At 68.3% G+C, this 110,925-nt stretch carries 111 protein-coding genes and 5 tRNA genes (1 of these 116 only partly in view); 80 read left to right on the top strand and 36 right to left on the bottom strand.

Annotation, left to right across the window (positions count from 1 at the left end; genetic code table 11):
- Nucleotides 1–466: the 3' portion of a transglycosylase SLT domain-containing protein gene (locus Q0581_RS03825; RefSeq protein ID WP_298697729.1), read on the top strand. The gene continues 350 nt to the left of window position 1, outside the view; only the last 466 of its 816 coding nucleotides appear in the window; its start codon lies beyond the left edge, outside the window; the stop codon is at nt 464–466.
- Between the two features lie 87 nt (nt 467–553).
- Nucleotides 554–1,696 (top strand): DUF2336 domain-containing protein, encoded by a 1,143-nt coding sequence (locus Q0581_RS03820; protein WP_298697727.1) that lies wholly within the window; start codon nt 554–556, stop codon nt 1,694–1,696.
- Nucleotides 1,697–1,720: 24 nt separating this feature from the next.
- Here the strand turns inward: Q0581_RS03820 and Q0581_RS03815 are convergent, their stop codons facing one another.
- The 3 genes from Q0581_RS03815 to Q0581_RS03805 all read right to left on the bottom strand — a co-directional run bounded on the left by Q0581_RS03815 (nt 1,721) and on the right by Q0581_RS03805 (nt 4,227).
- Nucleotides 1,721–2,194, bottom strand: a complete 474-nt coding sequence (locus Q0581_RS03815; RefSeq protein WP_298697725.1) for an Hpt domain-containing protein — start codon at nt 2,192–2,194, stop codon at nt 1,721–1,723.
- A gap of 90 nt (nt 2,195–2,284) precedes the next feature.
- The gene (locus Q0581_RS03810; protein ID WP_298697859.1) at nt 2,285–3,070 is read right to left on the bottom strand and encodes an NAD kinase; all 786 of its coding nucleotides are present in this window, start codon (nt 3,068–3,070) and stop codon (nt 2,285–2,287) included.
- Nucleotides 3,071–3,102: 32 nt separating this feature from the next.
- Nucleotides 3,103–4,227 (bottom strand): DUF2336 domain-containing protein, encoded by a 1,125-nt coding sequence (locus Q0581_RS03805; RefSeq protein ID WP_298697723.1) that lies wholly within the window; start codon nt 4,225–4,227, stop codon nt 3,103–3,105.
- Nucleotides 4,228–4,383: 156 nt separating this feature from the next.
- Here Q0581_RS03805 and Q0581_RS03800 point away from each other — a divergent pair, with 156 nt between their 5' ends.
- The 10 genes from Q0581_RS03800 (at nt 4,384) to gmk (ending at nt 15,718) form a co-directional block, all read left to right on the top strand.
- Nucleotides 4,384–5,148: a class II aldolase/adducin family protein gene (locus Q0581_RS03800; protein WP_298697721.1), complete on the top strand. Its 765-nt coding sequence runs from the start codon at nt 4,384–4,386 to the stop codon at nt 5,146–5,148.
- Complete coding sequence (locus tag Q0581_RS03795; RefSeq protein WP_298697719.1) at nt 5,145–5,915, top strand: hypothetical protein; 771 nt, start codon at nt 5,145–5,147, stop codon at nt 5,913–5,915. Before Q0581_RS03800 ends, Q0581_RS03795 begins: the two co-directional genes overlap by 4 nt.
- 126 nt (nt 5,916–6,041) lie before the next feature.
- Nucleotides 6,042–7,202: an efflux RND transporter periplasmic adaptor subunit gene (locus tag Q0581_RS03790; RefSeq protein WP_298697717.1), complete on the top strand. Its 1,161-nt coding sequence runs from the start codon at nt 6,042–6,044 to the stop codon at nt 7,200–7,202.
- Nucleotides 7,202–10,393 carry an efflux RND transporter permease subunit gene (locus tag Q0581_RS03785; RefSeq protein WP_298697857.1) on the top strand — a complete coding sequence of 1,064 codons (3,192 nt, stop codon included), beginning with the start codon at nt 7,202–7,204 and terminating at the stop codon, nt 10,391–10,393. The genes Q0581_RS03790 and Q0581_RS03785 overlap by 1 nt, the downstream gene beginning before the upstream one ends.
- Before the next feature lie 80 nt (nt 10,394–10,473).
- Entirely contained in the window at nt 10,474–11,214 is a 741-nt protein-coding gene (gene fabG / locus Q0581_RS03780; RefSeq protein WP_298697716.1) for a 3-oxoacyl-[acyl-carrier-protein] reductase, read from the top strand.
- Between the two features lie 148 nt (nt 11,215–11,362).
- A complete protein-coding gene (locus Q0581_RS03775; protein WP_292258620.1) occupies nt 11,363–11,602 on the top strand; it encodes an acyl carrier protein in 240 nt (79 codons plus the stop codon).
- 115 nt (nt 11,603–11,717) lie between these two features.
- The gene (gene fabF / locus Q0581_RS03770) at nt 11,718–13,001 is read left to right on the top strand and encodes a beta-ketoacyl-ACP synthase II (protein ID WP_298697713.1); all 1,284 of its coding nucleotides are present in this window, start codon (nt 11,718–11,720) and stop codon (nt 12,999–13,001) included.
- Nucleotides 12,998–14,194, top strand: coding sequence for an endolytic transglycosylase MltG (mltG, locus tag Q0581_RS03765; RefSeq protein WP_298697710.1), 1,197 nt, complete (start codon nt 12,998–13,000; stop codon nt 14,192–14,194). The genes fabF and mltG overlap by 4 nt, the downstream gene beginning before the upstream one ends.
- Nucleotides 14,195–14,208: 14 nt before the next feature.
- Nucleotides 14,209–15,087 carry a YicC/YloC family endoribonuclease gene (locus Q0581_RS03760; protein ID WP_298697855.1) on the top strand — a complete coding sequence of 293 codons (879 nt, stop codon included), beginning with the start codon at nt 14,209–14,211 and terminating at the stop codon, nt 15,085–15,087.
- The gene (gene gmk / locus Q0581_RS03755; protein WP_298697709.1) at nt 15,077–15,718 is read left to right on the top strand and encodes a guanylate kinase; all 642 of its coding nucleotides are present in this window, start codon (nt 15,077–15,079) and stop codon (nt 15,716–15,718) included. The genes Q0581_RS03760 and gmk overlap by 11 nt, the downstream gene beginning before the upstream one ends.
- Before the next feature lie 12 nt (nt 15,719–15,730).
- Here gmk and rsmA read toward each other — a convergent pair whose 3' ends face one another.
- The 6 genes from rsmA to Q0581_RS03725 form a co-directional block, all read right to left on the bottom strand.
- On the bottom strand, nt 15,731–16,537 hold the full coding sequence (rsmA, locus tag Q0581_RS03750) for a 16S rRNA (adenine(1518)-N(6)/adenine(1519)-N(6))-dimethyltransferase RsmA (RefSeq protein WP_298697707.1): 807 nt from the start codon (nt 16,535–16,537) through the stop codon (nt 15,731–15,733).
- On the bottom strand, nt 16,534–17,544 hold the full coding sequence (gene pdxA / locus Q0581_RS03745) for a 4-hydroxythreonine-4-phosphate dehydrogenase PdxA (RefSeq protein WP_298697705.1): 1,011 nt from the start codon (nt 17,542–17,544) through the stop codon (nt 16,534–16,536). Before pdxA ends, rsmA begins: the two co-directional genes overlap by 4 nt.
- The gene (locus tag Q0581_RS03740) at nt 17,541–18,875 is read right to left on the bottom strand and encodes a peptidylprolyl isomerase (RefSeq protein WP_298697703.1); all 1,335 of its coding nucleotides are present in this window, start codon (nt 18,873–18,875) and stop codon (nt 17,541–17,543) included. Before Q0581_RS03740 ends, pdxA begins: the two co-directional genes overlap by 4 nt.
- Nucleotides 18,876–18,946: 71 nt before the next feature.
- On the bottom strand, nt 18,947–21,370 hold the full coding sequence (gene lptD / locus Q0581_RS03735) for an LPS assembly protein LptD (RefSeq protein ID WP_298697701.1): 2,424 nt from the start codon (nt 21,368–21,370) through the stop codon (nt 18,947–18,949).
- A gap of 33 nt (nt 21,371–21,403) precedes the next feature.
- Entirely contained in the window at nt 21,404–22,540 is a 1,137-nt protein-coding gene (gene lptG / locus Q0581_RS03730) for an LPS export ABC transporter permease LptG (RefSeq protein WP_298697699.1), read from the bottom strand.
- The gene (locus tag Q0581_RS03725; RefSeq protein WP_298697698.1) at nt 22,537–23,664 is read right to left on the bottom strand and encodes an LptF/LptG family permease; all 1,128 of its coding nucleotides are present in this window, start codon (nt 23,662–23,664) and stop codon (nt 22,537–22,539) included. The genes lptG and Q0581_RS03725 overlap by 4 nt, the downstream gene beginning before the upstream one ends.
- Nucleotides 23,665–23,812: 148 nt before the next feature.
- Here Q0581_RS03725 and Q0581_RS03720 point away from each other — a divergent pair, with 148 nt between their 5' ends.
- From Q0581_RS03720 to Q0581_RS03705, 4 genes are read left to right on the top strand one after another with little or no spacing between them, the layout of a single operon-like run.
- The gene (locus Q0581_RS03720; protein WP_298697696.1) at nt 23,813–25,255 is read left to right on the top strand and encodes a leucyl aminopeptidase; all 1,443 of its coding nucleotides are present in this window, start codon (nt 23,813–23,815) and stop codon (nt 25,253–25,255) included.
- A 7-nt stretch (nt 25,256–25,262) separates the two neighbouring features.
- Nucleotides 25,263–25,724 (top strand): DNA polymerase III subunit chi, encoded by a 462-nt coding sequence (locus tag Q0581_RS03715; protein WP_298697695.1) that lies wholly within the window; start codon nt 25,263–25,265, stop codon nt 25,722–25,724.
- Nucleotides 25,725–25,732: 8 nt separating this feature from the next.
- Nucleotides 25,733–26,038: a hypothetical protein gene (locus tag Q0581_RS03710; RefSeq protein ID WP_298697694.1), complete on the top strand. Its 306-nt coding sequence runs from the start codon at nt 25,733–25,735 to the stop codon at nt 26,036–26,038.
- A gap of 20 nt (nt 26,039–26,058) precedes the next feature.
- Nucleotides 26,059–26,361: an I78 family peptidase inhibitor gene (locus tag Q0581_RS03705; RefSeq protein WP_298697692.1), complete on the top strand. Its 303-nt coding sequence runs from the start codon at nt 26,059–26,061 to the stop codon at nt 26,359–26,361.
- A 69-nt stretch (nt 26,362–26,430) separates the two neighbouring features.
- Here Q0581_RS03705 and clpA read toward each other — a convergent pair whose 3' ends face one another.
- Together clpA and clpS are read right to left on the bottom strand one after the other, a co-directional pair.
- The gene (gene clpA, locus Q0581_RS03700) at nt 26,431–28,740 is read right to left on the bottom strand and encodes an ATP-dependent Clp protease ATP-binding subunit ClpA (protein ID WP_298697691.1); all 2,310 of its coding nucleotides are present in this window, start codon (nt 28,738–28,740) and stop codon (nt 26,431–26,433) included.
- A gap of 15 nt (nt 28,741–28,755) precedes the next feature.
- Nucleotides 28,756–29,085 (bottom strand): ATP-dependent Clp protease adapter ClpS, encoded by a 330-nt coding sequence (gene clpS / locus Q0581_RS03695; RefSeq protein WP_298697690.1) that lies wholly within the window; start codon nt 29,083–29,085, stop codon nt 28,756–28,758.
- Nucleotides 29,086–29,281: 196 nt separating this feature from the next.
- Here clpS and Q0581_RS03690 point away from each other — a divergent pair, with 196 nt between their 5' ends.
- Nucleotides 29,282–30,097, top strand: a complete 816-nt coding sequence (locus tag Q0581_RS03690; RefSeq protein ID WP_298697689.1) for a c-type cytochrome — start codon at nt 29,282–29,284, stop codon at nt 30,095–30,097.
- A gap of 108 nt (nt 30,098–30,205) precedes the next feature.
- On the opposite strand, the gene phaP is transcribed toward Q0581_RS03690, so the two are convergent.
- Nucleotides 30,206–30,697, bottom strand: coding sequence for a phasin family protein (gene phaP, locus Q0581_RS03685; protein WP_298697688.1), 492 nt, complete (start codon nt 30,695–30,697; stop codon nt 30,206–30,208).
- Nucleotides 30,698–30,965: 268 nt separating this feature from the next.
- Between phaP and Q0581_RS03680 the strand changes: the two genes are divergently transcribed.
- Nucleotides 30,966–32,351 (top strand): serine hydrolase, encoded by a 1,386-nt coding sequence (locus tag Q0581_RS03680; protein WP_298697687.1) that lies wholly within the window; start codon nt 30,966–30,968, stop codon nt 32,349–32,351.
- Here the strand turns inward: Q0581_RS03680 and Q0581_RS03675 are convergent.
- Both Q0581_RS03675 and Q0581_RS03670 read right to left on the bottom strand, forming a co-directional pair.
- The gene (locus Q0581_RS03675) at nt 32,348–33,481 is read right to left on the bottom strand and encodes a GNAT family N-acetyltransferase (RefSeq protein ID WP_298697685.1); all 1,134 of its coding nucleotides are present in this window, start codon (nt 33,479–33,481) and stop codon (nt 32,348–32,350) included. The two genes, Q0581_RS03680 and Q0581_RS03675, sit on opposite strands and share 4 nt — an antisense overlap.
- Nucleotides 33,478–33,936, bottom strand: coding sequence for a RidA family protein (locus Q0581_RS03670; protein WP_298697683.1), 459 nt, complete (start codon nt 33,934–33,936; stop codon nt 33,478–33,480). The genes Q0581_RS03675 and Q0581_RS03670 overlap by 4 nt, the downstream gene beginning before the upstream one ends.
- A gap of 91 nt (nt 33,937–34,027) precedes the next feature.
- On the opposite strand from Q0581_RS03670, the gene Q0581_RS03665 reads away from it, so the two are divergent.
- The gene (locus Q0581_RS03665; RefSeq protein WP_298697681.1) at nt 34,028–34,918 is read left to right on the top strand and encodes a hypothetical protein; all 891 of its coding nucleotides are present in this window, start codon (nt 34,028–34,030) and stop codon (nt 34,916–34,918) included.
- Here Q0581_RS03665 and Q0581_RS03660 read toward each other — a convergent pair.
- Nucleotides 34,915–35,655: a polysaccharide deacetylase family protein gene (locus Q0581_RS03660; RefSeq protein WP_298697679.1), complete on the bottom strand. Its 741-nt coding sequence runs from the start codon at nt 35,653–35,655 to the stop codon at nt 34,915–34,917. The genes Q0581_RS03665 and Q0581_RS03660 overlap by 4 nt on opposite strands.
- Nucleotides 35,656–35,701: 46 nt before the next feature.
- A complete protein-coding gene (locus Q0581_RS03655; protein WP_298697853.1) occupies nt 35,702–36,958 on the bottom strand; it encodes a DNA polymerase IV in 1,257 nt (418 codons plus the stop codon).
- Between the two features lie 97 nt (nt 36,959–37,055).
- Between Q0581_RS03655 and Q0581_RS03650 the strand changes: the two genes are divergently transcribed.
- Together Q0581_RS03650 and Q0581_RS03645 are read left to right on the top strand one after the other, a co-directional pair.
- Complete coding sequence (locus Q0581_RS03650) at nt 37,056–37,421, top strand: response regulator (protein ID WP_292263929.1); 366 nt, start codon at nt 37,056–37,058, stop codon at nt 37,419–37,421.
- 7 nt (nt 37,422–37,428) lie between these two features.
- Nucleotides 37,429–38,793, top strand: a complete 1,365-nt coding sequence (locus tag Q0581_RS03645) for a PleD family two-component system response regulator (protein WP_298697675.1) — start codon at nt 37,429–37,431, stop codon at nt 38,791–38,793.
- 75 nt (nt 38,794–38,868) lie between these two features.
- Here the strand turns inward: Q0581_RS03645 and rpmG are convergent, their stop codons facing one another.
- On the bottom strand, nt 38,869–39,036 hold the full coding sequence (gene rpmG / locus Q0581_RS03640) for a 50S ribosomal protein L33 (protein ID WP_181543575.1): 168 nt from the start codon (nt 39,034–39,036) through the stop codon (nt 38,869–38,871).
- A 127-nt stretch (nt 39,037–39,163) separates the two neighbouring features.
- Between rpmG and Q0581_RS03635 the strand changes: the two genes are divergently transcribed.
- Nucleotides 39,164–39,709, top strand: coding sequence for a hypothetical protein (locus tag Q0581_RS03635; RefSeq protein WP_298697673.1), 546 nt, complete (start codon nt 39,164–39,166; stop codon nt 39,707–39,709).
- 93 nt (nt 39,710–39,802) lie between these two features.
- Here Q0581_RS03635 and Q0581_RS03630 read toward each other — a convergent pair.
- Nucleotides 39,803–39,877: transfer RNA gene (locus Q0581_RS03630), tRNA-Asn, on the bottom strand.
- Nucleotides 39,878–39,944: 67 nt separating this feature from the next.
- On the opposite strand from Q0581_RS03630, the gene Q0581_RS03625 reads away from it, so the two are divergent.
- Entirely contained in the window at nt 39,945–40,754 is an 810-nt protein-coding gene (locus tag Q0581_RS03625) for an RNA methyltransferase (protein ID WP_298697671.1), read from the top strand.
- 255 nt (nt 40,755–41,009) lie between these two features.
- Here Q0581_RS03625 and Q0581_RS03620 read toward each other — a convergent pair.
- Nucleotides 41,010–41,083, bottom strand: a tRNA-Cys gene (locus Q0581_RS03620).
- A gap of 126 nt (nt 41,084–41,209) precedes the next feature.
- Here Q0581_RS03620 and Q0581_RS03615 point away from each other — a divergent pair.
- The 5 genes from Q0581_RS03615 to Q0581_RS03595 all read left to right on the top strand — a co-directional run bounded on the left by Q0581_RS03615 (nt 41,210) and on the right by Q0581_RS03595 (nt 47,827).
- Nucleotides 41,210–41,842, top strand: a complete 633-nt coding sequence (locus Q0581_RS03615) for a protein-L-isoaspartate O-methyltransferase (protein ID WP_298697669.1) — start codon at nt 41,210–41,212, stop codon at nt 41,840–41,842.
- 152 nt (nt 41,843–41,994) lie between these two features.
- Nucleotides 41,995–43,527: a TolC family outer membrane protein gene (locus tag Q0581_RS03610; protein ID WP_298697667.1), complete on the top strand. Its 1,533-nt coding sequence runs from the start codon at nt 41,995–41,997 to the stop codon at nt 43,525–43,527.
- Between the two features lie 125 nt (nt 43,528–43,652).
- A complete protein-coding gene (locus Q0581_RS03605) occupies nt 43,653–44,294 on the top strand; it encodes a DUF2497 domain-containing protein (RefSeq protein WP_298697666.1) in 642 nt (213 codons plus the stop codon).
- Nucleotides 44,295–44,381: 87 nt separating this feature from the next.
- Complete coding sequence (locus Q0581_RS03600; protein WP_298697664.1) at nt 44,382–47,099, top strand: valine--tRNA ligase; 2,718 nt, start codon at nt 44,382–44,384, stop codon at nt 47,097–47,099.
- A complete protein-coding gene (locus Q0581_RS03595; RefSeq protein ID WP_298697662.1) occupies nt 47,096–47,827 on the top strand; it encodes a TlyA family RNA methyltransferase in 732 nt (243 codons plus the stop codon). The genes Q0581_RS03600 and Q0581_RS03595 overlap by 4 nt, the downstream gene beginning before the upstream one ends.
- A 262-nt stretch (nt 47,828–48,089) precedes the next feature.
- On the opposite strand, the gene Q0581_RS03590 is transcribed toward Q0581_RS03595, so the two are convergent.
- Complete coding sequence (locus tag Q0581_RS03590) at nt 48,090–48,686, bottom strand: glycine zipper 2TM domain-containing protein (protein ID WP_298697660.1); 597 nt, start codon at nt 48,684–48,686, stop codon at nt 48,090–48,092.
- A gap of 155 nt (nt 48,687–48,841) precedes the next feature.
- On the opposite strand from Q0581_RS03590, the gene Q0581_RS03585 reads away from it, so the two are divergent.
- Nucleotides 48,842–50,086 (top strand): class I SAM-dependent RNA methyltransferase, encoded by a 1,245-nt coding sequence (locus Q0581_RS03585; RefSeq protein ID WP_298697657.1) that lies wholly within the window; start codon nt 48,842–48,844, stop codon nt 50,084–50,086.
- Between the two features lie 4 nt (nt 50,087–50,090).
- Here Q0581_RS03585 and Q0581_RS03580 read toward each other — a convergent pair whose 3' ends face one another.
- Nucleotides 50,091–51,497 (bottom strand): FAD-binding oxidoreductase, encoded by a 1,407-nt coding sequence (locus tag Q0581_RS03580; protein WP_298697655.1) that lies wholly within the window; start codon nt 51,495–51,497, stop codon nt 50,091–50,093.
- Nucleotides 51,498–51,541: 44 nt separating this feature from the next.
- Between Q0581_RS03580 and Q0581_RS03575 the strand changes: the two genes are divergently transcribed.
- The 3 genes from Q0581_RS03575 to Q0581_RS03565 are packed head-to-tail and all read left to right on the top strand — an operon-like array spanning nt 51,542 to nt 53,518.
- Nucleotides 51,542–51,991: an NUDIX hydrolase gene (locus tag Q0581_RS03575; RefSeq protein ID WP_298697654.1), complete on the top strand. Its 450-nt coding sequence runs from the start codon at nt 51,542–51,544 to the stop codon at nt 51,989–51,991.
- A gap of 27 nt (nt 51,992–52,018) precedes the next feature.
- Nucleotides 52,019–53,053 carry an SPFH domain-containing protein gene (locus Q0581_RS03570; RefSeq protein WP_298697653.1) on the top strand — a complete coding sequence of 345 codons (1,035 nt, stop codon included), beginning with the start codon at nt 52,019–52,021 and terminating at the stop codon, nt 53,051–53,053.
- Between the two features lie 6 nt (nt 53,054–53,059).
- On the top strand, nt 53,060–53,518 hold the full coding sequence (locus Q0581_RS03565) for an NfeD family protein (RefSeq protein WP_298697652.1): 459 nt from the start codon (nt 53,060–53,062) through the stop codon (nt 53,516–53,518).
- Here Q0581_RS03565 and rnhA read toward each other — a convergent pair.
- Nucleotides 53,515–53,958 (bottom strand): ribonuclease HI, encoded by a 444-nt coding sequence (gene rnhA, locus Q0581_RS03560; protein ID WP_298697651.1) that lies wholly within the window; start codon nt 53,956–53,958, stop codon nt 53,515–53,517. The genes Q0581_RS03565 and rnhA overlap by 4 nt on opposite strands.
- A gap of 100 nt (nt 53,959–54,058) precedes the next feature.
- Here rnhA and Q0581_RS03555 point away from each other — a divergent pair, with 100 nt between their 5' ends.
- From Q0581_RS03555 to Q0581_RS03540, 4 genes are all read left to right on the top strand, one after another.
- Nucleotides 54,059–54,277, top strand: coding sequence for a twin-arginine translocase TatA/TatE family subunit (locus Q0581_RS03555; RefSeq protein ID WP_298697650.1), 219 nt, complete (start codon nt 54,059–54,061; stop codon nt 54,275–54,277).
- A gap of 29 nt (nt 54,278–54,306) precedes the next feature.
- Complete coding sequence (gene tatB / locus Q0581_RS03550; protein ID WP_298697649.1) at nt 54,307–54,852, top strand: Sec-independent protein translocase protein TatB; 546 nt, start codon at nt 54,307–54,309, stop codon at nt 54,850–54,852.
- A complete protein-coding gene (gene tatC, locus Q0581_RS03545) occupies nt 54,849–55,739 on the top strand; it encodes a twin-arginine translocase subunit TatC (RefSeq protein WP_298697647.1) in 891 nt (296 codons plus the stop codon). The genes tatB and tatC overlap by 4 nt, the downstream gene beginning before the upstream one ends.
- A 90-nt stretch (nt 55,740–55,829) precedes the next feature.
- Nucleotides 55,830–56,126, top strand: a complete 297-nt coding sequence (locus Q0581_RS03540) for a hypothetical protein (RefSeq protein WP_298697646.1) — start codon at nt 55,830–55,832, stop codon at nt 56,124–56,126.
- 68 nt (nt 56,127–56,194) lie between these two features.
- On the opposite strand, the gene glnA is transcribed toward Q0581_RS03540, so the two are convergent.
- Nucleotides 56,195–57,601 carry a type I glutamate--ammonia ligase gene (gene glnA / locus Q0581_RS03535; RefSeq protein WP_298697644.1) on the bottom strand — a complete coding sequence of 469 codons (1,407 nt, stop codon included), beginning with the start codon at nt 57,599–57,601 and terminating at the stop codon, nt 56,195–56,197.
- A gap of 74 nt (nt 57,602–57,675) precedes the next feature.
- Complete coding sequence (locus tag Q0581_RS03530) at nt 57,676–58,014, bottom strand: P-II family nitrogen regulator (RefSeq protein ID WP_298697643.1); 339 nt, start codon at nt 58,012–58,014, stop codon at nt 57,676–57,678.
- A 118-nt stretch (nt 58,015–58,132) separates the two neighbouring features.
- On the opposite strand from Q0581_RS03530, the gene Q0581_RS03525 reads away from it, so the two are divergent.
- Both Q0581_RS03525 and Q0581_RS03520 read left to right on the top strand, forming a co-directional pair.
- The gene (locus tag Q0581_RS03525; RefSeq protein ID WP_298697641.1) at nt 58,133–58,954 is read left to right on the top strand and encodes an NAD(P)H-hydrate dehydratase; all 822 of its coding nucleotides are present in this window, start codon (nt 58,133–58,135) and stop codon (nt 58,952–58,954) included.
- Nucleotides 58,955–59,003: 49 nt separating this feature from the next.
- Nucleotides 59,004–59,086: transfer RNA gene (locus Q0581_RS03520), tRNA-Leu, on the top strand.
- Between the two features lie 6 nt (nt 59,087–59,092).
- On the opposite strand, the gene Q0581_RS03515 is transcribed toward Q0581_RS03520, so the two are convergent.
- On the bottom strand, nt 59,093–59,791 hold the full coding sequence (locus Q0581_RS03515) for an MBL fold metallo-hydrolase (RefSeq protein ID WP_298697639.1): 699 nt from the start codon (nt 59,789–59,791) through the stop codon (nt 59,093–59,095).
- A gap of 158 nt (nt 59,792–59,949) precedes the next feature.
- Here Q0581_RS03515 and tig point away from each other — a divergent pair, with 158 nt between their 5' ends.
- The 5 genes from tig to Q0581_RS03490 all read left to right on the top strand — a co-directional run bounded on the left by tig (nt 59,950) and on the right by Q0581_RS03490 (nt 65,984).
- Complete coding sequence (gene tig / locus Q0581_RS03510) at nt 59,950–61,293, top strand: trigger factor (RefSeq protein WP_298697637.1); 1,344 nt, start codon at nt 59,950–59,952, stop codon at nt 61,291–61,293.
- Nucleotides 61,294–61,528: 235 nt separating this feature from the next.
- Nucleotides 61,529–62,479 carry a hypothetical protein gene (locus Q0581_RS03505; protein ID WP_298697636.1) on the top strand — a complete coding sequence of 317 codons (951 nt, stop codon included), beginning with the start codon at nt 61,529–61,531 and terminating at the stop codon, nt 62,477–62,479.
- A 64-nt stretch (nt 62,480–62,543) separates the two neighbouring features.
- A complete protein-coding gene (locus Q0581_RS03500) occupies nt 62,544–64,862 on the top strand; it encodes a tetratricopeptide repeat protein (RefSeq protein WP_298697634.1) in 2,319 nt (772 codons plus the stop codon).
- A gap of 83 nt (nt 64,863–64,945) precedes the next feature.
- Entirely contained in the window at nt 64,946–65,587 is a 642-nt protein-coding gene (locus Q0581_RS03495; protein WP_298697633.1) for an ATP-dependent Clp protease proteolytic subunit, read from the top strand.
- Nucleotides 65,588–65,663: 76 nt separating this feature from the next.
- Nucleotides 65,664–65,984: a hypothetical protein gene (locus Q0581_RS03490; protein WP_298697631.1), complete on the top strand. Its 321-nt coding sequence runs from the start codon at nt 65,664–65,666 to the stop codon at nt 65,982–65,984.
- Here Q0581_RS03490 and Q0581_RS03485 read toward each other — a convergent pair.
- Nucleotides 65,981–66,628, bottom strand: a complete 648-nt coding sequence (locus Q0581_RS03485) for an HAD-IB family hydrolase (RefSeq protein WP_298697629.1) — start codon at nt 66,626–66,628, stop codon at nt 65,981–65,983. The two genes, Q0581_RS03490 and Q0581_RS03485, sit on opposite strands and share 4 nt — an antisense overlap.
- Before the next feature lie 189 nt (nt 66,629–66,817).
- Between Q0581_RS03485 and clpX the strand changes: the two genes are divergently transcribed.
- On the top strand, nt 66,818–68,092 hold the full coding sequence (gene clpX / locus Q0581_RS03480) for an ATP-dependent Clp protease ATP-binding subunit ClpX (protein ID WP_298697628.1): 1,275 nt from the start codon (nt 66,818–66,820) through the stop codon (nt 68,090–68,092).
- Between the two features lie 82 nt (nt 68,093–68,174).
- On the opposite strand, the gene Q0581_RS03475 is transcribed toward clpX, so the two are convergent.
- A complete protein-coding gene (locus Q0581_RS03475) occupies nt 68,175–68,495 on the bottom strand; it encodes a hypothetical protein (RefSeq protein ID WP_298697626.1) in 321 nt (106 codons plus the stop codon).
- A 359-nt stretch (nt 68,496–68,854) separates the two neighbouring features.
- On the opposite strand from Q0581_RS03475, the gene lon reads away from it, so the two are divergent.
- The 3 genes from lon (at nt 68,855) to Q0581_RS03460 (ending at nt 73,127) form a co-directional block, all read left to right on the top strand.
- A complete protein-coding gene (gene lon / locus Q0581_RS03470; protein WP_298697625.1) occupies nt 68,855–71,266 on the top strand; it encodes an endopeptidase La in 2,412 nt (803 codons plus the stop codon).
- Between the two features lie 107 nt (nt 71,267–71,373).
- Nucleotides 71,374–71,450 (top strand) — tRNA-Val (locus Q0581_RS03465).
- Between the two features lie 60 nt (nt 71,451–71,510).
- Complete coding sequence (locus Q0581_RS03460) at nt 71,511–73,127, top strand: tetratricopeptide repeat protein (RefSeq protein ID WP_298697623.1); 1,617 nt, start codon at nt 71,511–71,513, stop codon at nt 73,125–73,127.
- Here Q0581_RS03460 and Q0581_RS03455 read toward each other — a convergent pair whose 3' ends face one another.
- Entirely contained in the window at nt 73,128–76,307 is a 3,180-nt protein-coding gene (locus tag Q0581_RS03455; protein ID WP_298697621.1) for an autotransporter outer membrane beta-barrel domain-containing protein, read from the bottom strand.
- Between the two features lie 194 nt (nt 76,308–76,501).
- Here Q0581_RS03455 and Q0581_RS03450 point away from each other — a divergent pair, with 194 nt between their 5' ends.
- The 4 genes from Q0581_RS03450 (at nt 76,502) to Q0581_RS03435 (ending at nt 79,531) form a co-directional block, all read left to right on the top strand.
- Nucleotides 76,502–77,383, top strand: coding sequence for an SPFH domain-containing protein (locus Q0581_RS03450; protein WP_298697619.1), 882 nt, complete (start codon nt 76,502–76,504; stop codon nt 77,381–77,383).
- A gap of 43 nt (nt 77,384–77,426) precedes the next feature.
- Nucleotides 77,427–77,579, top strand: coding sequence for a hypothetical protein (locus Q0581_RS03445; protein ID WP_298697618.1), 153 nt, complete (start codon nt 77,427–77,429; stop codon nt 77,577–77,579).
- Nucleotides 77,580–77,691: 112 nt separating this feature from the next.
- Nucleotides 77,692–78,948 (top strand): glycosyltransferase, encoded by a 1,257-nt coding sequence (locus Q0581_RS03440; RefSeq protein ID WP_298697616.1) that lies wholly within the window; start codon nt 77,692–77,694, stop codon nt 78,946–78,948.
- A 58-nt stretch (nt 78,949–79,006) separates the two neighbouring features.
- On the top strand, nt 79,007–79,531 hold the full coding sequence (locus Q0581_RS03435) for a histidine phosphatase family protein (protein WP_298697614.1): 525 nt from the start codon (nt 79,007–79,009) through the stop codon (nt 79,529–79,531).
- A gap of 10 nt (nt 79,532–79,541) precedes the next feature.
- On the opposite strand, the gene Q0581_RS03430 is transcribed toward Q0581_RS03435, so the two are convergent.
- The 4 genes from Q0581_RS03430 to Q0581_RS03415 all read right to left on the bottom strand — a co-directional run bounded on the left by Q0581_RS03430 (nt 79,542) and on the right by Q0581_RS03415 (nt 83,595).
- Nucleotides 79,542–81,296 (bottom strand): M56 family metallopeptidase, encoded by a 1,755-nt coding sequence (locus Q0581_RS03430; RefSeq protein ID WP_298697612.1) that lies wholly within the window; start codon nt 81,294–81,296, stop codon nt 79,542–79,544.
- Nucleotides 81,293–81,667 carry a BlaI/MecI/CopY family transcriptional regulator gene (locus tag Q0581_RS03425; protein ID WP_298697610.1) on the bottom strand — a complete coding sequence of 125 codons (375 nt, stop codon included), beginning with the start codon at nt 81,665–81,667 and terminating at the stop codon, nt 81,293–81,295. Before Q0581_RS03425 ends, Q0581_RS03430 begins: the two co-directional genes overlap by 4 nt.
- A 180-nt stretch (nt 81,668–81,847) precedes the next feature.
- A tRNA-Asp gene (locus tag Q0581_RS03420) sits at nt 81,848–81,924 on the bottom strand.
- A gap of 84 nt (nt 81,925–82,008) precedes the next feature.
- Entirely contained in the window at nt 82,009–83,595 is a 1,587-nt protein-coding gene (locus Q0581_RS03415; RefSeq protein ID WP_298697608.1) for an AbgT family transporter, read from the bottom strand.
- A 218-nt stretch (nt 83,596–83,813) separates the two neighbouring features.
- On the opposite strand from Q0581_RS03415, the gene Q0581_RS03410 reads away from it, so the two are divergent.
- The 23 genes from Q0581_RS03410 (at nt 83,814) to Q0581_RS03300 (ending at nt 103,351) form a co-directional block, all read left to right on the top strand.
- Nucleotides 83,814–84,191 carry an NADH-quinone oxidoreductase subunit A gene (locus Q0581_RS03410; protein WP_298697607.1) on the top strand — a complete coding sequence of 126 codons (378 nt, stop codon included), beginning with the start codon at nt 83,814–83,816 and terminating at the stop codon, nt 84,189–84,191.
- Entirely contained in the window at nt 84,161–84,757 is a 597-nt protein-coding gene (locus Q0581_RS03405; RefSeq protein WP_298697605.1) for an NADH-quinone oxidoreductase subunit B family protein, read from the top strand. Before Q0581_RS03410 ends, Q0581_RS03405 begins: the two co-directional genes overlap by 31 nt.
- A gap of 56 nt (nt 84,758–84,813) precedes the next feature.
- On the top strand, nt 84,814–85,377 hold the full coding sequence (locus Q0581_RS03400; protein ID WP_298697850.1) for an NADH-quinone oxidoreductase subunit C: 564 nt from the start codon (nt 84,814–84,816) through the stop codon (nt 85,375–85,377).
- 6 nt (nt 85,378–85,383) lie between these two features.
- Nucleotides 85,384–85,791: a hypothetical protein gene (locus tag Q0581_RS03395; RefSeq protein ID WP_298697603.1), complete on the top strand. Its 408-nt coding sequence runs from the start codon at nt 85,384–85,386 to the stop codon at nt 85,789–85,791.
- Between the two features lie 76 nt (nt 85,792–85,867).
- Complete coding sequence (locus Q0581_RS03390) at nt 85,868–87,046, top strand: NADH-quinone oxidoreductase subunit D (protein ID WP_298697848.1); 1,179 nt, start codon at nt 85,868–85,870, stop codon at nt 87,044–87,046.
- A complete protein-coding gene (locus tag Q0581_RS03385; RefSeq protein WP_298697601.1) occupies nt 87,043–87,231 on the top strand; it encodes a hypothetical protein in 189 nt (62 codons plus the stop codon). The genes Q0581_RS03390 and Q0581_RS03385 overlap by 4 nt, the downstream gene beginning before the upstream one ends.
- Entirely contained in the window at nt 87,231–87,899 is a 669-nt protein-coding gene (nuoE, locus tag Q0581_RS03380; RefSeq protein ID WP_298697599.1) for an NADH-quinone oxidoreductase subunit NuoE, read from the top strand. The genes Q0581_RS03385 and nuoE overlap by 1 nt, the downstream gene beginning before the upstream one ends.
- Nucleotides 87,896–88,165: a hypothetical protein gene (locus Q0581_RS03375; RefSeq protein ID WP_298697597.1), complete on the top strand. Its 270-nt coding sequence runs from the start codon at nt 87,896–87,898 to the stop codon at nt 88,163–88,165. Before nuoE ends, Q0581_RS03375 begins: the two co-directional genes overlap by 4 nt.
- Nucleotides 88,166–88,167: 2 nt before the next feature.
- Nucleotides 88,168–89,484, top strand: a complete 1,317-nt coding sequence (gene nuoF, locus Q0581_RS03370) for an NADH-quinone oxidoreductase subunit NuoF (protein ID WP_298697596.1) — start codon at nt 88,168–88,170, stop codon at nt 89,482–89,484.
- A 4-nt stretch (nt 89,485–89,488) separates the two neighbouring features.
- Nucleotides 89,489–89,860 carry a hypothetical protein gene (locus Q0581_RS03365; RefSeq protein ID WP_298697594.1) on the top strand — a complete coding sequence of 124 codons (372 nt, stop codon included), beginning with the start codon at nt 89,489–89,491 and terminating at the stop codon, nt 89,858–89,860.
- Nucleotides 89,860–91,905, top strand: coding sequence for an NADH-quinone oxidoreductase subunit NuoG (gene nuoG, locus Q0581_RS03360; protein ID WP_298697592.1), 2,046 nt, complete (start codon nt 89,860–89,862; stop codon nt 91,903–91,905). Before Q0581_RS03365 ends, nuoG begins: the two co-directional genes overlap by 1 nt.
- A gap of 64 nt (nt 91,906–91,969) precedes the next feature.
- The gene (locus Q0581_RS03355; RefSeq protein ID WP_298697591.1) at nt 91,970–92,197 is read left to right on the top strand and encodes a hypothetical protein; all 228 of its coding nucleotides are present in this window, start codon (nt 91,970–91,972) and stop codon (nt 92,195–92,197) included.
- Nucleotides 92,194–93,261: an NADH-quinone oxidoreductase subunit NuoH gene (gene nuoH, locus Q0581_RS03350; RefSeq protein ID WP_298697846.1), complete on the top strand. Its 1,068-nt coding sequence runs from the start codon at nt 92,194–92,196 to the stop codon at nt 93,259–93,261. The genes Q0581_RS03355 and nuoH overlap by 4 nt, the downstream gene beginning before the upstream one ends.
- A complete protein-coding gene (locus Q0581_RS03345) occupies nt 93,258–93,473 on the top strand; it encodes a hypothetical protein (protein WP_298697589.1) in 216 nt (71 codons plus the stop codon). Before nuoH ends, Q0581_RS03345 begins: the two co-directional genes overlap by 4 nt.
- On the top strand, nt 93,470–93,961 hold the full coding sequence (nuoI, locus tag Q0581_RS03340; protein ID WP_298697587.1) for an NADH-quinone oxidoreductase subunit NuoI: 492 nt from the start codon (nt 93,470–93,472) through the stop codon (nt 93,959–93,961). Before Q0581_RS03345 ends, nuoI begins: the two co-directional genes overlap by 4 nt.
- Before the next feature lie 60 nt (nt 93,962–94,021).
- Nucleotides 94,022–94,648, top strand: coding sequence for an NADH-quinone oxidoreductase subunit J (locus tag Q0581_RS03335; RefSeq protein WP_298697585.1), 627 nt, complete (start codon nt 94,022–94,024; stop codon nt 94,646–94,648).
- Entirely contained in the window at nt 94,648–94,956 is a 309-nt protein-coding gene (gene nuoK, locus Q0581_RS03330; protein ID WP_298697584.1) for an NADH-quinone oxidoreductase subunit NuoK, read from the top strand. The genes Q0581_RS03335 and nuoK overlap by 1 nt, the downstream gene beginning before the upstream one ends.
- Before the next feature lie 8 nt (nt 94,957–94,964).
- Nucleotides 94,965–97,064, top strand: a complete 2,100-nt coding sequence (gene nuoL, locus Q0581_RS03325) for an NADH-quinone oxidoreductase subunit L (RefSeq protein ID WP_298697844.1) — start codon at nt 94,965–94,967, stop codon at nt 97,062–97,064.
- A 4-nt stretch (nt 97,065–97,068) separates the two neighbouring features.
- Nucleotides 97,069–98,562, top strand: a complete 1,494-nt coding sequence (locus Q0581_RS03320) for an NADH-quinone oxidoreductase subunit M (RefSeq protein WP_298697582.1) — start codon at nt 97,069–97,071, stop codon at nt 98,560–98,562.
- Nucleotides 98,563–98,569: 7 nt separating this feature from the next.
- The gene (gene nuoN, locus Q0581_RS03315) at nt 98,570–100,012 is read left to right on the top strand and encodes an NADH-quinone oxidoreductase subunit NuoN (protein WP_298697580.1); all 1,443 of its coding nucleotides are present in this window, start codon (nt 98,570–98,572) and stop codon (nt 100,010–100,012) included.
- Nucleotides 100,013–100,155: 143 nt separating this feature from the next.
- Complete coding sequence (locus Q0581_RS03310; RefSeq protein ID WP_298697578.1) at nt 100,156–100,905, top strand: biotin--[acetyl-CoA-carboxylase] ligase; 750 nt, start codon at nt 100,156–100,158, stop codon at nt 100,903–100,905.
- Nucleotides 100,902–101,681: a type III pantothenate kinase gene (locus Q0581_RS03305; RefSeq protein WP_298697842.1), complete on the top strand. Its 780-nt coding sequence runs from the start codon at nt 100,902–100,904 to the stop codon at nt 101,679–101,681. Before Q0581_RS03310 ends, Q0581_RS03305 begins: the two co-directional genes overlap by 4 nt.
- Entirely contained in the window at nt 101,678–103,351 is a 1,674-nt protein-coding gene (locus Q0581_RS03300) for a ribonuclease J (RefSeq protein ID WP_298697576.1), read from the top strand. The genes Q0581_RS03305 and Q0581_RS03300 overlap by 4 nt, the downstream gene beginning before the upstream one ends.
- Here the strand turns inward: Q0581_RS03300 and Q0581_RS03295 are convergent.
- Complete coding sequence (locus tag Q0581_RS03295) at nt 103,348–103,650, bottom strand: hypothetical protein (protein WP_298697574.1); 303 nt, start codon at nt 103,648–103,650, stop codon at nt 103,348–103,350. The two genes, Q0581_RS03300 and Q0581_RS03295, sit on opposite strands and share 4 nt — an antisense overlap.
- A gap of 15 nt (nt 103,651–103,665) precedes the next feature.
- Here Q0581_RS03295 and mce point away from each other — a divergent pair, with 15 nt between their 5' ends.
- The 5 genes from mce (at nt 103,666) to Q0581_RS03270 (ending at nt 107,768) form a co-directional block, all read left to right on the top strand.
- Entirely contained in the window at nt 103,666–104,103 is a 438-nt protein-coding gene (gene mce, locus Q0581_RS03290; protein WP_298697572.1) for a methylmalonyl-CoA epimerase, read from the top strand.
- The gene (locus Q0581_RS03285; protein WP_298697570.1) at nt 104,103–104,366 is read left to right on the top strand and encodes a DUF1467 family protein; all 264 of its coding nucleotides are present in this window, start codon (nt 104,103–104,105) and stop codon (nt 104,364–104,366) included. Before mce ends, Q0581_RS03285 begins: the two co-directional genes overlap by 1 nt.
- 66 nt (nt 104,367–104,432) lie before the next feature.
- Complete coding sequence (gene proS, locus Q0581_RS03280; RefSeq protein ID WP_298697568.1) at nt 104,433–105,749, top strand: proline--tRNA ligase; 1,317 nt, start codon at nt 104,433–104,435, stop codon at nt 105,747–105,749.
- Nucleotides 105,746–107,038 carry a lipoprotein-releasing ABC transporter permease subunit gene (locus tag Q0581_RS03275; RefSeq protein ID WP_298697567.1) on the top strand — a complete coding sequence of 431 codons (1,293 nt, stop codon included), beginning with the start codon at nt 105,746–105,748 and terminating at the stop codon, nt 107,036–107,038. The genes proS and Q0581_RS03275 overlap by 4 nt, the downstream gene beginning before the upstream one ends.
- Before the next feature lie 31 nt (nt 107,039–107,069).
- On the top strand, nt 107,070–107,768 hold the full coding sequence (locus tag Q0581_RS03270) for an ABC transporter ATP-binding protein (protein WP_298697841.1): 699 nt from the start codon (nt 107,070–107,072) through the stop codon (nt 107,766–107,768).
- Here Q0581_RS03270 and Q0581_RS03265 read toward each other — a convergent pair.
- From Q0581_RS03265 to Q0581_RS03255, 3 genes are all read right to left on the bottom strand, one after another.
- Nucleotides 107,765–108,184, bottom strand: a complete 420-nt coding sequence (locus Q0581_RS03265) for a molecular chaperone DnaJ (RefSeq protein ID WP_298697565.1) — start codon at nt 108,182–108,184, stop codon at nt 107,765–107,767. The two genes, Q0581_RS03270 and Q0581_RS03265, sit on opposite strands and share 4 nt — an antisense overlap.
- 1 nt (nt 108,185) lies before the next feature.
- A complete protein-coding gene (locus Q0581_RS03260) occupies nt 108,186–109,016 on the bottom strand; it encodes a division plane positioning ATPase MipZ (protein ID WP_298697563.1) in 831 nt (276 codons plus the stop codon).
- A 123-nt stretch (nt 109,017–109,139) separates the two neighbouring features.
- Entirely contained in the window at nt 109,140–109,763 is a 624-nt protein-coding gene (locus tag Q0581_RS03255; protein WP_298697561.1) for an SPOR domain-containing protein, read from the bottom strand.
- An 84-nt stretch (nt 109,764–109,847) separates the two neighbouring features.
- Between Q0581_RS03255 and panC the strand changes: the two genes are divergently transcribed.
- On the top strand, nt 109,848–110,696 hold the full coding sequence (gene panC, locus Q0581_RS03250) for a pantoate--beta-alanine ligase (protein WP_298697839.1): 849 nt from the start codon (nt 109,848–109,850) through the stop codon (nt 110,694–110,696).
- Nucleotides 110,697–110,925: the final 229 nt, after the last annotated feature.

The following is a 110,925-nucleotide window of genomic DNA, read 5'->3' as shown; positions in this document are numbered from 1 at the left end:
GACGGCGTCCAACGCCGCCTATCTGCGCGGGCGCACCGGGCGCGAACCGGGCGCCGGCGACCTGTATGCCGCGCATTTCCTGGGACCGGCGGGCGCCGCCGAGCTGATGGAGGCCATGAGCACCCGGCCCGGCGCCAGCGCGGCGTCGCTGTTTCCCGAGGCGGCGGGGGCCAACCGCTCGATCTTCTATCGCGACGGCCGCCCGGCCACGGTGGCCGAGGTGCACGCCAATCTGAACCGCACCGCCGGCCAGGGCGCCCCGGCGTCCAGCGCCGGCCAAGCCGGAGAGGTCGAGGGCCTGCTCAGCGACCGCGACCGCGCCCTGGCCGCGCGGCTGGACCGGTTGCGTCAGGACCAGAGCCTGCTGGCCCTGCTGCTGGGTCAGCCGGGCGAGGGCGGAACCGGCGCGGGGGGCGGCTTCGGCGGCGCCTTCGCCCCGCCGCCGATCCGCGACACTTCGGTCTGACGCCCACAGGCGCGTGGTGAACGGCCCGTTAATCATGGCGGGCTGATGCTAAGGTCTGCATCGAACCGATTCCGCCATGAGCCGCCCATGACCGCCTATCGCGCGCGACTGACCGACGCCGACATCCATCGCCTGATCAAGGCGACGGACGACGACGACCGCGCGGCGGCGGCGCACAAGCTGTGCCGCAACATGGACCGCGCCGAACTGACCGAGGCCGACCGCGCCGCCGCCCAGAAAATCCTGCGCGTCCTGGCCGAGGACGCGGCCGAGCTGGTGCGACGGGCCATGGCGGTGACGCTGAAGGCGTCTGACCTGATCCCGCGCGATGTGGCGCGACGCCTCGCGGCCGACGTCGACAGCGTGGCCCTGCCGATCATCGGGGCTTGCCCGGCCTTTACCGATGAGGATCTGATCGAGATCGTGCGCGCCGGTTCGGCCGTGCGCCAGACCGCCGTGGCCGCCCGCCCGCGCGTCAGCCGCGACGTGGCCGACACGGTCGCCGAGGTCGGCTGCGAGGCCGCGGTCCGCACCCTGGCGGCCAATGACAACGCCGACATGTCCGAGCGGGCGCTGGATCGCGCGGTGGACCGTTTCGGCCAGTCGGGCGAGGTGGTCGCCGCCATCGCCTATCGCCAGGTTCTGCCGCTGGGCGTGACCGAACGGCTGGTGGCCCTGGCGTCCGATGCGGTGCGCGAGCATCTGGTCACCCGCCACGCCGTGGCGCCGGAAACGGCGATCCGTCTGGCCCAGTTCGCACGCGAGCGGGCGACGGTGGACCTGATCGACGAAGCGGCGTCCAGCCCCGACATGGCCCAGTTCGTGGCCCAGTTGAACGCCCGCAAGGCGCTGACGGCGTCGCTGCTGCTGCGCGCCCTGGCGCGGGGGCAGATGGCGATGCTGGAGCATGGCCTGGCCGAACTGGCCGGCGCGCCGCACCAGCGCGCCTGGCTGATGGTGCATGACGCCGGGCCGCTGGGCCTGAAGGCGCTGTATGATCGGGCGGGCCTGCCGCCGCGCCTGTTCCAGGCCTTCCGCGCCGGCGTGGATGTGTGGCGCCAGCTTCAGGCCGAAGGCGCGGACACCTCGGGCGAGGCGTTCCGCATCCAGATGCTGGAGCGGTTCATGACCCAGCGCCCGAATGCGCCGCGTGATGATCTGGCCTATCTGATGGAACGGCTGGACCAGGCCCCGCAAGAAACCGCGCCCCGGGCCGCCAACGCGGCCTGAGGGTTCAGAAGCCGTCGCCTGGGGTCAGCCCAGGTGTTCGGCGACCTTGGCTTCCAGGGTCTCGGCCAGGATGCGGCCGGTGGGGTGGTCGTCGGTCTGGATGCCGTCGCGCACCACCGCGCGGATGGCGTCGATATGGGCGTCCAGGATCATCATCGGCGCGCCCATGCGCTTGGCCGGATCGTCCAGCATCTTGCACAGCGAACCGGCCATGCGGGTCACCAGCGGATACTGATAGGTGGCGCCCAGGCCCTTCAGGTCGTGGGCGCGGAAATACAGGGCCTCGGCCGTTTCGGGCGTGAAGCCCTTGGCGCGGATGTCGGCCTGGGCCGCGTCCAACTTGTCGATCTCGTCCTGAAGCCACTGGCCGAACTGGCCGGACATGGCTTTAAGCGCTTCTTCGGCGCGTGCGATGGCGCTGGCGTCGATGCCGAAACCGCCGCCGACCTTGGCTTTCAGCGCGTTGGGGGGACGGATGACCTGGGCGGGATTGCTCACGGGCGGGCTCCACTCTTGAGCGTCCAGCCTGCATGAGGCGTGTTAAAATCCGGTTTCGCCCCGGTTCCGCCCCCGATTTCGCGCCCAGTGTCAGGCCGCGAACTGTTCGGCCAGCACGCGCTCCTCGAACGACCGGCCGGCGTCGAACAGCATGGTCAGGGCCAGGTCGCGCCGTTCGTGCACCTCGACCCGGGCGACGTGGCGGACCTCATAGCTGTCGGCCGTGGCGCTGACGGGCCGCTTGTCGCCCTCCATCACCTCGAACCGCACCCTTGCGGTGTGTGACAGCAGGGCGCCGCGCCAGCGCCGGGGCCGAAACGCGCTGATCGGCGTCAGGGCCAGGATCTTGGCGTCCAGCGGGATGATCGGACCGTGGGCCGACAGGTTGTAGGCGGTCGATCCGGCCGGCGTGGCCACCAAGCAGCCGTCGCAGGACAGTTCCTCCATCCGCACGCGATCATCGACGGTGATGCGCAGCTTGGCGCTCTGGCGCGTCTGGCGCAGCAGCGAGACCTCGTTGATCGCCAGGGCGGAATGATGCTCGTTCGCCTGGGTCACGGCGTCCATCTGCAGCGGATGGATGCGCGTGGGATCGGCCGCGGCGATGCGGGCGGGCAGATCGTCCTCGTTATAGTCGTTCATCAGGAAACCGACCGAGCCGCGATTCATGCCGAACACCGGCGCACCCCGGCCCAGCACGGCGTGCAGGGTCTCCAGCATGAACCCGTCGCCGCCCAGGGCCACGATCACCTCGGCCTCCTCGAAGGCGGCCGAGCCATAGCGTTCAGCCAGGCGCGCGCGCGCCGCCTGGGCCTCGGGCCGGTCGCTGGCGACAAAGGCCAGGCGGGAAGGGGGGGCTGCTGTTGGCGCGTTCACAGTGTTGAACGGACCCGAGACTGCGTCGCGCGTCAACCGCCCGCGCGTTGCTCGTAGCGGCGGAACAGGCGCGCGGCGTCCGCGGCCGACACGGCGTGGGGCGTCCACGGGCCGTGCGCCGTCTCGCCCGTCCAGCCGCCGGTCATCTTGCGCAGCGAATCGAGCATGGAGACGAAGACCATCCGGTCGATGCCCACGGCCACACAGGCCAGATAAAGCGGCTGGGGCGTGTCGGCGGTCATGGCCATCCGCACCTGATCGAGCGGGAAATCGCCCAAGGCCGCCAGGGCGTGTTCGAACAGGCTGCGGCGGTCCTCGCGCACGGCGCGCACGACGAAACCGGCGCGCAGCTGGCCCGCGGCCTTCAGCTTGTCGACCAGTCGGCGCTCCATCTCGGACTGGATGGGATCGACCGGCTTGGGCGAGGTCTGGGCGCCCCAGGTGGCCGTTCGGCTGGCCACGGCGGAATCGACCGCCTGGGCCAGGGCCGTCTCGTCGATGCGGAAACGCTCTCCGATCGACTGACGCAGGGCCTGGCCGACCCACTGGTAAAGCTGGCCCGCCAGCTGTTCGTTCAGGCGCGGATGGCGCACCAGCGGCGCCCGCAGGCCCGCGACCCGGCGCGAGTGATCCACCAGCCGGCGCAGGCTCTCGTCGCTGATCTCGGCGGTGCGGTTGCCGGCCAGGGCGGTCAGGGCGGCGGGTTCGGCCTGGTCGATCACGGCGTCGGCGACGCGGCCGGACAGATGCGGCCGGCGCGCCACCTCGATGTGATGCTCCAGCGTCGCCTCCACCAGGATGCGCAGCAGGTCTTCGTCCTTCAGCAGCGGGCTGGCGGCGATGATGGGACGGGCGATCTCGATGTCGTCAAGCGCCAGCATGTGGATCAGGGCCGGCGGCGCCCATTCGGCGGTGGCCAGCCGGTCGGCCAGGACGGCGCGGATCTCGCGCTCGGCCTGCTGGGCCAGGGCCATGAAGATCTCCGACAGGATCGGCGACAGCTCGACCCCCGGCGGATTGGCGTCGCACAGGGCCGCGACGGCCAGCAACAGCCGCTGGCGATCATCGGTGGAGCGGCTGCGCGCCAGGGCGATCAGGCGAGAAAACTCGCTGTGCGAACCTTCGGAAGAGGCGGCCAATGCAACGGCGGCGTTCACCGGGCGATCTCCTACGGGCGTCGCGGTGCGCGAGCCGGAGCTTCAGTAGAACCCCCAGGTCATGAAAACGCGGTTAACGAACGCTGAACAGGCGCCGCCTTGACGCCGCGCGCGCGAGGGCGGACGTTCAGGTGAACAAAGATAAGGGAGGCCGACATGGCGGATGGCGCAACGACGTCGCTGAAATCCAGGGTGTCCGAGGCCGAATGGCAGGTGCGGGTCGAACTGGCGGCGCTGTACCGGCTGGTGGCCCTGCACGGGTGGGACGACATGATCTTCACCCACATCTCGGCCCGCGCTCCGGGGCCTGAGCATCATTTCCTGATCAACCCCTACGGCTGGTATTTCGAGGAGATGACGGCGTCCTGTCTGGTGAAGGTCGATCTGGACGGAAACATCGTTCAGGAGACGACCAGCTTCATCAATCCGGCGGGCTTCACCATCCATTCGGCCGTCCATGCGGCGCGCGAGGATGCGAAATACGTCATCCATCTGCACACGGTGAACGGCGTCGGCGTCGCGGCCCAGCAGCATGGCCTTCTGCCCATCAGCCAGAACGCCTGTCTGTTGCAGCATCAGGTCGCCTATCACGGCTATGAGGGGCTGGCGCTGAACCATGACGAGCGCGAACGCCTGGTCGCGGACATGGGCGACAAGTCCCTGATGCTGCTACGCAATCACGGCACCTTGGCGGTCGGGGAAACGGCGGCCCAGGCCTGGATCGGCATCTTCTTCCTGGAACGGGCCTGCGCCCAGCAGGTGGCGGCCCTGTCGGGCGGACGCGAACATGTGCTGATCGCCCCGGATGCGGCCCAGGCCGAGACCAAGGAACAGGGGCGGGGGATCGGCTTCATTTCTTCCCTGGCCTGGCCTGGCGCCCTCAGGACGCTGGACCGCAAATCGCCGGGCTACGACGCTTGAGACTGGCCGCCGCCGCCCTTCTGCTGGCGGCGGCGCCGACCGCCGCCCAGGCCAGCGCCTGGACCCAGGACAAGGGTCGCGGTCAGGTCATCGTCAAATGGGAGGACATGCGCGCCACGCGCGGTTTCGGCCCTGACGGCGCGCTGATCGACCTGCCGGCGACCCGCGCCGACCAGACGCTGGGCGTCTTCGCCCAGTACGGCGTCACCGATCGCCTGACGGTCCAGTTCAAGGGCGACTGGCAGGACGGGCGCGACTATTTCGTCGATTATCAGGGCCGGGGGCCGCTGGAGCTGGGCGTCTGGTGGTCCGCCTATCGCGACGACAAGACCGCGATCAGCCTCTATGCCGGCCATGCCGATCCGGGCGACGGCCGCAACGCCGGATACGCCGCCCCGGGCCAGGGCGGCGGCGACTGGGAGGTGCGCGGCGCCATCGGCCGCAATCTGAAGGGGCAGGGCGGTCGCTGGGCGCCCGACAGCAGCTTTGTCGAACTTCAGGCCGGGCGACGCATGCGGGCCGGCCTGCCCGACGAAACCCGCGTGGACCTGACGCTGGGCGGCCATTTCGGCCCGGACTGGATGGTGCTGGCCCAGGCCTATGGCGGCGTGACCGACGGGGATGGCGCGCGCTGGCTGTCGGTCGAGACCTCGGTGGTGCGGCGGCTGGGCGACTGGCATGTCCAGGCGGGATGGCGCGACGCGGTCGCCGGGCGCGAGTTCGCCGACAGCCGGGGCTGGGTCGTGGCGGTCTGGCGACGGTTCTAGAAAAACACCAGAAGGCGCGACGGATTGCGGAATCCGCCGCGTTGCACAGACTTTAGTTGCGTCGAGACGCGGACCCGCTAAGTCGGGCGCGTCGTCGTCCCAGAGACCAGCCGGAGCGTTCCAAGCGTGATCAAGCGCCACTTCTTCTTCGTCGGGGCGGCGGTGCTGCTGGGCCTGATGGTGCTGGCGGCCGTGCTGCGCATTGCGCTGGCCGATGACGAAAAGGGCGGCGGACAGGGCGGCCCCGGCGGTCGGGGCGGACCCGGCGGCGGGCGCGGCCAGGCCGTGGCGGCCGTGACGGTCCAGCCGCGCGAATTCTCGGACACCATTCAGGTGCTGGGCGTGGCGCGCGGGCGCCGCTCGGTCAACATCACCTCGTCCACCACCGAACTGATCACGCGCGTCCTGTTCGCCGACGGCCAGCGCGTCGCGGCGGGCACGCCCCTGGTCGAGCTTCAGGCCAATGAGGAAGACGCCGGCGTCATCGAGGCCCGCGCCCGCCTGGCCCAGGCCCAGCGCGAATACGACCGCTATTCCGAACTGGCCGAACGCGGCATCGCCCCGCGCGTGACCGCCGAAACGGCCGAGACGGCGCTGGAATCGGCGCGCGCCAGCCTGACCGCCGCCCAGGCGCGGCGCGGCGACCGCATCATCCGTGCGCCCTTCGCCGGTGTCATGGGCCTGACCACCGTCACGCCCGGCACCCTGATCAACCCCGGCGCGGTCATCTCGACCCTGGACGACACCAGCGTGGTGCGCGTCGATTTCCCGGTGCCCGAACGGTATCTGGGCCAGCTGCGGGCCGGCACGCCGATCGTGGCGACGTCCGACGCCTATCCGGGGCAAAGCTTCTCGGGGCGCATCGCCCTGATCGACACGCGGGTGAACGAACAGACGCGGGCCGCCACGGCGCGGGCCGAGTTCGCCAATCCGGGCGGCCAGATTCGCCCCGGCATGCTGATGCGGGTCTCGGTGCGGCAGGGCGCCCGCACCAGCGCGGCCGCGCCCGAGGCGGCGGTCCAGTATGAAGGCCAGCGCGCCTATGTCTTCCGCATCGCGCGTGGCGAGCGCGGCATGAACGCCCAGCGCATCGAGATCGAGGCCGGGGCGGTCGAAAACGGCTTCGTCGAAATCCTGTCGGGCGTCGAGACGGGCGAGCGCCTGGTCGGCACGGGCCTGAACCGGATCCAGCCCAACGCCCCGGTCACCATCGCGGGTGAAAACCAGGGCCAGAGCCAGGGTCGAGGCGGGCAGGGCGCGGGCGCCCCGCGGAAGGCCGCGCCATGATGCTGTCCGACCTTTCGGTCCGGCGGCCGGTATTCGCCGCCGTGGGCGCCATCGTGCTGTGCGTCGTCGGCGCGGCGGCCTTCTTCTTCCTGCCGGTGCGCGAACTGCCTGACGTCGATCCCCCGGTGGTTTCGGTCAGCACCAGCTACGCCGGGGCTTCGGCCGAGGTGATCGAGAGCCGGATCACCGAGCCGATCGAACAGCAGATCGCCGGCATCCAGGGCGTTCAGCGCATCAATTCGACCAGCCGCGACGGCCGCTCGAACGTCAATATCGAGTTCAACCTGGATCGCGACATCGACGACGCGGCCAACGATGTGCGCGACCGCATCAGCCGCGTCGCCGCGCGCCTGCCCGACCAGGCCGATCCGCCCCAGGTGTCCAAGGCGGATTCCGACAGCCAGCCGATCATCATCCTGTTCCTGCGTTCGACCAGCATGAACCGGCTGCAACTGACCGACTACGCCGACCGCTATCTGATCGACCGTCTGTCGACCGTGAACGGTGTGGCCCAGGTGCAGATCTATGGCGAGCAGCGCTACGCCATGCGCATCTGGCTTGACCCGGCCGCCATGGCGGCGCGCGGTCTGACGGTCCAGGACGTCGAAAGCTCGCTGACCAGCCAGAACGTCGAACTGCCGGCCGGGTCGCTGGAATCCACCGACAAGGACTACACCGTCCGCGTGGCGCGCAACTATGCGACGCCCGCCGACTTCGCCAACCTGCCCATCGGCACGCGCGGTTCGGCGTCCCAGGTCAGCGGCTCGGGCGCGGCGGCTCTGATCGCCGGGGCGCCGACCTATGTGACGCGGCTGGGCGACATCGCCCGCGTCGAAGAAGCGCCGACCGACCATCGCCGCCTGTTCCGGGGCAATGGTCTGGACCAGATCGGCCTGGCCGTGACCCGTCAGGCCCAGTCGAACGATCTGGCCATTTCCGACGGCGTCAAAAAGCTGCTGGCCGAACTGCAGCCGACCCTGCCCGAAGGCACCGAACTGGTCGTCGGCTCGGACAATTCGGTCTTCACCAAACACGCCATCGACGAGGTGTGGATCACCATCGGCATCGCCATGGCCCTGGTGGCCCTGGTCAATTTCATCTTCCTGGGCAGCCTGCGGGCGGCGCTGATTCCGTCTGTCGTGGCGCCGATCTGCCTGCTTGCGACCTTCATCGTGCTGGCGCCGCTGGGCTTTTCGCTGAACCTTCTGACGCTGCTGGCGCTGGTGCTGGCCATCGGCCTGGTGGTGGACGACGCCATCGTGGTGACCGAGAACATCCAGCGCCGCCTGGACCATGGCGAGCCGCCGTTGGTCGCCGCAGAGCGCGGCGCGCGTCAGGTCTTCTTCGCGGTCGTCGCCACCACCGTCGTGCTGCTGGCGGTGTTCGCCCCGCTGCTGTTCCTGCCGGGCTATGTCGGGCGCCTGTTCGTGGAACTCGCGGCGGCCATCGCGGCGGCTGTGGGATTCTCGGCCTTCCTGGCGCTCAGCCTGTCGCCGATGCTGGCGTCCAAGATCCTGAAACCGGCGCAAGGCTCGGGCTGGCTGGCGCGCCGGGTCGATGCGGTGATGGACTCGGTCAAGAATTCGTACCGCAACTCGCTGGAGGCCCTGATGGGCCAGCGGCTGGCTGTCGTCGGCGTGTCGGGTCTGATCCTTCTGGTGGCGGCGGGCGCGGCGGGGGTGTTCATGGTGCTGCCCGACGAACTGGTGCCGCCCGAAGATCGCGGCCGCGTCATGGTTCGTGTCCAGGGGCCGGAAGGCGCCGGCTTCGACTACACCCGCAAGATCATGATGGGGCTGGAACCCATTCTGGCCGAATACAAGGACGGCGGCGAGGTGGAGTCCTATCTGGTGTCCGCCCCCGGCTTCGGCGGCGGCAGCTTCAACTCGGGCAACGCCACCCTGACGCTGAAGGACTGGTCCGAACGCAGCCGCTCGGCCGACGAGATCGCCCAGGAGCTGAACGGCAAGCTGCGCGGCACCCAGACCGACGCTCAGGTGAACGCCAGCGTCCCCGGCGCCTTCCAGCGCGGCGGCGGCAACTCCAACTCCATCGAAATGGTCGTGACCGGCCCCGACTATGAACAGCTGTATCAGTGGCTGCAGCCCGTTCTGGCCTCGGCCCAGGAAAACCCCGGCTTCTCGCGCCCGCGCCTGAATTATGAGCCGAACGCCCCGCGCCTGCTGGTCGATGTCGATCCGCAGAAGGCGGCGGCCCTGGGCGTCTCGGTCCAGCAGGTCGGTCGCACGCTGGAGACCATGTTCGGCTCGCGCCGGGCCACCACCTATATCCGGGGCGGTCAGGAATATGACGTCATCCTGCAGACCAACCGCGACGTGCGCCGCAACGTCAGCGATCTGGAGGCCCTTTATGTCGCCACCGGCTCGGGCCAGCTGGCGCCCCTGTCGGCGGTGGTGACCACCAAGACGTCCGGCGATACGCCCGACCGGCGCCGCCTGGATCGCCAGCGCGCCATCACCCTGTCGGCCGATCTGAACCCCGGCACCACCATAGCGGACGCCATGACCTTCCTGACCGACGAGGTGGCTCAGCAGCCGCAGGGCCTGGCCACCATCCGCTGGGGCGGTGCGGCCCGCGATCAGCAGGAGGCGGGCGGCGCGGTGGCGGCGGCCTTCGGCCTGGCGCTGCTGCTGGTCTTCCTGGCGCTGGCGGCCCAGTTCGAAAGCTGGATCACCCCGGCGGTCATCATGCTGACCGTGCCCCTGGCGGCGGCGGGCGGCCTGTTCGGTCTGCTGATGGCGGGGTCCAGCCTGAACATCTATTCGCAGATCGGCCTGATCATCCTGATCGGGGTGGCGGCCAAGAACGGCATCCTGATCGTCGAGTTCGCCAACCAGCTGCGCGACCAGGGCCGGACGGTGCGCGAGGCGATCATCGAATCGTCCACCCTGCGCCTGCGCCCCATCATCATGACCTCGATCGCCACCGCCTTCGGCGCCCTGCCGCTGGTGCTGTGGCAGGGGGCGGGCGCCGGCAGCCGCCAGACCATCGGCGTGGTCATCTTCGCCGGGGCCATCTTCGCCACCATGCTGACCCTGTTCGTGGTGCCGGTGATCTATGGCGTCTTGGCGCGCTTCACCCGCTCGCCGGAATACACCGCCCGCAAGATCGAGGAGTGGGAGGCCCAGGAGATCGCCGCCAACGACCCCCGGCCCGCCGCCGCCGAGTGATCCCGCCCTCGCGCGGCTCTGTTCGACCCCGGTCTGTGCGGGTAAGAACCGGGGCGTACTGAGAATCTGCGGAGATCACCATGTTCGACCTCACCGGCAAGACGGCCCTGGTCACCGGCGCGACGGGCGGCATCGGCGGCGCCATCGCCCGCGCCTTGCACGCCCAGGGGGCGACCGTGATTCTGTCCGGCACGCGCGAGGCGGTGCTGAACGACCTGGCCGGCCAGCTGGGGTCGCGCGCCTTTGCGGCGGCGGCGAACCTGTCCGACGCCGAATCGGTGGACGGCCTGGTCGGGCGGGCGGAAGAGGCGGCGGGCGCGCCGCTGGACATCCTGGTGGCCAACGCGGGCATCACCAAGGACGGCCTGCTGATGCGGATGAAGGACGAAGACTTCCAGTCGGTCGTGCAGATCAACCTGGAATCCTATTTCCGTCTGACCCGCGCCGCCGTGAAGGGCATGATGAAGCGCCGGGCCGGCCGCATCATCGGCGTGACCTCGGTGGTGGGGGTGACCGGCAATCCGGGCCAGACCAACTATTCCGCCTCCAAGGCCGGGATGATCGGCTTTTCCAAGTCGCTGGCCCAGGAAGTCGGCAGCCGCGGCATCACCGTGAACTGCATCGCGCCGGGCTTTATCGCCAGCCCCATGACCGATGTGCTGAACGATCAGCAGCGCGAGGCCATCCTGGGCAAGATACCCGCCGGTCGGCTGGGGACGGGCGACGAGATCGCGGCGGCGGCGGTGTATCTGTCGTCGGACGAAGCGGCCTATGTCACCGGCCAGACGCTGCATGTGAACGGCGGCATGGCGATGATCTAACCCCTTCCCCAGCGGAATGACTGTGCTAAAGGCGGTCGCAACCGCCTGCGTCCAGACCCGTTATGGTCTTGCACAAGCGGCGCCGTCGCCGTACGGCAAGGATTGAGACAACAGCCGCCCCCGGGCGGCGCTAGAAGGCAGACAGAACATGTCCGACACCCTGGAACGCGTCCGCAAGATCGTCATCGACCACCTGGACGCCGATCCGGACAAGGTCACCGAAAAGGCCAGCTTCATCGACGACCTGGGCGCCGATTCGCTCGACAACGTCGAACTGGTCATGGCCTTCGAGGAAGAATTCGACATCGAGATCCCGGATGACGCCGCCGAGCACATCCAGACGGTCGGCGACGCCGTGAAATTCATCAACGAGAAGTCGGGCGGCTGATTTCAGCCCCGCCTTTTCGACAAGGCTTCTGATGGCCGCCGTGGCGCGCCCCTAGCGGGCGGGTCCGGCGGCCATTAGTGTTTCTGCACCACGGATTCTGCGAAGGAGCGACCGCATGCGCCGCGTCGTCGTCACCGGCATCGGCCTTCTGACCCCCCTGGGCTGGGGCGTCGAAACCACCTGGAAGGGCATCGTCGAGGGGCGGTCGGGCATCAAACCGATCACCAATTTCGACACCGAAGGCTATGGCTGCACCATCGCCGGGGAAATCCCCAGCGTGGACGGTCGCGGCGGCGGTACGCCCGACACGCCCGGCGTCTTCGACCCTGAAAAGGTCATGTCCGCCAAGGACCGCAAGCGGGTCGACGACTTCATCATCTATGGCATCGCGGCGGCGGACGAGGCCCTGGCCGACGCCGGCTGGAAGCCCGAAACCGACGAACAGCGCGAACGTACCGGCGTCATGATCGGCTCGGGCATCGGCGGGCTGGGGCCTATCGCCGACACCGCCATCGTGCTGAAGGAACAGGGGCCGCGCCGGGTCAGCCCCTTCTTCATTCCCATGTCGCTGATCAATCTGGTCTCGGGCCAGGTGTCGATCCGGCACGGGCTGAAGGGGCCTAATCATTCCGTGGTCACCGCCTGCGCCACCGGCGCCCACGCCATTGGCGACGCGGCCCGGATGATCGCCCTGGACGACGCCGACGTCATGGTGGCGGGCGGGGCCGAAGGCTCGATCGTGCCGATCGGCATCGCCGGCTTCCTGGCCTGCAAGGCCCTGTGCACCGCCTATAACGACACGCCCGAAAAGGCCTCTCGCCCCTATGACCGGGGCCACGCCGGCTTCGTCATGGGCGAGGGCGCCGGCATTCTGGTGCTGGAGGAATACGAACACGCCAAGGCGCGTGGGGCCAAGATCTATGCCGAGGTCGTGGGCTATGGCCTGACCGGCGACGCCTATCACATCACCGCGCCGTCCGAGGACGGCGAGGGCGGCCGACGGGCCATGGAGATGGCGCTGAAACGCGCGGGAATGACGCCTGCGGACCTGGATTACGTCAACGCCCACGGCACCTCGACCATGGCCGACTGGATCGAGCTGAAGGCCATCGAGGGCCTGGCCGGGGACCATGCGAAAAACCTGGCCGTGTCGTCTACCAAGTCGATGACCGGGCATCTGCTGGGCGCCGCCGGGGCCATTGAGGCGGCCTTCTGCGTCCTGGCCATCCGCGACCAGATGGCGCCGCCGACCATCAATCTCGACGACCCGGAGCATGAGACGCCGATCGATCTGGTGCCGCACAAGGGCAAGTCGATGAAGATCGATGTGGCCATGTCCAATTCGTTTGGTTTTGGCGGCACCAACGCCTCGGTGATCTTCAAGAAGGTCGCCGGGTGAGCCGCGTCGACCGCAAGCCCCGGTCGGGCCTGATGGTGGCGCTGCTGACGGCGTCGGCGACGGTCAGCCTGTTCCTGATCGCGGCCCTGGCCATCGGCTGGAGCGTCTATTTCGGCCCCGGCCCGGCCGCGCGCGAAGGCGAGGCCACGGTCGTCAGCCTGCCCAGCGGCGCCGGGGTTTCGGCCATCGCCGCCAATCTGAAGGCGGCCGGGGTGATCCGTTCGACCGACATGTTCCGGGCCGCCGCCACCTTCACCGGCGCGGACCGCCGCCTGAGGGCCGGGGAGTATGAGGTGCCGTCGCGCGCCTCGCTGAAGACGGTGCTGGGCCTGCTGGTCGACGGGCGGGTGGTGCGCCATTTCGTGACCCTGCCCGAAGGCTGGTCCTCGGCCCAGGCGGTCGACATCCTGATGAAGAACGAGATGCTGACCGGCGAGTCGCCGCCCGTGCCGGCCGAAGGCTCGCTGTGGCCCTCGACCTATGAGATCACGCGCGGCGAAAGCCGGGCCTCGGTGATCCGGCGCATGCAGGCCCTGGCCGAGCAGAAGATGGACCAGCTGTGGCCCCAGCGCGGCCCGCGCAGCGTGGTGCGCACCCCGGAAGAGGCGCTGATCCTGGCCTCCATCGTCGAGAAGGAGACCGGCGTGGCCGCCGAACGCCCGCGCGTGGCGGCGGTGTTCACCAACCGTATCCGCACCGGCATGCGGCTGGAGAGCGATCCGACCATCGTCTATGGCATCACCCAGGGACGGCCGCTGGGCCGGGGCATCCGCCTGTCGGAACTGCGGCGCGAGACGGCCTGGAACACCTATCTGATCGACGGCCTGCCGCCGACTCCCATCGCCAATCCGGGCGAGGAGGCGATCAAGGCGGTGCTGAATCCGCCCGAGACGACCGACCTGTTCTTCGTCGCCGACGGCACGGGCGGGCACGTCTTCGCCCGCACCTATGACGAGCATCTGCAGAATGTGGCCCGCTGGCGCGAGATCGAACGCCGCAAGGCCGGTCTGCCGCCCGCCGCGCCCGCGCCGGCCACGCCCGAAACGGCGTCCGAGACGCCGGCTCCGCAAGGCCAGGCCGTCATCACCATGCAGGCGCCCGGCGCGGTCACCCCGTCGCGGCCCCTGCGCCCCGCCACCCCGGCGAACGACGACATCGCCGCCGCCGCCGGGTCCGGGGCGCGCGGCGGGTGAGCGCGATCTCGGGCATGACCGGCTTCGGCCGGGCCGAGGGGGCGCAGTCCGGTGCGGGCGGCGACTGGAGCTGGTCGGTCGAGGCGCGCTCGGTCAACGGCCGCAATCTGGATGTGAAGTTTCGCGGCCCGCCGGGGTTCGACGGGCTGGAGGCCGCGGCCAAGGCGGCGGCGCAGGCCCGGTTCGCGCGCGGCCAGGTGACCATCGGCGTCCAGGCCAAGCGGGCCGAGGCGGGGGCGGCGGGCCTGATCGTCAACGCCGAGGTTCTGGACCGCTATCTGAAGCTGGCCAACGACCTGGTTCAGGGCGGGGCCGCGCCGGCGACGGCGGACGGCCTGTTGTCCCTGCGTGGCGTGCTGGAAATCCCCGAGGAGGTCGAGGACGAGGCCGCGCGCGCAGCGCTGCAATCGGCCATCGCCGCCGATATCGACCGGGCCCTGGAGGCGCTGAAGGCGTCGCGGGCGCGCGAGGGGGCGCAACTGGCGCCGGTGATCGGCGGCTTCATCGACCGGATCGAGGCCCTGACCGCCGACGCCGAGCGCGAGGCGGGCGCGCAAGTTCAGGCGATCCGCGACCGGTTCGCCCGCCGCATGGCCGAACTGGCGCCCGATGCGCCGGGGCTGGAGGAGCGCATCTATCTGGAGGCGGCGGCCCTGGCGGCCAAGGCGGACGTGCGCGAGGAGCTGGATCGTCTGACCGCCCATGTCGCCAGCGCCCGCACCCTGTTGCAGCAACCCCCCGCCGGGCGGAAACTCGACTTCCTGATGCAGGAATTCATGCGCGAGGCGAACACCCTCTGCTCCAAATCGGCTACCACCGCGCTGACCGCGACGGGCCTGGACCTGAAGGCGGTGATCGAACAGTTGCGTGAACAGGTGCAGAATGTTGAATGAACGCACGCCTCGCCGGGGTGTCCTGCTGATCGTGGCCAGCCCGTCGGGCGCGGGCAAGACCAGCCTGTGCCGCCGCCTGATGGCCGATCACGCCGGGCTGGAGCTGTCGGTGTCGATGACCACGCGCGACATCCGGCCGGGCGAGGTGGCGGGCCGCGACTATAATTTCGTCGAGCGCGCTCCGTTCGAACGTCTGATCGCCGAAGACGCCTTCCTGGAATGGGCCGATGTGCACGGCAATCTGTACGGCAGCCCGCGCGCGCCCATCGACCGGGCGCTGGCCGAAGGCCGCGACGTGCTGTTCGACATCGACTGGCAGGGCGCGGCCGAGATCGCGCGTAAATGTCCCGGCGACGCCGTGCGGGTCTTCATCCTGCCGCCCAGCCTGGAGGAACTGCGCCGTCGCCTGGTGACCCGGTCCCAGGATGCGGACGAGGTGATCGAGCGCCGCGTCGCCAACGCCAAGGGCGAGATCGAGCGCTGCGACGACTTCGACTATGTGCTGGTCAACGAGGACTTCGACCGGTCCTATGCCGAACTGGCCCACATCTATCACGCCGAACGCAGCCGCCGGGCGCGCAATCTGTGGGTGGCGGGCTACCGCCAGGCCCTGCTGAACGAAGTGGTTTGAGGGACCGGCGGCTCAGGGCAGAACGTCCGCCAGCCTGAGGAAGCCTGCCAGGTCGATGGTTTCGGCCCGCGCGTCCGGCTCGATCCCCGCCGCTTCGCACAGGGCGCCGCCGCCCAGCTGTTTCAGGCTGGACCGCAGCATCTTGCGGCGCTGGCCGAAGGCGGCGGCGGTGACGCGCTCCAGCCGTTTCAGCCGCTCTGGCGCCGGGCGGTCCGCGTGGGGAACCAGATGCACCACGGCCGAGGCGACCTTGGGCGGCGGGGTGAAGGCGGCGGCGGGCAGGTGCATGACCAGCCGCGCCTCGCACACGGCCTGGGCGATGACGGCCAGGCGGCCATAGGCGTCGTCGCCCGGCGCGGCCACGATCCGCTCGGCCACCTCCTTCTGGAACATCAGGGTCAGGGCGTGCGGCGTCCACGGCCCCGTCAGCCATTTGATCAGCAGGGCGGTGCCGACGTTATAGGGCAGGTTGGACACCAGATGGGCCGGGCCGTCGACCAGATCGGCCTCCTTCACCCGCAGGGCGTCATCCTGGATGATGGACAGGCGGCCCCAGCCGTCGTCCAGTTCGGACAGCAGGGGGACGAAGCGCGGATCCTTTTCGACCAGCACCACCCGACCGGCGTCGGATTCGAGCAGGGCGCGGGTCAGGCCGCCGGGGCCGGGGCCGACCTCGATCACCGCGCGGCCCTCGAACGGCCCGGCCAGGCGCACGATCTTTCGCGTGACGTTCAGGTCCAGCAGGAAATGCTGGCCAAAGCTCTTCTTGGCCGACAGGCCGTGGGCGTCCAGGGTTTCGCGCAAGGTCGGCAGGGTCATCGCACGCGGCCCCCGGCCCGGCTGGCGGCCATGTCGGCGGCCAGACGCAGGGCGGCGATCAGGCTGTCGGGCCGGGCCAGCCCCTTGCCGGCGATGTCGAAACCGGTGCCGTGGTCCGGCGATGTGCGCACGATCGGCAGGCCCAGGGTGGCGTTGACCCCGCCCCAGAAGTCCAGCGTCTTGACCGGGATCAGGGCCTGGTCGTGATACAGGCAGATCGCCGCGTCATAGGTCCGCCGCGCCTCGTCATGAAACAGGGTGTCGGCCGGCCTCGGGTCGGTGATGTCGATCCCCATCTCGCGCAGGCGGGTGGCGGCGGGGCGCAGCACCTCGATCTCCTGCATGCCCAAGGCGCCGCCTTCGCCGGCATGGGGGTTCAGCGCCGCCAGGGCCAGGCGCGGCCGGGCGATGGCGAAGTCGCGCCGCAGGGCGTCGTCCACCACCTGGGCCGTGCGCATCAGCCGCTCGGCGGTCAGGAGTTCCGGCACCTGGTCGAAGGCGACATGGATGGTCACCAGACAGGCCCGCAGATCGCGCGCCGTCAGCATCATCACCGGCCCGCGCACCCCGCTGAACGGCGTGTCGATGGTCAGTTCGGCGATGAACTCGGTATGGCCCGGAAACCGGAAGCCCGAAGCGTACATGGGGGCTTTGGCGATGGGGCAGGTGACCACGCCCCCCGCCTCGCCCGACAGGGCCAGGGACACGGCCTCTTCGATCCAGTCGGCGACCACCGGGGCGTTGGCGGGGTCGGGCGCGCCGGGCGTGACGGGCGCGCGCAAGGGGCGATGCAGGACGGGCAGGGCGCGGCCGAATACCGCCGCCGCATCGCCCGCGTGGGTGACCTCCAGCACGGGCGCGTGACGACGCAACAGCTCGGCGTCCCCGATCACGGCGAAGATGGGGCCCGACGACGACAGGGCGCGCCAAGCGTCGGCGGCGATCTCCGGCCCGACGCCGGCCGGATCGCCCAGCGTCAGAACGAGCGGCGCCGCCCCAGCGGTCACTTCAGTTCGATCAGGGCGTCAGCGCGCAGGTCGCGCATATAGCGCCGCGCCAGCATCGACAGATTGGCCTGGCGCAGACGGAATTCGATCTCCTGACGCGCCGGGATTTCGGGGCCGCCGACGCGGCGCCCGCACACCGCCACCAGATGCAGACCCAGGGGGGTGCGCACAGGGGTGGAGATCGAGCCGACTTCGGCCGAGCGGGCGATCTGCTGGAACTGGGGCGCCAGGTTCGAGACATCGGCCTCACCCAGATCGGACCCCAGCAGGCCGGCTTCGGACGTGGCGCGGCCCAGCATGGTGTCGCAGGTCAGTTGCGGTTGCAGCGCGGTCAGTCGCTGGGTGGCGGCGGCGACCTCGGCCTCGCCCGCCGTTTCGGGCAGTTCGATCATCACCTGCTTCAGGCTGACCAGGCTGGTGGCCGCGCCCGAACGCTTGTCGCGCATATAGATGATGTAGACGCCGCCATCGACCGGGATCGGGTTCGACAGCTGGCCGACCTCCAGCGTGTCCAGCGCCGCCTGAAGTTGCGGATTCACCGAACCCTGGACCACCCAGCCGGCGTCGCCGCCGTTGGTGGCCGACGGGGCGGCCGAAAACTGGCGGGCCACGGCCATGAAGGGCGCGCCCTGGACCATCTGACCGACCAACTGCTGGGCGCCGTTCATGGCCGCCTGCTGGCCGCCGACGCGGGCGGCCTCGATGTAGATTTCGCCGATCAGATACTGGGGCTTGGAGGCCGAAGCCTCGGCCTGGCGCACGGCCTGATCGACCTGGGCCTGGCTGACGCGCGACCGCGCGTTGAAGCGACCGCCGACCAGTTCGCGCCAGCCGATTTCGGTGCGCAGCTGTTCACGCAGGGTCGAGGGACGAATGCCCGCCTCGCGCAGGAAACCCATGTAATTTTCCGGCGTGGTTCCGACCTGTTGGGCGCTTTGGGCGATCTCGCGATCGACCTCTTCGTCGCTGATGATCAGGGTCTCGTACTTGGCGATCTCGTCGTTCTGAAGCCGCTGTTCGATCAGGTCGTTCAGCGCCTGCTGTTGAATGGCGGGCAGGTTTTCCTGCGTCGGCTGGACCTGGGTCATGGCGATCAGCAGCAGCATCGCCTGACGCAGGTCGAAACCGGTGATGATCTTGTCGTTGACGGTGGCGACGATGCCGTCGGCCATCTGGAACTGAGGCTGGGCCGCGGCGCCTTGCGGCGCCGCTTCGGCGCCGGGGTTCAGGGCGCCGGCCGCCGCCGGTTGCTGGCCCGGAACCTGCGCCAGAGCCGTGCCCGACAGAAGCGCGGCGATCGTCATCGCCGTGGTGGAAAGCCTCAAACCCATGGTTCGTCCCGATTCCTCAAAACCCTGGCCTCGACCCCGTGCGACGGAGGAGGTTCGGTCCCATTAGCGCCTTACCAGCGCGTTTCGCCCCGTCCATACCCTGTACCGCCGAAAGTGGCGAGGTTTAGGCGTATGAACACCCCTTCGGACGGTCCCGACGGGCGCACGCGGGTGTTGTCGCGCCGGAAGCCGATCTCGAAACGGAAGCAGTCGTCGTCAAACACGATGCCCGCCTCCGACCGCGTGATGACGTCGCGTTCCAGGTCGGCGATGCCGTTGACCGTCACGCCCCAGTTGCCGAACACGAACTGCTGGGCCGTCAGCTGAACGAATTCATAATTGCGGTTTGCCGGCCCGCCCAGCGGATTGGAGCGGTCGACGATATAGCTGACGGTGGCCAGGTCGCGGCGACCCCAACGCCCGTCCACGGCGGCCTCGGCCCGGCGCACGTCGCCCGAACCGTCGACGGTGGCGTGGAACCAGCCCCGAATGCGGTCGGACGGGCTGAAGGCGCCCTGAACCACCCAGTCCGAGGTCTTGGCCGCCAGACCGGTGGGGTCGTACAGGCGCGTCGGATCGTCGGGAATGGGCGTGCGGAAGGCGTCGTCCTCCTTGCCCCGGCTGGAGCGGCCGACGAACAGGCTGGCGCTGCGCCCGTCGTCCCAGCGCACGGTGGCGCGCACCCCGGCGGTCACGCGGAAACCGCCCTCGATCAGATCATGGCCCGGGAAACGGTCCATGCGGAACAGCGAGGTTTCGTCCAGCTCGATCGTCTGGCTGTCCTCGTTCGGAATGCGCGGGTCCTGATCGACGCTGGTGCTGAATGACAGCTGGCCAAGAGGCTCCAGGATCAGGTCGGCCCCGGCGCCCAGCGGGCGCACCAGCGGATAGGCGACATCCAGCCCCGCGCTGGCGCGGGTGCGGGTCACCGTCTCGTCGCCCAGGCCGGGCAGGGGCGGCAGTTGGTCGATGGAATAGGCGTCGGCGCGCAGATCGACGAACGGCTCCCACCGCACGCCGGCCGGGCTGATGAAGGCGCGACGCCAGTCCATCTGGCCGGTCACCCGGCGGGTGTCCACGCCCTCCAGCCCCGTCGTGGGACCGGGGGGAATCAGTTCGGGCCGCAGGACCGGCGATCCGACCCAGGCGTCGCGCGTCAGCGACACGGCCGACCCCCGCAGCCGCAGGCGACCGCCGAACACCGGCTGGTTCGGCTCCCACCGCGCCTCGACGATGGGGGCGACGATCGGCAGGGCGTTGTCGCTTTCAAAGACGTTCAACGCCGGCGTGACCGGATCGAAACGGGCGACCCGCAGGCTCTGGATCGCGAAGGTCGCGACCGACACATAGGAGCGGCGGGTCTGATGCTCGGCGTAGATCTGGCTGATCAGGCGGCGCCGGTCGCCGTAATACAGGCCGTTGTCCTGATACGGATCGCGGATGTCATAGCGGTCGAACAGCGTCTTGTCCGACACCCGCTCGGCCGTGAAGCCCCAGCGCCAGGGACCGTCCGGGTCGAACCGGGCGTGTGCCAGCAGATAGCTGCGGTTCGTCGCATCGCCGAATTTGACGTTGCTCTCGGGTCGGCCGTCGCCGTTCAGGTCGAAGTCGCCGAAATTGCGCTCGTGCGTATAGCCGCCGCGCACGACCACCGTGCCGTCGTCGAACCGGCGGCGCCATTGCAGGTTCAGCAGCGGCGCGACGCGGTGGTTGAACTGGGGGCTGATCAGCCAGTCTTCGGACGGCGAGACGACGTGCAGATAGGGCGTCTCGATCGACACCCCGCGCCCTTCGTCATAGGCCGGAATGGGCGGCAACAGGCCCGAGGCGCGCTCGACCGTCGGGTCGGGGTGGGCGAAGACCGGCAGGAAGAAGACCGGCACGCCGCCGACGCGGAACACGGCGTTGCGGTACAGAATGGCCCGCAGTTCCTCGTTCTGGACGACCTTTTCCGCCTGGATCGAGACGCTGGGCGTCTTGGGGCCGTTCTCGTCGCAGATGGGGCAGGGGGTGAAGACGGCGTAGTTCAGCTCGTTGACGTTCTCGCTGCGCCGCACGGCCGTGGCGGCCATCAGGCTGGCGCCGTTCGACAGGCGGGTGGCGAAATCGACGGCCACCCCCGCGCGCATCTGGTCGTCCAGCTCCAGCCGGCTGGCGAACACCACATCGTTGTTGGGCGAAATCAGCTCGACCTGACCCGAGGCGGCGCCGACGCCGGCGGCCAGATCATAGCGGATCGATTCGGCCCTGAGCGTATGGTCGCGGAAGCGCGCCACCGCGCGATCTGCGCCCGGGCCGCCATTCAGGATCATGACGTCGCCCTGGCGTTCCGCGCTGCGGGCATCGACCAGGATCGCTTCGGGCGTCAGACCGTCCGCGCCTGTCGGCGGGACTTGCTGGGCCAAGGCCACGCCGGGCGCGCAGGCCAGCCCCGCGCCGGCCAGAAGCCAGCGACGATAGCCTGGTCCGCGAAAGGCGCGGCGATCACCCTGCATGCATGGTCACTCGGATAGGGTCGGGAAGGCGGATTAGCCGTCTTCGGTATAGAACAGCAAGGTGAAGGCCGCGAGCGCCGTCAGAACCGGCGGCAACCAGGCCGACAGGAAGGGCGGCACCACCTCGGCCGATCCCATGGCCGCCGAAAACTGGTTGATGAAGAAGAAGGCGAAGCCCAGCACCACGGCCGCCGCGCTCATCCGCGCCAGATCGCCCAGCCGCATCAGCCGCAGGGAAAAGGCCGCCGCCAGGATCGACATGGCCGCGAACATCAGCGGCGTGGCCAGCAGCTGTTGCAGCCGCAGGCGATAGGCGGTGGACGAAAACCCCGCATGTTCGATGCGCCGGATCTGGCCGGGCAGGGACCAGAAGGGCGTGGATTGCGGGCGCGCGAACTGTTCGAACGCCTCTTCGTCGGCCAGACTGGAGATCAGGTCCAGGGTCGCATAGCGCACGGCCCGCTGGCCCGTCTGGGCGCCCACGGCGTCGGTCAGGCGCCAGCGGCCGGCCGACAGGCTGGCGGTGGCCGCGTCGATCCGCTCGGTGAAGGTGCGCCGCCCGTCGTCGCCATTGGCGTAGATGAAGAAGGTGACGTCCAGCAGCCGGGCGTTGGCGCGGTCCTGGCGGCCGGCGCGGATGATCATCTGGCGCTGGTCGTCGCCTTCGCGCAGCCAGACGGTCGTCTGGCGGGCGCCCGGCACGGCGCCGGAAATACGCGCCCGCTCGCGCTGCCACAGGCCGTCGCCCGCCGCCGCCAGCGGACCCAGGGCCGTGACCGTCAGAACCCCGACCGCCAGGGCGGCGCCCGCCGCCGGCAGCACGAAGCGCCAGGCCGAAATCCCCGACGCCCGCATGGCCACCAGCTCGCTGCGCCGGTTCAGGCCGATGAAGGCTGACAGGCTGCCGAACAGGAACACGAAGGGCAGAAGCTGCAGGATCACGCTGGGCGACTTCAGCAGCACCAGGCCGAAGATCCGCGCCGCCGACAGATCGACGTCCGATCCCACCCCGCGCGACACCTCGACGAAGTCGATCAGCATGATCAGGGCCGAAATCACCGCCAGCGCCATGGCCAGCGCCCGCGCCTGGGTGACCAGCACATAGCGTTCGATGCGGCCCAGCCGCAGACGCGATACCGGCAGGCGAAGGTCCAGACGGCGCGCGGTCATGCGAACCGCGCCTTCAGCCGGGCCAGCGGTCCCCAGGGCCTGTGGACCTTCAACGGCTTGAACAGCTGCCGCAGCGCCAGGGCCGTCGCCACGACGGGCAGCAGATATTGCAGCAGGTTCAGCCACGGGTTCCAGGCGCTGGCGGCGACCAGGCCGTATCCGGCGATGCGCAGCAGCAGGAACAGGCCCGCCGCCTTGGCGATGCGCATCGCATAACCGGTGCGCGAATAGGCGCCGCCGATGATGGCGTGCAGCGCCAGGGCCATGGCCATCAGGGCGTACAGCGGCGCCGACAGCCGCGAATGCGCCTCGGCCGCCAGTTCGCCGCGCGCCGCCACCCGATCCAGGGTCGCCGGCGAGGGGTTCAGCAGTTCGGTCAGATACAGGTCGGCGGGCTTGTAGCGGATGGTCTCGTCCGTCTCGGTGAAGCGCGCCAGCGGGAAATTATAGCCGTCGAACGACAGATATTCGAGCACGCCGTTGTTCGAGAACCGCTGCCACGATCCGCCGCGCATGGTCAGATAGGGCTCGCCGTCGATGCGGCCGAACCGCGCCTCGGCCGCGTCCCAGGTGGTGACGCGGTCGCCGTCCTCCAGATAGACGAACAGGTTCTTCAGCAGGCCGTTCTGCTCGACCTGCTGGACATAGACGGTCAGGCCGTTTGGCCCCTGGACGAAGCGCCCTTCCTCGACCAGCAGGGCGGCCAGGTCGGTGCGCACCGCAAAAGCCTGATTGCGGGCCTCGCGCTGGGCCATGGGCTGGATCAGCGCGCCGATCAGCAGGGTCAACACCGCCGCCGCCGCCGCGATCAGGGCCGCCGGGCGGATGACCTGCCAGCGCGACACCCCGCCGGCGAACACGGCCGTCAGCTCCTGTTCGCGCTGCAGCCGCGTCAGGGCCACCAGGGCGCCGACGAACAGGCCGATGGGCAGGATGACCGCCAGAAGTTGGGGCAGGGCCAGCAGCGTCAGCTTGGCCATCACCCAGACGCTCTGACCGCGTTCGACGATGACTTCCAGCTGATCCAGGCTCTGGCTCAGCAGGCCGATTCCGCACAGGGCGCCGACCGCCGCGGACACGGGCAGGGCGACCTGACGAAAAAGATAGCCTTGAATCAGGGTCATGGGCGGAAAGAAATCGCCCGGTTGCAGGCGGCGTCTGGGAAGCGCATCTAATAGCACATCAAAAAGCGTCCGCGACTGTCGCGCGACGTTTTCCTTAGTGTTTTTGAAAACCAAGACCGGGGCGGCCAAGCCCCGGCTGGAGTGGCTTATGATCGTCCAATTCGTCGCCTCGCCCGGTTCCGCCGAGATCCTGGCCCTGTTCGTCACCGAAGGCGCGGAGGCGCCGGGCGGCCTGGCGGCGGCGGTGAAGGCCAGCCGGTTCAAGGGCGGGCGCAATTCGACCCTGGCGGTTCCGGCCCCGGCGGGCCTGGACGCCGGCCTGGCGCTGCTGACGGGCCTGGGCGATGCGGCCAAGGTGGACGACCTGGCCATCGAGACGGCGGCGGGCGCGGCCTATCAGGCGGTGCGCAACAGCGGTCTGGAGACCCTGACCATCGACGCCTCGGGCCTGAGCGCCGAACAGGCCGCGCGTGTGGGCTTCGCCGTGCGTCTGGCGGCCTATCGCTTTGACAAATACCGCACGACCCAGAAGGCCGAGAAGATCCCGTCGGTGAAGACGGTGCGCGTGGTCGCCGCCGATGCGAAGGCCGCCGAAGCCGCCTTCGCCCCGCTGTCGGCCGTGGCCGACGCCGTGCTGTTTTCGCGCGATCTGGTGTCCGAACCCGCCAACGTCCTTTACCCCGCCGAGTTCGCCAAACGGGTCAAGGCGCTGGAAAGCCTGGGTCTTGAAGTCGAGATCCTGGGCGAGGCCGAGATGGACAAGCTGGGCATGCAGACCCTGCTGGCCGTCGGCATGGGCAGCGAGCGCGAAAGCCAGCTGGCCGTGATCCAGTGGAAGGGCGGCAAGGCGGGCGATCAGCCCATCGCCTTCGTCGGCAAGGGCGTCTGCTTCGATACCGGCGGCATTTCCATCAAGCCCGCCGAGGGCATGGAGGACATGAAGTGGGACATGGGCGGCGCCGCCGCCGTGGCCGGCACGATGATGGCCCTGGCCGGCCGCAAGGCCAAGGTCAACGCCGTAGGCGTGCTGGGCCTGGTCGAGAACATGCCGGACGGCAAGGCCCAGCGTCCGGGCGACGTGGTGGTGTCCATGTCGGGCCAGACGGTCGAGGTCATCAACACCGACGCCGAGGGCCGCCTCGTTCTGGCCGACGCCCTGTGGTACACGCAGGACCGCTTCAAGCCGAAATTCATCATCGATCTGGCGACCCTGACCGGGGCCATGATCATCTCGCTGGGCCTGGAATACGCGGGTGTCTTCTCGAACGACGACGCGGTGGCCCAGGGCATTCTGGACGCCGGCCCGCTGGTGGGTGAAAACTACTGGCGCATGCCGCTGCCGGACATCTACGACCGGCACATCGACAGCCCGATCGCCGACATGAAGAACATGGGCAACGGCCGGGCCGGCGGCTCGATCACTGCCGCCCTGTTCCTGAAGCGGTTCGTCAACGACACCCCCTGGGCCCATATTGACATCGCCCCGACCGCCTGGAACCCTAAGAGCCAGAGCCCGGTCGTGCCCGACGGCGCCGTCGGCTTCGCCGTGCGCACCCTGGATCGCATGGTGGCGGACAAGTACGAGGTCTGACGCCGCCGTGAGCGAGGCCGGGCCGGAAATCTGGTTCTATCACCTGGAGCGCTCGTCGCTGGATCAGGTGCTGCCCGGCCTGTTGGAAAAGACGCGGGAACGGGGGTGGAAGGCGCTGGTGCGGGCCGACGATGCGGCGCTGCTGGCCCATGTCGACGATCATCTGTGGACCTGGCGGGACGACAGTTTCCTGGCCCACGGTCGGGCGGATCAGCCGAACGCCGAGCGCCAGCCGGTGCTGTTGAGCGAATCGGGCGAGAACCGGAACGGCGCTCAGGCGCTGTTCATCCTGGACGGCGCAGACATGGGTCAGACGGAGGCGTTCCAGCGGTGCTTCATCATCTTCGACGGTCGGGACGAAACGGCGCTGAACGGCGCGCGCGCGCGGTGGAAGACGCTGAAGGACGCCGGCGCGGACCTGGCCTACTGGCGACAGGATGGCGACGGGCGCTGGGAGCGGGCGGCCTGACGGCCCTGTTGCTGGCCGCCGCCTGTTCCTCGACATCCTCGGTCGAAACGCCCGCCTCGCGCGCGGTCGAACACGCCGAACAGACCCGCCCCATCGGCGACCGCCAGCCCCCGGCCCAGGCCGATCAGTGCAGGGCCGGCGAGATGCAGTGGCTGGTCGGCAAACCCCGCACCGAAATCCCCGTTCCGGTCGAGGTGGTAAACCGGCGTGTGACCTGCACGACCTGTCCCGTCACCGAAGATTTCTCGGCCTATCGTTTGAATATCTTCTACAATCAGGAAACCGGCATCGTCGAGCAGGTGCGCTGCGGCTGAGCCGGCCATAGGAGGCGACCATGCGTAGATATCTCGCGCCCGCGCTGATGCTGGCCTTTGCGGGGGCCGTCGCGGCCTGTGCGCCCACGTCCGGCGGCGGCGACATCGCCCCGCCCACGGACGGCCAGGCCGATCAGTGCCGCACCTCGAAATACCAGGCCTATATCGGCCGCAACCGGTCCGAGCTGCCGCCCAAGCCCGAGGGCGAAACCTGGCGCGTGGTCTGCTCCACCTGCGCCATGACCATGGATTATCACGCCGGCCGGCTGAACATCGTCTATGACGTGGACACGAACATCATCCAGCGTCTGAGCTGCGGCTGAGACTTCCGCCGACGAAACAAAGGCCCGGATGGCGACATCCGGGCCTTTTTCCTGGGGCCAATGCGCGGATCAGCCCGCCGTTTCGTCCTCGGTTTCGCGCGCGGCTGCGCCCGCCGCGCCGGTGATGTCGAAGGCGATCTTGCCGTCCTTCAGCTCCACCTTCACATGGCCGCCGCGCACCAGCCGCCCGAACAGGATTTCGTCGGCCAGAGGCCGCTTGATCGCATCCTGAATGACCCGGGCCAGGGGCCGCGCGCCATACAGTTCGTCGAAGCCGTTCTTGGCCAGCCAGTCGGCCGCCTCGTCGGTCAGTTCGATGGTGATGTTGCGGTCCGCCAGCTGGGCGTCCAACTGCATCACGAACTTGGTCACCACCGACTTGATCGTTTCGGCGTCCAGCGCCTTGAAGGCCACGATGGCGTCCAGGCGGTTGCGGAACTCGGGCGCGAACAGGCGCTGAATGGCCTTGTCGTCCTCGCCCTCGACCTTGCCGCGACCAAAGCCGATGGAGGCGCGCGCGTTGTCGGCGGCCCCCGCGTTGGTGGTCATGATCAGTATGACATTGCGGAAATCGACCTTCTTGCCGACCGCATCGGTCAGCATGCCGTTGTCCATCACCTGAAGCAGGATGTTGTAGACGTCCGGGTGCGCCTTCTCGATCTCGTCCAGCAGAACGACACAGTGCGGATGCTGGTCCACCGCATCGGTCAGAAGCCCGCCCTGGTCATGGCCGACATAGCCCGGAGGCGCGCCGATCAGGCGGCTGACGGTGTGGCGCTCCATATATTCGGACATGTCGAAGCGCTGCATCTCAATGCCCAGGGTGGACGCCAGTTGCTTGGCTACCTCGGTCTTGCCGACGCCGGTCGGGCCGCTGAACAGGAAGCAGCCGATCGGCTTGTTCGGATCGCGCAGGCCTGCGCGGGCCAGCTTCATCGAGGCCGAGACCTGTTCGATGGCGCCTTCCTGGCCGAAGACGGCGCGCTTCAGATCGCGTTCCAGGTCGCGCAGGCTTTCGGTGTCGGACTTGCTGACCGACTTGGCCGGGATGCGGGCCATCTTGGCGATGACGGCCTCGACCTCCTTCTGGCCGATGACCTTCTTGCGCCGGGATTCGGGCAGCAGCATCTGGCTGGCGCCCGCCTCGTCGATGACGTCGATGGCCTTGTCCGGCAGTTTGCGGTCGGTCATGTAGCGGGCCGACAGGTCCACCGCCGTACGGATGGCCGCCTCGGTGTAGCGCAGCTTGTGGTGCTGCTCGTAATAGGTCTTCAGCCCCTTCAGGATCTTGACCGTGTCCTCGATCGTCGGCTCGTTGACGTCGATCTTCTGGAAGCGGCGGACCAGGGCGCGGTCCTTCTCGAAATGCTGGCGGTATTCCTTGTAGGTGGTCGAGCCCATGCAGCGCAGGGTGCCCGACGCCAGCGCCGGTTTCAGCAGGTTGGACGCATCCATGGCCCCGCCACTGGTCGCGCCCGCGCCGATCACCGTGTGGATTTCATCGATGAACAGGATGGCGTTGTCATGCGTCTCCAGTTCCTTGACGACCTGTTTCAGCCGCTCCTCGAAGTCGCCGCGATAGCGGGTGCCGGCCAGCAGGGCGCCCATGTCCAGCGAATAGATGGTGGCGTCCTTCAGGACATCCGGCACCTCGCCATTGACGATCTTGCGCGCCAGACCCTCGGCGATGGCGGTCTTGCCGACGCCAGGTTCCCCGACCAGCAGGGGATTGTTCTTGGTGCGGCGGCACAGGATCTGGATCGAGCGCTCGACCTCGGCCATGCGGCCGATCAGGGGATCGACCTTACCCTGGCGCGACTTCTCGTTCAGATCGACGCAATAGGCTTCCAGCGCCTCTCCGCCCTGTTTGGCGGCCGAGGCGTCTTCGGCGTCCTCGGGGCTCTGACCACTGCGGACGGGGCGGGTCTCGCCCGAACCGGGCGTCTTGGCGATGCCGTGGGCGATGAAGTTGACCGCGTCATAGCGGGTCATGTCCTGCTCCTGCAGGAAGTAGGCGGCGTGGCTTTCGCGCTCGCTGAAGATGGCGACCAGAACGTTCGCGCCCGACACCTCTTCGCGACCCGACGACTGGACATGGATCACCGCGCGCTGGATCACGCGCTGGAACCCGGCGGTCGGCTTGGCGTCCTCGCCGTCGGCCGTGGCCAAGGCGGCCAGGTCGTTGTCGACATACAGGGTCAGGGCGGTCTTCAGCGCCGTCAGATCGACATTGCACGCCCGCATCACGCCCGAGGCGTCCGGGTCATCGATCAGCGCCAGCAGCAGATGCTCCAGCGTGGCGTATTCATGCCGGCGCGCGTTCGCATAGTGGACCGCGCGGTGCAGGGTTTCTTCGAGAGGACGGGAAAATGAAGGCATCGGGTAAGGCTCCTCTCAGTCCTTTTCCATCGTGCATTGCAGGGGGTGCTGGTGGCGGCGCGCCGTCTCGATCACCTGGGCGACCTTGGTCTCGGCCACTTCATAGGTGTAGACGCCGCACACCCCGACCCCATGCTGATGCACATGCAGCATGATGCGGGTCGCGGCCTCGCGGTCCTTCTGGAAGAAGCGTTCCAGCACATAGACGACGAATTCCATCGGCGTGTAGTCGTCGTTCAGGATCAGCACCCGATACAGCGAGGGCTTCTGAAGCTTCGGCTTGGTTTCGGTGACCGTGGCGGTTCCGGAACCGCCGCCCGCATCACCGGGCCTTTGGATGGGCATTCGTTATCCGTCTTGGGGGGCTCGATGGATCAGATAGGGAATGATGGCCTGATTTGTAGATGCGTCCAGTCACACCGTGCGTGATCCGTGCCAGACGCGGCGATGAGACGCCCCGACCCGCTTCTGAGTCCGGTTTTGCGCTCTTGGGCCTGTTTCGTATCGATGTTACGCAAGGGGTGGCCGACAGGAGGCGACGATGCGCGCAGTGATGGGTCTGATGCTCGCCGCCCTGGGCCTGGCGGCCTGTTCCCAACCTGCGTCGCCGCCCACCGAGACGGTTCAGTTTGATCGGGTCAGCGCCCATCTGGTCGAACATGGGCGCCGGCTGTCGGCGGTCCTGGGCTGTTCCGGGTGTCACGGCGCCGATCTGACGGGCGAAGACTGGTCCGAGCCGGGCTTCGGGCGCCTGTGGACGTCCAATCTGACGCGCGCCATCCCGGCCTATACGGACGCCCAACTGGAGGCGACCATCCGGCACGGGCGTCGGCCCGATGGTTCGGACCTGTGGGCCATGCCGTCCCACCTGTTCACCCAGCTTTCGGCCGACGACATGGCCGCCGTGATCGCCTATCTGCGCACCAGGACGCCGGCGGGCGAGGTGCATCCGGTTCCTGCGTTCGAGGCGGGCGGTCGGGCCGAGATCGCGGCCGGAACCCTGAAGACATCTGCGGCCGAGGTCGCCGCCACCGACGCCGCCCTGCCGCCGGACATGGGCCCTGCCCACGACCTGGGCCGCTACATCGCCCGGGCCACCTGCGCCGAATGTCACGGCATGGATCTGAAGGGCGGAACGCCTTACCCCGGCGCGACGGCCAGGCCGGACCTGCGCATGGTCACGGCTTATGACGCGGCCCAGTTCGACCGGTTGCTGCGCACCGGGGCGCCGATCGGGGATCGCAAGCTGGATCTGATGAGCGAGGTCGCGCGCGGCCGGTTCAGCCATTTCACCCCCGGCGAGATGCAGGCCCTGCATCAGTATCTGCAGCGGGTCGGCGCCGAACCGGCCGACTGAACGCCAAAAGGCCCCGGCGTTTCCACCGGGGCCTCTCAGTTACGCCTACTCAAATCGCCAGCCGCGTCGGGTCGGCCCGTAGGGCGACCGCGGCCGAACCAGGATGCCTTAGCGGGCGGCCTGGAAGCGTTCGACCGAGGCGGTGACGCGCTCGTTGATCGGCTTGAAGCTGTCCTTGACCGAGGCGGTCAGGGTGTCGGCCATCTTGTTGGCTTCCGACAGATAGGTCTCCATCGCCGACTTGGCGAAGGTGGTTTGCAGTTCGATCAGTTCCTGGACCGAACGGGCCTGGGCCAGCGACTGGGTGGCGGCGACGCCGTCTTCCCACGACTTCTTGGCATAGGCGACCGATTGGGCCGACAGGGCTTCGGCGCCCTTCTGGGCGGCGCTGGCCGAGGCGACGACGGCTTCCAGGTTGCGCTGGCCTTCGGCGTTCAGCTCGGTGATCGAGGCGATCGACTTGTCCATGGCTTCGCGGGCGGCCTTGGCGCCGGCGGCCTGCATCTTCTCGGCCTGGGCCTTGACGGTCTCGGTCTGAGCCTTGACCTGGGCGGTGGCGGTTTCGACGGTCTTCTTCACGGTTTCGGCGGCGTCGGCCATGATGGTCTCTCCTGATCGGGTCGCGGCGTTGCGCGTGTGATTTTTCCCGCTTCCGGGGATTCCGGTGCGGCAGAGGCTCATATGGTGCAAGTGCGAACAAACGTCAAGGGTTATTGTGCGCTGCACAAAAACGTCGTGCGATGGGTCAAATCTACGTTGACGCGCGGTTAACCGACGTGAAACCGGCGGGCTTCATGCTAGGGTCAGTTCTTGCGTCGCGCCGGGGGGGCGTCGCCGCGCCACAGTAGACGAAGGTAGTCGCCCACTGATGTTCGCATTCGCCCGTCGCGGAATCCTGGCCCTGATCGCGCTTGCGATGCTGACGGCTGCGCCGTCGCCCGGACCCGGTCCGGTGGCCCAGGCCCCCAATGTCAAATACGCCGCCATCGTGGTGGACGCCGAAAGCGGCGAGGTGCTGTTTGCGCGCCATGCCGACAGCCGGCGTTATCCCGCCTCGATCACCAAGGTCATGACCCTGTATCTGGCGTTCGAGGCCCTGGCCGAAGGACGGGTCAAGGCGGACGACGTGCTGACCGTCTCGCCGCGCGCCGCGTCCCAGCCGCCGTCCAAGCTGGGCCTGGGGGCAGGGCAGACCATCACCCTGGACAACGCCATGAAGGCCACGGCCGTGCGCTCGGCCAACGACATGGCGGTGGCCATCGCCGAACATGTGGGCGGGTCCGAGGCGCGCTTCGCCGCCATGATGACGCTGAAGGCGCGCGAACTGGGCATGACCGACACCCGCTACGTCAACGCCAACGGCCTGCCCGACAGCCGTCAGATCACCACCGCACGCGACCTGGCCGTTCTGACCCGCGCCATCATGCGCGACTATCCGCAGTACTACCGTTATTTCGGCCTGCACGACTGGAGCTTCAACGGCCGCGAATATCGCAACACCAACGGCCTCTTGGGCTCGGGCCATGGCTATGACGGGCTGAAGACCGGCTACACCAATGCGTCGGGCTACAATCTGGCGGCCTCGGCGGTGCGCGACGGGCGCCGGCTGATCACCATCGTTCTGGGCGGCCGCAGCAGCGCCACCCGCAACGTCCATGTGGCCGAGCTGATGGACGTCGGCTTCGACGTCGAGCGGATGCGGGCGCGCGGCGAACTGATCCCCGTCGCCCAGACGGTGTTCGAGGCGCGGGGCTTTGGCGTCGACACCCGGATGGACTCCGGCCCGTTCCAGTACGCCGCCAACACCGCGTCGGATGAAGACCAGGGTGGATCGAACGCCGTCTCCTACGCCTCTCTGCCGGCCGCCCCGCCCGAGATCGAACGCGTGACCCCCGCGCCGTCGCAGGTGCGCACCGTCTCGGCCGGCGACGTCACTTCGGCCCTGAACGGCGCCCCGGTGACGGCCCAGCCCCGCCGCACGACCAGCGCCCCCGCGCGCGAGGCGGCCCGTCCGCCCGCCGGCCGCTGGGCCGTTCAGGTCGGCGCCTTCCGCGATGAACAGGTGGCGCGTGACTGGCTGACCGAGGTGGCCCGCCGCTTCCGCACCCAGTTCAACGGCGCGACCCGCGACATTCAACGGGCCGGCGAATGGCGCCGTTCGCGCTTCACCGGCATGACCCAGGACGCCGCCGAGGCCGCCTGCCGCGCCCTGGCCGAACGCCGGGTGACCTGCATGGTGGTTCGGCCGGACTAAGCCGCTCGGTAAGGGCTCAAATCCGCCGTCATGGCCGCGATCTCGGCCTGAACCGCAGGGCGTTCGCGCTGCAGATAGTCGGCCACCGCCGCGCGCAGTCCGTCATGGGCGATGTAGTGCGCGCTGTGCACCGGCGTCGGCAGATATCCGCGCGCGATCTTGTGCTCGCCCTGGGCGCCCGCCTCGACCCGCGACAGGCCGTGTTCGATGGCGAAGTCGATGGCGCGGTAATAGCACAGCTCGAAATGCAGGAAGGGCCGGTCTTCCAGCGCCCCCCACTGCCGCCCATACAAAGCGTCGCGCCCGATCAGGTTCAGCGCCCCCGCCACCGGCGTCCCGTCGCGAAACGCCATCACCAGGGCGATCCGGTCGGCCATCGTTTCGCCGATGCGGGCGAAGAAGTCGCGCGTCAGATAGGGCCGCCCCCATTTGCGTGCGCCGGTGTCCATATAGAAGGCGAAGAAGGCGTCCCAGTGCGCGGGGGTGATGGCGTCGCCGGTCAGGGTGCGGATATCCAACCCGGCCTGCGCCTCGCGCCGCTCGCGCCGGAGGGTCTTGCGCCGCGACGACGACAGGGCGCCCAGGAAGTCGTCGAACGACCCATAGCCCCGGTTGGTCCAGACATATTGCATGTCCAGCCGTTGCAGCAGGCCCGACGCGCCCATGGCGTCCCATTCCGCCGTCGTCGGGAAGTTCACATGCAGGGACGACAGGCCCATCTGTTCCGTCAGGGCCATAGCCCCCGCCAGCAGCGCCTCACGCACCACGGGATCGGCCGCCAGCAGGCGCGGCCCCGTCACCGGCGTGAACGGCACGGCCGACAGCAGTTTCGGGTAATAGGCGCCGCCCGCCCGTTCCAGCGCCTCGGCCCAGGCGTGGTCGAAGACATATTCGCCCTGGCTGTGCCCCTTCAGATAAAGCGGCATGACCCCGACCACGGCGCCGGCGTCATCGCGCACGCTCAGGTGCCGCGCGGCCCAGCCCTGGCGCGGCGTGGCGCTGCCCGACGCCTCGCAGGCGTACAGGAAGTCGAAGCTGACGAAGGGATCGCCGGTCGGCGCCGCATGGGCGTCCCAGTCGGCGCGGCCGATGTCGGCGATGCTGTCGTGCGTCTGGACCTGAAAGGTCACTTCACCTCGACGATGGCGTCCACCTCGACGGCGAAGCCCAGCGGCAGGCGATAAACGCCCACGGCCGAACGGGCGTGGCGACCCTTGTCGCCGAACACCTCGACCATCAGGTCCGAACAGCCGTTGATGACCGCCGGAATGGCCTCGAAATCGCCCGCCGCCTGGACGAAGCCGCCCAGTTTGACGATGCGCACCACCCGCTCCAGGTCGCCGTCCAGCGCCGCCGACATCTGGGCCAGCAGATTGACGCCGCACATCCGCGCCGCCTCCTGCGCCCGCTCGGGCGACACATCGGCGCCCACCGTGCCTTTGACCCCGCCGGCGGCGTCGTTCGACAGCTGGCCCGAGATGTGGACCAGGTTTCCGCTGCGCACGAAGGGCACATAGTTGGCCACCGCCTTGGCGGGTTCGGGCAGGGCGATGCCCAGTTCGTTCAGGCGGTCGGCGATGCTCATGGGGGCGCTCCTCGGGCTTGTGGGCGGCGGTTTAGCGCGCCTGTGCGCCGACTTAAAGGTTCGCCAACCCCGATATGCGACGCTGGCGGTCATGGATATGCAGATCACGCCGCCCGCCGCCCGCTTCCAGGCCGTGTTGAGCCGTCTGAAGCCTGTTGAACTGGCCGCCGTTCAGGCCGCCGCCGAACCCGCGGCCCAGGCCGCCGCCGCCGCCGCCGCCCACTGGGACTTCTCCCTGCCGGCCGCGCGCGTGGATCAGGTGCTGGGCCAGGACGCCAGCGACGTTGTGCGCCGAGGCCTGATCGCCCACTGGGCGCTGACCACGCCCGAACGCGCCGCTGCGGCGGGCATGCCGCCGGCGGTGATGGACCTTTATCCGTTCTGGCTGGACAAGCTGGCGGGGTTCCTGGACCTGGCCGACGATCCCTATGACGCCGACTTCTGGGCCAAGGACGTGCGCTTCGTACTGGCGCTCAGCGTGCCGGGCGCGCGGTCTCAGGTGATCGACCTGTCCTCGCCCATGGGGCCGGGCCAGGTGATCCGCCATGTCCGCGAAGGCTGGGGATTCAAAGCGATCTTCGACTATCTGCGCGCTGGCCATCGCAAGACCTGGCTGGAGGTGCATACCGAAAGCCGCCATCTGGACGACTTCAACGAAGACGGCTGGAACCGCGCCTGGGCCACGGCGGCCGAGATCTGCCGCGCCCGGCCCGATCTGGCGGGGATGATCGGCTCCAGCTGGTTCTATGATCCGCCCCTGACCGAGATCAGCCCGCGCCTGGCGCACCTGCGCCTGAACCCGCTGAACGGCGGCGCCTTCATGGTCCATCAGGGCCCGGCCGAGATTCACACCCAGCGCGCGGCCACCGCCTCGCCGACGCGCAAGGCCCTGATCGACAGCGGCGAATACACGGCCCGCTCGTGGCTGATGGTCTGGCCCCGCAAGGCCCTGATCGCCTGGGCCGACGCGCGTCGGGCCTAGGCCGCCATCCGGTCCCGCGCCGCCCCGACCGGCAGGATGTCCAGACCCGCCCCTTTCGCCAGCCGGATCAGCCGGTCGATGTCTTCGGCGCGACAGCCATAGGGGGTCGGCCGGTCCGACACATCGTGGCCATAGGCGATCAGCCAGCCGCGCCCCTGGGCCGCCTGCTGGACCATGGCCTCCAGGTCGTATCCGGGCAGGCGGCGCGATTCCATACCGATGGCCTGCAGGTTCGCCCGATCGGCCCGCCCGGCGTTGACCCCGTCGCGCACCCCGCGCCCGCAGCGGAAGCGCCGGTCGATCACCGCCTTGGCCCCAAGGGCGCAATCGCCGAACGGATAGGCGAAGGTGGTCATGCGATAGCCGTCCAGCCGCTCGGCCACCCAGGCGGCGTTGCGGGCCAGACTGGCCTCCAGTTCAGCCGGGTTGAGCGTCAGGGTCGAGACATGCTCGAAGGTATGGCAGCCGACCTCATGCCCCGCCGCATGCAAGGCCTGTAGATGCGGGGTCTCGAACTGCGGCAGATCCAGATTACGCCCGCCCGCCAGGCCGCCACAGACATAATAGGTCGCCTTCACCCCATGCTGGGCCAGCACCGGCCCCGCTTCGGTCCAGGCCGAAACCGGAATGTCGTCGAACGACAGGCTCAGCACCCCGCGTTCGGGAGCGACCGGCATGGGCCGGACATCCAGATAGCGCCCGGCGCGCCGTCGCATCTTGTCGATGAAAGCCTGCATGGCCTCCAGACTAGGCGCGACAGCTTAAGGCCCCGTTGAACGCGGATCAGCGTTTCAGCGCTCGCCCGGCGATCACCGCGTTTCGCCCGAATTTGTCACGCAGGGCGTCGATGGCCGTCTCGGCCTTCAACGTGCGGGTCTCGGCCGTGTCGAACAGGGCGGCGGGGGCGTCTTCGGCGTCCTGCACATCCGCCATGCCTATGCCGATCAGGCGATAGGGCCGGCCCAGTTCGGGCTTCAGCAGCGCGCGGGCCGTGGCGAACATGGCGCGGGCGGTCTGCACCGGCTCGGCCGCCGTGGTGCGCCGGGTGATGATCTTGAAGTCCGTGCGCCGCAGCTTCAGCACGATGACCCGGCTGGCCACTCCGTCACGCCGCGCCTTGGACGCCAGCTTCTCGCACAGGGGCCACAGCTCGGCCTCCAGCGCCTCGGCGTCGGTCAGGTCGTGGTTGAAGGTGGTTTCGGCGCTCATGCCCTTGCGATCATGGTCGGGATCGACCCGGCGGTGGTCGCGCGCATGCGACAGGTCGTGCAGCCGCAAGCCATGCTCGCCATAGCGTTTCATCAGATCGCGCGGATCGGCGGCGGCCAGATCGCCGATGGTGGCGTAGCCGTCGCTGCGCAGGGTCTTGCCGAACACCGGCCCGACGCCGGGCAGGGCGGTGACCGGCCGGGGCGCCAGAACGGCCATGGCCTCGGCCGCGCCGACGACCGAGAACCCGCGCGGCTTGTCCATCTCGGACGCCATTTTCGCCAGGAACCGGTTGGGCGCCAGGCCGATGGAGACGGTCAGGCCGGTCTCGTCTTCGATGCGCTTCTGAAGACGCACCAGTTGCAGGGCGGGCGGCCCGCCGTTCAGCCGCTCGGTCCCCGCCAGATCGATCCACGCCTCGTCCAGCGACAGGGTCTGAACCAGGGGCGTCAGCTCGCCCACCATGCCGAAGATGCGGCGGCTCTCGGGCACGTATTTCTCGAACGACGGTTTGATGACCACGGCGTCGGGGCAGGCCTTCAGCGCCTTGAACATCGGCATGGCCGAGCCGACACCGTACAGACGGGCCACATAGCAGGCGGTCGAAACCACGCCCCGCTTGCCGCCGCCCACGATCACCGGCTTGTCGCGCAGCTCGGGCCGGTCGCGCTTCTCGACCGAGGCGTAGAAGGCGTCGCAATCCAGATGCGCCAGCGACAGTTGGTCCAGTTCGTCATGGACCAGCAGCCGTTTCGACCCGCACGCCGGACAGCGCCGGTCCGCCGGCCCTTCGTCCCCGGTCCAGAAACAGTCGCGGCATATGGCCTTCACGGCGGCGTCCTTCAGCTTCACGTCAACTTAAGACAGGCGCGCGACAGTGCCAGTCGAGAAGGCGCAAAGGCCCGTCCGAAAGGCGACCAGCAGGGTGATGTCCAAGAAGGTCCTCATCGTCGAGGATAACGAGCTGAACATGAAGCTTTTTCATGATCTGCTCGATTCCCAGGGCTATGAAACCCTGCAGACCCGCGAGGGGCTGCAGGCGCTGGCCCTGGCGCGCCAGCATCGTCCCGACCTGATCCTGATGGACATCCAGCTGCCGGAAATCAGCGGGCTGGAAGTCACCAAATGGCTGAAGGACGACGAGGAGCTTAGCCACATCCCCGTGGTCGCCGTCACCGCCTTCGCCATGAAGGGCGACGAGGAGCGCATCCGCCAGGGCGGCTGCGAGGCCTATATCTCCAAGCCGATCTCGGTGATGCATTTCCTCGACACCGTTCGGAAGCACCTGGGGTAGGGCGGGGATGAGCGCGCGCATCCTGGTCGTCGACGATGTGGAGCCGAACGTTCGGCTGCTCGAAGCCAAGCTGACGCTGGAATACTATGACGTGGTCACCGCGACCGACGGGGCGGGCGCCCTGGTCCGCGCGGCGGCGGACCAGCCGGATATCATCCTGCTGGACGTGATGATGCCGGGCATGGACGGGTTCGAGACGTGTAAACGGCTGAAGGCCGATCCGGCGACGCGTCATATTCCGGTGGTGCTGGTCACCGCCCTGGACGGCCGCGAAGACCGTATCCGGGGGCTGGAGGCCGGGGCCGACGACTTTGTCACCAAGCCGATCGACGATGTGATCCTGTTCGCGCGCGTGCGGTCGCTGGTGCGGCTGAAACAGGTGATGGACGAGCTGCGCGAGCGCGAGGAAAGCGGCCGCCGCCTGGGCGTCAACGCCGACGGCGCGGGTCGGCTGCGCGGCTCGGGCGGGCGGGTGCTGGTGGTCGACGACAATCCGCGCCAGGTGGAAAAGATCGGCATGCAGCTGGTCAAGGAGCATCGCCCTTCGTTCGAAACCCTGCCCGACGCCGCCATGGTCGCGGCCGCCGGGCCGATCGACCTGATGATCGTCAATGTCGCGGCCGAGAGTTTCGACGGCCTGCGCCTGATCGCGCGGGCGCGCACCGACCGGGCCACACGCAAGGTTCCGATCCTGGCCGTGGTCGACCCGTCCGACCGCCCGCGCCTGGTCAAGGCGCTGGAACTGGGGGCCAACGACATCCTGTTCCGCCCGGTCGACGCCGAAGAGATGGCCGCGCGCGTCCGCACCCAGGTGCGGCGCAAACGCTATGCCGACTTCCTGAAGGAAAAGCTGGACTACAGCCTGGAGATGGCCGTCACCGACGCCCTGACCGGCCTGCACAACCGCCGCTACATGGCCGGACAGCTTCAGGCCCTGGTGGGCCGGGCGGTCCAGGGGGGCGAGCCGGTGGCGCTGCTGGTGCTGGACATCGACCACTTCAAGGCGGTGAACGACGGCTTCGGCCACGACGCCGGCGACGAGGTGCTGCAGGAATTCGCCGTGCGCCTGGCCACCAATGTCCGCGCCATCGACCTGCCGTGCCGCCAGGGCGGGGAAGAGTTCGTGGTGGTCATGCCCGGCTCGACCCTGGAAGACGCGGTGCATGTGGCCGACCGCATCCGCCGCGACATCGCCGGGGCGCCGTTCCCGGTGCTGGGCGGCAAGGAGATGCTGAACATCACCGTCTCGATCGGCGTGGCGGCGACGACGGGGGCGGGCGACACGCCCGAGGCCCTGATGAAACGCGCCGACGAGGGCGTCTATGCCGCCAAGGCCGCGGGCCGCAACGCCGTGATCGCGCGCGCGGCCTGAAACTCAAGCGGCCTGAAACGCAAAACGCCCGGCTGATCCAGCCGGGCGCTTCGCAATCCGCAAGGGGTGAAACCCTTACTTGATCTTGCCTTCCTTGAACTCGACGTGCTTGCGCGCGACCGGGTCGTACTTCTTGACGACCATCTTTTCGGTCATGGTGCGGGCGTTCTTCTTGGTGACGTAGAAGAAGCCGGTGTCGGCCGTGGAGTTCAGGCGGATCTTGATGGAAGCCGGTTTGGCCATCGGACAATTACCTTTGCGACGGCGAAAGCCGCTAAATGAGAGGCGCGGAACATACTCAGGACGCCTGCGAAGTCAACCGCGCCACGCGCCGCATGTCCACGGCGGCGACAAGACATAAGGTGACACCATGAGCATCATTGCCCTTTCGGCCGTTCTGGCCTTCGCCGCGCCCGCCGCCGACACGCCGCAGGACGCCTTTTTCAACAATCTGACGGCCCTGTGCGGCCAGCGGTTTCAGGGGCGGGTGACCACCGATGACGCCGCCGATGCCGATTTCCGCAGCCAGCGGCTGACCATGCATGTGCGCGACTGTTCGCCGACCGAGATTCGCATCCCGTTCCGCGTCGGCGACGACCGCACCCGCACCTGGGTCATCACTCGCACCGAGACGGGCCTGCGGCTGAAGCACGACCACCGCGACCCGGAAGACGGCCACACCCACACCCTGCATTGGTACGGCGGCGACACCGCGTCGGCGGGCACGGCCGAACGTCAGGAATTCCCGGTCGATGACGAATCCATCGCCCTGTTCAACGCCAACAACGCCCAGGTCTCGACCACCAATGTCTGGGCCGTCGAAGTGCATCCGGGCCAGAGCTATGTCTACGAACTGAGCCGCGCCAACCGCCTGCTGCGCGTCGAGTTCGACACGACCCAGCCGCTGACGGACTGATCGACGCCGGATTGTCGGGGGATCAGGATTGTCAGGGGATCAGGATTGTATGGGGACCAAGCCGCCGCCTTCGCCCGAAAGGGCGGGGGCGAGTGGCTCCGCGGGTAGGATTCGAACCTACGACCAGCCGATTAACAGTCGGCTGCTCTACCACTGAGCTACCGCGGAACGTGCTCGGGAGGCGGGCCTATAGCAGCGGGTTCGCGCGTCGTGCAATGGGTAATGCACCTGAAAAATGACGCACCAGACCATCATCGATCCCGACGACCCGCGCGTGGCGGCCTTCCGCCAGGTGCAGGAGCGCGACCTGACCGGCCGCCACGGCCGTTTCATCGCCGAGGGCAAGGTGGTGGTGCGGGTGCTGGCCTCGCCGGCCTCCCTGTGCGGGGTCGAGGCGCTGCTGCTGGCGGAAAACCGGGTGGCGGCCATGGCCGACGTCATCGCAGGCCTGCCGGGCGACGCCACGGCCTATGTGGCGGCTCAGCCGGTGCTGGACGCCATCGCCGGCTTTCACCTGCATCGCGGCGTGCTGGCCCTGGGGCGAAAGCCTGCGCCCCTGGCGCCCGCGACCTTGCTGGCTGCGGCGCCAGAGACCTGTGTGGTCGTGTGCGCGGTCGGGGTGGGCAATCACGACAATATGGGCGGCCTGTTCCGCAACGCGGCGGCGTTCGGGGCGCATGGCGTGCTGCTGGACAGCGGCTGTTGCGATCCCTTCTATCGCAAGGCGATCCGCGTTTCGGCCGGGGCGGTGCTGCGGACGCCCGCCGCGACCGCGTCCTCCGCCGAGGCGATGCTGGATGCGCTTGAGGCCGCGGGGTTCCAGGCCCTGGCCCTGACGCCGGGCGCGGTGCAGCCTCTGGCGGCGGTGCGGGGCAGGGGGCGCCAGGCGCTGATCCTGGGCGCCGAGGGGCCGGGCCTGCCCGAAACGATCCTGAAGCGGTGCCGACCGGTGGCCATACCGATGGCGGGCGGGTTCGATTCGCTGAACGTGGCGGCGGCTTCGGCAGTGGCCCTTTATCAGATCACGCAGGCGTCAACGCGTTAACGCTTTATACACCTTGTCGTTTTGCCGGAATGTGGCAACTTGGCGCCCACGGGTTGGGAAGTCGGCGTCATGGGCATTCTGTATTTCATCCACCGCAATGCGCGGATCGTGATCGTGGCGGCCATCGTGGGGGCGGCGCTGGGCGCGGCCGGGGCCATCGGCTGGATCACCGCACCGGTCTGAATTGACTGCAGGAACAGGGGTTTGGTCGCCGCCTGCGCGGTGGTTTTCGCGCGCCCTGTCTGAAAATCGCGATGGAGGCCTGACCGGGAATCGAACCCGGGTGCAAGGATTTGCAGTCCTCTGCGTCACCACTCCGCCATCAGGCCATGCGCCCCGAAACCGGGGCCGCGCCATCGCGAGGGGCGTTCGCTATCAGATCGGATTGTCCGCTGCAACGCAGAGACCTATAAGCACGCGCAATTCCCGTTCCGCCGCCAACAGAAGGCTTCCCGATGGATTTCGCCGCCGCGCGCAAGGTCATGGTGGACTCGCAGGTCCGCGTGAACGACGTCACCGATCGCGCCCTTCAGGCCGCGCTGATGGCCGCCCCGCGTGAGCGGCTGGTCCCGGCCGAGCGGGCCTTCATGGCCTATGCCGAGACGACGCCCGAAATCGCCGCCGGCCGCTTCCTGATGCCGGCGCGCGACATCGCCAAGCTGTTGCAGGCCGCCGATCCCCGCGCGGACGAGCGGGCGCTGTGCCTGGCCGCGCCCTATGCGGCGCTGGTGCTGGCCCGCATGGGTCTGACCGTAACGGCCCAGGAGGCCGAGGCGGCGGTGTTCGACGTGGCTGGCGCGGCCCTGGCCGACGACGGCGTGCAGACTTCGGTCGGCGCTCTGACGGCGCCTGTGGGCGAAGGTTGGGATCTGATCGTCAGCGAGGCGGCGGTTCCGGTGCGGCCCGACGCCTGGCTGGCGGCCCTGCGCGAAGGCGGCCGCCTGGCGGTGGTCGAGCGGACCGGCCCGGTCGGCAAGGCGGTGCTTTATGTGAAGGGTCGCGACGGCGCGGCCTCGCGCAAGGTTCTGTTCGATTCCACGCCGCCGATTCTGGCGGAACTGACGCCTGAGCCTACATTCGCCCTGTAGTTAGCCCTGTAGTCTGCCGGCCGCGACGGAAACGGCGCGCCGGCGCGTGAAGAAAACTTAACTGGCGTTGGCGCACATCCATCGTCACGAAACACCGAACGAACCCGTAATTTTTGACGCATCCTCCCCCGGGCGTCAGGCAGGAACAGATGATGTTGAAACGTTCGCGTGCGCTCGCCTCGGTCGCCATGGCCGCCGTGCTGGCCGGCGTGGCGGGCCCGGTGCTGGCGGAAGACCTGCGGGACGCCCTGGCCCTGGCCTATCAGACCAACCCGACCCTGCTGGCCCAGCGCGCCAACCAGCGCGCCCTGGACGAGACGGTGGTTCAGGCCCGCGCGGGTCTTCGCCCGACGCTGAGCGCCAACGCCGGTGTCGATTACACCCAGACCCGCACCCCGCGCGTCACCACCTCGACCGGCATGGACCTGGACGGCGACGGCGTCATCGACACCGTCACCACCGGCGGCTCGAATGAAAGCGACGAGGTCAGCGCCGGCCTGAGCCTGAGCCAGACCCTGTATTCCGCCGGCCGCGTCGGCCACGGCATCACGGCGGCCGAAGCCAACATCCTGGGCGGCCGCGAGAATCTGCGCGACATCGAGCAGCAGGTCCTGGCCACCGTGATCCAGGCCTATGCCGACGTGCTGCGCGACATCGAGATCCTGCGCATCCGCCAGGCGAACCAGACCGTCCTGCGCCGCCAGCTGGACGAATCCAACGCCCGGTTCGAGGTGGGCGAGATCACCCGCACCGACGTGGCCCAGTCCGAGGCCCGTTTGGCCCAGACCGAGGCCGATCTGGCCAACGCCCAGGCCCAGCTGTCGGTGTCGCGCGCCGCCTACGCCGCCGTGGTGGGTCAGTCGCCGGGCACGCTGGAGGCCCTGCCGACCCTGCCGGGCCTGCCGTCCGGCTTTGAGCAGGCGATGGATGTCGCGCTGCTGGACAACCCCGGCCTGCGCGCCGCCGGTTACGCCCTGCAGTCGGCCGAGGCCCGCGTGGCCCAGGCCCGCGCCGAATATCTGCCGTCGGCGCGCCTGACGGCATCCTATGGCGGCACGGGCACGCTGGATGATCCCGATCTGGCCGACCGCACCGCCTTCCGCGCCGGCGCCTCGGTGTCGATCCCGCTGTTCACCGGCGGCCTGAACCGTTCGCGTGTGGCCCAGGCCCTGGAACAGGCCAACGCCGCCCAGATCGGCGTCGAGGGCGAACGCCGCAGCGTGCTGCAGGCCGTCAGCTCGGCCTATGCCCAGGTGGTGTCGGCTCGCTCGACCCTGTCGGCGGGCCAGGAGGCGGTGCGCGCCGCCTCGGTCGCGGCCGAGGGCGTGCGCCAGGAGGCCCAGGTCGGCCTGCGCACCACTCTGGACGTGCTGAACCAGGAGCTGGAGCTGCGCAACGCCGAGGTCACCCTGGCCATCGCCCGGCGCAACGAATATGTGGCCCAGGCCCAGCTGCTGGCCGCCATGGGCCGGCTGGAAGGCCCGGATCTGGTGCCGGTCGACGCCTATGATCCGGCCGCCAACTACAACCGCGTGCGCAATCGCGGCGCCCTGCCTTGGGACGGCCTGCTGGAAGCCATCGACCGCACCGCCGCCCCGCCGGTGGTTCCGGCCGCAGACGCGCCCGACGCGCCGATCGACGCCCAGCTGAAGAGCGACGTCATCCGCACCGCGCCCGGCGCCTGATCGGCGTTTTAACCAAACAGGCGAAAAAGCCCCGTTGATTCCGGCGGGCGTAGATGCGACGACTTTCCGCGACCGGGGCGCATCGTAAACGCGCGTCCCTACGGCTTTGTCCTCAGGGTTAAGACATGACCGATCAGACCGCCCAGGAACCGACGATGGAGGAAATCCTGGCGTCGATCCGCCGGATCATCTCGGAAGACGAGGCCCCGGCCGAAACGGCCGCCGCCGCCCCTGCGCCCGAGCCGGAAATCGCGGCTGAACCGGAACCCGCGCCTGCGTATGCGCCCGAGCCTGAGTCTGAGCCGATCACCCCGGCCTTCGCCGAGGCGCCGGCCGAAGAGGCCATCGCGGCCGAAGACGACGTGCTGGAACTGACCGACCGCTATGAGGCGCCCGAGGCCGAAAGCATCGGCGATCTGGATGTCGCGGCGCCCGAGCCGGAACCCTTCCCCGAAGCCCCGGCCGCCGTCGAACCGGCCTATGAGGCCGAGCCGGAACCCGCCTATGCGGCGCCTGCGCCTTCGAGCGAGATCCTGGTCGGCGACGCGGCCGCCGGCAGCGCGGCCTCGGCCTTCGCCGGCCTGGCCGCCAGCCTGCGCCAGCCGGAACCGGCGCCCTTCAGCGGCGCCGCCGGTCCGACCATCGACGAACTGGCGCGCCAGCTGCTGCGCCCGATGCTGAAGGACTGGCTGGACGCCAATCTGCCGGCCATCGTCGAGGCCCAGGTACGCAAGGAAGTGGAACGCATCGCCCGCAACGCCGGCTGACCTTCACCTGCGACCTGATCTCCACTAGATCACCACAGGGCGGCTCCGGCGGGGCCGCCCTTTCTCGTTTCTGCAAAGACCCTCCCGATGCTCGACAAGACCTTCGATCCGAAATCCGCTGAACCGCGCCTGTATCAGATGTGGGAGAGCAGCGGCCTGTTCGCGCCGCGCACCGAGGGGGCGGCCGGCGCCTATTCCATCGTCATCCCGCCGCCGAACGTGACCGGGTCGCTGCACATCGGCCATGCGCTGAACAACACCCTGCAGGACATCCTGATCCGCTATCACCGCATGCGCGGCAAGGCGGCCTTGTGGCTGCCGGGCACCGATCATGCGGGCATCGCCACCCAGATGGTGGTCGAACGTCAGCTGGCCGCCGCCGGTACCGCCAGCCGCCGCGACATGGGCCGCGAAGCCTTCCTGGACACCGTCTGGAAATGGAAGGCCGAAAGCGGCGGCGCCATCGTGCGCCAGCTGCGCCGCCTGGGCGCGTCGTGCGACTGGAGCCGCGAACGGTTCACCCTGGACGAGGGCCTGTCGGCCGCGGTGCGCAAGGTCTTCGTGCAGCTGCACCAGCAGGGGCTGATCTATCGCGACAAGCGGCTGGTAAACTGGGATCCGCATTTCCAGACCGCCATCAGCGACCTGGAGGTCGAGCAGAAGGAGGTCGACGGCGCCTATTGGCATTTCGCCTATCCGCTGGCCGATGGCGTGACCTACGAACACCCGGTCGCCTTCGACGACGACGGCAAGGCGACCGAATGGGAGACGCGCGACTATATCGTCGTCGCCACCACCCGGCCCGAGACCATGCTGGGCGACACCGGCGTGGCGGTGCACCCGGACGATGAGCGCTATGCCGGTCTGGTCGGCAAGTTCGTGACCTTGCCCATCGTGGGGCGTCGCATCCCTATCGTCGCCGATGATTATGCCGATCCGACCAAGGGGTCTGGCGCGGTGAAGATCACGCCGGCGCACGACTTCAACGACTTCGGCGTGGGCAAGCGGGCCGGGCTGGCCGCCCTGAACATCATGGACGCCTTTGGCCGCATCACCGCCGCCGACACGCCCGATGTGCCCGCCGACTATGAAGGTATGGACCGCTTCGCCGCGCGCAAGGCCATCGTCGCCCGGGCCGAGGAACAAGGCTGGCTGAAGCAGATCGAGAAGACCCGCCACATGGTCCCGCACGGCGACCGTTCGGGCGTGGTCATCGAGCCGTGGCTGACGGACCAGTGGTATGTCGACGCCAAGACCCTGGCCCAGCCCGCGCTGAAGGCGGTGGAGCAGGGCGACACCGTGTTCGAGCCTCGCAGCTACGAGAAGGTCTATTTCGAGTGGCTGCGCAATATCGAGCCGTGGTGCATCTCGCGCCAGCTGTGGTGGGGCCATCGCATCCCGGCCTGGTACGGGCCGGATGGCCAGATCTTCGTGGCCGAGACGGAGGAAGAGGCGCGCGCCCAGGCGGGCGATCTGCCCCTGACCCAGGACGAGGACGTTCTGGACACCTGGTTCAGCTCGGCCCTGTGGCCCTTCTCGACCATGGGCTGGCCCGACAAGACCGAGGATCTGGAGCGGTTCTATCCGACCAGTGATCTGGTCACCGGCTATGACATCATCTTCTTCTGGGTGGCCCGGATGATGATGATGGGGCTGCATTTCACCGGTCAGGCGCCGTTCAAGCGCGTGATCATCAACGGTCTGGTCCGCGACGAGAAGGGCCAGAAGATGTCGAAGTCCAAGGGCAACGTCATCGACCCGCTGGAGATCATCGACGACCTGGGCGCCGACCCCTTGCGCTTCACCATGGCCATTCTGTCGGGCACGCGCGACATCAAGCTGTCGCGCCAACGCATTGAAGGCTATCGCAACTTCGGCACCAAGCTGTGGAACGCCGCCCGCTTCGCCCAGATGAACGAGGCGCGCCGCGCCGAAGGCTTCGACCCGGCGGGCGTGGACCAGACGATCAACCGCTGGGTCCGCGGCGAACTGACCAAGGCCGAGCGGGCGGTGTCGGCGGCGCTGGAGGCCGGCCGGTTCGATGAGGCGGCGTCCAGCCTCTACCGCTTCGTCTGGAACGTCTTCTGCGACTGGTATCTGGAACTGGCTAAGCCGGTGTTCGGCGGGGCGGATGAGGCGGCCAAGGCCGAGACGCGGGCCATGACCGCCTGGGTTCTGGACCAGACGCTGAAGCTGATGCACCCGGTCATGCCCTTCATCACTGAAGAGCTGTGGGACCAACTGGCGGATCAGGGCGCGGCGCGGGCCGAGCCCATGCTGCTGGGCGCCCGCTGGCCCGAACTGCCGGACGGCTTTGTCGATGCGGCGGCGGAGGCTGAGATCGGCTGGCTGGTCGATCTGGTCACGGAAATCCGTCAGTTGCGGGCGGAAATGAATGTGCCGCCTTCGGCCAAGCCGCCGCTGGCCTTCGTGTCGCCCGACGCCATCACGCGCGAGCGGATGGACCGGCATCGCGGCCTGATCCTGACCCTGGCGCGGGTGTCGTCGGTCGAGGCGGCCGATGCGGCCCCGGCGGGCGCGGTGACCTTCGTCACCGGCGGCGCGACGGCGGCCCTGTCGCTGGCCGACATCATCGACCTGTCGGCCGAACGCATGCGCTTGGCCAAGGAGATCGCCGCCTTCGACAGCGATATCGCCCATGTCGACAAGAAGCTGGGCAACCCGAACTTTGTCGCCCGCGCCGCCGCCGAGGTGGTCGAGGAGCAGCGTCAGAAGAAGGCCGAGGCCGAGGCGGGCAAGGCGCGCCTTCAGGCCGCCCTGGATCGGCTGGGCCAGATCGGATGAGCCGCGTCCGCGCCGACCAGCTGCTGGTCGCGCGCGGCCTGTTCGACACCCGCGCCCGCGCCCGAGCCGCCATCGAGGCGGGGCGGGTGACCGCCGATGGCCGCACCGTGGCCAAGCCGTCGGAACAGCTGGCCGAGGATGTGGTGATCGAGGCCCAGGCCGCGCACCGATTCGTCGGGCGTGGGGCGCTGAAACTGGATCACGCCCTGGACCTGTGGCCTGTGGCTGTCGAGGGGCGGGCGGCCATCGATGTCGGCGCCTCGACCGGCGGCTTTACCGAAGTGCTGCTGGAGCGCGGCGCGGCGCGGGTCTTCGCCGTGGATGTGGGGCAGGGGCAGTTGCATCCCCGCATCGCCGCCGATCCGCGCGTGGTGAACTTGGAAAAGACCGACGCGCGCGACCTGTCGCCGATGCTGATCGCCGATCCGGTCGATCTGATCGTCTGCGACGCCAGCTTCATCGGCCTGGCCAAGGTGTTGCCCGCCGCCCTGGCGCTGGCCCGGCCGGGCGCGGACCTGGTCACCCTGGTGAAGCCCCAGTTCGAGATGGAGCGTCGCCAGGACGTCGGGCGCGGCGGCGTGGTCCGCGACGCCGATGCGCGCCAGGCGGCGCTGGACCGCGTGGCCGCCTGGCTGGAGGGGGCGGGCTGGACCGTGCGCGAAACCGCCGACAGCCCCATCAGCGGCGGCGACGGCAATCAGGAATATCTGCTCTGGGCCGCCCGATAGTGGACGCAGGACATGTCCTCCGCTCATCCCCGCGAAAGCGGGGACCCAGTCCTGTCATCAAGACGCCGGTGTTTCTGGATTGACGATGGCGGATCACAGGCAGCGCTGCATCGCCCAAAGATCTGGGTCCCCGCTTTCGCGGGGATGAGCGGGAATCTGGGAAAAGGCTGCCGGTACTTAAACGGCCCCAAAAAGGAAAACCGCCGGCGGATGTCTCCGCCGGCGGCTCCGTCACGTCGTCAATTGCCAGGGGGGCTGGATGTTAATCGACGACGCGATAGCGGCCCGAACTGTCGCGGCAACTGCGGACGTGGCGCGTCTCGTAGCGGCCGTCGGGAAGACGGATGCGGCTTTCGGCCAGACGGCAGTCGCCGCCCCGGTCGTATCCGCCGCGATAACCGTCGTCATAGCCGCGACGGTCGTCGTAGCGGTCATCGTAACGGTCGTCATAACGCGGCTGGCTGTAGCCGTTGTCGTAGCGGTAATCGCGGTCGTTATAGCCCTGCTGGCCATAGTAGCCTTGCTGGGCGTAGCAGTTCTCGCTGGACGCGCGGCCGATCTGCGAGCCGATCACGGCGCCCAGGACCCCGCCCAGAACGCTACCCTCGGTGCGGCGACCGCGCGCGGCGACCTGCGAGCCCAGAACGGCGCCGGCGGTGGCGCCGATGACGCCGCCCGCACCGCTGCGGCCGTCGCGATAGCAGGGATCCTGGGCCGGGGCGCGGCGATAGTCGTACGACTGGCCGTAGCCATAGCCCTGGCCGGAATAGTAGCCCGACTGGGCCGAGGCGGCGCCCGGGGCGACGATGGCGGCCATCAGGATGGCGGCGGCGGCGATCTTGGTCTTGGCGCCGATCATTTCGGGCTCTCCGTGAAAGGTCGTGTCGGGCGCTGAACGGTTCGGAACCGCTTGCGTTGCGTAGAGAGATAAGACGGCCAAGCTGAACGGACTTTGAGCGCACCGTTCATCTTCGTTCATGTTCCGCCCCGCCGTTTGGCAGGGTAGAAGCGGGCATGACCGAAACCCTGACCATTTCCCACATCGGCGGCCAGGGCGACGGCGTGGCCCGCACCGATCGCGGACCGGTCTATGCGCCGCTGACCCTGCCGGGCGAGACGGTGCAGGCCACGGTCAGGGACGGCCGGGCCGAGGACGTGCGAATCCTGACGCCCAGCGCCGACCGGATCGCGCCGGTGTCGCCGCAATATGGCGACTGCGGCGGTTGCTCGCTGCAGCACTGGGCCGCCGCGCCCTATCTGGACTGGAAGCGCGACCAGGTGCGCCTGGCCCTGGCGCGCGAGGGAATCGAGACCGAAATCGAGCCAACGGTGGCCACGCCGCCGGGGTCGCGGCGCCGCCTGGCCCTGCACGCCCGGCGCGGGCCGGACGGGCGGGCGATCCTAGGGTTCAAGGCGCGGCGGTCGTGGCGGCTGGTTCCGATCTCGGCCTGTCCGGTGGCCGACCCGCGCCTCGTGGCGGCGATTCCCGCGCTGAAGGCCGTGGCCGAGGCGGTGCTGGAGCATCCCAAATCCGCCCCGAGCCTGCATGTCACCTGGACGCTGGACGGGCTGGATGTCGATGTCACGGGGGTGGAGCGGCGCAGCGGCGGCCTGTCGCGCGACGCCCAGATGCGGGCCATCGGGGCGGCGGCCGACGCCGACCTGGCGCGTCTCAGCCTGGCGGGCGAAACCCTGGTGATGGCGCGCCAGCCGCGCGTGGCCTTTGGCCCGGCGGTCGTGCCCCTGCCGGCGGGCGGCTTCCTGCAGGCCGTCCCCCAGGCCGAGGCGGCGATGGTGGATCGCGCGGTGGCGGCGGTTCAGGGCGCCAAACGGATCGCCGACCTGTTCTGTGGGGCTGGAACCTTCACCTTCCCGCTGGCGACGGTGGCGCCTGTGCTGGCGGCCGATGCGTCCGAGGCGGGGATCCGGGCGCTGAAGGCGGGCGTCGCCTCGGCCTCGGGCCTGAAGCCGATCACGGCCCAGGCGCGCGACCTGTTTCGCCGCCCGTTCAGCCCGGTGGACCTGAAGGGTTGCGACGCCGTGGTGTTCGACCCGCCGCGCGCCGGCGCCGCCGAACAGTCGGCCCAGATCGCCCAGTCGGGCGCGGCGGTCGTGGTGGGGGTGTCGTGCAATCCGACCACCTTCGCCCGCGATGCGCGCATTCTGATCGATGCGGGCTTCGGGCTGGAGCGGGTGACGCCGGTGGACCAGTTCCTGTGGTCCGGCCATGTCGAACTGGTCGGCGTTTTCCGGCGCTAACGGTTCAAAACAGCACGCCGGGGTTCATGATGCGCTGGGGGTCCAGCGCCTGACGCACGGCGCGCATCATCTGGATTTCGACCTCGGACTTGTAGCGGCGCGCCTCGTCGGTCTTCAGCCGGCCCAGGCCGTGTTCGGCGCTGATCGATCCGTCGAAGCGGGCGACAATGTCGTGCACGATGCGCGAGCCCTCTTCCCAGCGGGCGATGAAGGCGGCGGCGTCTTCGCCCTCGGGCCGCAGCACGTCGTAATGCAGATTGCCGTCGCCGACATGGCCGAAGACGCTGATGCGGACGCCGGGATGAAACCGCTGCAGGGCGGCGTCGGCGTCGTCCAGGAAGTCGGCGATGCGTGAGACGGGCACCGAGACGTCGTGCTTCCAGCCGCCGCCTTCGGGCTTCAGCGCGGCGGACTGTTCTTCGCGCAGTTTCCACATCGCCGCGCGCTGGGCGTCGCTCTGGGCCAGGGCGGCGTCCGTGATCAGGCCGTCGTCGAAGGCTGTGGCCAGCAACCGCTCCAGCGCCGCCGACGCCCCGCCGGCTTCGGCCGAGGCCGCCTCGATCAAGACGGTCCAGGGCGGGGTGGTGGCCAGCGGCTCGCGCGTGTCGGGGATGTGTTTCAGGGCCAGTTCCAGCCCCAGCCGCTTCATCAGTTCGAACGCCTCGACCCCGCCGCCTGTCTCGGCCTTGGCGCGGGCCAGCAGTTCGATGGCGTCGCGGGGGCTGGCCAGGCCGACCATGGCGGTGGCCCGGTCGCGCAGGATGGGAAACAGTTTCAGCGTCGCCGCCGTCACCACCCCCAGCGTCCCCTCGGCCCCGATCAACAGTTGCTTCAGGTCATAGCCGGTGTTGTCTTTCCTGAGGCGTTTCAGGCCGTTGAAGACCTGGCCGTCGGGCATGACCGCCTCTATCCCCAGCACCAGATCGCGCATCATGCCATAGCGCAGCACCGCCACGCCCCCGGCATTGGTCGACAGGACCCCGCCGATGGTGGCGCTGCCTTCGGCCGCCAGGCTGAGGGGGAAGAACCGGCCCGCATCGGCCGCAGCCTGTTGGGCTTCCAGCAGGGTGAGGCCGGCCTCCACCGTCATGGCGTCGTCCAGGGGGGTGACATCGCGCACGGCCCGCATCTTCTTCAGCGACAGCAGCGCCTCGCCATAGGGAATCTGGCCGCCGACCAGACCGGTGCCGCCGCCCTGGGGCGTGATCGCCACGCCGTGTTCGGCGCAGATCGACACGGCGCGCGCGACCTGTTCGGTGGATCGGGGCGTCAGCATCAGCGGCGTATGACCCGTCCAGCGGCCGCGCCATTCCGTCAGCGACGGCGCGATCAGGGCCGGATCGTCGGTCCAGCCGCCCTCGCCAAGCGCGGCCTTCAGCGCGTCCAGCGCGGCGGGTGAGGGCGGGGTCATGCGGTCTTGTCCCAGATGGCGGGGTTGAAGACTATGCTGTCGCCATGGATTCGTCGCCCCAACCGGTCCCTTGCGTCGGCGTGGTCTGCCTGAAGGGCGACCAGGTGCTGCTGATCCGCCGGGGCAAGCCGCCGCGTATGGGCGAATGGAGCCTGCCCGGCGGCCGCATCGAACCGGGCGAACGGGCGGTGGATGCGGCCCTGCGTGAACTGCGCGAGGAGACGGGGGTGGAGGCCGAAATCCTGGGCCTGGTCGATGTGATCGACGGCCTGTTTCCCGAACACGGCCGCCACTATGTGCTGATCGACTATGTGGCGCGGTGGGTCGCGGGCGACCCCGTGGCTGGAGATGATGCGATGGAGGCGGCCTTCATGCCGGTGAAGACGGCGCTGGCCTGGGTCGACTGGGACGAAACGCGGCGGGTGATCCGGGCGGCCGCGGAATCCGCATCTGCGGCGCCGGATTCGGTGGCGTCGGCCCCGGCGGACCGTTAGGCTTGGCCAAGCTTTAGGAGGACCCCCATGGGCATATTCGGCATAGCGATCCTGATCCTGGCGATCGTGCTGTTGTTCAGCGTGGTCAAGATCGTGCCTCAGGGGCGCGAGTTCACGGTCGAACGGTTCGGCAAATACACCAAGACCCTGACGCCGGGCATCCATCTGCTGACGCCATTCGTCGAGAAAATCGGCCGTCGCATGAATATGATGGAACAGGTTCTTGATGTGCCTCAGCAGGAGGTGATCACCCGCGACAACGCGGTGGTCAAGGTTGACGGCATCGTCTTCATTCAGGTGATGAATGCGGCGGCGGCGGCCTATCGCGTCGACGATCTGCAATACGCCATCGCCCAGCTGTGCATGACCAATCTGCGCACCGTGGTCGGCTCGATGGAGCTGGACGAGGTGCTGAGCCAGCGCGACAGCATCAACACCCGCCTGCTTCAGGTGATCGATGCGGCGACCGAACCGTGGGGCGTCAAGGCCAACCGGATCGAGATCAAGGATCTGACGCCGCCCGCCGACATCACCAACGCCATGGCCCGCCAGATGAAGGCCGAGCGCGAGCGTCGCGCCGTGGTCACCGAGGCGGACGGCGAGAAACAGGCCGCGATCACCCGCGCCGAGGGCGCCAAACAGGCCGCCATCCTGGAATCCGAAGGCCGCAAGGAAGCCGCCTTCCGCGACGCCGAAGCCCGCGAACGCGAGGCCGAGGCCGAGGCCAAGGCCACCGCCATGGTGTCCGAAGCCATCGCGCGCGGCGACGTCAACGCCATCAACTATTTCGTGGCCCAGAAATACGTCGAGGCCTTCTCGGCCCTGGCCACCAGCCCGCAGCAGAAGACGGTTATCGTGCCGGCCGAGATGGGCGCCCTGGTCGGCTCCATCGCCGGCATCGGCGAACTGGTCGGACTGGCGCGGGACGGCGGTCGCCAGCCGTCCGCCCCGCCGCGCCCGCCGCAGGCCCAGCCGCCCGCGCGGCCCATCAGCACGGCCTCGGCCCCGCCGGCCCAGCCGCGTCCGCCCCGCCGGCCGACCGGCGTGCCCCCGACGGAGTGATAGGCGATGGATTTCGTCTCTGAGCTTTATACCGCCCAGCCGTTCTGGATCTGGCTGGCGATCGGGGTGATCCTGCTGGCGGTCGAGGCGGCCTTTTCGACCGAATGGCTGTTGTGGCCCGCCGTTTCGGCCGGGGTGGTCGCGGTTCTGACGGCCTTGGGCCTGCGGATCGGCCTGCCGCTGGAGATCGTGGTCTTCTCGCTGCTGACCGTGGCCTCGACCCTATTGTCGCGGCGGCTGGTGAAACGGGTCAATCCCGGCGACGCCCCCGACATCAACGCCCGCGACAGCCGCCTGATCGGCCAGCGCGCGCGGGTGGTCGAAGCCTTCATCGACGGGCGGGGCCGGGTGTTCGTCTCGGGCGCCGAATGGCCGGCCGAGATCGTCGGCGCCGCGCCGCCGGTGGGCGAAAGCGTGATCGTGGACGGTCTGACCGGATCGGGCCTGAAAGTCCGCCTGGCCTAACGCCCCAGCACCTGATCCACGCCGCGATTGGCCAGGGCGTCGGCGCGTTCGTTCAGTTCGTGCCCGGCGTGGCCCTTGACCCAGCGCCAGGTGACGTCGTGGCGGGCGCGGGCGGCGTCCAGCCGCTTCCACAGGTCGTCATTCTTGACCGGCTTGTTGTCCGCCGTCTTCCAGCCGCGTCGCTTCCAGTTGTGGATCCACTCGGTCACGCCCTGCATGACGTATTTGCTGTCGGTATGCAGATCGACGCGGCAGGGGCGGGTCAGGGCCTCCAGCGCCATGATGGCGGCCATCAGCTCCATGCGGTTGTTGGTGGTCAGCGCCTCTCCGCCCCACAGCTCCTTCTCGTGACCCGCGCCGGTCTGCAGGATGGCGCCCCAGCCGCCGGGGCCGGGATTGCCCTTGCACGCGCCGTCGGTGTGGATGATGACGTGACTCATGGGCGCGTCCCTACAAGCTTGCTTGGCGCGCCGCCATCACTGCGCCTATATGCAGGCCGAAGATTGATTTGGGCGCAGCGCCCGACCGAGGAGTTTCATCGTGGGCACCCTGAGCATCTGGCACTGGCTGATCGTCATCGTCCTGGCGATGCTGCTGTTCGGCGGACGCGGCAAGCTGTCCGGCCTGATGGGCGACGCGGCCAAGGGCATCAAGGCCTTCCGCGAAGGTCTGAAGGGCGAGGACGAGACCAAGGGGCCGACCGACGGCACCTCCAGCCTGCCGCGCACCGACGCCGAAAAAGACGAACTGAAGCGCTGATCGGCGTCTGACGGGAAAGAGCCTGACGCATGGGCGGCCTTGGCCCCGGAATCGGCGGCTTTGAAATTCTAGTCATCGGGCTGATCGCCCTGATCGTGGTGGGTCCCAAAGACCTGCCCGTGCTGATGAAGCGCGTCGGTCAGTTCATGGCCAAGATGCGGGGCATGGCCAGCGAGTTCCGCGCCAGCTTCGACGAGATGGCGCGCCAGTCGGAACTGGACGATCTGCGCAAGGAAGTGGCGGCGCTGAAGGCGGGGCAGGGGATGTATCCCCTGGGCGCCGAGGCCGAGGCGGCCTTCAAGGACATCAACAAGGAACTGGGCCAGCCCCTGGTCACCGGCCGGTCCGAATGGCCCGACGCCGAGCCGGTGGTCCCGGCCCTGCCGACGCCGGCCGTCGATGCGCCGGTCGAACCGGTCGTGGCGCCCGCGCGCCCGGCCAAGCCGCGCCGCAAGGCTGCGTCCACGGCGGCGTCCAAGGCCAAGACGACCGCCGACAAGCCGGCTTCCAAGCCCAAACCCAAGCCTCGCACCGCCAAGCCCAAACCCGCGCCTAAATCCGAGCCGGGCGCATGAGCCGCACCGATCAGGACGAGGCCGAGATCGAGGCGTCGCGCGCGCCCCTGATGGAGCATCTGGTCGAACTGCGCGGCCGGCTGATCGTCTGCGTGGCGGCCTTCATCGTGGCCTTCATCGGCTGTTTCGCCTTCGCCGAGCCGATCTATGTCTTCCTGGTCAAGCCGTTCGCGGCGGCGGCGGCCCTGCACGGCGCGGCGGGCGGGGGGCATGCGGCGGTGTCGCCGGTCGATCTGATCCTGGGGTCCGCGGGGCTGCGCCCCCTGCCGGAAACGCCGGGCGAGACGGTCAATCTGATCTACACCGCACCCCTGGAGTTCCTGTTCACCAAGATGAAGCTGGCGGGCCTGGGCGCCGTGGTGCTGGCCTTCCCGGTGCTGGCGTACCAGCTGTACCGCTTCGTCGCGCCGGGGCTTTATCGCAATGAACGCGGGGCCTTCCTGCCGTTTCTGGTGGCGGCGCCGCTGCTGTTCCTGTTGGGGGCGGCGCTGGTCTATTACGTCATGCTGCCCTTCGTCATGTGGTTCTCGCTGAGCCAGGGGTTCAGCCAAGAAGGCGTCACGGCGGCCCTGCTGCCCAAGGTGTCGGACTATATGAACCTGGTCACGGCGCTGATCCTCGCGTTCGGATTCTGTTTCCAGCTGCCGGTGGTGATGACACTGTTGGGTATGGCGGGGCTGATCTCGTCCAAGGCCATGGCGGCGGGGCGTCGCTATGCGATCGTCGGGGTGGCGGTGGTCGCCGCTGTGGTCACCCCGCCCGATCCGATCAGCCAGATCATGCTGATCATCCCGCTGGTGGCGCTGTATGAAATCTCGATCTGGTGCGTGCGCGTGATCGAGATGCGCCGCCGCAAGGCCGATGCGGCCGACGAAGCCGCCGCCTGACGCGCTTTTTTCAGCGCCCGCTCACATTCCGCTCATGCCGCTCATCCCGCCGCCCGGCAGGGTTGTTCCCACACGCCAAGGGAGAGCGAGATGACGACTGCCGAAACCGCGCCGGGCCGCCACTGGACGGCGCTGCGAATTCTGGGCTGGGGCGCGGCGGCGGCCGTGCTTCTGGCCCCGCTGGTCGCCATGGCGTTCAGCGATCAGGTGGCATGGACCGGCCTGGACTTCGCCGTGATGGGCGCGATGCTGCTGGGCGCCGGCCTGGCGTGCGAGGCGGCCGTGCGGCTGCTGAAAAGCGACGGCGCGCGGTTCGCGGCCTGTGGCGCGGTGGGGGTGGCCTTCCTGCTGATCTGGGTCGAACTGGCGGTCGGCGTCTTCCACTGACGCGCAAAGGAAAGGGCCGGGAGCGCATCGCCCCCGGCCCTGACCGGATCCAGCCCCCTTAGCTGTGATCAGCAGCTGTAATACATGTCGAACTCGACCGGGTGCGGGTGCAGTTGCAGCCGCATCACCTCTTCCATCTTCAGCTCGATATAGCTGTCGATGAAGTCGTCATCCATGACGCCGCCCTTCTTCAGGAAGGCGCGGTCCTTGTCCAGATTCTCCAGCGCCTCACGCAGCGAGCCGCAGACCTCGGGGATCGAGCCGCGCTCTTCCGGCGGCAGGTCGTACAGGTTCTTGTCGGCCGCGGCGCCCGGATCGATGCGGTTCTCGATGCCGTCCAGGCCCGCCATCAGCAGGGCCGTGAAGGTCAGATAGGGATTGCCCATCGGATCCGGGAAGCGCGCCTCGATACGCTTGGCCTTGGGCGACGACACCCACGGAATACGGATCGATGCCGAGCGGTTGCGCGACGAATAGGCCAGCTTCACCGGCGCCTCATAGCCCGGCACCAGCCGCTTGTAGGAATTGGTCGTCGAGTTGGCGAAGGCGTTGATGGCCTTGGCGTGCTTGATGATGCCGCCGATGTACCACAGGCACATGTCCGACAGGCCGGCGTATTTGTCGCCCGCGAACAGCGGCTTGCCGTCGCGCCAGATCGACTGGTGCACATGCATGCCCGAGCCGTTGTCGGCGTACATGGGCTTGGCCATGAAGGTCGCCGACTTGCCGTAGGCGGCCGCGACGTTGTGGATCACGTATTTATACAGCTGCAGCCGGTCGGCCATGGTCAGCAGGTCGCTGAACTTCAGGCCCAGTTCGTGCTGGGCCGGGGCGACCTCGTGGTGGTGCTTTTCCGGGTCCATGCCCAGGTCGCGCATGACCGCCAGCATTTCGCCGCGCAGGTCCTGGCCCGAATCGACCGGATTGACCGGGAAATAGCCGCCCTTGGGCCCGGGGCGGTGGCCCATGTTGCCCTCGGCGTATTCGGCGCCGGTGTTGGCCGGCAACTCGATCGAATCGAAGGCGTAGCCGGTTTCATGCGCGGCGGTGGACCAGCGCACGTCGTCAAAGACGAAAAACTCGGCCTCAGGCCCGAAGAAGACCTGGTCGCCCACGCCCGACGACTGGACATAGGTCAGGGCCTTCTTGGCCATCGACCGGCTGTCGCGGTTGTACGGTTCGCCCGTATCGGGGTTCAGCACGTCGCAGAACAGGCACAGGGTCGTCTGCTGATAGAAGGGGTCGATATAGGCGGTCGCCAGGTCCGGCTTCAGCAGCATGTCGGACTCATTGATCGCCTTCCAGCCGGCGATGGACGAACCATCGAACATAGTGCCGTCTTCCAGCAGTTCTTCATCGACCATGCCGACGTCGAAGGTGACGTGCTGCATCCGGCCGCGCGTGTCGGTGAAGCGTAGGTCGACGTAGAGTACGTCCTTGTCCTTGATCTCTTTCAGGATCTTCGAGGCGCTCATTTCGGTGGTCCTTTGGGGTTCGGGGAGGGGCCAAAAGAAAACGACGCCCTGGGGCGCCGTGGTGGAGAAGGGGGTCAGACCGCCTGGGGGCCGGTCTCGCCGGTGCGGATGCGGATGACGTCTAGGATGTCGGAAACGAAGATCTTGCCGTCGCCGATCTTGCCGGTTCGGGCGGCGGCCTGGATGGCCTCGACCACCGGGGCGACCATGTCGTCTGACACCACCACCTCGATCTTGATCTTGGGCAGGAAGTCGATGACGTATTCGGCCCCGCGGTACAGCTCGGAATGGCCCTTCTGGCGGCCGTATCCCTTGGCTTCCAGCACGGTCATGCCCTGGACGCCCGCGTCCTGAAGGGCCTCTTTGACCTCGTCCAGCTTGAACGGCTTGATGACCGCTTCGATCTTTTTCATGACGACCCCAAGGACGGCTTGAACGCGCCGTTCGCTCGGGCGCTAAAGGGACATTGCATCGCACAATAAGGCAAGGGGGGAATCGCCCCCAATCGCCATCCGTGATCGGATAAGTCACATGACCGACATCAATCATCCCGACCTGTGGCGCGATCGCATCCCCTGGCCGGGCGCGGACAGCCACAAACATGCGCGCGGGCGCCTGGGCGTGGTGTCGGGCGACGCCTGCCATACGGGCGCGGCGCGGCTGGCGGCGCGGGCGGGCCTGCGGATCGGGGCGGGGCTGGTCAAAGTGTTCTGTCCGCCCGAAGCGGCGCCGGTGCTGGCGGTCGCGTTGGAGGCGGTGATGCTGTCGCCGTTCCGGGATGCGGCCGATCTGGCGCGCGTGGCCGAACCCATGGGCGCGGTGGTGATCGGCCCGGCGGCGGGGGTGACCGAGGCGACGCGGGACAATGTGCTGGCGCTGGCGACGCTGGAGGCGCGGTTGGTGCTGGACGCCGACGCCCTGACGGTGTTCGCGGATGCGCCGGACGCCCTGTTCGACCTGCTGGGACCGCAGGATGTGCTGACCCCGCATGAAGGGGAGTTTCAACGCCTGTTCCCCGACCTGCTGACGGCCGGGCGCGAGACGGCGGCGGCGGAAGCGGCGCAACGCGCGGGTTGTGTGGTCGTGCTGAAAGGGTCGCGCACCCTGATCGCGGCGCCCGACGGGCGGGTGCGGGTCAACGCCAACGGCTGCCCCTGGCTGGCCACGGCGGGGACGGGCGATGTGCTGGCCGGCCTGATCGGCGGCCTGATGGCCCAGGGCATCGACGCTTTCGAGGCGGCGTCCATGGCGGTGTGGATGCACGCCCATGCGGCGGGCCGGTTCGGGCCGGGCCTGATCGCCGAGGATCTGCCGGACCTGATCCCGGCTGTGTTGCGGGATCTGCAACCCTGACGCCGCGCCTTGCTCCGCGCCGCGCGTGGGCTATAGACGGCGCGCGCCTGCGGCTATGGCGAAATTGGTAGACGCACCAGATTTAGGTTCTGGCGGGAGACCGTGGGGGTTCGAGTCCCTCTAGCCGCACCACCGCCCTTACGAAGGCCCGCTGGCCGGGCGCGCGATGGGCGCCGCCTGCATGGCGCGATCCGATACGAAGGGGTTGTTGCGACGCTCGGCGCCGAAGGTCGAGGTCGGGCCGTGGCCGGGCACGAAGGTGATGTCGTCGCCATAGGGCCACAGCTTCTTCGTCACCGAATCCAGCAGGGCCTGATGGTCGCTGCGCGGAAAGTCGGTGCGGCCGATTGAACCGTTGAACAGCACGTCGCCGACCTGGGCGAACCGCGCGGCGCGGTTGATGAAGACCACATGGCCCGGCGTATGGCCGGGACAATGCACCACGTCCCAGGTGGTTTCGCCCAGGATCACGGTGTCGCCGTCGCCCAGCCAGCGCGTGGGGGTGAAGCTGCGGGCCTCGGGCAGGCCGTACATCTGGCCCTGCTGGGGGATGCCGTCGATCCAGAACTGGTCGTCCGGGTGCGGTCCCCAGATGTCGACGCCCGACTTCTCCTGCATCTCGGCGGCCCCGCCGGCGTGGTCCAGATGGCCGTGGGTGATCCAGATGCGGTCCAGCGTCAGGCCGCGCCGCGCGATCTCGGCCAGGACGGCGTCGACCGAGGCGCCGGGGTCGATCACCGCCGCCCGCTGGGTGGCCGTGCACCAGACGACGGTGCAGTTCTGCTGGAGCGGGGTGACGGGCGTGACGAAGACGCCGATGGGCGAAGCGGTGGACATGGCCGCCTAGATAGCGTCCGCGCGTTGACGTTTCAGCCCTCAATCGACATAAGGGCGGGCTTCGAGGCGCCGCCCCCGCAAAGGGCGGCCCTATTGCTTTATCCATCGCGCGCGCGTTCGCCCTGAAAACGCCGCCCCAGAGCGTCAGAATCCCGACCATGCAAGTCGTCGAAAAGTCTTCCGAAGGTCTGAGCCGCACCATCGCGGTCACCATCCCCGCCGCCGAGCTGAACGCGAAGCTGGACGCCCGGCTGAAGGAAGTGGCGCCGCAGATGAAGCTGAAGGGCTTCCGTCCTGGCAAGGTGCCGATGGCCCACGTCAAGAAGACCTTCGGCCGCGACCTGATGGGCGAAATCGTCAACGAGGCGCTGAACGAATCCAGCTCCAAGGCCCTGGACGAGATCAAGGTCCGCCCCGCCGCCCCGGCCGAGATGAAGCTGACCTCCGACATGGACAAGGTCATCACCGGCGACGAGGACCTGGTCTATGAAATGGACCTGGAAGTCATGCCCGACTTCACCCCGGTGGACCCCAAGTCGCTGAAGCTGGAGCGCCCGGTCTATGAGGCGACCGACGCCGACCTGGACGAGGCCCTGACGGAACTGGCCGGTCAGGCCAAGACCTATGAAGACAAGACCGGCAAGACGGTGAAGGCCGCCGAGGGCGACCAGCTGACCATCGACTTCGTCGGCAAGATCGACGGCGAGGCGTTCGAGGGCGGCGCCGCCACCGACGCCGACCTGGTGATCGGCTCGAACCGCTTCATCCCCGGCTTTGAAGAGCAGCTGACGGGCGTGAAGGTCGGCGAGGAAAAGACCATCGAAGTCACCTTCCCCGAAGCCTATCAGGCCGCGCACCTGGCCGGTAAGGCCGCGACCTTCGACGTGACCGTCAAGGCCATCAAGGCCGAGGCCGAGGCCGAGATCGACGACGACTTCGCCAAGCGCATCGGCATCGAGAGCCTGGACAAGCTGAAGGAGCTGCTGCGCTCGAACCTGAACCAGCAGTACGCCGGCGCCGCCCGCTTCAAGCAGAAGCGCGCCCTGCTGGACATCCTGGACGAGAAGCACGCCTTCGACCTGCCGCCGCGCATGGTCGACGCCGAGTTCGACGGCATCTGGCAGCAGGTCGAGGCCGACAAGGCCGCCGGCCGTCTGCCGGAAGAAGACGCCAAGAAGTCGGACAAGAAGCTGAAGGAAGAATACCGCAAGATCGCCGAGCGCCGCGTGCGCCTGGGTCTGGTGCTGGCCGAGATCGGCCGCGCCAACAACGTTGCGGTGTCCGACCAGGAACTGAACCAGGCCATCATGGCCGAAGCCCGCAACTATCCGGGGCAAGAACGCGCTGTGCTGGACTTCTATCGCCAGAACCCGAACGCCGCCGCCTCGATGCGCGCCCCCATCTATGAAGAGAAGGTCGTGGACCTGATCTTCGGCGCCGCCGAGGTCAAGGACGCCAAGATCACCAAGGAAGAGCTGCTGAAGGAAGACGACGAGGGCTGATCCCCGTCGTCAGCGTTAGCGGCCGCGCAACGGCGCGATCCGAAACAGAATGGCCCCCGTCGGATTCTCCGCACGGGGGCTTTTCACAGGTGAAAAGGCCGATGGTCGTGCCAGGTCCAAGGCCGCCGTGCCTTGATTCCGACGGAATCCCTTTCTCAAACGAAATACGGGTGTAAGCCGCCGCGGCCAGTATCGACGCGTACGGGTCGATTGACCGGATCGAAGGGGATTTTTCATGCTGACGGCCATCACCATGGCGGCGCTTCTGGCCAGCCAGACCGCCCCTGAGCCTGCGACCCAGGCCGCGCCCGCCCAGGCCCAGGATCCTGTGGCTGTCGATGACATCATGATCGATGGCCGGTCGCTGACGGATCGATCGCGTGAGTTCGTCAGTGAAATCGCCGCGCCCGCCAACAACCGCAACCTGGCCACCTGGCACGACGCGCTGTGCATCGGGGCGGTCAACATGGGAACCGTTCACGGCCAGGCCATGGTGGATCGCGTTTCGGACGTGGCGCGCGAACTGGGCCTGCGCCCCGGCGCGCCGGGTTGCGAGCCGAACGTGATCATCGTCATGAGCACCGACGCCCGCAGCATGGCGTCCGAACTGGTCGAGCGTCGCCTGCGCACCTTTCTGCCCAACTGGACCGGCGCGTCGCAGGGCCGGGCGGAACTGGACGCCTTCATTCAGACGGACCGGCCCGTCCGTTGGTGGCACATCAGCATTCCGGTGGACGCCGCGACCGGCGATCCGGCCGTCCGGCTTCCGGGCGACGACGGGCCGCGCGTCGTCAACAAACGCATGGGCGCCACCCGTCTGCGCAGCCCGCTGCGTGACGACATGCGCAAGGTCTTCGTCATCATCGACGTGGACGACGTGGCCAATGTCACCTTCGATCAACTGGCCGACTATGTCGCCTTCCTGGTCATGGCCCAGACCGATCCCGAGGCGGACACCAGCGGTTACGACACCATCCTGAACCTGTTCAGCGGCGCGCCGCAGCCCGGTCTGACCGAATGGGACCGCGCCTATCTTCAGGCCCTGTACCGCACGGACACCACCCAGAGCACGCCGAACCGGCACGGCAGCAATGTCGGCCGCGCCCTGGCGCGCGACATCGCCGGGCAGATCCGCCAGGACGAACGCAACACGCCCGCCGAACCCGCCGCCGCGCCGGATCAGTGATCGTCAGTCTCTGACAGTCCCGCTTCGTCTCCTGTCGGCGCACTATGCCGGCATGAGGCGGGCCATGATGATTCGAGCGATGGGGTGCGCGGCGCTGCTGGCGCTGGCGATCAACAGCGGCGCCTGGGCGCAGACGCCGGAGCCCGCCGCCGCGGCGCCCGCCGTCGATCCCGAGGTGGAGCGCATCCTGGGCCTGGCCCAGCAGGGGATGGAGCTGGAGCGCGCCGGGCGATACGCCGAGGCCCTGCCGCCGTTGGGCGAGGCCTATCAGGTTCTGGCGCGGCAGGCGCCGCCGCAGAACCGCTGGCGGCTGAATACGGCGCTCAGCCTGGCCAATTCGCTGGACCGGCTGCGTCGGCGCAGCGAGGCGGCGAACATTCTGGCCCATGAGAATCAGGCCCTGATCGACGCGGGCCAGGACGCGGCGACCGACGCGCCCTTCGTCGCCTATGCCCTGGCGCGGGTGCTGAACAACGACAACCGGTTCGAAGAGGCGGGCGTGGCGGCCCAGCGCGCCTGTGATCTGTACGCCCGGCCCGAGCATGGGTCGAACACCGAACGCTGCCGGCAACTGGACACGGTGCGGGCCGAGGCGGGCATGCCGGTGCAACTGACGCCCCAGCAGAGCGCAGAGGTCCAGGCCCGCCGCGACATGCGCGATGTGACCGCAGGGATGGAAAGCGGCGATACGGCGCGGGTAGAGGCGGCGTTCGGGCGTCTTCTGGCCTGGTACGACGCCACGGACGGCGCCACGGCTCCGCTGACGCTGGAACTGCGGGGCCTGAGGGCCGATTGGCTGCGCGGGCTGGGGCGGATGGACGAGGCGCTGGCCGAGGCCGGCGCGGTGCACGCTCTGTCGGCCCAGACCCACGGTCCGGCCGACGCCGGAACCCTGAAACTGCTGGACGCTTATGTTCGCACCGTCCTGGCGGCCGGACAGGCGGACGAGGCCTTTGCGCGTCTGGATGCGGCCCAGGTCGCCGTGATCCAGGCCAGGGGCGCCGGTTCGGTCGAGGCGCTGCGCCTGGCCACCTGGCGGGCGGATCTGTTGCAGGGCGTCGGCCGCTACGCCGCGGCGACCCAGGTGCTGGAGACGGCCCTGGCGGCCGCCCAGGTTCCGGCCAGCGACCCGGACCGGCTGGGCGCGCGCATCAGTCAGGCCGCGCTGCTGCCCTTGCAGGGCCAGCACCGGGCGGGCGTCGAGGCCCTGATCGCCCTGCTGGCCGAACAGGGCGACGTCGAGGGCGTGGACCAGACGCGGTTGAACCAGGCCCGCATCGCCCTGGCCGAAGGGCTGATGATCGACAATCGAGCCGGCGAGGCCGAGCAGATTCTGGACAGCGCGCTGGAGGTCTGGCCCGCCGATGCGCGCAAGACGATGCAGTCGCGGGCCGTGGCCCTGATGCTGATGTCGATGGTGCGGCGACAGCAGGCGCGCATCCCCGCCGCCCTGGAACTGGCGCGTGAAGCGGAAGGCGTTCTGGCCACCCGCGCGCCGACCAGCCTGTATCGCATCCGTGCGCTGCGGAACCTGGGGTCGGTCCTGATCGAAGCGGAACGCTATGCCGAGGCGGGCGAGGTGCTGCGCGACACGGCAGCGCTGGAGGCCCGCATCCTGGGCGAAGATCACCCCGAGATCGCCACCACCCTGCTGGCCCTGGCCGAGTCGCAATATGAGGCGGGCGCGCTGGATGCGGCGGCGGCCACCATGACCCGGGCCGTGCTGCAGGCCGAACGCCAGTTCGGGCGCGGGCACATGTTCGTGGGCTCGGCCTATAATCAGGCGGCGCTGCTGGCCTGGCGCGCCGATCAGATGGACGAGGCCGGGCGGCTGATCGACATCGCGGTGGACAGCTATTCGGCGTCGCTGGGGGCCGACAATCTGCAGACCCTGCGGGCGCGATCGAACCAGGCGGCGATCATGGCCGAAAGCGGTCGCCGGACCGAGGCGGCGACGGCCTATCAGGCCTTGCTAGACACCCGTATCCGCCTGCTGGGGCGCGACCATGTCGAAGTCGCGGGCATGATGTTCAACATCGCCATGCAGATGCAGCCCGAACTGTCCGCCGATCAGGCCGAGGAGATGCTGCATCACGCGGTGGATGTCGGCCGGGCCCAGCTGGCGCCCGGCGACCCGGATCGCATGCTGTGGGAAAGCGGCCTGGCGCGGCAGTATCTGGCCACGGGCCGGGCGGATCAGGCCCTGCCGCTGCTGCGCGATGTGGGGCGCGAGGCGACGGCGCGGCCTGGGCGGCTGAGCGTGGAAGAGGTGGGCATGACCGAATCCCAGCGCCTGCGCAGCCTGTTCCGCGCCCAGGTTCGGGCCGCCTGGCGCGTGGCCCATCCGGTGGCTTCGGCGGCGGGTGAACGACCCCTCGCTTGAAACCGGCCCATCAGCGGGCAATATCCTAGCGACGCGGAGCGCGCGCCGATTCGGCCGCCCGCACCTATCCGAGAAGGCCCCGAATGCGCGATCCCATCGAACTGATGAACATGAACCTGGTCCCCATGGTGGTGGAGCAGTCCAGCCGGGGCGAGCGGGCCTTCGACATCTTCTCACGCCTGCTGCGCGAACGGATCATCTTCCTGACCGGCCCGTTCGAAGACGGCATGGCCTCGCTGATCTGCGCCCAGCTGCTGTTCCTGGAATCGGAGAACCCGAAGAAGGAAATCAGCATGTACATCAACAGTCCCGGCGGTCAGGTGACCTCGGCGCTCGCGATCTACGACACCATGCAATACATCAAGTCGCCAGTCTCGACCGTGGTCATGGGCATGGCCGCCTCGGCCGGGTCGCTGATCCTGGCGGCGGGCGAAGCGGGCCAGCGCGTGGCCCTGCCGAACGCCCGCATCATGGTGCACCAGCCCTCGGGCGGCTTCCGGGGCCAGGCCTCGGACATCGAGCGCCACGCCGAAGACATCCGCTACACCAAGAAGCGGCTGAACGAGATCTATGTCCACCACACCGGCCGCACCTATGAAGAGGTCGAAAAGACGCTGGACCGCGACCATTTCATGAGCGCGGACGAGGCCAAGGCGTGGGGCATCGTGGATCACGTCTACGACCGCCGCGAACAGGCCGACGCCGATGGCGTGAAGACGCCCTGATCCTTCTGCGGCCTCAAGACCCGAACAAAGGCGCGTCGCAACCGGCGCGCCTTTTCTTTTGTGCTATCAGGCGCTCATGCAGCACACACGCGACACCAGCGGGACCGTTCTGGTCGATGGCGAAACCTACAGCTGGGAGATCCGCCGCCAGCCCCAGCCGAACGCCGACGGCAGCTGGAACGGCATGGCCATCACCCTGAGGCTGGAAGGCTTCAAGCGCGAGGCCATCGTGCAATTCCCCATGCCCCTGCGCCCCAATGGCCGGCCGGACATGGAAAAGCAGCGCATCAATGTCGAGGCGGTGAAGACGGCCGTCTCCTCGATCATCGAAGCGGGCTGGGAGCCGACCTCGCGCGGCCGGGCCATGGTCTTCGACGTGGACGCCGACGGTCATTAAGGGCGCGAGGTAAACACCCTGAATCCCGCCTCGTCGGCGATGGCCAGCATCTCGGTGTCGCCCGAGGTGTCGCCATAGGCGGCGGCCAGGCGCAGGTCGTCGCCATAGGCGGCGCGCAGGCGGCGCACCTTCTCCTCGCCCCGGCAGTTGGGACCGGCGAAGGCGCCGGTGACGCGGTCGTGGGCGTCGAACACCATCTGGGTGCCCAGCAAGGCCTCGGCCCCCAGGCGGCGGGCGAAGGGGGCGACGGTGGTTTCGGGGCTGGCGGTCACGATCACGCGGTGGGCGCCGCGTTCGCCCCAGGCGTTCCACACGTCTAGGGCGTCGGGCCGCATGAACCGGTCCCAGACCGCGTCGGCGAAGGCGGCGGCCTCCTGTTCCAGCGTTTCGCGCGGCAGGCCGCCCAGGAATTCGCGCGCCGTCGCCGCCTTGATCCGCCCGCGGTCGCGATCTGTGACATAGGCCGCCAGGGCCGGGGCGATGCGCGCCAGGCCCAGCATCCATCCCGCCGCCCCCGCCCGATGGCGCAGAAAGGCGGTGAAGCTGTCGCGCACCGTCAGGGTACCGTCGAAGTCGAAAGCCACGACCGGCGCGCCCGTTGCGCGGGGCTGGCGAAAATCGTCCGGGGCGCCCATGTCAGACATTCGCCGTGATCTCCATCCAGTCTTGTTCCCCAACCGTGCGTCGTTCGGCCCCCTTTGCGGGGTTGTGGCGCGCGTGCGGATGGTTGATTGTCAATTTTAAAGACCTTCGCGCCTAGAGTTCAGGAATCAACGCGGAGGAGGCGCGTTCGGACCCCATATCGGGGACGAATGCGGGAGTGAGAAGGGTCAATGACCAAAGCCGCCGGAACGGACGCCAAGAGCACCCTCTACTGCAGCTTCTGCGGGAAGAGCCAGCATGAGGTCCGCAAGCTGATCGCCGGACCGACCGTGTTCATCTGCGATGAATGCGTCGAACTGTGCATGGATATCATCCGCGAAGAGCACAAGATCGGCTTCGTCAAGGCCAAGGACGGCGTGCCTACGCCCAAGGAGATCCGCGAGGTCCTGGACGACTATGTCATCGGTCAGGCGCACGCCAAGAAGGTGCTGAGCGTCGCGGTGCACAACCACTACAAGCGCCTGAACCACGCGACCAAGTCGAACGACGTGGAGCTGGCCAAGTCGAACATCATGCTGATCGGGCCGACCGGCTCGGGCAAGACGCTGCTGGCCCAGACGCTGGCGCGGATCATCGACGTGCCCTTCACCATGGCCGACGCCACCACCCTGACCGAAGCCGGCTATGTGGGCGAAGACGTCGAGAACATCATCCTGAAGCTGCTTCAGGCCAGCGACTACAACGTCGATCGGGCCCAGCGCGGCATTGTCTACATCGACGAAATCGACAAGATTTCGCGCAAGTCCGACAACCCCTCGATCACCCGCGACGTGTCAGGCGAGGGCGTTCAGCAGGCCCTGCTGAAGATCATGGAAGGCACGGTCGCCTCCGTGCCGCCCCAGGGCGGCCGCAAGCATCCGCAGCAGGAGTTCCTGCAGGTCGACACCGCCAACATCCTGTTCATCGTCGGCGGCGCCTTTGCGGGCCTGGAGAAGGTGATCCAGGCGCGCGGCGACGCGGCCTCCATCGGCTTCGGCGCTCGGGTCAAGGACGTGGACGAACGCCGCACCGGCGACATCCTGCGCGGGGTCGAGCCTGACGATCTGATGAGGTTCGGCCTGATTCCTGAATTCATCGGCCGTCTGCCGGTTCTGGCGACACTGGAAGACCTGGACGAAGCGGCGCTGATCATGATCCTGACCGAGCCGAAGAACGCTCTGGTCAAGCAGTACAAGCGCCTGTTCGAGATGGAGAATGTCGAACTGACCTTCACCGACGACGCCCTGAACGCCGTCGCCAAGAAGGCCATCACGCGCAAGACCGGCGCGCGCGGCCTGCGCTCGATCCTGGAAGGCGTCCTGCTGGAGACCATGTTCGAACTGCCGACCTTCGAAGGCGTCGAAGAGGTGGTGGTCAACGCCGAGGTGATCGAAGGCAAGGCTCAGCCGCTGCTGATCTATGCGGAAACCAAGGGCAAGAAGGCCGCCCCCGACAGCGCCGCCTGATCGACGCGCCGCAAACGACACGAACAAGGGCGGGCCCGGCGACGGACCCGCCCTTTTTCACGCGCCTCGTGGTGACGCCGGCTTAGGGCGTGCGGGGATGAAGATTGGTGCTTTCGGCCTTTTCCTTGGCGCCGTCGCGCGTGGCGTCGGAGACGGGGCTGGCGCCAGCGGCCCCGTCCGTCGCGGGCGGCATGGGGTCGTTGGTGGGGTAGGGCGTGGCCGTGTCGGCCGGGGCAGGGGCGCCGGATGTGCGCGCACTGGCCGTCGCGCCCGTCGCGGCGGTTTCGGCGGCCGCATCGACCGCAGCGGCGGCCTCGGTTTCGGTCGGCGTATCGTCGGGCCGGTTGCAGGCCGCGACGGTCAGCAGGGACGCCGCGGCGCCCAGGACGATCAGTGAACGCATCGAATCCTCCATCTGTGGAGCTTCGCTAACGGCCACGGACGGTCAGGGGTTGCCACGAAGCCGGCCGATGCGGCGCCCGGACCACACGGATTTCGCGCGTCTATCGACCCTTATACGCCGCTGACGCCGGTGATGCGGACCTGTCGGGGCGATCAGGCGCACGGATCGTCCAGCGTGGCCGTCTATCCACGACCGCATCGTTCCCGGCGCCCGTTACGCTTGAACCCCGGACGCGCGGGGCCACATACTGTTCCGAACGCCGTCGGAATCGACGGGCCGTCCACGGGGACCGGGCATCGCGCCCGGCGTCCGGGGAACGGCGGGCCGGAGATCAACGAAGGCCCTGGAAAGTACGCATCATGTCCGAGACCCAAACGCCCGAAACCAAGACTCTTCCCGTCCTGCCGCTGCGGGACATCGTCGTCTTTCCGCACATGGTCGTGCCCCTGTTCGTGGGGCGCGAGAAGTCGGTGCGCGCCCTGGACGAGATCATGAAGGGCGAAAAGCAGATCCTGCTGGCGACCCAGAAGAACAGCGTCGATGACGACCCGTCGCCCGACGCCATCTATCCCATCGGGGTGGTGGCCACGGTGCTGCAGCTGCTGAAACTGCCTGATGGCACGGTCAAGGTGCTGGTCGAGGGCAAGAGCCGCGCCCGCCTGACCCGCTTCAGCGACCGCGAAGACTATTTCGAGGCCGACGCCGTCGAGATCGAGGACGAGCCGGGCGATCCGTCCCAGGCCGAGGCCCTGATGCGCGCCGTGGTCGAGCAGTTCGAAAACTATGTGAAGCTGAACAAGAAGGTCCCGCCCGAGGCCCTCAGCGCCATTCCCCAGATCACCGAGCCGGCCAAGCTGGCCGACAGCGTCGCCGCCCATCTGTCGGTCAAGATCGCCGACAAACAGGCCCTGCTGGAAACCATCGAGACGCCGCGTCGCCTGGAGAAGGTCTATGGCCTGATGGAGGGCGAGATCAGCGTCCTTCAGGTCGAAAAGAAGATCCGCAGTCGCGTGAAGCGGCAGATGGAGAAGACCCAGCGCGAATATTATCTGAACGAGCAGATGAAGGCGATCCAGCGCGAGCTGGGCGAAACCGACGACCAGCGCGACGAGATCATGGAGCTGGAACGGCGCATCCGTAAGACGCGCCTGTCCAAGGAAGCGCGGACCAAGGCGGAGGCCGAGGTCAAGAAGCTGCGCAACATGTCGCCCATGTCGGCGGAATCGACCGTGGTGCGCAACTACCTCGACTGGCTGCTGTCGATCCCGTGGGGCAAGGCCAAGCAGAAGCCCATCGACCTGAACAAGGCCGAGGCCATTCTGGAAGAGGATCACTTCGGCCTGGAGAAGGTGAAGGAGCGCATCCTGGAATATCTGGCGGTCCAGGCGCGCACCGGCACGCTGAAGGGGCCGATCCTGTGCCTGGTCGGCCCTCCGGGCGTCGGCAAGACCTCTCTGGCCAAGTCGATCGCCAAGGCGACGGGGCGTGAATACGTCCGCATGTCCCTGGGCGGGGTGCGCGACGAGGCCGAGATCCGCGGCCACCGCCGCACCTACATCGGCTCCATGCCCGGCAAGATCATCCAGTCGATGAAGAAGGCCAAGACGACCAACGCCTTCATCCTGCTGGACGAGATCGACAAACTGGGCGCCGACTGGCGCGGCGACCCCTCGTCGGCCCTGCTGGAGGTGCTGGACCCGGCCCAGAACTCGACCTTCGGCGACCACTATCTGGAGGTCGACTACGACCTGTCGAACATCATGTTCGTGACCACGGCCAACAGCCTGAACATGCCCCAGCCCCTGATGGACCGGATGGAGATCATCCGGGTCAGCGGCTACACCGAGGACGAGAAGGTCGAGATCGCCAAACGCCACGTCCTGCCCAAGCTGTTGCAGGATCACGGGCTGAAGGACGGCGAACTGATCGTGCCGGACGCGGCCATCCGCGACCTGATCCGCTACTACACCCGCGAAGCCGGCGTGCGGTCGCTGGAGCGCGCCCTGGGCGGCCTGGCCCGCAAGGCGGTGCGTGAAATGGCGACGTCGAAACTCGTCTCGATCACCGTCGATGACGCCAAGCTGGCCGAATACGCCGGGGTCAAGAAATACCGCTATGGCGAGACGGACGCCGAGGATCAGGTCGGCATCGTCACCGGCCTGGCCTGGACCGAGTTCGGCGGCGACATCCTGACCATCGAGGCGATCAAGATGCCGGGCCGCGGTCGCATGACCGTGACCGGCAATCTGAAGGAGGTCATGAAGGAGTCCATCTCGGCCGCCGCCAGCTATGTGCGCGCCCGCGCCCTGGCCTTCGGGGTCAAGCCGCCGGTGTTCGAGAAGACCGACATCCACGTGCACGTGCCGGACGGCGCCACGCCCAAGGACGGCCCCTCGGCCGGCGTGGCCATGACCGTGGCCATGGTCTCGGTCCTGACCGGCATCCCCATCCGCAAGGACATCGCCATGACCGGCGAGATCACCCTGCGCGGCCGGGTCACCGCCATCGGCGGCCTGAAGGAGAAGCTGCTGGCGGCCCTGCGCTCGGGCGTGAAGACGGTGCTGATCCCGCAGGAGAACGAGAAGGACCTGGCCGATGTGCCCGACAATGTGAAGTCGGCGCTGGAGATCGTGCCCGTCTCGACCGCCGACGAGGCGCTGAAATGGGCCCTGACCGGAACCCTGACGCCGGTGGAATGGGACGAGGCGACCGAACCCCTGCCGCCCCAGGCGCCGCCCGCGCCCGATGGCGGGGCGGTGGTCAGCCACTGATCGTCCGACACGGCTGAAGACAGAACGCGGTCCGGTTCGCCGGGCCGCGTTTTGCGTTGTCCGGCGGCTTGAACCGGCGCGCCCATGCGGGCATGAGCGGCGGGGAAGGGCGGCTAGCTCAGCTGGTCAGAGCACCTCGTTTACACCGAGGGGGTCGGGGGTTCGAACCCCTCGCCGCCCACCATTCCTGACCGTCATTCCGGGCTGCTTGCATCGGCGTCGGCATGACGGGATAGTCGCGGTCATGATCGCCGCCGCCAGCCTGGCTGTCCTGATGATCGCCGGCGCGCCCGTTCCGGTTGTCGCCGTGCAGGACGCGACGGCGCAGGGCGTGGCGTTCGAACCCGCCGACATCTTCGCCATACCCCCCGCCGTGCGTGCGCCGACCGACGACGAAACGGCCCAGATCGAACGCCTGGTGGGCGAGGCCGAGACGGCGCGCGACGCCGAGCGGTTCGACGAGGCGATCCAGAAGGCCGGCGAACTGGTCGCCATCGCCGAGGCCACCTATGGTCCGCACCACCCCGTTACGGCGTCCAGCCGCAACATCATCGGCCAGATCCTGTATGTCCGGGGCGACATCGATGGGGCCGGCGCCGTGTTTCAGCAGGGGCTGGAGGATCGCCGCGCCGCCCTGGGCGACGCCCACCCGGACGTGGCCGAAAGCCTGAACAACCTGGCCTCGGTCGCCTCGCGCCAGGGACGGCTGGACGTCTCGATGGCGCGCATCCAGCAGGCGGTCCAGGTCTGGATCGCCGCCTATGGCGAGGATCATCCCGATGTGCTGGAGGGGCTGAAGAACCTGGGCTGGAGCCACTATGACCAGGGCCAGTACGCCCAGGCCGAGGCCGCGTTTCGCCGCGCCGACGCGGTGGCGGGGCGACTGTTCGGGCCGGACGATCCGCGCCGCGCCACCGCCCAGACGGCCCTGGGCAACACCCTGTCCAGTCTGGGTCGGTTCGACGAGGCCGAGGCGGCCTATCGTGCGGCGGTGGCGGCCTATGTCAGGCCCGGCGCCGCTCCGACGACCGCGGCGGGTCTGGCGCTGAACGGCCTGGGCAATATCCGCGGGCTGAAGGGCGACCATCTGGAGGCGGCCGACCTGTTCCGCCAGACGACCGAGATCATGGGCGCGGTTCTGGGCGCCGACCACGCCTTTGTCGGGGCGTCGCTGACCCATGCGGGCGAATCCCTGTTCCGCGCCGGTCAGGCCCAGCGCGCCGAACCCCTGTTGCGACGCGGGCTGGAAATCCGCGAGGCGCGCAACGGCGTCGAGCACAGCGAGACCCAGCTGACCCGCCTGCGCCTGGCCGAGGTGCTGTTGGCCCAGGACCGGCCGCTGGAGGCCGAATCCCTGTCACGCCGCGCCGTGGCGGGCCTGCAGACGGCGCTGGGGGCGGATCATCTGGAAACCACCCGCGCGCGTCAGGTGTGGGCCCAGGCCCTGGGCGCCAATGGTCAGACCCAGGCCGCGTTGGATCAGGCGAAACAGGCGCTGACCGCCCTGGAATCGCGGCCGGCCGATGATCCCTATGTGCTGGATGCGCGGGGGCGACTGGCGGTGCTGATGCGGCGCAGCGGCGATGCCGGAACTGCGCTGACGGTGTTGGGCGAAACGCCAGAGGCCGCCGAGCAGCGGCTGGGCGCCCGGCACCCCGCCAGCCTGAGCTATCGGTCCGAGCGCGCGGAAATCCTGGCGGACATGAACCAGGGGGCGGCGGCGTGGCGCGAATTGGGGCAGGGGGCGCTGGCGGGCGATCCGCGCGCTTCCGGTCTGCTGGACTCCGGCGCGCGCGCGACCGCGATGCGCCGCGCCAGCCGCCTGAAGGTCCGGGCGGCCTGGATCGCCGCCGCCGACTGATCAGAAGCGGAAGCTGGCCCGCAGCAGCAGGGTGTAGCGGACGTAGTTTTCCAGCTTCTCGGCGTCCGCCGCGATGGTCAGCATGCCCAGTTCGTTGCCGACCGCCACGCGCAGCCCCAGCATGGGGCCGCCGCCCTTGATGCTGGCCGGCGACAGGATGAAGTCCGGGCCGCCCGAGGCGAAGCGGGCGATGGTTTCACCGGCGTCGACCGACAGGTTCTGGCGCCAGCCGACCCGCAGTTCCGGCCGCAGCCAGCCGTTCTGACCGAAGCCATAGCCGACGTTGACCGCCGCAACGGTCGAGAACATGTGGCCGTCGCGCTCGTCGATATCCAGGTCGAAGCCGTCACCGCCGCCGCGTTCGACGCGCGCATCCTCGCTGAGCGAGAAATATTCGGCATAGAGTTCGGGCCGGATGTTCCAGCGACCCATGTTGCGCTCGTACGAAACGCCGCCCGCCGCCGCCAGGGTGAAGCCGTTCCAGCTGGATTCGTTACGCAGGTTCAGGCCCGAGCCGACCAGCTGGCGCGTCGCGTCGAAGGTGGCGTAGCCGGCCGCGGCCCGCGCCCAGGTGGTCCAGTACTGGCCCTGAGCGCGCCAGTACAGGCCCAGTTCGATCAGGCTGGCCGACAGAACCTCTTCGGCCTCGGCCTCGGGGTCTTCCAAATCGGACGAGGTGAAGGCCACCGACAGGCCGAAGGCGCCGTTGCGGGTGCCCCGCTCGATGCCGCCCGCGACGCCGAAGCCTTCCGAGCGGAAGCCGTAGGTGTCGGTCTTGTCCTTGTCGGCGTAGAAGTTGATCTCCTGCAGCCAGGCGCTGGTTTCGCCCGGCGCGGCCGAAGCGTTGCGGCCGGTCAGGGCGCGGGTCACCGCATCGACGCCCGAGGCCAGCGACAGCAGCGGTCCGCCCGAGTGGTCGGGCAGCATCTGTTCGTACAGGTTGATGAAGCCGTCGCGGCCGGTCTGGCCCAGATAGGCGTTGCGCAGGGCGTCACTGTCGCCCAGGGCGCGATAGAAGGCGTCGAAGGCCGAGGTTTCGACCCCGCTCAGCCCGGCTTCCTGGGCCGTGCGACGGCGCGCGTCGATGTAGATGTCGCCCGCCGCGACGTCGGCGCCCGCGCTGACGACATAGAGGTAGGGCGAGTTGGCCTGTACCGCGGCCTGATCCAGCGTACCGCCCATGATCAGGGTGTTGGCGCTGATGATATTGAAGCGTTCCGGGCCGTCCAGAAGCGAAGCGAACCGCACGCCCACGCCCGCGCCATTGGCCACGGTGGCCGTGCCGCTGACATTGAAGCCCGAGTTGGAGCTGTTGGCGGGATCCAGGGTGACCAGAAGGTCGCCCTGGGCGCCGATGTTCAGGCTGGTGACGTTCAACTGACCGGCCTGGCGCGCTTCCAGCGTGCCATTGGCGATGTTGATGTCCAACAGGCCGTCGGTGTCGGACAGGGCGCCGCGCACAACGGCGCCGCCGGTGATGTCCAGACGGTCCGCGCCGGCGCCGAAGCTGATCGCGCCCTCGACCACGCCATTGCGGATATCCAGCACGTCCGCGCCCGAACCCAGGCGGATATCGCCCAGGATTTCCGGTTCCTGCGCGTCCGGCACGCCGTCGCCGTCGGTGTCGGGATTGTCGGCGTTCACCGTGCCCGTCGTGCCCGACTGGATCAGGGTGAGACCGGTGGTGTTGGCGCGGGCGTCAATCGCCGTGACCGTGCCGGTCATCGCGTCGCCCTTGTCGTTCGGCGACAGGTTGGCCTGGATGGAGCCCGTATTGGTCAGGCTGGTCAGGGTTCCGCTGAGATCACGGATGGCCGTGACATCGGCCGTACCGCCCGACGAGACGGCCAGGATCTGACCCGAGTTGGTGATGGAATTCAGCGTGGCGCCGGCGTCGATCTGAATCGCCGTCGAACGGTGCGCGCCCTGGGTGGCGACGCCGGACGAAATGGCCAGGATGTTGACCAGGCTGTCGGCGGACGCCCCTTCGCCGAAGCGCAGGGTGGTGGCGTCGGCCTTGTTGGCCAGTGAGGCGATGGTGCCTTCGTTGCGAACACCGCCAACGATATCGACAGTGCGGCCCGCGACGCCGCCGAACAGCAGGCCATTGGCCTGGACGCCTTCATAGACGCCCTGGCCAGAGATGGAGCCGCGGTTGATGAAGCCGAACGCCTTGTCGCCCGTGCCGACGACGCCCAGGGTGATGTCCTGAGTGTCCGAGGCGACCACGATGGCCGGGGCGGAACCGAAGACGTTGACCGTGGCGGTGCCTTCGGCGGCGTCGCCGATCCCGTCGCCGTCTTCATCGTTGTTGGCGTTGTCGTTGTTGACCGGGGGCTTTTCGAGAATGACGCCGCCCAGCACGCTGGCCCCGATCACGACGGCGGACCCGCTTTGCAGCTTGTCCTCGGGCTCAAGCCCCGCGACGAAGGCGTCGGATCCCAGAGCGGTGTAGCGATAGCCGGTGGCCGAGATGTCGCTTTGCAGCGTCAGCATGCCGCCGACGTCGCCGGTGATGGACACGGCGGTCGAACCTGCGCCGGTCGCCGAAATCGGCCCGCCCAGATAGACGCCGCCCGAAATGTCGCCCGAGGAGCGGAAGGCGATCGAGTTGTCGCCCGTCACCCGCATGGTGCCCAGCGAGAAGAACGAGCCGACCAGGTCCGATTCGATCGAGACCGCGTAGGAGTTGTTGCCCTCGACCAGCAGGGTGCCGCTGGCCTCGATGCTGATGTTGGCGGTGACCGGGCCGGCGCCGTTGACACGCAGGCCGTAACGATCCGAACCCTTGGCCCAGGGACCGTCCAGGTCGCCGTCCTTGTCGTCGTCGGGATAGAATTCCAGGTCGTCGCTGATCGTGACCGAGCCGCCGATGACGATCGTGCCGGGGTTGGAGCCGGTCACCAGAATGCCGGTCGAGCCGTTGGCCGAGGCCAGCATCGAGATGGACGAGCCGCTGTCCAGGTCCAGGCCGTGGTTCGAATTGACCGTCACGGCCACGCCGGAGGTCACATTGACGTTGCCGCCGCTGGCGAAACGGATGCTGTCGGGGCCGGAACCGGTCGCGTTCGCGGTGGTGATCGGGGTCGTGCGCGAGGTGTTGATGACCACCTCGGCCTGCGTGCCCGTAGCCGCCATCAGGGGGGCGATGGCCACCGCCGCCGCGAGCAGATTACGCATTCGGAAACAACCTCTATGGACACGCGAAGCCGAGCGCCGCCGATCCTCTAACAGGGTCCGCGCCACGATGCCTCAAGTTTCTCGAATTTGAGGCGAATGCAAGGCCGGGCTTTGTGCGGACGACCTGAAACAAGGGGACTTGCCAGAGTTGAAATCGAAGTGATATCACTTTGATGTCTGTTCAGGAGGGCGACATGACCGAAACCCACACCCGTTCCACCGAAACGCCCGCGCGCACGGCCAATGGCGTGCTGATGCTGCTTGTCGGCCTGGCGCTGATCGTCGTCGGGCCTCTGGCGATCGTCGCGAACAAGGGCGATCCCGCCATGATCGGTTTTGCCGCCATTTCGGGTACGGTCGGCCTGTTCCTGCTGTGCGGCCTGTATTCGCTGCAGCCGAACGAGGCGATGGCCATTCTGCTGTTCGGAGACTATCGCGGCACGGATCGGAAGCCCGGCCTGCGCTGGGTTCTGCCCTGGTACAGCCGCAAGAAGATCAGCCTGCGGGTCCGCAACCTGACCTCGGACAAGCTGAAGGTGAACGACAAGCGGGGCAATCCGATCGAGATCGCCGCCAATGTGGTCTGGCGGGTCGAGGATTCGGCCCAGGCCCTGTTCGACGTCGACGATTTCCAGCAGTTCGTGAACATCCAGGTCGACACGGGCCTGCGCGACCTGGCCTCGCACTACGCCTATGACCATGGCGAGGAGCACGAACTGACCCTGCGCGCCGACGCCGAGGACGTTGCGACCAAGCTGCGCGAAGAACTGGTCGGGCGGGTCAAGGTGGCCGGTGTGGTCGTCGACGAAGCGCGCCTGGCTCACCTGGCCTATGCGCCCGAAATCGCCAGCGCCATGCTGAAGCGCCAGCAGGCCGAGGCCGTGCTGTCGGCCCGTCGCCTGATCGTTCAGGGGGCCGTGGGCATGGTGGAAAGCGCCCTGACCGATCTGGGCGAGCGCGGCGTGGTCGAGCTGGACGAGGATCGCAAGGCGGCCATGGTCTCGAACCTGCTGGTGGTGCTGTGCGCCGACCGCGAGGCCCAGCCGGTCGTGAACACGGGCACCCTGTACGGCTGACATGGCTCAGGGCCCCAAACCCAAGGCCAGGAAGCCGTTCCTGATGCGGACCAGCCCCGCGCTGATGGCCGCCGTCGAGCGATTGGCGGCGGCCGAGCTGCGGTCGGTCAACGCCCAGGTCGAGGTGCTTTTGCGCGAGGCTTTGACGCGGCGCGGACTGGATGTCGCGGATGATCCGAATGCGGACGCCTCTTGAGCTTGGCGGTCAGCGGCGCTAACGCCCCCTGATGGCCAGGACCGTCCGCCCCAAACGCATCCACAAGCGGAAGCAGGTCGTTCCCGGTTCGCCAACCGATGAAAGCCCCCGCATGAGCATGACCGGCCTGGACGTGCAGGAAAGCGAACTGCGCCTGATCCCCGGATTGGACGAAGAGGTCGCCGATACGCTGCGGGCCATCAAGGCGGCGTCGGCGCGCGATCCGCGCCCGCGCCTGGTGGACACCACCATGCTGTATGCGCCGCGTTCGGGCGGGGTGAAGCGGTATCTGCAATCCAAGCAGGCGTATCTGGCCGCCCATCGCCCCGGCGTCGCCCACAGTCTGGTGGTGCCGGGCCTGCGTCACCACGCCGGGTCGGACGGGGTGATCAAGCTGCATGCCGCCAAACTGCCGTTTGGGGACGGCTATCGCTGGCCCAGTTCGGTGCGAAAGTGGGGCGCCTGGGTCGCCGCGCTGAAGCCCTCGGTGATCGAGGCGGGCGACCCCTATACGCCCGGCCAGGGCGCGCTTGAGGCGGGCCAGAGGGCCGGATGCCCGGTCATCGGCTTCTGCCATTCGGACCCGGCCGGCCTGGCCGCCCTGCATTTCGGCGAATGGGCCAAGAAGCCGGTCGAGAAACGCTGGGCCCGGCTGTTCAGCCAGTTCGACCGCGTGGTGTCGCCCAGCCGCTATATCGCCCGCCGCCTGGAAGAAGCCGGCGTGCGCGACATCGTCATCCGCCCGCTGGGGGTCGAGATCGACACCTTCCGGCCCGACCGGCGTGATCGGGACTGGCTGCTGAAGAAGCTGGGCCTGCCGGCCGAGGCGCGGCTGCTGTGCTTCGCCGGGCGTCCGGCGCGCGAGAAGAACATCGATGTCCTGATCGACGCGGTCCAGAAACTGGGCGCGCCCTATCATCTGGTGCTGGTCGGCGCCGGGGCGGGCCTACCGGCGGAAGATCGGGTCATCGCCCTGCCTTACGAAAAAGACCCGGCCAAGGTGGCGCGCATCATCGCCAGCTGCGACGCCTTCGTGCACGCCAACGACCGCGAGCCGTTCGGCCTGATCGTGCTGGAGGCCATGGCCTGTGGCCGGCCGGTGGTCGGCGTCAACGCCGGCGGCGTGGCCGAGACGGTCGATCCCAGCGTCGGCCAACTGTCGGTCAGCGCCGATCCCGACGACTACGCCCAGGCCATCGAGGCCCTGTTCACGCGCGACATCGAGGCCCTGGGCGCCGCCGCGCGGATGAAGACGGTGGAACAGTTTTCCTGGAACCGCGTGTTCGAGGATCTGTGCCAGGTCTATGGCGAGGTCTCGGGCCAGCGCGCCTTTGTCCAGGCGGTCGCCGACGAACAGGCCGTGCACTGAACATCTGGACAAGCCGGCGTCGCTTGGCCAGCCTCCTGTTCAAACGCGGGAGGATCCCATGAAACCGAATTCCATCATCGCCTTCGCGACGGTCCTGACCCTGCTGGGACAGCCCGCCGTCGCCCAGACCATCATCCTGGCCCGTCACGGCGAGAAGGTGGACGCCAGCGCCGATCCGCTGCTCAGCGAGGCGGGGCAGGCGCGGGCCCAGGCCCTGGCGGCGGCCGTCGTCCAGGCCCGGCTGACGCATGTCTTCTCCACCCCGCTGCAGCGGACGCGCGGCACGGCGGCGCCGGCGGCCCAGGCGGCGGACCTGGAGATCCAGACTCTGTCGCTGGACGGGGGCGGGGCCGCCCATATCGCGCGCACGGCCTCGATCCTGCGCGCGCTTGGGCCGGACGACACGGCCCTGGTGGTGGGACACAGCAACACCATCCCCGAGATCGCCCGCGCCCTGGGCCTGACCGACACGGCGGCCATGAGCGATTGCGAATACGACCGGCTGATCGTCGTGCGCCTGAAGGCCGACGGCGCCGCACAGGCCGTCACCGGCCGTTACGGCGCCCCGACCCAGCCCTGCTGAGCCGCGGAAATCAGGGCCGGGCGCGGGCCGGGGCCTGAACCTGGGCCAGGGTGCGGGTCCGCAGCTGTTCGCCGGCCCGCTCCAGGCTGTCGGCCCCCGAACGCAGATGGGGGATGGCCTCGATCAGATCCTGGTCGGTCACGGTCTCGCCGCGCGCCCGGGCCTCGCGGATCTTGCGGGCGCGATAGGCGGGATCGCCCATGCGGTCGGCTTCCTGACGCATCTGGCGGGCGCCGCGGATCATCTCGTCGCCGCCGGCGACCAGTTCGACCTGGGCGGCGGCCAGTTCGCGCGCCACCTCTTCCTGGATACGGGCCGTGTCGACGCGGACGTTGGCGGCCTCGGCCACGGCGCGGTCGACCTGGGCCTGGATGTTGACGCCCAGGTCGGCCAGGCGCGCCAGGCCGGCGTAGTCGCCGGACGTGGGCAGCGACCGCAGACGCTCCAGTCGGGCCAGGGAGCGGGCGTGGCGCCCGGCCTCGCGGCCGTGCTGTTCGGCGCGCCGGGCATGATCGGCGGCGACAGCGCGGGCTTCATGGGCCGCCTGGCGCGCCTCGGCCCGGGCGCGGTGGACATCGGCGCGGACGGCCGCGCGTTCCGCGTCCGACAGGGCGTCGCCGTCACGGATGACCACGACCTCGCGGCGTTCGTCACGATCGACGATCCGCACGGGTTCGGCCGCATCAGCCTGGGCCTGCTGAGCCACGACCTCGGCGGCGGCGGCTGAAACGGTCGCAGGGGCCGGCGAGGCGTAGGCGTCCTGGACCTGAGGATCGCGGGCGATGAACTCCAGGGCGGCGACGGGCGCGGCCACGGCGGCCACGGCGGCGATGGCGGCGGCGGCGATCCAGGGGCGGGCGGGGGCGGGACGAGGGTCGGACATGACGAGCTTGATCCTTTGCGCGAGAGAGCGGGCCGGCCCGGTCATTCCGACGGCGGGCAGGTGGGTTTGGGACGACTGGGCGGCCATGCCGACCAGGATGCGGGCATAGGTTTCACGGTCGAGGTGGCGCACCACCGCCTCGTCCACGGCGTGTTCCGACAGACGCTCCATTTCGCGGGCGACCAGCCAGACCAGGGGGTTGAACCAGAACAGGGCCGTCACCAGCCGCGACAGGGCCAGGAACAGCCAGTCGGCGCGGCGGATGTGGGCCAGTTCGTGGGCCAGAACGGCCTCGGCCTGGTCCGGGCGGGCCAGCTGGGCCGGAGCGATCAGGATGCGGCCCGGCGGCAGGCCCCAGCTAAGCGGCGCGGCCACGGCGGCCGATACACGCAGGCTGGGCGCGCGACGGGGCGCCAGGCGATTCAGGGGCGCGACCCAGCGGGCGTCTTCGACGGGCCGTCCGCGACGGCTCCACCGCGCCAGCACCGCGACGCCCAGAACGAACCGGCCCGCGATCAGCAGGGCCCCCAGGCTCCAGGCGGCTGCAATCCAGACCCAGGCGGGCGGCGGCGTGATCTGGGCCGTGACGGTGGCGCGCGGCAGGGTCAGGGCCGTCTGCAAAGGCGCCGGGGGCAGGGCGGCCTCAGGGGCGGCCTCGGGCGCGCCGACGGTGGCGGTCGCGGTCGCCGGCTCCAGCACACGCAGCGCCAGGTCCGGTCCCGCCAGGGCGATCAGAGGCAGGACGGCCAGGGCGACCAGGGCGGCGCGCAGAACCTCGACCCGCTCGGCCGCCGGACGCCGGCGCATCAGGGCCGTCAGACCCAGCGCCAGACCCGCGAACAGGACCGATTTGGCCAGGACCAGGGTGAGGGCGGCGATCATTCCCCGCGCTCCTTCGCCTGTTCGATGGCCGATTCCAGCGCGGACAGTTCGTCCGGCGACAGCTGGCGGCTCATGCCCAGCAGGGCGGTGGCCGCGCTGGCGGCCGAGCCGTTGAAAAAGGTGTCGATCAGCCGGGTCAGGGCGCCGGCCGCCACATCGCCCGTGTCGGGCGCGGGCGTGTACAGGTTCGACGGCCCGCCGGGACGGCGCCGCACCAACCCCTTGGCCTCCAGCCGCGACAGCAGGGTGCGGACGGCGGAATCACTGAGCGGATCGGACAGGGCCTGTCGCACCGAGGCGGCCGTGGCCTCTTCCAGGCGGCACAGGGTCTCGAACACCTCGCGCTCGCGTCGGGGCAGGGATTCGATCATCGCCACATGTCTCCGCTACAAAAGTAGCGCCACGTTTGTAGCGAATTGAGGCGGGAATACGGCGGGCGAAATGAACTCGCCGTAAGGTACGCGGGCGCAAGGACGCGCTGGCGATGTCAGGACAGTTTGTCGAAGTCCGGGGAAGGGCGGTGCGCCACCCCTCCGCTCTATCGGAGAAGGTGGCGCGAGTGACGGGGCTCGAACCCGCGACCTCCGGCGTGACAGGCCGGCACTCTAACCAACTGAGCTACACCCGCGTTTCCCGGCCGAAGCGCTTGCGCGCCGCGGCGAGGGGCGTCGTTTAGGCGGGACGCCCTTCGCCTGTCAAGCGCGACGAACGCTTATTTCGTCACAGGTCCGACGGGTTCCGCGACAGGGGCGGCGACCGCGGCTTCGGCCGGCGTCGGCAGGACGTAATGCACGCCCGCGCCCGGCCCCAGCGGCAGGTCCAGCGCCACCCACAGCGCCACCATGGTCAGACCCGCGATCAGGAAGGACACGGCATAGGGCATCATGGTCGCCATCAGCGATCCGAGGCCGAATTTCGGATCCCAGCGCTGGGCGAAGGTCAGGATCAGCGGGAAATAGCTCATCAGCGGCGTGGCGATGTTGGTCACCGAATCGCCCATGCGATAGGCGGCGGTGGTCATCTCGGGGCTGATGCCCAGCAGCATGAACATCGGCACCACGATCGGCGCCAGGGCCGACCATTTGGCCGAGGCCGAGCCGATGAACAGATCGAAGAAGCACGACACCAGCACCACCGACACCAACAGGATCGGCGCCGGCAGATTGATGGCCTTCAGCCCCTCGGCGGCGTTCACGGCCAGGATCGGCCCCAGGCCGGACCAGTTGAACATGGCCACGAAATGCGCGGCGAAGAAGACCAGCACCAGATAGGGCGCCAGCTGCTGGATGCCTTCGCGCATCATCCGCACCAGGTCGCGGTGCGTCTTGACCGACCCGGACCCGGCCCCAAAGGCCGCGCCGGCCAGGAAGAAGGTCAGGGCGAAGAAGGCGACCAGCGACCGGAACAGCGGATTGTAACGCTGCTCAGGCTCGGCCGCCGGATCGACGAAGGGCGAGCCGGGCAGGAAGGTGATGGCGGCCCACAGGGCGGCCATGCCCAGCACCACCAGGCCGGCCCAGGCCAGGCCCTTCTTCTCGCCGGCGGTCAGAGGCGTCTTTTCCTCGGTGCGCGGGGCCTGTTCGCCTTGGGGCGTCCAGGCGCCCAGGCGCGGCTCGATCACCCGGTCGGTGATGAACCAGACGATGGGGGTGAAGACGAAGACGACGCCGACGATGAAGAACCAGTTGCCGGCGATGTTCACCGCATAGGACGGATCGATCAGATGCGCCGCCGGCTCGGTGATGCCTAGCAAGAGGGCGTCCTGCGAACCGGGGAACAGATTGCCGGCGTATCCGCCCGACACGGCCGCGAAACCGGCGGCCAGGCCCGCCAGCGGATGGCGCCCGGCGGCGGCGAAGATGACGGCGGCCAGCGGAATGATGACCACATAGGCGGCGTCCGAGGCGTGGTGCGACACCATGCCGGCCACGACCACCACCGGCGTCAGTATGGATTTGGGCGCATTCAGCAGCAGGCCGCGGATGGCGGTGGTGAACAGGCCCGCCCGTTCGGCCACGGCGGCGCCGTAGATGATGGTGACCACGATCCCCAGGGGCGGAAAGTCCGCCAGGGTGCGCGGCATGCCGATGAACAGCTTCTCCAGATTCTCGGGCGCCAGCAGGCTCTTGGCCTGCATGACCTCGCCGCTGACCGGATTGACCGCCGACCAGCCCAGGCCCGCGCCGACCAGGCTGAGCGCCACCAGGGCGGCGATGAACCACAAGAACAGAAAGACAGGGTCCGGCAGTCGGTTGCCGATGCTTTCGATGGCGTTCAGCACGCGGCCGCCGACTTTCATGCGCATTTTCCGTATTGGAGGATCCAGCCGCGCATAGGGACGGGTTCCGCCCTCAGGGGCAAGCGGACCGGCCCGCGACATTCTGTCCACTGACGGGCATCGTGGATTGCGAATGGCTCGCAACAAAAGCCTTTTGCGGCATGGGTTTGAACCCCGCGCGGCTTGAGTCTAGAAGACGCCGAATCCGCCTCTCCCCCCGGCGGACGAGGTGCACCCGAATGAACGCATTCCTGCTGGAATATCTGCCGGTCGTCGTCTTCGCCGGCATCGCGGCCGTGCTGGGGCTGGGCTTCATGCTGGCGGCCGCGGTCCTGGCGCCCAAGAACCCCGACACCGAGAAGCTGTCGGCCTATGAATGCGGGTTCAACGCCTTCGACGACGCGCGGATGAAGTTCGACGTGCGGTTCTATCTGGTGTCGATCCTGTTCATCATCTTCGATCTGGAAGTGGCCTTCCTGTTCCCCTGGGCCGTATCGATGTTCGACCTGTCCAAGGCGGGCATGGTCTTCGCCTTCTGGTCGATGATGGTCTTCCTGGGCGTGCTGACGGTCGGCTTCATCTACGAGTGGAAGAAAGGCGCCCTGGAATGGGAGTGATCGCCCCCTCTAGCCCCATCGCCTTCGGTCAGGCCGCGCGCTCGACCGTCGAGGGCTATGACCCGCAGGTCCACGACAAATTCTTCGAAGCGGTCAACATGGAGTTGGGCGAGCGCGGCTTTCTGGTCGCCGCCGCCGACGACGTCATCAACTGGGCCCGCACCGGCTCGCTGATGTGGATGACCTTTGGTCTGGCCTGCTGCGCCGTGGAGATGATCCAGGCGTCCATGCCGCGCTATGACCTGGAGCGTTTCGGCGCCGCGCCGCGCGCCAGCCCGCGCCAGTCGGACCTGATGATCGTGGCCGGCACCCTGACCAACAAGATGGCCCCGGCCCTGCGCAAGGTCTACGACCAGATGCCGGACCCGCGCTACGTCATCTCGATGGGCAGCTGCGCCAACGGCGGCGGCTACTACCACTACAGCTACAGCGTCGTGCGCGGCTGCGACCGCGTGGTGCCGGTCGACATCTATGTGCCGGGTTGCCCGCCGACCGCCGAGGCGCTGGTCTACGGCATTCTGCAACTGCAGAAGAAGATCCGCCGCACGGGGACCATCGATCGATGAGCAACGTGGCGATGATGGATCATCTGGAGGCCCAGCTGACGCCTCTGGGCGCCGAGATGGTGGGCGCGCTGGGTGTCGAGGCCCAGGTGGCCTATGGCGAGTTGACCCTGGTCGCGCCGCGTGAGCGGATCGTCGAGGTGATGACGGCCCTGCGCGACACCTTCGGGTTCCAGCAGCTGATCGACGTCTGCGGCGCTGACTATCCCGACCGGGAAGAGCGGTTCGAAGTGGTCTATCATCTGCTGTCGCTGACGCGGAACGCGCGTCTGCGGGTCAAGGTGGCGGCCGACGAGGTCCAGCCCGTGCCCAGCGTCGTGGGCGTCTATCCGGCCGCCGACTGGTTCGAGCGCGAGGCGTTCGACATGTATGGCATGCTGTTCAGCGGCCACCCCGACCTGCGCCGCCTTCTGACCGACTATGGGTTCGAGGGGCATCCGCTGCGCAAGGATTTCCCCATGACGGGCTATGTCGAGGTCCGTTACGACGAAGAGCTGAAGCGGGTGGTGTATGAGCCCGTCAAACTGACGCAAGAGTTCCGTAATTTCGATTTCCTGTCGCCCTGGGAAGGCGCGGAATATCCCGCGCCCGTCCTGCCCGGGGACGAGAAGGCGAAGGGATGACCGGCCATGAACCGCACGGCGATACGATCGGCGTCTTCGTTCTTTCTGGTGACATTCTCCACCGCCTTCCTGTTCACGCTGGGGGCGCGGCTGACCGGCTGGTTCACGCGCGCGCCCGAGGTGTCGCCCTCGCAGATGCAGGCGCTGGGCGTGGCCATCATGATCGCCGTGGTGTGCCTGGCCGTGGGCGCCGGCATCCGGCGGCTGTCGGCGGGCGAGCTGCAGAGCGCGCTTCTGGGCGCCTCGGCCGTGCTGCTGTCGACGCCGCTGGCCATCGCGGTGCTGACCGGCAACTGGGAGATTTCGACCGCCGCCGTGTCGGGTATGGGGGTGCTGACGCTGGCGCTCGGCTGGCTGGTGGCGCTGACGCGCAAGCGCGTGGCGACGCACGACGAGGATCACGCTGATGGCTGACGGCCACAACACCCCGGCCCCGATCGGCGCCACGGACGTGTTCGACGACGACGTCCGCACCGCCCATGCGCGCGAGATGGACGAGCGCAAATTCACCATCAACTTCGGCCCCCAGCACCCGGCCGCGCACGGCGTGCTGCGTCTGGTGCTGGAGCTGGACGGAGAGCTGGTGACGCGGGTCGATCCGCACATCGGCCTGCTGCATCGCGGCACCGAAAAGCTGATGGAGGCGCGCACCTATCTGCAGAACGTGCCCTATCTCGATCGGCTGGACTACGTCTCGCCGATGAACCAGGAGCACGCCTTCTGCCTGGCCATCGAGCGGCTGCTGGGCGTCGAGGTTCCCTATCGGGCCCAGCTGATCCGGGTGCTGTATTCCGAGATCGGCCGCATCCTGTCGCACATGCTGAACGTGACGACCCAGGCGATGGACGTCGGCGCCCTGACGCCGCCGCTGTGGGGGTTCGAGCAGCGCGAACAGCTGATGGTCTTCTATGAGCGGGCCTGCGGCGCGCGCCTGCACGCCAACTATTTCCGGCCCGGCGGCGTGCATCAGGACCTGCCGATGGACCTGATCGACGACATCGACCGCTGGCTGCAGCAGTTCCCGGCGGCGCTGAAGGACATCGAGAGCCTGGTCACCGAAAACCGCATCTTCAAACAGCGCAACGTCGACATCGGCGTGGTGTCCAAGGAAGAGGCCCTGGCCTGGGGCTTCACTGGGGTCATGCTGCGCGGTTCGGACATCGCCTGGGATCTGCGCAAGTCGCAGCCGTACGAATGCTATGCCGACCTGGAGTTCGACATCGCCGTGGGCAAGAACGGCGACTGCTGGGACCGCTATCTGGTCCGCATCGAGGAGATGAAGCAGTCCGCGCGCCTCATGGCCCAGTGCATCCATCGCCTGCGCAACTGCCCCGGCGATCCGGTGATGGTCGAGGACAACAAGATCGTCCCGCCGCGCCGTGGCGAGATGAAGCGGTCGATGGAAGCCCTGATCCATCACTTCAAACTGTACACCGAAGGCTTCAAGACGCCGGAAGGCGAGGTCTATGCCGCCGTCGAGGCGCCCAAGGGCGAGTTCGGCGTCTATGTCGTGTCCGACGGCACCAACAAGCCGTATCGCGTCAAGATTTCGGCCCCCGGCTTCCGCCACCTGCAGGCGATGGACTGGATGAACCGCGGCCACATGCTGGCCGACGTCTCGGCCATTCTGGGCTCGCTGGACATCGTGTTTGGCGAGGTGGACCGGTGAGCAACAAGCCCCTGAGCGATGCGGTCAAACAGGGCTGGAGCGTGGTCGGCTATTCGGTCACCGACAGCAGCGGCGAAACGTGGAAGCACAACTTCCTGCTGGCCCGCAGCGGCCAGCACAAGGTGCTGACCGTGCGCAAGAAGATGCTGGGCGACGGCGTCGTCGCCGAGGAAATGGAAGTCTGATGTCGGTTCGTCGTCTCGCCAAGGATCAGCCGGCCACGTTCGCCTTCTCGAAGGCGACGAAGGCCAAGGCCGACTGGTGGATCAGCAAATATCCGCAAGGCCGCCAGCAGTCGGCGGTCATTCCCATCCTGTGGCTGGTCCAGAAGCAGGAAGGCTGGGTCAGCGAGCCGGCCATCCGCGCCATCGCCGACCTGTTGGGCATGGCCTATATCCGCGTGCTGGAGGTGGCGACCTTCTACACCATGTTCATGCTGGAGCCGGTCGGAAAGACCGCCCTGGTCCAGGTCTGCGGCACCACCCCGTGCATGATCCGCGGCGCCGGCGAACTGATGAAGGTGTGCAAGTCCAAGATCGGGCCGAAACAGACCCTGTCGGCCGACGGCCGCTTCTACTGGGAAGAGGTCGAGTGCCTGGGCGCCTGCGTCAATGCGCCGATGGCCATGATCAACGACTACTATTTCGAAGACCTGACGCCCGACAGCCTGAAGGCGATCCTGGACGATCTGGCCGCCGGCAAGTCGCCCCAGCGCGGGCCCCAGATCGACCGCATCAACTCGGCGCCCGAGGGCGGGCCGCAGACCCTGACCGATCCCAAGCTGTATGACGGCTCGGCCGCCAAGCCGATCAAGAGCCTGCCCAACAGCAAGCCTGTGAAGGCGCCGGCATGAGCAGCCCCGCCCCCGATCTGAGCACCGAACAGGGCCGCGCCGATTATCGGCGCGAACTGCGGCGCGTGGCCCAGCCGTATCGCTGGGGCGGGCTGGCGTTGATCCTGCTGGCGGCCGTGGTGGTCACCGCGGCGTCGCGCGGCGTGCTGCCGGAACCGGCGACCCTGATCGGCTACGGCATGCTGGCCCTGGGGTGGGCGCTGGTCATCCTGGCGGTGTTCCTGCGCACCCGTCATCACAAGCGCCGTCTGGCGGAAGGACTCTGAGCGTGGTCGGCATCCTGGAAGACAAGGACCGCATCTTCACCAACCTGTACGGCCTGCATGACTGGGGCCTGGACGGGGCGAAGACGCGCGGCTGCTGGAACGCCACCAAGGACATGCTGGACATGGGCCGCGACTGGCTCATCGACAACGTCAAGAACTCGGGCCTGCGCGGCCGGGGCGGCGCCGGCTTCTCGACGGGGCTGAAGTGGTCCTTCATGCCCAAGGAAGTGAAGGACGGGCGTCCGCACTATCTGGTCGTCAACGCCGACGAATCCGAGCCGGGCACCTGCAAGGACCGCGAGATCATGCGCCATGATCCGCACCTGCTGATCGAAGGCTGTTTGATCGCCAGCTTCGCCATGCAGGCCCACGCCTGTTACATCTATCTGCGCGGCGAATATGTGCTGGAACGCGAGCGCATGGAGGCGGCGGTCAAGCAGGCTTACGAAGCCAAGCTGATCGGCAAGAACAACGTCCACGGCTGGGACTTTGACGTCTATATCCACCACGGCGCCGGCGCCTACATCTGCGGCGAAGAAACGGCCCTGCTGGAAAGCCTGGAGGGCAAGAAGGGCCAGCCGCGCCTGAAGCCGCCGTTCCCGGCCGGGGCGGGCCTGTACGGTTGCCCGACCACGGTGAACAACGTCGAATCCATCGCGGTCGTCGGCACCATCCTGCGGCGCGGCGCCGACTGGTTCGCGGGCTTTGGTCGTCCGAACAACACCGGCACCAAGCTGATGAGCATTAGCGGCCATGTGAACCGGCCGTGCAATGTCGAAGAGGCGATGTCGATCCCGCTGCGTCAGCTGCTGGAAGAGCATTGCGGCGGCGTGCGCGGCGGCTGGTCGAACCTGAAGGCGGTCATTCCGGGCGGCGTCTCGGTGCCGCTGATCACGCGCGAGATGTCCGAGACCGCGCTGATGGATTTCGACAGTTTGCGCGAAATGCGCTCGGGCCTGGGCACCGCCGCCGTGATCGTCATGGACCAGTCCACCGATCTGGTGAAGGCCATCGCCCGCATCAGCTATTTCTACAAGCACGAGAGCTGCGGCCAGTGCACCCCGTGCCGCGAGGGCACCGGCTGGATGTGGCGCGTGCTGGAGCGCATGGCGGTGGGCGAGGCGGACCCGTCCGAGATCGACCTGCTGCTGGACGTCGCCGGTCAGGTCGAAGGCCACACCATCTGCGCCCTGGGCGACGCGGCCGCCTGGCCGGTTCAGGGTCTGATCCGCCACTTCCGCCACGAGATCGAGGACCGCATCCAGCAATACCGCACCCGTCGCGCGAACTTCGCCGGCCATGCGGTGGCGGCGGAGTAGGGCGATGCGCGCGGCGATCCTTCTTGCCGGGGCTGCTCTGACCCTGACCGCCTGCGGTCAGTCGGAGACGCGCGACGTGGCCGAACCGACGCCGGCCGCGGCGCCTGCGCCGGTCGTGGCCGCCGCGCCGGTGGACCTGCCGACCGCGTGCCGCGATGCGGTCAAGCGCATGTTCGGCCAGGAGGGCGACGCCGTCACCTTCACGGCGGCGGGCGAGGGCCGGGCCGAAGTGTCGTGGCGCGCGCCGGTCGATGGCGGCGTGCTGAGTTTTGAATGCCGGGCGGACGGCGACAGCGTGAGCCTGTCCCGCGAAAGCCGCCGGGTGTCCACGAGTATCCAGATGACGGCCCCCGCCGTCGAAAAAGAGGCCCGCTGATGCCTATCGCCAAGGTCAACGGCGTCGAGACCGAGTTCGAGCCCGGCATGACCGTGCTCCAGGTCGCCGAGCGCGCCGGGCACGAGATTCCGCGCTTCTGCTATCACGAGCGGCTGTCGATCGCCGGCAACTGCCGCATGTGCCTGGTCGAGGTGAAGCCCGGACCGCCGAAGCCGCAGGCCAGCTGCGCCCTGCCGGCCGCCGAGGGGCAGGAAATCTTCACCGACACGCCGATGGTCAGGAAGGCCCGCGAAGGGGTGATGGAGTTCCTGCTCATCAACCACCCGCTGGACTGCCCGATCTGCGATCAGGGCGGCGAGTGCGACCTGCAGGACCAGGCCGTCGGCTATGGCCGCGACGGCTCGCGCTATTCCGAGAACAAGCGCGCGGTCGAAGAAAAGAACATGGGTCCGACGGTCAAGACCTTCATGACCCGCTGCATCCAGTGCACGCGCTGCGTCCGCTTCATCACCGAGGTGGCCGGCGTGCCGGATATCGGCATGATCTCGCGCGGCGAGAGCGCCGAGATCACCACCTATCTTGAAAAGAACATCGACAGCGAGCTGTCGGGCAACGTCAACGACCTGTGCCCCGTCGGCGCCCTGACCCACCGGCCGTGGCAGTATCACTATCGCCCGTGGGAGCTGAAGAAGACCGAGACCATCGACGTCATGGACGCCGTGGGGTCCAACATCCGCGCCGACAGCCGCGGGGCCGAGGTGATGCGGGTGCTGCCGCGCGTCAATGAGGGCGTCAACGAGGAGTGGCTGTCGGACAAGAGCCGATACGCGGTCGACGGCCTGACCGCGCGCCGTCTGGACCGGCCGTGGGTGCGCGAGAACGGCAAGCTGCGGGTCGCGACCTGGGACGAGGCCCTGAGCGTCGTGGCCGAGAAGCTGAAGGCGGCCAAGCCGGAGCGCATCGGCGTCATCGCCGGCGATCTGCAGGACGCGGAATCGATGAAGGCGGCGCTGGACCTGTTCCGCGCCCTGGGCTCGGCCAACACCGACTGCCGTCAGGACGGCGCGGCGCTGGGTTACGGTCCTCGCGAGGGCTGGCTGATGAACTCGGGCATCGCCGGGATCGAGGCGGCGGACGCCGTGCTGCTGGTCGGCGTCGATCCGCGTCGCGAGGCGCCGCTGGTCAACACCCGTCTGCGCAAGAGCTGGCTGGCCGGCAAGGCCGAGATCGGCGTGATCGGTCAGCAGGCCGATCTGACCTATGATTACAACTGGTTGGGCGCGGGGGCTAAGACCCTGTCGAAGCTGCCCAAGGCGGTGGTGGACGCCCTGACCAAGGCCGAGCGCCCGGCCATCGTGGTCGGCGCGGGCGCCCTGGGCGGCGCCAATGGCGCGGCGGTGCTGAACGCCGTCGGCGCCCTGGCCAAGAAGGTCGGCGTGGTCATGGATGGCTGGAACGGCTTCAACATCCTGCACCACGCCGCCGCACGCGTCGGCGGGCTGGACATGGGCTTCGTGCCGGCCGAAGGCGGCCTGGACGTCGCGGCGATGCTGAAGCCCAAGGCGCTGGATGTGCTGTTCCTGCTGGGCGCCGACGAGGTGGAGGCCACGGCCTCCAACGCCTTCCGCGTTTATCTGGGCAGCCACGGCGACCGGGGCGCGCACGGCGCCGACGTCATCCTGCCGGGCGCGGCCTATACGGAAAAGCCGGGCCTGTACGTCAACACCGAGGGCCGGGTTCAGATGGCCGAGCGGGTGGTCTTCCCGAAGGGCGAGGCCAAGGAAGACTGGGCCGTCATCCGCGCCCTGTCCGAGCGGGTGGGCCACACCCTGCCGTACGACACCCTGGACCAGCTGCGGGCCAAACTGATGGCCGATCATCCGACCTTCGGCCGCATCGACTATGTGGCCCCGGCCGCGACGTTCGATGTCGGTTCGCTGGGCGCCAAGGGCGATCTGGGTGAGGGCGATTTCGTCTCGCCGGTGGCCGACCCCTATCTGTCCAACCCGATCGCGCGGGCCAGCGCGACCATGGCCGAACTGTCCGCCCAGCGGACGGCCCCGGCGTCGATGGCGGCGGAGTAGGGCGATGACGCTGGCCGGTTATCCCATCTGGATGTTCGCTCCGCTTCTGGTGTCGGTCGTTCTGATGCTTCTGTTCGTCAAGGAAGTCCGCGCGCTGACCAAGACGCTCGGCATCGATCCGCAGAATCCTGAGGACGGAAATCGTCTGACGACCGCCCTGTTTGGGGGCGAGACACGCCTGCATGACCTTGGCGTTCATCGCCAGGTCTGGCTGATCCGTCTCGCCTTCATCGGCGAGAACCTTTGCATCCTGCTTTTCGCCTATCTGATCTATCGCGCCGAGGCTGTCTGATGGAATTCTGGAGCACCCCGGTCGGCTGGACCCTGATCACCGTCGGCCAGATCCTGCTGGTCACGGTCGGCATCCTGATCTCGCTGGCCTTCCTGCTGCTGGCGGACCGCAAGATCTGGGCGGGCGTTCAACTGCGCAAAGGACCGAATGTCGTCGGCCCCTTCGGCCTGCTGCAGTCGTTCGCCGACTTCTTCAAATTCGTGCTGAAGGAGATCGTCGTTCCGGCCGGGTCGGACAAGGTCGTCTTCCTGCTGGCGCCGCTGATCACCTTCATCCTGGCCTTCATCGCCTGGGCGGTGATCCCGTTCGCGCCGGGCTGGGTCATCTCCGACCTGAACGTCGGCATCCTGTACATCTTCGCCATCAGCTCGCTGGGCGTGTACGGCATCATCATGGGCGGCTGGGCTTCGAACTCGAAGTATCCGTTCCTGGGGTCGCTGCGGTCCGCCGCGCAGATGGTGTCCTACGAGGTCTCCATCGGCCTGATCATCGTCAATGTGATCCTGCTGGCCGGGTCGATGAACCTGACGTCCATCGTGACCCAGCAGTCGGGCTGGATCTGGAACTGGAACGCCTTTGGCGGCGGCCTGGACACCTGGCCGACCGTGATCGTCATGTTCCCGATGGCCATCATCTTCTTCATCTCGGCCCTGGCCGAGACCAACCGCCCGCCGTTCGACCTGCCCGAGGCGGAGTCCGAACTGGTGGCCGGCTATCAGGTCGAATACAGCTCGACCCCCTATCTGCTGTTCATGATCGGCGAATACGCCAACATCGTCTTCATGTGTGTGATGATCAGCCTGCTGTTCTTCGGCGGCTGGAACCCGGGTTTCCCCATCGGCTTCGCCGACGCCTGGCCGGAATGGGTGCGCAACCTGCTGCTGTTCGGCGTGCTGTTCGTGAAGATCGTCTTCTGGTTCTTCATGTTCGCCCTGGTGAAGGCCTTCGTGCCCCGTTACCGCTATGACCAGCTGATGCGGCTGGGCTGGAAGATCTTCTTGCCGACGTCGCTGGTGGCGGTGGTCGTGGTCGCCGCCTGGCGCGTGTTCGGGGTGGGGGCGTGATCCGCATGGCCCTGATGCTGACCCTTCTCGGCGCCGGCGGCCTGGCCGCCTGCACGCCCTATGAGGCCATGCCGACCTCGCCCTATCAGTGGCAGCGCCGCCAGGACGAGATCGCCGCGCGCGAGGCCGAACGCGCCCGCGCGTGCGCCACGATGAACAAGGACACGGCCCGCTATCAGCGCGAGTGCCGCCGTCCCGGAGAGACCCAATGATCGCCCGCCTGAAGCAAGCCGTGAAAGGCGCCCTGCTGGTCGACGCCGTGGGCGCGGTCGGCCTGACGGTCAAATACATGCTGAAGCCCAAGGCGACGGTGAACTATCCGTTCGAGCGCAACCCGGTGTCGCCGCGCTTCCGGGGCGAGCACGCCCTGCGCCGCTATCCGAACGGCGAGGAACGCTGCATCGCCTGCAAGCTGTGCGAGGCCATCTGCCCGGCCCAGGCCATCACCATCGAGGCCGAACCGCGCGCCGACGGCAGCCGCCGCACGACCCGCTACGACATCGACATGGTCAAATGCATCTACTGCGGCCTGTGCCAGGAGGCCTGCCCGGTGGACGCCATCGTGGAAGGTCCGAACCAGGAGTTCGCCACCGAGACCCGCGAAGAACTTTACTATGACAAGGCCCGCCTGCTGGCCAACGGCGACCGCTGGGAACGGCTGATCGCCAAGAATCTGGAACTCGACGCGCCGTATCGCTAAACCCGGCCGCGATTCCGATCGGGGATCGCGCCGCACCGAAAGAAAGGGCCTGGCCCGCAAATGCTGCAAGGCATCGCCTTCTACATCCTGGCCGCGGCGGCGGTGATCCCGGCCTTCATGGTTGTGACCGCGCGCAACCCGGTGCACAGCGTGCTGTGGCTGATCCTGTCGTTCTTCTCGGCGGCGGGGCTGTTCGTGCTGATGGGCGCCGAGTTCCTGGCCATGCTGCTGGTCGTGGTTTACGTCGGCGCGGTCGCGGTGCTGTTCCTGTTCGTGGTCATGATGCTGGACGTGGACTTCGTGCGGCTGCGCGAAGGCTATGCCCGCTATCTGCCGCTGGGCGGGATCGTGGCGGCGGTGCTGCTGGTCGAGATGATCGTGGTGTCCATGGCCGTGGTCCAGGGCGGGGCCGCGCGCGACGCCGCCGGTCCCATCGCCGCGACGCCGGACCAGACCAATGTCGAGGCCATCGGTCGGGTGCTGTACACCGACTACGTCTATTTCTTCCAGGCGGCGGGGATCGTGCTGCTGATCGCCATGATCGGCGCCATCGTGCTGACCCTGCGCCACAAGCCCAACATCAAGCGCCAGGACGTCAGCCGCCAGGTCGGCCGCGACGCCAAGACCGCCATGCAGGTCAAGAGCGTCCAGACCGGCGTGGGCGTGACCCCCGAGGAGCTTCGCTGATGGAAATCGCGCTGCCGCATTACCTGTCGGTCGCCGCCATGCTGTTCACCATCGGGGTGTTCGGCATCTTCGTGAACCGCAAGAACGTCATCATCATCCTGATGTCGGTCGAGCTGATCCTGCTGGCCGTGAACATCAATTTCGTCGCCTTCTCGACCCATCTGAACGATGTGGCCGGGCAGGTGATGGCCATGTTCGTCCTGACCGTCGCCGCCGCCGAGGCGGCCGTGGGCCTGGCGATCCTGGTGACCTTCTTCCGCAACCGCGGCGACATCGCGGTTGACGACGCCAGCGTGATGAAGGGCTGATCGTGACCATCCAGACTCTCGTCACCCTGGGCGTCTTCGCCCCGCTGCTGGGCGCCGCGATCGCGGGCCTGACCGGCCGCCGCATCGGCAATGTCGCGTCCCAGGCGATCACCACCGGCCTGCTGTTCTTCTCGTGCGCCGTGGGCTGGATCGTGTTCAGCCAGCATACGTGGGGCCATATGCCGGCCTTCACGGTCGAGTTGCTGCCCTTCATCAATGTCGGGGATTTCCAGTCGGCCTGGTCGATCCGCGTCGACGCCCTGTCGGCCACCATGCTGATCGTGGTCACCACCGTGTCGTCGCTGGTGCACCTGTACAGCTGGGGCTACATGGCCGAAGACCCGGACAAGCCGCGGTTCTTCGCCTATCTGTCGCTGTTCACCTTCGCCATGCTGGCCCTGGTGACCGCCGCCGACTTCATGCAGCTGTTCTTCGGCTGGGAAGGGGTGGGGCTGGCGTCCTATCTGCTGATCGGCTTCTGGTACAAGAAGCCCACGGCCAGCGCCGCCGCCATCAAGGCCTTCGTGGTCAACCGCGTCGGCGACTTCGGCTTCGTGCTGGGCATCATGACGCTGTTCTGGATGTTCGGCACCATCAACTTCGCCGAGCTGTTCCCCCTGATCGCGGCCAAGGCCGGGACGGGGTGGGCGTTCCTGGGGCACACCTGGTCGGCGCTGGATCTGGCGGCCTTCCTGCTGTTCATCGGCGCCATGGGCAAGTCGGCCCAGTTCTTCCTGCACACCTGGCTGCCCGACGCCATGGAAGGCCCGACGCCGGTTTCGGCCCTGATCCACGCCGCCACCATGGTGACGGCCGGGGTCTATATGGTCTGCCTTCTCAGCCCGATCTTCGAGTACGCCCCGGTGGCGTCGCAGATCGTGGCCCTGACCGGCGCCGTCACGGCCCTGTTCGCCGCCACGGTCGGCCTGGCCCAGAACGACATCAAGCGGGTCATCGCCTATTCGACCTGTTCGCAGCTGGGCTACATGTTCTTCGCCGCCGGCGTGGGCGCCTATGAGGCGGCCATGTTCCACCTGTTCACCCACGCCTTCTTCAAGGCCCTGCTGTTCCTGGGCGCCGGTTCGGTGATCCACGGCATGCACCACGAACAGGACATGCGGAAGATGGGCGGCCTGTGGAAGCTGTTGCCCATCACCTATGCCGTGATGATGATCGGGACCATCGCCATCACCGGCCTGGGCATCCCTGGCATCGGCGGCCTGGCGGGCTTCTATTCCAAGGACATCGTGATCGAGAGCGCCTTTGCGGCCGCCGCCTCGAACCATTCGCCCATGGGCCTGTTCGCCTTCTTCGTCGGCATCTTCGCCGCCGGTCTGACGGCCTATTATTCCTGGCGTCTGGTGTTCATGACCTTCCACAACAAGCCGGTGTGGAAGGACGAGGATCATCACGAGCACGCCCATGACGACCACGCCGCCCAGCCGGCCCAGCTGGAGACGCATGACGAGCCTCTGGCCGACGGCGCCCATCCGGCGCACGACGATCACGCCCACGACGATCACCACCACCATGGCCCGCTTAAGCCGCATGAATCGCCCTGGGTGATGATCGCGCCTCTGCTGATCCTGTCGGTCGGGGCGGTGTTCGCCGGCATGGTGTTCGAGCCGTTCTTCACCGGCCACCACGAGAACGACTTCTGGCGCGGGGCCATCTTCAACGCCCCCGACAACCACGTCCTGCACGACGCCCATGGGGTGCCGACCTGGGTCAAGTGGTCGCCGCTGATCCTGACGCTGATCGGGACCGCCGTCGCCTTCTGGCTGTATGTCATCAAGGAAGGCATGGCCCGCCGCATGGCCGAGCGGGGCGGGGTGATCCACGCCTTCCTGTACAACAAATGGTATTTCGACGAGCTGTACGACGCGGTGTTCGTGAAGGGCGCCAAGGCCCTGGGCGACATGTTCTGGAAGGTCGGGGACGTCAAGATCATCGACGGGGGCGGGCCGAACGGCATGGCCTTCCTGTCGCGCGTGTTCGCCGGCCGCCTGTCCAAGGTCCAGTCGGGCTATGTCTATCACTATGCGTTCGTGATGTTGCTGGGCGTCGCCGGCTTCCTCGCCTTCGCCATCTACGCCTGGGGCGCCTGAGCCGATGCCGGTGATTCCGAACATCCTGAGCCTGGTCACCTTCCTGCCGCTGGTCGGCGCGGGGGTGATCCTGGTCGCGCATCTGCTGAGCAAGCGGGGCGAGGCGGCGGCGCCGGCCGCGCGCTGGATCGCCATGGCCACGACCCTGGTCACCCTGGGGGTGTCGATCCTGCTGGTGGCGGGCTTTGACTCCTCCAACCCGGCCTATCAGTTCGTCGAGCGCTATCAGTGGTTCGCCGGCGCCCAGTATCACCTGGGCGTGGACGGGATTTCGATCCTGTTCGTGCTACTGACCGCCTTCCTGATGCCCCTGTGCATCCTGGCCAGCTGGAACACGATCAAGACGCGCGTCGTCGAATATATGATCGCCTTCCTGGTGCTGGAGACGCTGGTGATCGGCGTCTTCACGGCGCTGGACATGTTCCTGTTCTACATCTTCTTCGAAGGCGGCCTGGTGCCGATGTTCCTGATCATCGGGGTCTGGGGCGGTCAGAACCGGATCTACGCGGCCTATAAATTCTTCCTCTACACCCTGTTGGGGTCGGTGCTGATGCTGCTGGCCATGCTGTGGATGGCGCACGAGACGGGCACCACCAGTATTCCGGCGCTGAAGGAATACGCCTTCGATCCGGCGGTTCAGCCCTTGCTGTGGCTGGCCTTCTTCGCCTCGTTCGCGGTGAAGATGCCGATGTGGCCGGTGCATACCTGGCTGCCCGACGCCCACGTCCAGGCGCCCACGGCGGGGTCGGTGATCCTGGCCGGCATCCTGCTGAAGCTGGGCGGCTACGGCTTCATCCTGTTCAACCTGCCCATGTTCCCGCAGGCGTCGCAGATGTTCCAGCCGCTGGTCTTCGGCCTGTCGGTGATCGCGGTGGTCTATACGTCGCTGGTCGCCTTCCGGCAGACGGACATCAAGAAGCTGATCGCCTATTCGTCGGTGGCGCACATGGGTTTCGTGACCATGGGCATCTTCGCCGGCAACGACACCGGCGTGCAGGGTGCGGTGTTCCAGATGATCAGCCACGGCCTGATCTCGGGCGCGCTGTTCCTGTGCGTGGGCGTGGTCTACGACCGGATGCACACCCGCGAGATCGCCTTCTATGGCGGCCTGACCAGCAAGATGCCGTGGTTCGCGGCCATCTTCCTGATGTTCACCATGGCCAATGTCGGCCTGCCAGGCACCAGCGGTTTCGTGGGCGAGGTCCTGACCATGACCGGCGCCTATCAGGCCTCGACCTGGACGGCGCTGATCGCGGCCTCGGGCGTGATCTTCTCGGCGGTCTATGCGCTGACGCTGTATCGCAACGTCATGTTCGGCGAGATCACCAATCCGGCGCTGAAGACCATCACCGACATCGACCGGCGCGAACTGATCCTGTTCCTGCCGCTGATCGTCGGCACGATCTGGCTGGGGGTCTATCCCGCGGCCGTTCTCGACATCACCGGGCCCTCGGTTGAGGCCCTGACCAGCGCCTATCGCGCCGCGATCGGCGGGTGAGATCCATATGCCTGACCTGATCCCCGCCCTGAACCTTGCGGCCTCGGAGCTGACGCTCGCCATCGGCGCCCTGGCGCTGCTGATGGTCGGCGCCTTCATCGGCGAAAAGTCGGCCCGTCTGGTGTCCGGCCTGTCGGTGCTGCTGCTGCTGGTCGCGACCGGCCTGGCCGTCACCGGCCCCTTGGGAACCGCCTTCAACGGCGCCTTCGTGGCCGACCCGCTGGCGGTGTTCGCCAAGGCGCTGATCTATCTGTCGGCGGCCGTGTGCGTGGTGCTGGGCGATGGCTGGATGGCGCGCACCCGCATCGCCAAGTTCGAATATCCGATCCTGATCGTCCTGGCCGCCGTCGGCATGGCCATGATGGCGTCGTCGGGCGACCTGATCTCGCTGTATGTCGGGGTCGAGCTGCATTCGCTGGCGCTGTATGTCCTGGCCGCCTTCCACCGCGACAATCTGAAGGCGTCGGAAGCGGGCCTGAAATATTTCGTCCTGGGCGCCCTGTCGTCGGGCCTGCTGCTGTATGGCGCCAGCCTGATCTACGGCTTCACCGGCTCGATGAACTATGACGCCATCGCCGCCTATGCGGGCGAAAACCCCGGCGTCGGCCTGGTGTTCGGCCTGGTGTTCCTGATCTGCGGCCTGGCGTTCAAGGTTTCGGCCGCGCCCTTCCACATGTGGACGCCCGATGTCTACGAAGGCGCCCCCACGCCGGTGGTGGCCCTGTTCGCCACGGCGCCCAAGGTGGCGGCCATGGTGCTGACGGCGCGCGTCCTGACCGACGGCTTCGCCCAGTCGCACGACCAGTGGGCCCAGGTGCTGATCCTGATCTCGCTGATCAGCTTCGCGGTCGGCGCCTTCGGCGGTCTGGTGCAAAAGGACATCCAGCGCCTGCTGGCCTATTCGTCCATCGCCAACATCGGTTACGCCCTTCTGGGCATCACGGCGGGCACCCAGGCGGGCGTCCAGGCCATGCTGCTGTTCATGACCCTGTATGTGGTGGACCAGCTGGGCTTCTTCGCCGTGCTGCTGTCGCTGTCGCGGGGCGGGCGTCCGATCCGGTCGATCAGCGATCTGGCGGGCCTGAGCCGTGAAAAGCCGATGACGGCCGTGGCTCTGACCATCCTGTCGCTGTCGGTTTTGGGCATGCCGCCGCTGTCGGGCTTCTGGGCCAAATGGGCGGTGTTCGGCGCGGCGGCCGACGCCGGCTACTGGATGGCGGGCGCCGCCGGTCTGGTCGCCTCGGTCGTGGCCGCCTTCTACTATCTGCGGATCATCAAGCTGATGTGGTTCGACGCCCCGGCGTCCGACGTCGCGCCCGACGCCTCGCCGATCGAGGCCAGGACGGTGGCGTGGCTGTCGGCGGCCTTCGCCTTCCCGCTGGTGATCTTCGCCCTGGCCTGGATCGAGCCGCTGACGCGCACCGCCGCCTCGGGCTTCGGGGCCGGATGACGGTGACGCCCGCGCGATCCTCCCCCTTCGGGGGAGGGGAACCGCGAAGCGGTGGAGGGGGCCAGCCCCACACGCCGGCGCATGCCTTCAGCCCCCTCCACCATGCTGCGCATGGTCCCCCTCCCCCGGTGGGGGAGGATTAGGTGCTGCCTGCGCCCGTCATCCGCTTCGACCAGATCGATTCCACCAACGCCGAGGCGCGCCGCCGGGCCGAGGCCGGCGAGACCGGCCCGGTCTGGCTGACCGCCCGCCGTCAGAGCGCCGGTCGCGGCCGGCGGGGCAGGGCGTGGGAAAGCGATACGGGCAATCTGTTCGCCACCCTTCTGACCACCACGCGCAAGCCCCCGGCCGAGGCGGCCCAGGCCACCTTCATCGCCGCCCTGGCGGTGGCCGACCTGCTGGACGCCTTTGCGGCGCCGGGCGCCGTGACGATCAAATGGCCCAATGACGTGATGCTGGGCGGGGCCAAGGCGGCAGGCATTCTGGTGGAGTCCGGCGCCCACGACGGCGGTGGCCTGTGGCTGGCGGTCGGCATCGGCGTCAACCTGGCCCATGCGCCGGAAGGGACCGAACGGCCGGCGGCGGCCCTGGCGTCGCACCTGCGACCCGACATCGCCTATCCGCCGTCGCCCGATGTCGCGGTTGACGTGCTGGCCCAGGCCTGGGCCGACTGGGCCGGGCGATGGGAAGAGATCGGCTTTCAGCCCGTGCTGGACGCCTGGGTCCGGCGCAACGCCACCCTGAGCGGCCCCTGCGTCGCCCGCCTGGGCCATGAGACGGTCGAGGGCGTGGCCGAAGGGGTCGAGGGCGACGGGTCGCTGCGCCTCAGGCTGGCGGACGGGACGCTTCGCCTGATATCGGCGGGGGATGTGTTCTTCGGAGAGGCGGTCTGATGCTGCTGGCCATCGAGCAAGGCAACACCAACACCCTGTTCGCCGTCCATGACGGTACGGACTGGATCGCCCAGTGGCGCGCCGCCACCGAGGCGTCGCGCACCGCCGACGAATACGCGGTCTGGTTGAGCCAGCTTCTGGACATGCGGGGCCTGTCGATCGGCGCGCTGGACGCCTGCATCGTCTCCAGCGTGGTGCCGCAGTCGATCTTCAACCTGCGCAACCTGGCGCGGCGCTATCTGAACGTCGAACCTCTGGTGGTCGGCGACAATGTGCGGCTGGGTCCGGCCGCGCGCATCGACAAGCCGTCCGAGGCGGGGGCCGACCGTCTGGTCAACGCCGTGGGCGCGCACCTGACCTATCCCGGGGATCTGATCGTGATCGACAGCGGAACCGCCACCACCTTCGACGTGGTGGCGGCCGACGGCGCCTTTGAAGGCGGGATCATCGCGCCGGGCATAAACCTGAGCCTGCAGGCCCTGCACGAGGCGGCGGCCATGCTGCCGCGCATCGCCATCCAGAAGCCCGCCCGCGTCATCGGCAAGGACACGGTGTCGAACATGCAGTCGGGTGTCTTCTGGGGCTATATCGCCCTGATCGAAGGGCTGGTCGCGCGCATCAAGGCCGAGTGGGGCAAGCCCATGACGGTCATCGGCACCGGCGGCGTTGTCTCCCTGTTCGAGGGCGCGACCGACAGCATCGACCATTTCGACCCTGATCTGACCCTGCGCGGCCTTCTCGAAATTCACCGTCGCAACACCCATATGGGCGCATGAGCAAAACCCAAGACAACGAACTCGTCTTCCTGCCGCTGGGCGGATCGAACGAGATCGGCATGAACCTGAACGCCTATGGCTATGGCCCCGCCGAGGACCGGCGCTGGATCGTGGTCGATGTGGGCGTGACCTTCGGCGACAACACCACGCCCGGCGTGGACGTGATCGTGCCCGACCCGACCTATCTGGAAGGCGAGGAGATCATCGGCATCGTCCTGACCCATGCGCACGAGGACCATATCGGCGCCCTGGGCTGGCTGTGGCCGCGCATCAAGGCGCCGCTGTACGCCACGCCCTTCACCGCCTTCCTGATCCGGGAAAAGCTGCGCGACGCGGGCCTGCTGGACCAGGTGACGATCCATGAGGTGCCGCTGGGCGGGACCATCGACCTGGGGCCGTTCCAGGTCGAGATGGTGACCATCACCCATTCGATCGCCGAGCCGAACGGCCTGGCCATCAAGACGCCGCTGGGCACGGTGCTGCACACCGGCGACTGGAAGATCGACAACGATCCCATCGTCGGCGAACGCACCGACGTCGACATGATCAAGCGCCTGGGCGACGAGGGCGTTCTGGCCATGGTCTGCGATTCCACCAATGTCTTCCAGGAAGGCGTGGCGGGGTCAGAAGGCGATGTGCGCGAGGCGCTGGCCGAACTGATCGGCGGGCTGAAGGGCAGGGTGGCCGTCGGCTGCTTCGCCTCGAACGTCGCGCGGATGGACAGTGTGATCCACGCCGCCGAGGCCGCGGGGCGTCGGGTCGTTCTGGCCGGTCGGTCGATGCACCGGATCACGGCGGCGGCCAAGTCGGTCGGCATGCTGAGCGACTGCAAACCCTTCCTGTCCGAAGACGAGGCCCGCCTGTGGCCCGCCGACCAGATCCTTTATCTGTGTACCGGCAGCCAGGGCGAGCCGCGCGCCGCCCTGTCGCGCGTGGCCCAAGGCGACCATCCCTTCATCAAGCTGGGGCCGGGCGACCACTGCATCTTCTCGTCGCGGGTCATCCCCGGCAATGAACTGGCCATCGGCCGGCTGCAGGATGTTCTGTCCGACCGGGGCGTGCGCATCTACACCGACAAGGATCATCCTGGAATCCACGTCTCGGGCCACCCGTGCCGCGACGAACTGCGCCAGATGTATCAGTGGGCGCGGCCCCGGATCGCCGTGCCGACCCACGGCATGCGCCGCCACATCGCCGAACATGCCGCCCTGGCGCGCGAGATGCAGGTTCCCGAAAGCATCACCCCGCGCAACGGCGACATGGTGCGCCTGGCCCCCGGCCCGGCGGCCATCGTGGACGAGGTGCCCTCGGGGCGCCTGTATGTCGACGGCGGCATGCTGGTGGAAGAGGCGGGCGAGGCCCTGCGCGAGCGGCGCCATGCGGCGTCGAACGGGGTGCTGATCGTCAGCTTCGCCCTGGACCGGCGCGGCAAGATCGTGTCCGACATCGACGTGCGCGGCATCGGCCTGCCGGGAGACGAGGACACGCCGCTGGGTGACGTGCTGGACGACCTGGCCGAACGCGTCGAACAGGCGGTGATGAAGCTGAAAGGCGAGGCGCTGGAGGACGAAACCGTCATCGAACAGGCCGTGGCGCGGGCGCTGAAGAAGGCCAGCCAGGGAGTCTGGGCGCGCCGACCCATCGTCGAGACGATTGTATTGAGGCTTTAGATCCAGAGGCGATCCAGAAGGCCGAACACGATCCAGAATGCAATTGGTGTGGTGACGAAAATGCCGATCAAGCAAGCCACACCAATCATCCCGGTTTCTGCTTCCGTGCCCTGACCAATCCGTCCAATCGTGAAGATGGTCCCAATCATGCTGGCGGTCAGTATCACTAGTCCAACAAGCGCATATACGAATGTCTTTCCGTATTCTCGATCGTCGCCGCTAGCGGTGAGAGCGATGACGGCAGCGCCCCCAAGCGCTATCGCAATAATGAGCCACCACTCGCTGCCGGACTTCTTCATGGCTAAGCTATACAAATGATCGGTCGTCTGAACCATGTCGGCGTCGCAACGCCGTCCATCGAGGCCAGCGTGGCGATGTATCGCGACCTGCTGGGCGCCACGCAGGCCCATGCGCCGTTCGACTTGCCGGCCCAGGGGGTGCGGGTCTGTTTCATCGACCTGCCGAACAGCCAGATCGAACTGATCGAGCCGCTGGGCGACGACAGCCCGATCCACGGCTATCTGGCCAAGAACCCCAGGGGCGGCCAGCATCACGTCTGTTTCGAGGTAGACGACATCCTCGCTGCCCGCGACGCCCTGCGCGCCAGGGGCGCGACCATCCTGGGTACGGGCGAGCCGCGCATCGGCGCCCACGGCACGCCGATCATCTTCTTGCATCCCAAGGACATGGGCGGGGTGCTGGTCGAACTGATGCAAACGCCGAAAGCCAATTCTGAAAACGGGGCGCACTGATGCCGATCGGTCCGATCACCATGCTGGCCATCTACATCGTCTGCTGGTGGGTGGTGCTGTTCGCCATCCTGCCGCTGGGCATGAACCAGCAGGCCCAGGAAAAGCCCGATGACGGCGCCCAGTGGGGCGCGCCGCGCGACCCGCAGCTGAAGAAGAAATTCATCACCACCACCTGGGTGTCGGCCATCGTCTGGGTGTTCGTGATGGTGCTGGTCTTCACCGGCTGGCTGCCGCTGCCGACGATGGTTGGAAACGCGGTCTAGCTTTCGCCCCGGTCGCCCGGCTAAACCGGGCGTTCCCGATTTTCGTCTGCCCCGGATTCCACGCCCATGCGCCTGTCGCGCTATTTCCTGCCCATTCTGAAAGAGGCGCCTTCGGACGCCCAGATCGTTTCGCATCAGCTGATGCTGCGCGCCGGCCTGATCAAGCAGGAGGCGGCCGGCATCTACGCCTGGCTGCCGCTGGGCCTGCGGGTGCTGCGCAAGATCGAGCAGATCGTGCGCGAGGAGCAGGTCCGCGCCGGGGCGGTCGAACTGTTGATGCCGACGCTGCAACTGGCCGATCTGTGGCGCGAGTCGGGCCGCTATGACGCCTATGGGCCGGAGATGCTGCGGATCACCGACCGGCACGAACGCGAGCTGCTGTATGGCCCCACCAATGAGGAGATGATCACCGACATCTTCCGGGGCTTCGTGAAGTCGTACAAATCCCTGCCGCTGAACCTGTTTCACATCCAGTGGAAGTTCCGCGACGAGCGGCGGCCCCGTTTCGGCGTGATGCGCGGGCGCGAGTTCCTGATGAAGGACGCCTACAGCTTCGACATCGATGAAGCCTCGGCGCGCGTCGCCTACAACCGCATGTTCACCGCCTATCTGAACACCTTCGCCCGCATGGGGCTGAAGGCCGTGCCGATGCGCGCCGACACCGGGCCGATCGGGGGCGATCTGAGCCACGAGTTCATCGTCCTGGCCGAGACGGGCGAGAGCGAGGTCTTCTGCGACCGCCAGCTGGTGGAAATGCCGGCGCCCGGCGACGACTTCAGCCCCGAGGCCGTTCAGGCCGTGTTCGACCAACGGACGGCCCTGTACGCCGCGACCGAGGAAATGCACGACGCCGCGGCTTTCGAGACCCAGACGGCCGAGGTCGACCGCCTGACCGCGCGCGGGATCGAGGTGGGGCACATCTTCTATTTCGGCACGAAATATTCGGCGCCGATGAAGGCAAAGGTGGCCGGGCCGGACGGCGTGGACACCGAGGTGCACATGGGCAGCTATGGCGTCGGCGTGTCGCGCCTGCTGGGCGCCATCATCGAGGCCAGCCATGACGAGAACGGCATCATCTGGCCCGACGCCGTGGCCCCGTTCGACGTGGTGGTCATCAATCTGCGCGCCAATGACGAAGCGGTGTCCGCCGCCTGCGAGGATGCGGTCGTCCGCCTGGAAGCCGCCGGCAAGGATGTGCTGTACGACGACACCGACGAACGGCCGGGCGGCAAATTCGCCACCGCCGACCTGATCGGCGTGCCGTGGCAACTGACCATCGGGCCCAAGGGCCTGGCCGACGGCGTGGTCGAGCTGAAACGCCGCGCGACGGGTGAAAAGCTGTCGGTCTCGCTGGATGACGCGCTGGCGAAACTGACCGCATGACCGAGGCCGTTCCTTCCAAGCCCGCCGGGCCGTTTTCCAGCTGGGAGTTCGGCCTGGCGCTGCGGTATCTGCGCGCGCGGCGCAAGGAGGGCGGCATCGCCCTGATCGCTATCATCTCCTACGTCGCCATCGCCCTGGCGGTGATGGCGCTGATCACGGTCATGAGCATCATGGCCGGGTTCCGCACCGAGCTGATGGATCGGATGCTGTCGTTCAACGGCCATGCCTATGTGCAGGGGCCAGTGCTCAGCGCGCCGGATCGCGAGGCCGCCCTGGGCCGCATCCGCGACGTCCCCGGCGTGGTCAGCGTGACGCCCCTGACCGAAAGCCAGGCCCTGTTTCAGGCGGGCGGCCAGACGTCGGGCGGCATCGTGCGCGGGGTTCGGCCCCAGGACCTGGCCTCGACCCGCTATGTCTATGACAGCCTGACGCCCGAGGCGCGCGCCACCTTCGGCCAGGGCGCCTATGGCGGCGACCGCGTGCTGATCGGCAAGGCGCTGGCCGAACAGCTGGGCGTCGGCGTCGGCTCGCCCATCAGCCTGTATTCGCCCACCGGCGCCGACAGCGCCTTCGGCAATCTGGGCGGCTTGACCAAGACCTATATCGTCGGCGGAATCTTCAGCTCGGGCACCGCCGACTTCGACCGCATCTTCATCTTCATGCCGCTGGAGCAGGCGCAGCTGTTCTTCGGCAAGGAGGGGATGTGGGACGTGATGGAGATCAAGCTGGCCCAGCCGGATCGCGTCGGCGACTTCATCGAACCCATCCGCCAGGCCGTGGGCGGCCCGGCCCTGGTCAGCGACTGGCGCGACCGTCTGGCGGCCTTCGCCGGGGCGCTGAAGGTCGAGAAGGTGGCGATGAGCATCATCCTGGGCCTGGTGGTCGGCATCGCCGCCCTGAACATCATTTCCGGCATCGTCATGCTGGTGAAGAACAAGACGCGCGATATCGCCATTCTGCGCACCGTGGGGGCCAGCCGCGGCTCCATGCTGCGGGTATTCTTCATCTCGGGCGCGGCCATCGGGGCGGCGGGCACGATGACGGGTCTGGTGCTGGGGCTGCTGTTCTGCCTGAACATCGGCGCGATCCAGCATTTCCTGGAGGCGCTGCTGGGGGTCCAGCTGTTCAACGCCGAGGTCTATATGCTGGACGCCGTGCCGGCCCTGGTGGACCCGGTCGATGTCTTCTGGGTGGCGGTCTGGTCGCTGTTCATGTCGTGCGTGGCCTCGCTGCTGCCCTCGTGGCGCGCGGCCCGCATGGACCCGGTGGAGGCCCTGCGTTTTGAATAGCAAGACCAAGACCGCGCCCAAGACTGCGCCCGTGTCGCCCGTGCTGTCGCTGCGCGGCGTCGGGCGCACCTATCCGACCGCCCAAGGCGGGCTGACGGTGCTGAAGGGGGTGGACCTGGACATCCTGCCGGGCCAGATCGTCGGTCTGGTGGGGCCGTCGGGATCGGGCAAGTCCAGCCTGCTGCACGCCGCCGGCCTGCTGGAGCGGCCGACGACCGGCCAGGTGATCATCGACGGCCAGGACGCCGGCGCCCTGGACGAGGGCGCGCGCACGCGGCTGCGTCTGAACCGGATCGGCTTCGTCTATCAGTTTCACCACCTGCTGCCCGAGTTCGACGCACGCGACAACGTCGCCCTGCCGCTGCGGATCGCGGGGATGAAGGCGGCCGAGGCGCAAGCCCGCGCGGCCGAACTGCTGACGGCCCTGGGCCTGGGCGAACGCATCGACCACCAGCCGGCCCAGCTGTCGGGTGGGGAACAACAGCGCGTGGCCATCGCCCGCGCCCTGGCCAACGGCCCGCGCCTACTGCTGGCGGACGAGCCGACCGGCAATCTGGACCCGGCCACCAGCCAGGCGGTGTTCGAGGCCCTGCGCGCCCGCGTGCGCGACACCGGCGTCGCCGCCCTGATCGCCACCCACAACATGGAGCTGGCCGGTCACATGGACCGCGTCTTCGCCCTGAAGGACGGCCATCTGGAAGAACGCCCGGCCCAGAGCCAAGCCTACTAAGATTTCAGCAGGCGGTCGCGGGCGGCGTTCAGGCGCGCGGCCAGGCCCTCGGTGCCGCCCTGGTCGGGGTGGGCGCGGGCCATCAGGCGGCGCCAGGCGGCGTTGATGGTGGCGGCGTCGGCATCCGCGCCGACCCCCAGGATGGCGCGCGCCTCGGCGGCCGACATCTCTTCACGACGGGGGGCAACGCTGCGCTGACGCGAGGCCAGAACCAGCCACAGGCCCGCCGCCGCCAGGGCCGCCCCCATGATCCAGGCGCCGCGCATGGCCGCCAGAAGGCCGCCGCCCATGGCCGCCGCCGCCACGATGGTCGCCGCCACGCGCCAGTGGCCACGCCGTGGCCCCTCGGTCTGGCGGCCCAGCCGGACCAGCGCCCACAGGGCCAGGGCGCCCAGACCCAGCCAGATCAGGCTCAACTCAGGCCGCCGCGTCCAACGGGGTCAGGCTCTGGTCCAGGCCCAGGGCCAGCATCAGATTGCGCAACTCCTGGCGCGCCGCGACATGGGCCAGGGACACCGCCACCGGCCGCACCTCGTTCGACAGGTCCGCGACCGTCAGGCCGAAGGGAAACAGCTCGCGATAGATGACCCGGTCGCGCAGGCCCGGCCCGACGCGGAAACCGACCCGCTTGGCCAGCTTGTCCATCCGCTCCTGAAGACGTTTGCGGTTGCGCGCTTCGGCCACGGCCAGGCGGTTGGTCAGCACGACCCAGTCGATGGTCGCCTGGCGCCCCTGGGTGATGGCGCGATGCTTGCGCGCCTCCCAGACGCTCTCGGAATAGATCGACGGTTTCTGGAGTTCGAGGGTCACCGGATCGACCTGACCCAAGAGGTCGAAATCGACGAAGCTGTCGTTCATCGGGGTGATGATCTGGTCGGCGCGGGCGTGGGCCGCGCGCGACAGGGCGGTGTCGCCGCCGGGCGTGTCGATCAGGATGACGTCCGCCCCTTGGGCTTCTGCGAAGGCGGCGTCGAACCGGGCCATCTGTTCGGCCTCGTCCGCGCGGGCCAGGGCCTTGCCGTCGCCCATGTCCGGCTCGGTCGGCATGGGCAGGGCCTGTCCGTTGGCGGCGGCCCAGGCGGCGCGGTTGGCGAAGAAGCGCGCCATCGACCGCTGGCGCAGGTCCAGGTCGATGATGGCCACCCGCTTGCCCGCATGCAGCAGGCCGGTGGCGATATGGATGGCCAGGGTGGACTTGCCGGCCCCGCCCTTTTCATTGCCGACAACGACGACCAGAGGCTGCGACATGGCGCGAACGATCCGTTTCAAGCGGCCGGGCGCGCGACTCAGAGGCGCCTCGGTCCAGGCCCCGCAGAATCGGGCGCAGGCGGCTTCAGGTCAACGACAGCTTAATGACGCGCCTGTGGACGATCAGCCCGCCCGGCGACACCAGGGATCGGACACGCGGGCCGCGCGGCACAGTTGCGCGGCGGCGTCGGCCGGGATCGGTCCGACCTTCAGCCGGGTCAGCGGCTTGCCGTTCACCTGAACCGCCTCGTAACGGGGCGTCAGGCCGGCCAGGGCGCTGTTGCGCGAGGCGTCGGCCCAGGCCGCGCGGGCGGCCGCCGGGGTCGAAAAGGCGCCCAGCTGGATCACGGCGCCGCCGCGCGCCGCGGGCACGGCGGGTCGCAGGCCCACACGCTCGGACGCTTGTCGCACCACGGCGGGTGCGGCCTCGGCGGCGGTGCGAACCACGGCCTGGCGCACGGGGCCCTGAATCGTGTCCTGAACCACGCCGTCGCGGGCGTCCCAAAGATCGTGCGGCTCCATCACCTGCACCTGCAGGGCGGGACGCAGGCCGGACTGCTGAGAGGGCAGGGCGCGCGGGGCCGAGGGGGCGTCACGCGACACCGGCGTCATCGGTACCTCGATCTCGGCCACGGCGCGGGCCATGGATTCGAACCGGTGGGCATCGCCCTCGACCGCGCTGCATCCGCCCAGGATCAGGACGGAGGCGCAAGCCAGGGCTGGACGGAGCAGGACGGGAGCGGCCATATGCGGCACCCTAGCGGGCAAATTTTGCAGTCCCGTTGATCAACAGGCTTAAGGGTCAGGGTTAATCGCTTCACCATGTCCGACATCGACGCCCTGCCCATCGTCCGCACCGTGCCCGACCTGCGCGCCGTGGTGCGCGACTGGCGCCGTCAGGGATTCAGCGTCGGCTTCGTGCCCACCATGGGCGCCCTGCACGAGGGGCATCTGGGCCTAGTGGCCGAGGCGCTGAAACGCGCCGACCGGGTGGCAGCCAGCGTCTTCGTCAATCCGACCCAGTTCGCGGCGCATGAGGATCTGGGCACCTATCCCCGGCAGGAAGCGCGCGATGCGGAACTGCTGGTCGGCGCCGGCTGTCATCTGATGTGGGCGCCCACGGCGGACCAGATGTATCCGGCGGGCTTCGCCACCCGTGTCGAGGTCGGCGGCCCGTCGCAGGGGCTGGAGACCGACTTCCGTCCGCATTTCTTCGGCGGGGTGGCGGTGGTGGTGGCCAAGCTGCTGAACCAGGTCCAGGCCGACGTCGCCGTGTTCGGGGAAAAGGATTACCAGCAGCTGATGGTCGTGCGCCGCATGGCCGCCGACCTGGATATCCCGACCGAGATTGTCGGCTCGCCCACGGCGCGCGACGGCTGGGGCCTGGCCCTGTCCAGCCGCAACGCCTACCTGAATGAAGGCCAGCTGGAGATCGCCCGGCGCCTGAACGGCGTCCTGGCTCAGGCGGGCGCCCAGGCCGCGACGGGCCGTCCGTTGGCGGCGGTCGAGAAGGACGCCCACGCCGCCCTGCTGAAGGCCGGGTTCGAGCGCATCGACTATGTCGCCATCCGCCGCGCCGACGATCTGGCGCCCTTCGCAGGGACGGTCGACGCCCCGGCCCGCATCCTGGCCGCCGCCTGGATCGGCCGAACGCGGTTGATCGACAATCTGGCGGTCTAGCCCACCGCGCCCACGCAGCCGTGCGGTTCGCCCAGCGGCAGGACGGCGTCGGTCAGGTGAAGCGACCAGCCATGGTGGGTGGCCAGGCCCCAGCGGCGGGCGCCCGCGCCCGCCCGGGAAACCGACCATGAACACAGATCAGCCCACAGAACGCGTCAAGCTGGAAGTCAAGAACCTGAATTTCTTCTATGGCAAGTACCAGGCCATCCATGACGTCAGCATGTCCATC

The organism is uncultured Brevundimonas sp. (genome assembly GCF_937863155.1).
GTDB lineage: Bacteria > Pseudomonadota > Alphaproteobacteria > Caulobacterales > Caulobacteraceae > Brevundimonas.
Note: the sequence above shows the minus strand (reverse complement) of the source record. Positions and strands in the feature narration are given on the sequence as shown.

What these genes read in the sequence shown, in the direction of transcription:
- Q0581_RS03820 (WP_298697727.1), top strand. Translation starts at nt 554, where the DNA reads ATGACCGCCTATCGCGCGCGACTGACCGACGCCGACATCCATCGCCTG.
- Q0581_RS03800 (WP_298697721.1), top strand. Translation starts at nt 4,384, where the DNA reads ATGGCGGATGGCGCAACGACGTCGCTGAAATCCAGGGTGTCCGAGGCC.
- Q0581_RS03785 (WP_298697857.1), top strand. Translation starts at nt 7,202, where the DNA reads ATGCTGTCCGACCTTTCGGTCCGGCGGCCGGTATTCGCCGCCGTGGGC.
- fabG (WP_298697716.1), top strand. Translation starts at nt 10,474, where the DNA reads ATGTTCGACCTCACCGGCAAGACGGCCCTGGTCACCGGCGCGACGGGC.
- Q0581_RS03775 (WP_292258620.1), top strand. Translation starts at nt 11,363, where the DNA reads ATGTCCGACACCCTGGAACGCGTCCGCAAGATCGTCATCGACCACCTG.
- fabF (WP_298697713.1), top strand. Translation starts at nt 11,718, where the DNA reads ATGCGCCGCGTCGTCGTCACCGGCATCGGCCTTCTGACCCCCCTGGGC.
- Q0581_RS03760 (WP_298697855.1), top strand. Translation starts at nt 14,209, where the DNA reads ATGACCGGCTTCGGCCGGGCCGAGGGGGCGCAGTCCGGTGCGGGCGGC.
- gmk (WP_298697709.1), top strand. Translation starts at nt 15,077, where the DNA reads ATGTTGAATGAACGCACGCCTCGCCGGGGTGTCCTGCTGATCGTGGCC.
- rsmA (WP_298697707.1), bottom strand. Translation starts at nt 16,537, where the DNA reads ATGACCCTGCCGACCTTGCGCGAAACCCTGGACGCCCACGGCCTGTCG.
- Q0581_RS03740 (WP_298697703.1), bottom strand. Translation starts at nt 18,875, where the DNA reads ATGGGTTTGAGGCTTTCCACCACGGCGATGACGATCGCCGCGCTTCTG.
- lptD (WP_298697701.1), bottom strand. Translation starts at nt 21,370, where the DNA reads ATGCAGGGTGATCGCCGCGCCTTTCGCGGACCAGGCTATCGTCGCTGG.
- lptG (WP_298697699.1), bottom strand. Translation starts at nt 22,540, where the DNA reads ATGACCGCGCGCCGTCTGGACCTTCGCCTGCCGGTATCGCGTCTGCGG.
- Q0581_RS03725 (WP_298697698.1), bottom strand. Translation starts at nt 23,664, where the DNA reads ATGACCCTGATTCAAGGCTATCTTTTTCGTCAGGTCGCCCTGCCCGTG.
- Q0581_RS03720 (WP_298697696.1), top strand. Translation starts at nt 23,813, where the DNA reads ATGATCGTCCAATTCGTCGCCTCGCCCGGTTCCGCCGAGATCCTGGCC.
- Q0581_RS03705 (WP_298697692.1), top strand. Translation starts at nt 26,059, where the DNA reads ATGCGTAGATATCTCGCGCCCGCGCTGATGCTGGCCTTTGCGGGGGCC.
- clpA (WP_298697691.1), bottom strand. Translation starts at nt 28,740, where the DNA reads ATGCCTTCATTTTCCCGTCCTCTCGAAGAAACCCTGCACCGCGCGGTC.
- clpS (WP_298697690.1), bottom strand. Translation starts at nt 29,085, where the DNA reads ATGCCCATCCAAAGGCCCGGTGATGCGGGCGGCGGTTCCGGAACCGCC.
- Q0581_RS03690 (WP_298697689.1), top strand. Translation starts at nt 29,282, where the DNA reads ATGCGCGCAGTGATGGGTCTGATGCTCGCCGCCCTGGGCCTGGCGGCC.
- phaP (WP_298697688.1), bottom strand. Translation starts at nt 30,697, where the DNA reads ATGGCCGACGCCGCCGAAACCGTGAAGAAGACCGTCGAAACCGCCACC.
- Q0581_RS03680 (WP_298697687.1), top strand. Translation starts at nt 30,966, where the DNA reads ATGTTCGCATTCGCCCGTCGCGGAATCCTGGCCCTGATCGCGCTTGCG.
- Q0581_RS03670 (WP_298697683.1), bottom strand. Translation starts at nt 33,936, where the DNA reads ATGAGCATCGCCGACCGCCTGAACGAACTGGGCATCGCCCTGCCCGAA.
- Q0581_RS03665 (WP_298697681.1), top strand. Translation starts at nt 34,028, where the DNA reads ATGGATATGCAGATCACGCCGCCCGCCGCCCGCTTCCAGGCCGTGTTG.
- Q0581_RS03660 (WP_298697679.1), bottom strand. Translation starts at nt 35,655, where the DNA reads ATGCAGGCTTTCATCGACAAGATGCGACGGCGCGCCGGGCGCTATCTG.
- Q0581_RS03650 (WP_292263929.1), top strand. Translation starts at nt 37,056, where the DNA reads ATGTCCAAGAAGGTCCTCATCGTCGAGGATAACGAGCTGAACATGAAG.
- Q0581_RS03645 (WP_298697675.1), top strand. Translation starts at nt 37,429, where the DNA reads ATGAGCGCGCGCATCCTGGTCGTCGACGATGTGGAGCCGAACGTTCGG.
- rpmG (WP_181543575.1), bottom strand. Translation starts at nt 39,036, where the DNA reads ATGGCCAAACCGGCTTCCATCAAGATCCGCCTGAACTCCACGGCCGAC.
- Q0581_RS03635 (WP_298697673.1), top strand. Translation starts at nt 39,164, where the DNA reads ATGAGCATCATTGCCCTTTCGGCCGTTCTGGCCTTCGCCGCGCCCGCC.
- Q0581_RS03625 (WP_298697671.1), top strand. Translation starts at nt 39,945, where the DNA reads ATGACGCACCAGACCATCATCGATCCCGACGACCCGCGCGTGGCGGCC.
- Q0581_RS03615 (WP_298697669.1), top strand. Translation starts at nt 41,210, where the DNA reads ATGGATTTCGCCGCCGCGCGCAAGGTCATGGTGGACTCGCAGGTCCGC.
- Q0581_RS03610 (WP_298697667.1), top strand. Translation starts at nt 41,995, where the DNA reads ATGTTGAAACGTTCGCGTGCGCTCGCCTCGGTCGCCATGGCCGCCGTG.
- Q0581_RS03605 (WP_298697666.1), top strand. Translation starts at nt 43,653, where the DNA reads ATGACCGATCAGACCGCCCAGGAACCGACGATGGAGGAAATCCTGGCG.
- Q0581_RS03600 (WP_298697664.1), top strand. Translation starts at nt 44,382, where the DNA reads ATGCTCGACAAGACCTTCGATCCGAAATCCGCTGAACCGCGCCTGTAT.
- Q0581_RS03595 (WP_298697662.1), top strand. Translation starts at nt 47,096, where the DNA reads ATGAGCCGCGTCCGCGCCGACCAGCTGCTGGTCGCGCGCGGCCTGTTC.
- Q0581_RS03590 (WP_298697660.1), bottom strand. Translation starts at nt 48,686, where the DNA reads ATGATCGGCGCCAAGACCAAGATCGCCGCCGCCGCCATCCTGATGGCC.
- Q0581_RS03585 (WP_298697657.1), top strand. Translation starts at nt 48,842, where the DNA reads ATGACCGAAACCCTGACCATTTCCCACATCGGCGGCCAGGGCGACGGC.
- Q0581_RS03580 (WP_298697655.1), bottom strand. Translation starts at nt 51,497, where the DNA reads ATGACCCCGCCCTCACCCGCCGCGCTGGACGCGCTGAAGGCCGCGCTT.
- Q0581_RS03575 (WP_298697654.1), top strand. Translation starts at nt 51,542, where the DNA reads ATGGATTCGTCGCCCCAACCGGTCCCTTGCGTCGGCGTGGTCTGCCTG.
- Q0581_RS03570 (WP_298697653.1), top strand. Translation starts at nt 52,019, where the DNA reads ATGGGCATATTCGGCATAGCGATCCTGATCCTGGCGATCGTGCTGTTG.
- Q0581_RS03565 (WP_298697652.1), top strand. Translation starts at nt 53,060, where the DNA reads ATGGATTTCGTCTCTGAGCTTTATACCGCCCAGCCGTTCTGGATCTGG.
- rnhA (WP_298697651.1), bottom strand. Translation starts at nt 53,958, where the DNA reads ATGAGTCACGTCATCATCCACACCGACGGCGCGTGCAAGGGCAATCCC.
- tatB (WP_298697649.1), top strand. Translation starts at nt 54,307, where the DNA reads ATGGGCGGCCTTGGCCCCGGAATCGGCGGCTTTGAAATTCTAGTCATC.
- tatC (WP_298697647.1), top strand. Translation starts at nt 54,849, where the DNA reads ATGAGCCGCACCGATCAGGACGAGGCCGAGATCGAGGCGTCGCGCGCG.
- Q0581_RS03540 (WP_298697646.1), top strand. Translation starts at nt 55,830, where the DNA reads ATGACGACTGCCGAAACCGCGCCGGGCCGCCACTGGACGGCGCTGCGA.
- glnA (WP_298697644.1), bottom strand. Translation starts at nt 57,601, where the DNA reads ATGAGCGCCTCGAAGATCCTGAAAGAGATCAAGGACAAGGACGTACTC.
- Q0581_RS03530 (WP_298697643.1), bottom strand. Translation starts at nt 58,014, where the DNA reads ATGAAAAAGATCGAAGCGGTCATCAAGCCGTTCAAGCTGGACGAGGTC.
- Q0581_RS03525 (WP_298697641.1), top strand. Translation starts at nt 58,133, where the DNA reads ATGACCGACATCAATCATCCCGACCTGTGGCGCGATCGCATCCCCTGG.
- Q0581_RS03515 (WP_298697639.1), bottom strand. Translation starts at nt 59,791, where the DNA reads ATGTCCACCGCTTCGCCCATCGGCGTCTTCGTCACGCCCGTCACCCCG.
- tig (WP_298697637.1), top strand. Translation starts at nt 59,950, where the DNA reads ATGCAAGTCGTCGAAAAGTCTTCCGAAGGTCTGAGCCGCACCATCGCG.
- Q0581_RS03505 (WP_298697636.1), top strand. Translation starts at nt 61,529, where the DNA reads ATGCTGACGGCCATCACCATGGCGGCGCTTCTGGCCAGCCAGACCGCC.
- Q0581_RS03500 (WP_298697634.1), top strand. Translation starts at nt 62,544, where the DNA reads ATGATGATTCGAGCGATGGGGTGCGCGGCGCTGCTGGCGCTGGCGATC.
- Q0581_RS03495 (WP_298697633.1), top strand. Translation starts at nt 64,946, where the DNA reads ATGCGCGATCCCATCGAACTGATGAACATGAACCTGGTCCCCATGGTG.
- Q0581_RS03490 (WP_298697631.1), top strand. Translation starts at nt 65,664, where the DNA reads ATGCAGCACACACGCGACACCAGCGGGACCGTTCTGGTCGATGGCGAA.
- Q0581_RS03485 (WP_298697629.1), bottom strand. Translation starts at nt 66,628, where the DNA reads ATGTCTGACATGGGCGCCCCGGACGATTTTCGCCAGCCCCGCGCAACG.
- clpX (WP_298697628.1), top strand. Translation starts at nt 66,818, where the DNA reads ATGACCAAAGCCGCCGGAACGGACGCCAAGAGCACCCTCTACTGCAGC.
- Q0581_RS03475 (WP_298697626.1), bottom strand. Translation starts at nt 68,495, where the DNA reads ATGCGTTCACTGATCGTCCTGGGCGCCGCGGCGTCCCTGCTGACCGTC.
- lon (WP_298697625.1), top strand. Translation starts at nt 68,855, where the DNA reads ATGTCCGAGACCCAAACGCCCGAAACCAAGACTCTTCCCGTCCTGCCG.
- Q0581_RS03460 (WP_298697623.1), top strand. Translation starts at nt 71,511, where the DNA reads ATGATCGCCGCCGCCAGCCTGGCTGTCCTGATGATCGCCGGCGCGCCC.
- Q0581_RS03455 (WP_298697621.1), bottom strand. Translation starts at nt 76,307, where the DNA reads ATGCGTAATCTGCTCGCGGCGGCGGTGGCCATCGCCCCCCTGATGGCG.
- Q0581_RS03450 (WP_298697619.1), top strand. Translation starts at nt 76,502, where the DNA reads ATGACCGAAACCCACACCCGTTCCACCGAAACGCCCGCGCGCACGGCC.
- Q0581_RS03445 (WP_298697618.1), top strand. Translation starts at nt 77,427, where the DNA reads ATGCGGACCAGCCCCGCGCTGATGGCCGCCGTCGAGCGATTGGCGGCG.
- Q0581_RS03440 (WP_298697616.1), top strand. Translation starts at nt 77,692, where the DNA reads ATGAGCATGACCGGCCTGGACGTGCAGGAAAGCGAACTGCGCCTGATC.
- Q0581_RS03435 (WP_298697614.1), top strand. Translation starts at nt 79,007, where the DNA reads ATGAAACCGAATTCCATCATCGCCTTCGCGACGGTCCTGACCCTGCTG.
- Q0581_RS03430 (WP_298697612.1), bottom strand. Translation starts at nt 81,296, where the DNA reads ATGATCGCCGCCCTCACCCTGGTCCTGGCCAAATCGGTCCTGTTCGCG.
- Q0581_RS03425 (WP_298697610.1), bottom strand. Translation starts at nt 81,667, where the DNA reads ATGATCGAATCCCTGCCCCGACGCGAGCGCGAGGTGTTCGAGACCCTG.
- Q0581_RS03415 (WP_298697608.1), bottom strand. Translation starts at nt 83,595, where the DNA reads ATGAAAGTCGGCGGCCGCGTGCTGAACGCCATCGAAAGCATCGGCAAC.
- Q0581_RS03410 (WP_298697607.1), top strand. Translation starts at nt 83,814, where the DNA reads ATGAACGCATTCCTGCTGGAATATCTGCCGGTCGTCGTCTTCGCCGGC.
- Q0581_RS03400 (WP_298697850.1), top strand. Translation starts at nt 84,814, where the DNA reads ATGGTGGGCGCGCTGGGTGTCGAGGCCCAGGTGGCCTATGGCGAGTTG.
- Q0581_RS03395 (WP_298697603.1), top strand. Translation starts at nt 85,384, where the DNA reads ATGAACCGCACGGCGATACGATCGGCGTCTTCGTTCTTTCTGGTGACA.
- Q0581_RS03390 (WP_298697848.1), top strand. Translation starts at nt 85,868, where the DNA reads ATGGACGAGCGCAAATTCACCATCAACTTCGGCCCCCAGCACCCGGCC.
- nuoE (WP_298697599.1), top strand. Translation starts at nt 87,231, where the DNA reads ATGTCGGTTCGTCGTCTCGCCAAGGATCAGCCGGCCACGTTCGCCTTC.
- Q0581_RS03375 (WP_298697597.1), top strand. Translation starts at nt 87,896, where the DNA reads ATGAGCAGCCCCGCCCCCGATCTGAGCACCGAACAGGGCCGCGCCGAT.
- Q0581_RS03365 (WP_298697594.1), top strand. Translation starts at nt 89,489, where the DNA reads ATGCGCGCGGCGATCCTTCTTGCCGGGGCTGCTCTGACCCTGACCGCC.
- nuoG (WP_298697592.1), top strand. Translation starts at nt 89,860, where the DNA reads ATGCCTATCGCCAAGGTCAACGGCGTCGAGACCGAGTTCGAGCCCGGC.
- Q0581_RS03355 (WP_298697591.1), top strand. Translation starts at nt 91,970, where the DNA reads ATGCTTCTGTTCGTCAAGGAAGTCCGCGCGCTGACCAAGACGCTCGGC.
- nuoI (WP_298697587.1), top strand. Translation starts at nt 93,470, where the DNA reads ATGATCGCCCGCCTGAAGCAAGCCGTGAAAGGCGCCCTGCTGGTCGAC.
- Q0581_RS03335 (WP_298697585.1), top strand. Translation starts at nt 94,022, where the DNA reads ATGCTGCAAGGCATCGCCTTCTACATCCTGGCCGCGGCGGCGGTGATC.
- nuoK (WP_298697584.1), top strand. Translation starts at nt 94,648, where the DNA reads ATGGAAATCGCGCTGCCGCATTACCTGTCGGTCGCCGCCATGCTGTTC.
- Q0581_RS03320 (WP_298697582.1), top strand. Translation starts at nt 97,069, where the DNA reads ATGCCGGTGATTCCGAACATCCTGAGCCTGGTCACCTTCCTGCCGCTG.
- nuoN (WP_298697580.1), top strand. Translation starts at nt 98,570, where the DNA reads ATGCCTGACCTGATCCCCGCCCTGAACCTTGCGGCCTCGGAGCTGACG.
- Q0581_RS03300 (WP_298697576.1), top strand. Translation starts at nt 101,678, where the DNA reads ATGAGCAAAACCCAAGACAACGAACTCGTCTTCCTGCCGCTGGGCGGA.
- Q0581_RS03295 (WP_298697574.1), bottom strand. Translation starts at nt 103,650, where the DNA reads ATGAAGAAGTCCGGCAGCGAGTGGTGGCTCATTATTGCGATAGCGCTT.
- mce (WP_298697572.1), top strand. Translation starts at nt 103,666, where the DNA reads ATGATCGGTCGTCTGAACCATGTCGGCGTCGCAACGCCGTCCATCGAG.
- Q0581_RS03285 (WP_298697570.1), top strand. Translation starts at nt 104,103, where the DNA reads ATGCCGATCGGTCCGATCACCATGCTGGCCATCTACATCGTCTGCTGG.
- proS (WP_298697568.1), top strand. Translation starts at nt 104,433, where the DNA reads ATGCGCCTGTCGCGCTATTTCCTGCCCATTCTGAAAGAGGCGCCTTCG.
- Q0581_RS03275 (WP_298697567.1), top strand. Translation starts at nt 105,746, where the DNA reads ATGACCGAGGCCGTTCCTTCCAAGCCCGCCGGGCCGTTTTCCAGCTGG.
- Q0581_RS03260 (WP_298697563.1), bottom strand. Translation starts at nt 109,016, where the DNA reads ATGTCGCAGCCTCTGGTCGTCGTTGTCGGCAATGAAAAGGGCGGGGCC.
- Q0581_RS03255 (WP_298697561.1), bottom strand. Translation starts at nt 109,763, where the DNA reads ATGGCCGCTCCCGTCCTGCTCCGTCCAGCCCTGGCTTGCGCCTCCGTC.